The organism is Sphingomonas sp. PAMC 26621 (assembly GCF_000251145.1).
In the GTDB taxonomy this organism is placed as follows: Bacteria; Pseudomonadota; Alphaproteobacteria; order Sphingomonadales; family Sphingomonadaceae; genus Sphingomonas.
The window spans coordinates 1-98612 of record NZ_AIDW01000024.1 but is presented as its reverse complement, the minus strand read 5'-3'; the positions used below and the strand labels follow the sequence as shown (position 1 = coordinate 98612).

The 98612-nt window shown below is 67.2% G+C and carries 78 protein-coding genes, 2 pseudogenes and 1 riboswitch; of the genes and pseudogenes, 37 read left to right on the top strand and 43 right to left on the bottom strand.

Going from position 1 to position 98612, the window contains the following annotated elements; all coding sequences use genetic code 11:
* Together RI03_RS14580 and RI03_RS14575 are read right to left on the bottom strand one after the other, a co-directional pair.
* Nucleotides 1–1250: GGDEF and EAL domain-containing protein (locus RI03_RS14580; RefSeq protein WP_138995674.1), on the bottom strand; the 1250-nt coding region annotated here is incomplete at its 3' end.
* Between the two features lie 111 nt (nt 1251–1361).
* Entirely contained in the window at nt 1362–3755 is a 2394-nt protein-coding gene (locus tag RI03_RS14575; RefSeq protein ID WP_010218163.1) for a DUF3772 domain-containing protein, read from the bottom strand.
* A 93-nt stretch (nt 3756–3848) separates the two neighbouring features.
* On the opposite strand from RI03_RS14575, the gene RI03_RS14570 reads away from it, so the two are divergent.
* The 5 genes from RI03_RS14570 (at nt 3849) to RI03_RS14550 (ending at nt 10914) form a co-directional block, all read left to right on the top strand.
* On the top strand, nt 3849–4208 hold the full coding sequence (locus RI03_RS14570; protein WP_010218162.1) for a hypothetical protein: 360 nt from the start codon (nt 3849–3851) through the stop codon (nt 4206–4208).
* Between the two features lie 48 nt (nt 4209–4256).
* Nucleotides 4257–4366, top strand: a riboswitch (TPP riboswitch).
* A 32-nt stretch (nt 4367–4398) separates the two neighbouring features.
* A complete protein-coding gene (locus RI03_RS14565) occupies nt 4399–6693 on the top strand; it encodes a TonB-dependent receptor (protein WP_010218161.1) in 2295 nt (764 codons plus the stop codon).
* A 4-nt stretch (nt 6694–6697) separates the two neighbouring features.
* A complete protein-coding gene (locus tag RI03_RS14560; RefSeq protein ID WP_010218160.1) occupies nt 6698–7840 on the top strand; it encodes a phosphotransferase enzyme family protein in 1143 nt (380 codons plus the stop codon).
* The gene (gene pnuC / locus RI03_RS14555; RefSeq protein WP_010218159.1) at nt 7837–8427 is read left to right on the top strand and encodes a nicotinamide riboside transporter PnuC; all 591 of its coding nucleotides are present in this window, start codon (nt 7837–7839) and stop codon (nt 8425–8427) included. Before RI03_RS14560 ends, pnuC begins: the two co-directional genes overlap by 4 nt.
* Nucleotides 8428–8523: 96 nt before the next feature.
* A complete protein-coding gene (locus tag RI03_RS14550) occupies nt 8524–10914 on the top strand; it encodes a TonB-dependent receptor (protein WP_238542380.1) in 2391 nt (796 codons plus the stop codon).
* 144 nt (nt 10915–11058) lie between these two features.
* Here the strand turns inward: RI03_RS14550 and RI03_RS14545 are convergent, their stop codons facing one another.
* From RI03_RS14545 to RI03_RS14535, 3 genes are all read right to left on the bottom strand, one after another.
* Complete coding sequence (locus RI03_RS14545) at nt 11059–11661, bottom strand: alpha/beta hydrolase (protein WP_010218157.1); 603 nt, start codon at nt 11659–11661, stop codon at nt 11059–11061.
* Nucleotides 11662–11870: 209 nt separating this feature from the next.
* Complete coding sequence (locus RI03_RS14540; RefSeq protein WP_010218155.1) at nt 11871–12680, bottom strand: phosphate/phosphite/phosphonate ABC transporter substrate-binding protein; 810 nt, start codon at nt 12678–12680, stop codon at nt 11871–11873.
* The gene (locus tag RI03_RS14535) at nt 12677–13606 is read right to left on the bottom strand and encodes a fatty acid desaturase (protein ID WP_238542379.1); all 930 of its coding nucleotides are present in this window, start codon (nt 13604–13606) and stop codon (nt 12677–12679) included. The genes RI03_RS14540 and RI03_RS14535 overlap by 4 nt, the downstream gene beginning before the upstream one ends.
* A gap of 152 nt (nt 13607–13758) precedes the next feature.
* Between RI03_RS14535 and RI03_RS14530 the strand changes: the two genes are divergently transcribed.
* Nucleotides 13759–15108: an FAD/NAD(P)-binding protein gene (locus tag RI03_RS14530; RefSeq protein WP_010218152.1), complete on the top strand. Its 1350-nt coding sequence runs from the start codon at nt 13759–13761 to the stop codon at nt 15106–15108.
* 214 nt (nt 15109–15322) lie between these two features.
* On the opposite strand, the gene RI03_RS14525 is transcribed toward RI03_RS14530, so the two are convergent.
* The gene (locus tag RI03_RS14525) at nt 15323–16825 is read right to left on the bottom strand and encodes a DHA2 family efflux MFS transporter permease subunit (RefSeq protein WP_010218151.1); all 1503 of its coding nucleotides are present in this window, start codon (nt 16823–16825) and stop codon (nt 15323–15325) included.
* Between the two features lie 113 nt (nt 16826–16938).
* A complete protein-coding gene (locus tag RI03_RS14520; RefSeq protein WP_010218150.1) occupies nt 16939–18690 on the bottom strand; it encodes a glycoside hydrolase family 15 protein in 1752 nt (583 codons plus the stop codon).
* Between the two features lie 188 nt (nt 18691–18878).
* Between RI03_RS14520 and RI03_RS14515 the strand changes: the two genes are divergently transcribed.
* The 10 genes from RI03_RS14515 to RI03_RS14470 all read left to right on the top strand — a co-directional run bounded on the left by RI03_RS14515 (nt 18879) and on the right by RI03_RS14470 (nt 28046).
* A complete protein-coding gene (locus RI03_RS14515; RefSeq protein WP_010218149.1) occupies nt 18879–20009 on the top strand; it encodes a Gfo/Idh/MocA family protein in 1131 nt (376 codons plus the stop codon).
* 105 nt (nt 20010–20114) lie between these two features.
* Nucleotides 20115–20480, top strand: coding sequence for a PAS domain-containing protein (locus RI03_RS14510; RefSeq protein ID WP_010218148.1), 366 nt, complete (start codon nt 20115–20117; stop codon nt 20478–20480).
* Between the two features lie 6 nt (nt 20481–20486).
* Nucleotides 20487–21791, top strand: coding sequence for a sensor domain-containing diguanylate cyclase (locus tag RI03_RS14505; protein WP_010218147.1), 1305 nt, complete (start codon nt 20487–20489; stop codon nt 21789–21791).
* Entirely contained in the window at nt 21788–22969 is a 1182-nt protein-coding gene (locus RI03_RS14500) for an AMP-binding protein (protein ID WP_010218146.1), read from the top strand. The genes RI03_RS14505 and RI03_RS14500 overlap by 4 nt, the downstream gene beginning before the upstream one ends.
* A 5-nt stretch (nt 22970–22974) precedes the next feature.
* Nucleotides 22975–23745 (top strand): EAL domain-containing protein, encoded by a 771-nt coding sequence (locus tag RI03_RS14495; RefSeq protein ID WP_010218145.1) that lies wholly within the window; start codon nt 22975–22977, stop codon nt 23743–23745.
* A 109-nt stretch (nt 23746–23854) separates the two neighbouring features.
* Nucleotides 23855–24760: an ATP-grasp domain-containing protein gene (locus RI03_RS14490; RefSeq protein ID WP_010218143.1), complete on the top strand. Its 906-nt coding sequence runs from the start codon at nt 23855–23857 to the stop codon at nt 24758–24760.
* A complete protein-coding gene (locus RI03_RS14485) occupies nt 24760–25776 on the top strand; it encodes an LLM class flavin-dependent oxidoreductase (protein ID WP_010218141.1) in 1017 nt (338 codons plus the stop codon). Before RI03_RS14490 ends, RI03_RS14485 begins: the two co-directional genes overlap by 1 nt.
* Nucleotides 25773–26507: a methionine ABC transporter ATP-binding protein gene (locus tag RI03_RS14480; protein WP_010218139.1), complete on the top strand. Its 735-nt coding sequence runs from the start codon at nt 25773–25775 to the stop codon at nt 26505–26507. Before RI03_RS14485 ends, RI03_RS14480 begins: the two co-directional genes overlap by 4 nt.
* The gene (locus RI03_RS14475) at nt 26504–27169 is read left to right on the top strand and encodes a methionine ABC transporter permease (protein ID WP_010218137.1); all 666 of its coding nucleotides are present in this window, start codon (nt 26504–26506) and stop codon (nt 27167–27169) included. Before RI03_RS14480 ends, RI03_RS14475 begins: the two co-directional genes overlap by 4 nt.
* Nucleotides 27170–27248: 79 nt before the next feature.
* Complete coding sequence (locus tag RI03_RS14470; RefSeq protein WP_010218134.1) at nt 27249–28046, top strand: MetQ/NlpA family ABC transporter substrate-binding protein; 798 nt, start codon at nt 27249–27251, stop codon at nt 28044–28046.
* Nucleotides 28047–28056: 10 nt separating this feature from the next.
* Here the strand turns inward: RI03_RS14470 and RI03_RS24690 are convergent, their stop codons facing one another.
* Both RI03_RS24690 and RI03_RS24685 read right to left on the bottom strand, forming a co-directional pair.
* The gene (locus RI03_RS24690) at nt 28057–29445 is read right to left on the bottom strand and encodes a glycoside hydrolase family 9 protein (RefSeq protein WP_238542378.1); all 1389 of its coding nucleotides are present in this window, start codon (nt 29443–29445) and stop codon (nt 28057–28059) included.
* A gap of 152 nt (nt 29446–29597) precedes the next feature.
* A pseudogene (locus tag RI03_RS24685) lies at nt 29598–29933 on the bottom strand (glycoside hydrolase family 9 protein); the annotation flags it as partial.
* Between the two features lie 90 nt (nt 29934–30023).
* On the opposite strand from RI03_RS24685, the gene RI03_RS24680 reads away from it, so the two are divergent.
* Complete coding sequence (locus RI03_RS24680; RefSeq protein WP_238542377.1) at nt 30024–30725, top strand: hypothetical protein; 702 nt, start codon at nt 30024–30026, stop codon at nt 30723–30725.
* Between the two features lie 69 nt (nt 30726–30794).
* Here the strand turns inward: RI03_RS24680 and RI03_RS14460 are convergent, their stop codons facing one another.
* Nucleotides 30795–31766, bottom strand: coding sequence for an alpha/beta hydrolase (locus RI03_RS14460; RefSeq protein ID WP_010218132.1), 972 nt, complete (start codon nt 31764–31766; stop codon nt 30795–30797).
* Nucleotides 31767–31976: 210 nt separating this feature from the next.
* Here RI03_RS14460 and RI03_RS14455 point away from each other — a divergent pair, with 210 nt between their 5' ends.
* Genes RI03_RS14455 through RI03_RS14445 form a run of 3 tightly spaced genes read left to right on the top strand, consistent with a single transcriptional unit; the run spans nt 31977 to nt 33099 of the window.
* Nucleotides 31977–32447 (top strand): DUF3617 family protein, encoded by a 471-nt coding sequence (locus RI03_RS14455; RefSeq protein WP_081504226.1) that lies wholly within the window; start codon nt 31977–31979, stop codon nt 32445–32447.
* 57 nt (nt 32448–32504) lie between these two features.
* Nucleotides 32505–32837, top strand: a complete 333-nt coding sequence (locus RI03_RS14450) for a hypothetical protein (protein ID WP_010218128.1) — start codon at nt 32505–32507, stop codon at nt 32835–32837.
* Nucleotides 32838–32895: 58 nt separating this feature from the next.
* Nucleotides 32896–33099: a hypothetical protein gene (locus RI03_RS14445; protein ID WP_238542376.1), complete on the top strand. Its 204-nt coding sequence runs from the start codon at nt 32896–32898 to the stop codon at nt 33097–33099.
* Between the two features lie 6 nt (nt 33100–33105).
* On the opposite strand, the gene RI03_RS14440 is transcribed toward RI03_RS14445, so the two are convergent.
* Nucleotides 33106–33390, bottom strand: coding sequence for a hypothetical protein (locus RI03_RS14440; RefSeq protein ID WP_238542375.1), 285 nt, complete (start codon nt 33388–33390; stop codon nt 33106–33108).
* A 61-nt stretch (nt 33391–33451) separates the two neighbouring features.
* Nucleotides 33452–34009 (bottom strand): transcriptional regulator, encoded by a 558-nt coding sequence (locus tag RI03_RS14435; RefSeq protein ID WP_010218124.1) that lies wholly within the window; start codon nt 34007–34009, stop codon nt 33452–33454.
* Nucleotides 34010–34373: 364 nt separating this feature from the next.
* Here RI03_RS14435 and RI03_RS14430 point away from each other — a divergent pair, with 364 nt between their 5' ends.
* Entirely contained in the window at nt 34374–35261 is an 888-nt protein-coding gene (locus RI03_RS14430; protein WP_010218123.1) for a diacylglycerol/lipid kinase family protein, read from the top strand.
* A gap of 17 nt (nt 35262–35278) precedes the next feature.
* Here the strand turns inward: RI03_RS14430 and RI03_RS14425 are convergent, their stop codons facing one another.
* The 3 genes from RI03_RS14425 to RI03_RS14415 are packed head-to-tail and all read right to left on the bottom strand — an operon-like array spanning nt 35279 to nt 42667.
* Nucleotides 35279–37975 (bottom strand): glycoside hydrolase family 3 C-terminal domain-containing protein, encoded by a 2697-nt coding sequence (locus tag RI03_RS14425; protein ID WP_010218122.1) that lies wholly within the window; start codon nt 37973–37975, stop codon nt 35279–35281.
* A 29-nt stretch (nt 37976–38004) separates the two neighbouring features.
* Entirely contained in the window at nt 38005–39546 is a 1542-nt protein-coding gene (locus RI03_RS14420) for a tryptophan halogenase family protein (protein WP_010218121.1), read from the bottom strand.
* A 58-nt stretch (nt 39547–39604) separates the two neighbouring features.
* Nucleotides 39605–42667, bottom strand: coding sequence for a TonB-dependent receptor (locus RI03_RS14415; protein WP_010218120.1), 3063 nt, complete (start codon nt 42665–42667; stop codon nt 39605–39607).
* 222 nt (nt 42668–42889) lie between these two features.
* On the opposite strand from RI03_RS14415, the gene RI03_RS14410 reads away from it, so the two are divergent.
* Together RI03_RS14410 and RI03_RS14405 are read left to right on the top strand one after the other, a co-directional pair.
* A complete protein-coding gene (locus tag RI03_RS14410; RefSeq protein ID WP_010218119.1) occupies nt 42890–43567 on the top strand; it encodes a SapC family protein in 678 nt (225 codons plus the stop codon).
* On the top strand, nt 43524–44588 hold the full coding sequence (locus RI03_RS14405; protein WP_010218117.1) for a cupin-like domain-containing protein: 1065 nt from the start codon (nt 43524–43526) through the stop codon (nt 44586–44588). The genes RI03_RS14410 and RI03_RS14405 overlap by 44 nt, the downstream gene beginning before the upstream one ends.
* 12 nt (nt 44589–44600) lie before the next feature.
* On the opposite strand, the gene RI03_RS14400 is transcribed toward RI03_RS14405, so the two are convergent.
* The gene (locus tag RI03_RS14400; protein WP_010218116.1) at nt 44601–45365 is read right to left on the bottom strand and encodes a FadR/GntR family transcriptional regulator; all 765 of its coding nucleotides are present in this window, start codon (nt 45363–45365) and stop codon (nt 44601–44603) included.
* Between the two features lie 296 nt (nt 45366–45661).
* On the opposite strand from RI03_RS14400, the gene RI03_RS14395 reads away from it, so the two are divergent.
* From RI03_RS14395 to RI03_RS14380, 4 genes are all read left to right on the top strand, one after another.
* Nucleotides 45662–46012 carry a response regulator gene (locus tag RI03_RS14395; protein ID WP_232283366.1) on the top strand — a complete coding sequence of 117 codons (351 nt, stop codon included), beginning with the start codon at nt 45662–45664 and terminating at the stop codon, nt 46010–46012.
* Nucleotides 46013–46182: 170 nt separating this feature from the next.
* Nucleotides 46183–46680 carry a GAF domain-containing protein gene (locus RI03_RS14390; protein ID WP_010218115.1) on the top strand — a complete coding sequence of 166 codons (498 nt, stop codon included), beginning with the start codon at nt 46183–46185 and terminating at the stop codon, nt 46678–46680.
* A 223-nt stretch (nt 46681–46903) separates the two neighbouring features.
* Nucleotides 46904–48976: a phosphocholine-specific phospholipase C gene (locus tag RI03_RS14385; protein WP_010218114.1), complete on the top strand. Its 2073-nt coding sequence runs from the start codon at nt 46904–46906 to the stop codon at nt 48974–48976.
* 76 nt (nt 48977–49052) lie between these two features.
* The gene (locus tag RI03_RS14380) at nt 49053–50411 is read left to right on the top strand and encodes a POT-type proton-dependent oligopeptide transporter (RefSeq protein WP_010218113.1); all 1359 of its coding nucleotides are present in this window, start codon (nt 49053–49055) and stop codon (nt 50409–50411) included.
* Here RI03_RS14380 and RI03_RS14375 read toward each other — a convergent pair.
* From RI03_RS14375 to RI03_RS24675, 3 genes are all read right to left on the bottom strand, one after another.
* On the bottom strand, nt 50387–51142 hold the full coding sequence (locus tag RI03_RS14375) for a DeoR/GlpR family DNA-binding transcription regulator (RefSeq protein ID WP_026046745.1): 756 nt from the start codon (nt 51140–51142) through the stop codon (nt 50387–50389). The two genes, RI03_RS14380 and RI03_RS14375, sit on opposite strands and share 25 nt — an antisense overlap.
* Before the next feature lie 116 nt (nt 51143–51258).
* Nucleotides 51259–52665, bottom strand: a complete 1407-nt coding sequence (locus RI03_RS25375; RefSeq protein WP_443208560.1) for a hypothetical protein — start codon at nt 52663–52665, stop codon at nt 51259–51261.
* A gap of 389 nt (nt 52666–53054) precedes the next feature.
* Entirely contained in the window at nt 53055–54284 is a 1230-nt protein-coding gene (locus tag RI03_RS24675) for a TonB-dependent receptor (protein WP_238542374.1), read from the bottom strand.
* Between the two features lie 288 nt (nt 54285–54572).
* On the opposite strand from RI03_RS24675, the gene RI03_RS14365 reads away from it, so the two are divergent.
* Nucleotides 54573–55466, top strand: coding sequence for a glycosyltransferase family 2 protein (locus tag RI03_RS14365; RefSeq protein WP_010218110.1), 894 nt, complete (start codon nt 54573–54575; stop codon nt 55464–55466).
* A gap of 3 nt (nt 55467–55469) precedes the next feature.
* On the opposite strand, the gene RI03_RS14360 is transcribed toward RI03_RS14365, so the two are convergent.
* From RI03_RS14360 to RI03_RS14330, 7 genes and pseudogenes are all read right to left on the bottom strand, one after another.
* The gene (locus RI03_RS14360; protein ID WP_010218108.1) at nt 55470–56579 is read right to left on the bottom strand and encodes a glycosyltransferase family 4 protein; all 1110 of its coding nucleotides are present in this window, start codon (nt 56577–56579) and stop codon (nt 55470–55472) included.
* A gap of 412 nt (nt 56580–56991) precedes the next feature.
* Nucleotides 56992–58191 (bottom strand): glycosyltransferase, encoded by a 1200-nt coding sequence (locus RI03_RS14355; RefSeq protein ID WP_010218106.1) that lies wholly within the window; start codon nt 58189–58191, stop codon nt 56992–56994.
* Between the two features lie 134 nt (nt 58192–58325).
* Nucleotides 58326–59728 (bottom strand): annotated as a pseudogene (locus tag RI03_RS14350) (efflux transporter outer membrane subunit).
* Nucleotides 59729–59736: 8 nt separating this feature from the next.
* On the bottom strand, nt 59737–62940 hold the full coding sequence (locus RI03_RS14345) for an efflux RND transporter permease subunit (protein WP_010218102.1): 3204 nt from the start codon (nt 62938–62940) through the stop codon (nt 59737–59739).
* Nucleotides 62941–63069: 129 nt separating this feature from the next.
* Entirely contained in the window at nt 63070–64329 is a 1260-nt protein-coding gene (locus tag RI03_RS14340; protein ID WP_010218100.1) for an efflux RND transporter periplasmic adaptor subunit, read from the bottom strand.
* Nucleotides 64326–64733, bottom strand: coding sequence for a hypothetical protein (locus RI03_RS14335; protein WP_010218099.1), 408 nt, complete (start codon nt 64731–64733; stop codon nt 64326–64328). Before RI03_RS14335 ends, RI03_RS14340 begins: the two co-directional genes overlap by 4 nt.
* 333 nt (nt 64734–65066) lie before the next feature.
* On the bottom strand, nt 65067–65681 hold the full coding sequence (locus RI03_RS14330) for a TetR/AcrR family transcriptional regulator (RefSeq protein WP_010218098.1): 615 nt from the start codon (nt 65679–65681) through the stop codon (nt 65067–65069).
* A gap of 108 nt (nt 65682–65789) precedes the next feature.
* Here RI03_RS14330 and RI03_RS14325 point away from each other — a divergent pair, with 108 nt between their 5' ends.
* The gene (locus RI03_RS14325) at nt 65790–67016 is read left to right on the top strand and encodes an alpha/beta hydrolase (RefSeq protein ID WP_238542373.1); all 1227 of its coding nucleotides are present in this window, start codon (nt 65790–65792) and stop codon (nt 67014–67016) included.
* Between the two features lie 138 nt (nt 67017–67154).
* Here RI03_RS14325 and RI03_RS14320 read toward each other — a convergent pair whose 3' ends face one another.
* From RI03_RS14320 to RI03_RS25370, 5 genes are all read right to left on the bottom strand, one after another.
* The gene (locus RI03_RS14320; RefSeq protein ID WP_010218096.1) at nt 67155–69488 is read right to left on the bottom strand and encodes a xanthine dehydrogenase family protein molybdopterin-binding subunit; all 2334 of its coding nucleotides are present in this window, start codon (nt 69486–69488) and stop codon (nt 67155–67157) included.
* A complete protein-coding gene (locus RI03_RS14315; RefSeq protein WP_010218095.1) occupies nt 69485–70471 on the bottom strand; it encodes an FAD binding domain-containing protein in 987 nt (328 codons plus the stop codon). Before RI03_RS14315 ends, RI03_RS14320 begins: the two co-directional genes overlap by 4 nt.
* Nucleotides 70468–70974 carry a 2Fe-2S iron-sulfur cluster-binding protein gene (locus RI03_RS14310; RefSeq protein WP_010160627.1) on the bottom strand — a complete coding sequence of 169 codons (507 nt, stop codon included), beginning with the start codon at nt 70972–70974 and terminating at the stop codon, nt 70468–70470. The genes RI03_RS14315 and RI03_RS14310 overlap by 4 nt, the downstream gene beginning before the upstream one ends.
* 173 nt (nt 70975–71147) lie before the next feature.
* Complete coding sequence (gene bamA / locus RI03_RS14305; protein ID WP_443208559.1) at nt 71148–72956, bottom strand: outer membrane protein assembly factor BamA; 1809 nt, start codon at nt 72954–72956, stop codon at nt 71148–71150.
* On the bottom strand, nt 72953–73738 hold the full coding sequence (locus RI03_RS25370) for a POTRA domain-containing protein (RefSeq protein ID WP_443208558.1): 786 nt from the start codon (nt 73736–73738) through the stop codon (nt 72953–72955). The genes bamA and RI03_RS25370 overlap by 4 nt, the downstream gene beginning before the upstream one ends.
* 247 nt (nt 73739–73985) lie before the next feature.
* On the opposite strand from RI03_RS25370, the gene RI03_RS14300 reads away from it, so the two are divergent.
* Nucleotides 73986–74306, top strand: a complete 321-nt coding sequence (locus RI03_RS14300) for a hypothetical protein (RefSeq protein ID WP_010218094.1) — start codon at nt 73986–73988, stop codon at nt 74304–74306.
* 213 nt (nt 74307–74519) lie between these two features.
* Here RI03_RS14300 and RI03_RS14295 read toward each other — a convergent pair whose 3' ends face one another.
* Nucleotides 74520–75881: a HAMP domain-containing sensor histidine kinase gene (locus RI03_RS14295; protein ID WP_010218093.1), complete on the bottom strand. Its 1362-nt coding sequence runs from the start codon at nt 75879–75881 to the stop codon at nt 74520–74522.
* A complete protein-coding gene (locus RI03_RS14290; RefSeq protein WP_010160623.1) occupies nt 75878–76630 on the bottom strand; it encodes a response regulator in 753 nt (250 codons plus the stop codon). The genes RI03_RS14295 and RI03_RS14290 overlap by 4 nt, the downstream gene beginning before the upstream one ends.
* Before the next feature lie 128 nt (nt 76631–76758).
* Here RI03_RS14290 and RI03_RS14285 point away from each other — a divergent pair, with 128 nt between their 5' ends.
* Nucleotides 76759–77574: a response regulator gene (locus RI03_RS14285; protein ID WP_010218092.1), complete on the top strand. Its 816-nt coding sequence runs from the start codon at nt 76759–76761 to the stop codon at nt 77572–77574.
* A gap of 219 nt (nt 77575–77793) precedes the next feature.
* Here the strand turns inward: RI03_RS14285 and RI03_RS14280 are convergent, their stop codons facing one another.
* Nucleotides 77794–78708, bottom strand: coding sequence for an EthD domain-containing protein (locus RI03_RS14280; RefSeq protein ID WP_010218091.1), 915 nt, complete (start codon nt 78706–78708; stop codon nt 77794–77796).
* A gap of 81 nt (nt 78709–78789) precedes the next feature.
* Nucleotides 78790–79995, bottom strand: a complete 1206-nt coding sequence (locus RI03_RS14275; RefSeq protein WP_026046742.1) for an MFS transporter — start codon at nt 79993–79995, stop codon at nt 78790–78792.
* 106 nt (nt 79996–80101) lie between these two features.
* Here RI03_RS14275 and RI03_RS14270 point away from each other — a divergent pair, with 106 nt between their 5' ends.
* Nucleotides 80102–81010 (top strand): LysR family transcriptional regulator, encoded by a 909-nt coding sequence (locus RI03_RS14270; protein WP_010218089.1) that lies wholly within the window; start codon nt 80102–80104, stop codon nt 81008–81010.
* A gap of 25 nt (nt 81011–81035) precedes the next feature.
* Here RI03_RS14270 and RI03_RS14265 read toward each other — a convergent pair whose 3' ends face one another.
* From RI03_RS14265 to RI03_RS14255, 3 genes are all read right to left on the bottom strand, one after another.
* Nucleotides 81036–82298 (bottom strand): MFS transporter, encoded by a 1263-nt coding sequence (locus RI03_RS14265; protein WP_010218087.1) that lies wholly within the window; start codon nt 82296–82298, stop codon nt 81036–81038.
* A 47-nt stretch (nt 82299–82345) separates the two neighbouring features.
* On the bottom strand, nt 82346–83596 hold the full coding sequence (locus RI03_RS14260; RefSeq protein WP_010218086.1) for an arsenic transporter: 1251 nt from the start codon (nt 83594–83596) through the stop codon (nt 82346–82348).
* A 363-nt stretch (nt 83597–83959) separates the two neighbouring features.
* Nucleotides 83960–84385, bottom strand: a complete 426-nt coding sequence (locus RI03_RS14255; RefSeq protein WP_010218084.1) for an organic hydroperoxide resistance protein — start codon at nt 84383–84385, stop codon at nt 83960–83962.
* Nucleotides 84386–84594: 209 nt separating this feature from the next.
* On the opposite strand from RI03_RS14255, the gene RI03_RS14250 reads away from it, so the two are divergent.
* Nucleotides 84595–85668 (top strand): glycosyltransferase family 4 protein, encoded by a 1074-nt coding sequence (locus RI03_RS14250; protein ID WP_010218082.1) that lies wholly within the window; start codon nt 84595–84597, stop codon nt 85666–85668.
* Nucleotides 85665–86561, top strand: coding sequence for a hypothetical protein (locus RI03_RS14245; RefSeq protein ID WP_010218081.1), 897 nt, complete (start codon nt 85665–85667; stop codon nt 86559–86561). Before RI03_RS14250 ends, RI03_RS14245 begins: the two co-directional genes overlap by 4 nt.
* Here the strand turns inward: RI03_RS14245 and RI03_RS14240 are convergent.
* Complete coding sequence (locus RI03_RS14240; RefSeq protein ID WP_010218079.1) at nt 86537–87691, bottom strand: glycosyltransferase family 4 protein; 1155 nt, start codon at nt 87689–87691, stop codon at nt 86537–86539. The two genes, RI03_RS14245 and RI03_RS14240, sit on opposite strands and share 25 nt — an antisense overlap.
* A 106-nt stretch (nt 87692–87797) precedes the next feature.
* Between RI03_RS14240 and RI03_RS14235 the strand changes: the two genes are divergently transcribed.
* Nucleotides 87798–89870: an HAD-IIB family hydrolase gene (locus tag RI03_RS14235; protein ID WP_010218077.1), complete on the top strand. Its 2073-nt coding sequence runs from the start codon at nt 87798–87800 to the stop codon at nt 89868–89870.
* Complete coding sequence (locus tag RI03_RS14230; protein ID WP_010218075.1) at nt 89867–90718, top strand: glycosyltransferase family 2 protein; 852 nt, start codon at nt 89867–89869, stop codon at nt 90716–90718. Before RI03_RS14235 ends, RI03_RS14230 begins: the two co-directional genes overlap by 4 nt.
* Here the strand turns inward: RI03_RS14230 and RI03_RS14225 are convergent.
* From RI03_RS14225 to RI03_RS14210, 4 genes are all read right to left on the bottom strand, one after another.
* Complete coding sequence (locus RI03_RS14225; protein WP_026046741.1) at nt 90711–91874, bottom strand: glycosyltransferase; 1164 nt, start codon at nt 91872–91874, stop codon at nt 90711–90713. The two genes, RI03_RS14230 and RI03_RS14225, sit on opposite strands and share 8 nt — an antisense overlap.
* A 46-nt stretch (nt 91875–91920) precedes the next feature.
* Nucleotides 91921–92202, bottom strand: coding sequence for a DUF6916 family protein (locus RI03_RS14220; RefSeq protein WP_010218072.1), 282 nt, complete (start codon nt 92200–92202; stop codon nt 91921–91923).
* Nucleotides 92203–92313: 111 nt separating this feature from the next.
* On the bottom strand, nt 92314–95190 hold the full coding sequence (locus RI03_RS14215; protein WP_010218071.1) for a PAS domain-containing protein: 2877 nt from the start codon (nt 95188–95190) through the stop codon (nt 92314–92316).
* A gap of 7 nt (nt 95191–95197) precedes the next feature.
* Nucleotides 95198–96655, bottom strand: coding sequence for an ATPase domain-containing protein (locus tag RI03_RS14210; RefSeq protein WP_010218070.1), 1458 nt, complete (start codon nt 96653–96655; stop codon nt 95198–95200).
* Nucleotides 96656–96830: 175 nt separating this feature from the next.
* Between RI03_RS14210 and RI03_RS14205 the strand changes: the two genes are divergently transcribed.
* Nucleotides 96831–98492 (top strand): MFS transporter, encoded by a 1662-nt coding sequence (locus RI03_RS14205; RefSeq protein ID WP_010218069.1) that lies wholly within the window; start codon nt 96831–96833, stop codon nt 98490–98492.
* Nucleotides 98493–98612 lie beyond the last annotated feature (120 nt).

Below are 98612 nucleotides of genomic sequence, written 5' to 3'. Positions count from 1 at the left end.
CCGCGCTTGGCTTGCGCCAGCCGCCGGTCGAGCCCGCGGCGGTTGAGCAGGCCGGTCAGCGGATCGGTTTCGGCGGCGAGCACGGCATTCATCCGCCGTTCGTGCTCCTCGGAAATATCGATCGACACGCCGACGATGCGGCGCGGCGTTCCGTCCGGCGCGCGGAGCAGCCGGCGGTCGCACCGCATCCACCGTTTTCCGGCAGAGGTCTGCAATTCATATTCGACCGATACCTCGTCGACGGTCCCGTCGAGCAGCGACTGGACCGACGCCGCCTCGCGCGTCGCGGGGAGGATGCGGCTGGCGTAATCGTCGAGATCGAGCGAACCGCCAAGGTCGCTGCCGATGACGAACCGGAGGAACGACGGCGACATCTCGAACCGCCGGGTCGCGATGTCGATATGCCAGAACCCGCCGCGTACCGCTTCCATCGCGAGCGTCAGCTGCGCGTTGAGTTCCTGCTGCGCGCGTTCGGCGCGGCGCTGTTCGGTCACGTCCTCGATCTGCGCGATGAAGCGGACCGGTGTGCCGTCGATGTGGCGGACCGCGGATACGGCGAGCGTCGCATGGACGATCGCGCCGCCGGGGCGGACATACCGCTTTTCCATCCGATATTCGTCGCGATCGCCCGCCACCAGTTCCTGGAACAGACGATCGTCGACGGCAATGTCGTCGGGATGCGTGATCGTCCGGAAATCCACGTCCGAAAGCGCATCGGGCGAAACGCCGATCATTTCCGAAAACGCCTGGTTCACCCGCTCGAACCGCCCCGCGGGATTGGTCAGCGCCATGCCGATCGGGGCGTGATGGAATGCATCGTCAAACATGCTTTGCGTCTCGGCGATCCGCGCCTCGAGGTCGTGGCGCACGCTGATGTCGGTGACCAGCACGACGATGCCGCAAACCAAGCCCGCCGCATCGCGATCGGGTACATAGCTGCCCTGCACGCGCCGCGCGGCGTCGCCTTCGAACAGCGTGTATTCATAGGTCACGCTTTCCCCGTTGAGCGCTTCGGTCAGCCGGGGCAGGACCGCGGGATAATTCTGCTCGCCGACGATCTCGCGACAGGACCGTCCGATGATGTCGCCCGGATCGATCCCGCGCCAGGCGGCGTAGGTTGCGTTCGCGTACAGATATTGCAGGTCACGATCGAAATAGGCGACCAGCCCAGGCAGCATGTCGAGCAATCGCGTGGCGGTCGGCATCGGAGGGGGGGATACGCTTGGTACGGTTACACGCGGATCAGTCATCGCGTTCCCTAGAACGGTTTAGGTTAACCGATGGTTTTCAGAGATATAATCGGCTCCTCCGCCACATTTCGCGGGTACGCAAGCGGCATCGGGCCGCGCGGTTGGCCCGCGCTAGTCGTTCGGAAGCGTCGGGGCCACGGTCGCGCCGACCAGCTCGAGCCGCTGCGGAACGGTGCCGATGTCGATGCCTTCGTCGCGGAAGCGCTTGAGCAGCGTCATCAGCACCGCGCTGCGCGCGCTATAGGCCGCGCGCGGGTGGACGACATGGCCGAAGCAGTTGAACTCGATCCGCCCGGCGGTGATCGCGTCGATGAACGCCGTGGGCGCCGGGTCGGTCAGCACCGCATCCTCCCCCGCGAAGGCCTCGAGCACCATCGCCCGCACCGCGTGCGCATCGCTGTCGAGCGGGACCGAGAATTTGATCTGGATCCGACCGAGCGGATTGGACAGCGTCTTGTTGAGCACCGATTTGGTGATCAGCTCGGAATTGGGGACGATCAGCGTCGAATGATCGGGCAGCTCGATCTCGGTAGAGCGCACGCTGATGCGCTTGACGTCGCCTTCGTCGGTGCCGACGCGGATCAGGTCGCCGATCTTGATCGGGCGTTCCGCGAGCAGGATCAGCCCGGAGACGAAATTCTGCGTGATCGCCTGCAGGCCGAACCCGATCCCGACCGACAGCGCCGACAACAGCAGCGCGACCCGCTCGACCCCGATCCCCAGCGACGCCAGCGCCCAGATGAACGCGATTGCGATCCCGACATAGCGCGCGACGAGGCTGACCGAGTTGCGCCCGCTGCCGTCCAGATCGGTGATCGGCAGATAGCGCTTCTCCAGCCATCCCATGAACCCGCGCACCAGCGCGAGCCCGACGAACAGCACGACGATCCCGCGCAGGATGCCCGCAGGCGAGATCGATACCCCGCCGAATTCGACGCCCTGCGCCAGCACCCCCAGCCGTCCGAAGACCGTACCGAAGCCAGCGCCCCCGCCGAACGGATTGACCAGCAGGCTGAGCGCGACGAGCACGAGCGCGACGCGCAGCACCGCCGAGAGCAGCACGCCGAACTGGTCGACCATGCTCGGCCGCACCCCGAGCGCGCGGGTCAGCGTCACCCCGATCCGGCTCTGGCGGACGAACACGCTGGTCGCGACATCGTCGACCGCCGCCATCAGCAGGTACAGCGTCGTCCCGACGATCGTCACCCACGCGATGAACTGCGCGATGAACAGGCTGAGCACGACATAGCCGAGCAGCAACGCGATCAGCGCGGAGCCGACCAGCACCCAGGCGAGCAACGCGCCGATACCGATCCCGGCACTCGTCTTGGCGTTCTGGATCTCTTCGGTTTCGGCGCGCCTGGCGCGCAACCGGCCGAGCACGACCAGGAACACGCCGATCAGCAGCAGATGCAGCAACGCGTTGAGCGCCTGCGTCGCGATCAGCGCGGGCTGGCTCGCGCCGATCGCGGTATTGAACGCACCGACAAGGATACTCGCGAACGCCAGCCCCGCGAGCACCCACGACAGCGGGCGCAGCGCGGCGGCGGTTTCGTCGTCGATCGGTGCGACCCGCCACGATGCGCCGTTGCGCATCAGCAAGGCGCCGCTCACCGCCGCGGTGTAGGCACAGAAGCCCGACGCCATGACGAACGCGTCGAGCACCCCGCTCCACCGTTCGGGGAGCAGGCCCGACCAGCGCAGCCCCTGCACGAGCGCGACCGCGGCAAGCAACGGCGCGAGCGTGCCGATCAGCACCCGCCACAACGCATTGCCCGAGCGGCGGACGCGGTGCCCGGGCGCGCCCTCGACCAGCAGCCGTTGCCCGAACTGGCGCGCGCGGACGCGCACCGGGATCAGCAGCACGAGCGCGAGGATCGCGCCGAGCAGCAGCGGCCACGGCAGCAGCCCGCGCCATTGCGCGCGGATCTGGCGCAGGCCTTGCGTCAGGAACAGCTCGGTCCGCCGGAGATCGCGCGGCAGCGCCTGGACGAGCGCGCGCCAGAAGGCCGGGGTCAGCGGCGAGGCGACCTTTGCCGAGACCTTCTCGTTGAACTTCTGCGCGCGGCTGCGGTCGATCTCGTCGATCAGTTGCTCGGCCTCGACATTCGCCAGCCCGCCGCGCTTGATCGTGGCATCGATCAGCGCATGTTGCTGCGCGAGCGCCTTGCGCTGCGTTCCCATCTCGGCAGGTTCGGCCACCCCGGGCGTAACCGGACCGAGCCCGGTAATCCGCGCATCGAGCAGCGTCTGCTGCTGGCGCAACTGGTCGACGACATCGGACGCCGCCTGCTGCGCGGCCACCGCGCGTCCGCGCAGGACCTTCTGGCTATCGGCATCGACCTGGTTGTCGAGCAGCCCGTCGACCGTCCGCAATTCGGTTTCGGCGCTGCGGAGTTGCAGCGCCAGCGCCGCGACCGAGGGCGTTTGCGCCAGCGCGGCGGTGCCGGTGAGGAGCAACAAGAGCGCAGCGATCAGGCGCAGCAGGGATATCGGAAGAGGCATTGCCGGTTCGCCGTATCAGGCGCCGTCCCTTGCGCCACCGCAACGCAGGGCGCAACGCGCAGGGCTGGACCGTAACGGACGTGGAGAGCAGCGATGGCAGAACCGAAGGCATGGGATGGCGCGGCGGTCCGCACCTGGCTCGAGCGCCGCGTCGCCGCCGCGAAGTCCGATCAGGTCACCGCCGAGCGCGGCGGGCGCGACCGGCAGGACGATTGCGACAAGGCCGCTGCGGAGGAAATGGTCTGTGCGTTCCTCAAGACCAAGGCCTCGACCAATGCGCAGGCCTATTTCCTCGAGGAGCTCAAGCAGTTCATCGCGCGCGACGAGTATCTCTGGTCCGGCGTGTACGACGACACGAAGTTTGATCGCCACGTCCGCACCTATGCGCGCAAGCTCGTGCGGATGGCGAAGGGCAACACCGGCTTCGACAACGTCGCGCATTATCAGGCATAGCCGCACGCCGGATTCCGCTTTGAAACCCCGCCGTTCGCGCCTAAGGCGCGCACTTCCCCGGGGGGCCGCTGACGCGCGGCTGAGAGGTGGGCTGCAGCCCACGACCCGCTGAACCTGATCCGGCTAACACCGGCGTAGGGAGGGTTGGCGGCTGTCTCCGTTGTCCCCCCGTGTGGAGTGACGACGAACGATGGCGTATCCGTTTCCCCGCTTCCTGCTGCTGTCGGCAGCGGTCATCGCGACCCCGGCATTCGCGGACCCGATCGGCGAGGATGCCCCCGATCGCGCGCCCGCCGACATCGTCGTCACTGGCCGCGCCGATCCCGCCGGGCTGCTCCCCGACCAGGACACGCCCAAGCAGCAAAGCGCGATTTCCGCCGCGTTCATCGCCAAGCAGGCGCCGACGCTCAACGCGTTCCAGCTCGTCGCGCTGCTGCCCGGCGCCAACGTCGCCTCGACCGACCCCTACGGCCTGTCCGCCAGCTCGAGCCTGACTCTGCGCGGGCTTGGGCAGGATGAGATCGGCGTGCTGATGGAAGGCGCGCCGCAGAACGACATCGGCTATTATTACGCCTACCCCTCGCAATTCGCGGATAGCGAGAACCTCAAGCAGGTCACGCTCGCGCAAGGTGCGGTCGATCTCGATTCCCCCACGATCGGCGGCGCGGCGGGGCTGCTCTCGCTCGCGCTCGACGACCCGAAGACCGCTCCGCAGGCGCAACTCGACCTCTCGCTCGGGTCGTACAATGCGCGGCGCGCCTTCGCCCGGCTCGATACGGGAACGATCGGGACGACCGGGCTGCGCGCCTTCGTCTCCTATTCGCAGATCCAGGCGGACAACTGGCGCGGTGCGGGGTTCGACAAGCGGCGGCATGTCGATGCCAAGCTGCTCGAGGAATGGGGCAAGGGCAATCGCGCGGGCCTTGCTGTGTCGTATAACGAGACCAACGCCTCGACCTACCCGAGCCCGACGCTCGCCGAATTTCAGGCGGACGGGCGCGGCTTCAACTACGACCGCGAGTATACCCCTGGGAACACCAATTACTGGCGGCTGTATCGCGCGCCGTTCCGCAACGTGTACATCTCGGCGCCCGTTCACCTGACGCTGGCAGACGGACTCGCGCTCGACACCACCAGCTATCTCCAGTTCGGCTACGGCAATTCGCCCTACGGGACGCAACTCGCGACGACCGGCAATTCCCTCGGCACCGAGGCGCTCGCGGACCCGGTCGCGCTGCCCGGCGCGGTCGATGGCGTCGCGACCGTCCTCGGCAATTTCACCGGCGACCAGTTTCGCGGCGGCAACGTCAGCAAGCTGACGCTCGACGCGGGCGCGCACCGGATCACCGCCGGGCTGTGGTTCGATTACGGCACCGACCGGGTGCTCCAGACCTATACCTCGATCGGCGATGACGGCACGCCGCGCGATCGCTGGGGCTATCAGGACAAGGCGATCCGCACCGCCGACGGGCGGCTGCTCGCTTATGAGAACGAACGCACCGTCACCGTCACCAAGGGGTTCTTCGTCGCCGACAGCATCACGCTGACCCCGCGATTGACCGTCGACGTCGGGTTCAAGGGCGTCGACGTCCTGCGCAGCGGACGCAATTACCTCCCCGGCCCGCAGGACCGGGTCCGCTCCGACAGCTTCGCCGCGCTCCCGCGCGCCGCGATCCACTACAAGATCGACGACCGCCAGCAGGTCTTCGCCAACATCACCACCAGCTTCCGCGCGCCCAACGAATATACGCTCTACAACGTTTATGCCGAGGGCGCGGTCGCGACGCAGGGAACTACCGCGCTGCGCAACGAATATTCGGTGTCGCAGGAACTCGGCTATCGCTTCATCGGCAGCAACCTGTCGGCGTCGCTGACCGCCTTCCACTATCGCTTCCGCAACCGCCAGCTCGCGACGGTGGTCGACCAGGGCGGCGCGCAGATCAATTCGACGCTCAATGCCGGTCGCCAGACGACCTACGGTGTCGACGGCGAGATCGACTATCGTCCCGCCGCGGGGATCAGCCTCTATGTCTCGGGCGAATATCTCCACGCGCGGCTGAGCGACGACTTGCCCATCGGCGCGGACTTGCTGCCGACGCGCGGCAAGCATGCCGTATCGAGCCCGAGCGTCCAGTTCGGCGCGGGCGCGATCTATGACGATGGCCGGCTGTTCGGCAGCGCGGCAGGCAAATACACCGGCCGGCAATATGCCACCTTCATGAACGACGAGCGCATTCCCGGCTATGCCACGCTCGACCTGTCGGTCGGGGTGCATCTCGCGGACTGGCTCGACGGCAAGCGCACCGACCTGCGGCTCAACGCGATCAACGTCACCGATCCGCGGGTCCTGTCGGGCGTGCAGGCGGTCAGCACCAATGCGCGCGACACGATCGGGCGCAACGGCACGCTGATCGCGGGAAGCCCGCCGGCTTATTATGTCGGCGGCGGGGCGGCGGTGATCGCCACTGTGTCGCGGGTGTTCTGAGCCGATGGCGTCGTCGCCCGCGCATCTCGTCCACGGCATGGGGACCGAACTCGAGGCCCCCACCTGGCCCGCGATCACGCCCGCCGAGGCGCAGGCCGCGCTCGCGCATTTCCCGGCGGCGGGGGCGCTGGTCGCGCTCGACTGGCATTCGCCACGGCCGTTTTCGGCGGCGACGCTGGTGCGGACTACACAAGGGGCGTTCTTCCTCAAGCGGCATCATCAGCGGCTGCGCTCGCTCGACGGTTTGGCGGAGGAGCATCGTTTCATCGCACACCTTGCGGACGCGGGCCTGTCGGTCGCGCAGGTGATGCTGACGGCGACCGGACACGGCGCGGTCGCGCTGGGGGAATGGTGCTACGAGCTCCACCGCCGCGCGCCCGGGGACGACCTGTATCGCGACCGGCTGTCGTGGACGCCGTTCCTCTCCGACGCGCACGCGCATGCCGCCGGGGTTGCGCTTGCTCGATTGCACGACGCGGCGGAGGGGTTCGTCGCCCCTTCGCGCCGCGTGCAACCGCTGGTCGCGAGTTTCACGATCCTCTCCGGACCCGATCCGCTCGCGGCAACCCGCGCCTATGTCGCCGCGCGCCCGGCGCTCGCCGCGTTTCTCGAAGGCCGCGCGTGGGAGGACGACCTCGCGCGGTTGTTCGCGCTGCTGGGGCAGGGGCTCTCGACCCGCCTCGCCGATCAACCCGCGTTGTGGACGCACAACGACTGGCATCCCTCCAACCTGTTGTGGACCAGCGACGGTACCGTCGCGACCACCTTCGACTTCGGCCTCGCCGACCGCACCTGCGCGCTCCACGATCTTGCGACCGCGCTCGAGCGGACCGCGATCGCGTGGCTTGACCTCGGGCACGCGCCGGACGACGCGCTCGCCAGCGCGGACGCAGCGCGCGCGCTGCTCGCGGGCTATGCTTCGGTTCGCCCGCTCGGGGCCGAGGACGTGGAGACGGTGGTGCGCTTGCTCCCGCTCGTCCACGTCGAGTTCGCGTTGTCCGAGATCGACTATTTCAGCGGCGTGCTGGGCAATGCCAGCGATGCCACGCTCGCCTGGGACGGCTATCTCGTCGGCCACGCCCGGTGGTTCCTGTCGCGCGCCGGGCAGGACTTCCTCCGCGCCGTCACGGCACCCGCAAGCGCATGACACCGCTCGAAATCGCCGCGGTTGCGATCAGCTTCGCGGGCATCTGGCTGACGGCCGCACGCCGGATGCTCTGCTGGCCCGTGAATCTGCTGGCGTGCGGCTTGTACTTCAAACTGTTCCTCGATGTCCGGCTTTACGCCGACATGGTGCTGCAGGCGGTGTTCGGGGTCGCGATCCTCTATGGCTGGGTCGCCTGGGCGCGCGGGCAGGACGATCGCGGGACGGTGATCGTCGAACCGCTGTCCGCCCGGGCGGCGCTTGCGGGGTTGGCTGCGGGCGCCGCGGGTGCGCTGCTGATCGGGTGGTTTACGAGCCACTATACCGATGCCGCGCTGCCGTGGATCGACGCTGGCCTGAGCAGCTTCAGCCTCGTCGCGCAGGTCTGGACCGCGCGGCGGCACCGCGAAAGCTGGCTGTTGTGGATCGTGGTCGACGTTCTTTACGTCGGGATGTTCGTCTTCAAGGGGCTGCTCCCGACGGCTGGGCTGTACGCGGCAATGGTCGTGCTGGCGGCGGTGGGGTATCGACGCTGGCGAATGGCGCGGGAACCTGTGCTTGGGCTGACCCAAAAAGAACTTTGCGGGTAATCTCCCTGATCACGGTAGGATATTTGAGCCGCAGCCGGTAACCGGCGCGGTTCAAGCAAGAACGGCGTGCGCAGGGGCCCGTCGAAGGGGACTTTTATGCGTACTTCTCGATCCGTGCTGCTGCGGGTTGCCCTCGGGTCTGCCGTGATCGGCGTGCCGCTTTCGACCGCGTCGGCGCAGAGCGCGCCGACGGTGGCAACGCCAGACGACACCGCATCCTCGGACGGCGGCGAGATCGTCGTCACTGCGCGGCGTCGCGCGGAACGGCTCCAGACCACGCCGGTGTCCGCCACGGTGCTGAGCGGCGCGAACCTCACGCAGCAGAACGTCCGCAGCTTCCAGGATCTGCGCGGTGCGGTGTCGAACCTCGAGCTGGCGCCGTTGCTCTCGGGCGGGACGAGCTTCACGATCCGCGGGATCGGGCAGACCTTCAACCAGGTCAATTCGGACGCCAAGGCGGGCTTCTACGTCGACGACATGTATGTCAGCCGGCTCGAGGGGAACGATCTCTATTTCTACGACATCGCGTCGCTGCAGGTGCTCAAGGGCCCGCAGGGCACGCTGTTCGGCAAGAACACCACGGCGGGTGCGGTGCTGCTCACCACCCAGCGGCCGACCAGCACGCTCGGCGGCTATGCCAAGCTGCGCGTCGGATCCTATGGCCGCGTCGATTCGGAAGGCGCGCTCAACCTGCCGATCGCGGACGGGATCGACAGCCGGTTCAGCTTCCGGACGCAGAATGTCGACGGCTACATCAAGCACGTGCTCGACGACGGGCGCGCGGGCGACATCAACAATCGCTCGGGCCGCGGCCAGCTCCGCTTCAAGCGCGACCGGCTGACGGTCGACCTGCTCGGCGAATATAACTGGTCGCAGACCGATGGCGGCGCAACGATCACGCTCGGGTGCCAGCCGTCGGCAGGGTATATCCAGAATTACGACGCGCTCCACCGCGTCCCCTATTGCACGTCCTATCCGGTGCTCGGGAAGGACTATCTCGTCTATGGCGGCGCGACGCTGACCGCGCCGACCAGCGCGCTGATCACGGATCGCGCGGTTGGCGGGGACGCAGGCAAGGGGATCGCGCGTTATGTCGGGCAGCGGCCGTTCAACACCACCGACGCGACCACGCTCAACAGCCGGATCGCTTATGAACTGACCGACGACCTCACGCTCCATTCGGTCACCGCCTATCGCCGCTCGCGCGCGACCTTCTATACCCCGGTCAGCGACACGCCGAACGACATCTACGCCGAATTCGACGATACCCGCTCGAAGCAGTTCACGCAGGAACTGTCGATCGGCGGCACCGCGCTCGACCAGCGGCTGACGTTCCTGGCGGGTGCCTATTATTTCAACCAGAAGACCAGCTTCCTGCAGGACACCGGCCCCGACTGGATCGATCCGCTCGGTTATGTCTACGACGCGTCGCTCAAGTACGAGAGCTATGCCGCGTTCGCGCAGGCGTCGTTCAAGGTGACGCCCAAGCTCGAGGTCACGCTCGGCGGCCGCTACACCCACGATACCAAGACCGGCGCGAGCTATGTCTTCTTCGCGGACAATGGCGCGACTTTCCTGTCCAACGGCGTGCCGACCAAATGCGCCTATTTCACCGGAGACTTCCTCGGCGGCGTGACCAATTGCGCGGGCGCACCGTTCACCGCGCGCGAGACGCACAGCTGGGACGGGTTCGATCCCAAGGTGCAGCTCTCGTACCGCGTGACCGACACGCTGTTCACCTATCTCACCGCGGCGCACGGCTATAACGCGGGCGGGTTCAACCAGCAGCTCGGGTCGCAGCCCGCGAACGGGCGCTTCCCCTCCTCCTATGATCCCGAGAAGCTGTGGTCCTACGAAGGCGGGGTCAAGGCCGAGCTGTTCGACCGCCGCGCGATCGTCAACCTGTCGGGCTTCTACCAAAAATACACCGACATCCAGTCGGGGGTGAACGTGCTGGTCGGCGCGATCTCGACCCGGCAGGTGCAGAGCGCGGCGTCGGCGCACGAGGCGGGGTTCGAGGGCGAGTTCATCCTCCGCCCGACCCGCGACCTGACGCTGCGCGGCAACGTCGCCTATCTGACGCAGGGCTATGATTCGGTCCGGCCCAATGCGGTGACGCTGACGCTCGACACGCCGGTCAATTCCGCGCCCGACTATACGTTCAGCGCGGCGGCGTCCTATGACTTCCACGTCCTGCGCAGCGGGCTGCTGACGCCGAGCATCGACGTGCGTGGCGTGGGGTCGAAGCCCGCCTGCCAGTCGGGCGCGGATTACGTCTGCTCGCTCCCGGCTTATGCGCTGCTCGGCTTCCGGGTCGATTTCGTGCCGAGCGCGGAAAGCCGGCTCAAGGTCGGCGTGTATGGCACCAACGTGCTCGACAAGACGATCCAGCTCGCGCGGACCGGCTATTTCGGCGACTTCGGGATCGATCGCTATACCCCCGGCCGTCCGCAGGAGTTTGGCGTCGAGGCGGCGTTTACATTCTGATAGCGGTAGCCTGCCTGCCACCTTCTCCAACCTTCCGTTCGGGCTGAGCGACGTCGAAGCTTCCTGCGCTGCGCAGGCCGTTCGACTTCGTTCAGGGCGAACGGAGGGGGGGACGCAAAGAGTGCCCGTACAGTCGTATTTCGCTCACCGTCGCACGCCCTCGTCAGCGCGCCATACGCTGTGCGGGGCTGCGACGCGCGCATCCTCAGCCCCGCGCTGCAACAACGCGACGTGCGCGAGCAGCATCTCCTCGGTATCGCTCGACCGCGCGAGGCGGTTGCTCGGGTTGGCGAGATCGATCGCGTCGGCGGGGACGAAACAACTGCCCCACGTGTCCGCCAGCGCGAGGACCTGATCGATCTGCGCGGTCGGATCGCTCACCACGACCGAGGGGAACGGCAAGGTGTAGCGCGGCCCGGTCCGGAACGTCGCGGCGGCGGCGAGATGCGCGAGATCGACCGACAGCGGCGAATCGAACACCGCGCCGCGCACTGCCTTCAGATAGCTGCGCGGCGACAGTTGCGCCCACCACGACACCGCAAGACACGCCAGCCCGTGCGCGAGGATCACCACCGGCGCGGCGCGTTTGGAGAGCGCCGCGTCGAGTTGCAGCGCCCATTGTCCGTTGTGGAATTTCGACAGATCGAGGTCGATCTGCTCCAGTGCGGTCTGGCGAGGCCGGTCGTTTTTGACACTTACGACAATCGCGTGCGGCGGCGTGGCCAACCCGTTGGCAAATGCGTCCATGACTGCTCTCCCGTCATCAAGACGCGGTCACGATCGGCGTTCAAGCGTACCGATTCGGACGACGCCTTATTCCTGCGAAGCTATTCCTACTGGAGCAATGGGCAATCCCGCTGCGCCAGAGTGAAGCGCGGTTGCGCCGGACGGAAATCGTCATCGCCCGCGCGCGGCTGCAGGACAGGCTCGGTTCATCCCGAACCGCTCCCCGCACCTCATTGGAGGACCGGATACCCCGCTGCCACTGCGTCGTTTTCGAGCGCGCGGACGCGGGCGTAGCGGTCTTCCCCCGCCGGGATGACGTCGGCGAGGAACAGCGCGGCGCGGACGTCGGCCAGCGAAGGATCGGCGACCGCTTCGGCGAGCGCGATGCGCAGCGCGGCAACCGTCGCGATGCTGGTCGAGCGCGCCGTCACGAACGGTAGCGTGGGGGAGGCGGCGGTGTTCGCGAGGATCCGCAGGCCCGCGATCGCGGCGGGTTCGAAGCGGCGCAGTGCGGCAAAAGTAACGGCATCGATCGCGGCGATATCGGCGCGGCCCCTGCGGACCGCGTCGACGCTCGCGCGGTGCGAACCGGTCTCGATCACCGCAGCGAAGAAGCGACCGTCGCGGGCGAGCGGTGCGACCGTCGCGCGGAACAGGTTGTGCCCGCTGTTCGACCTGCGTGAATTGATCGCGGCGCGGCGGTCACGAAAGGCATCGAGCGTCGCTGCCGGATCGTCGCTGCGGACGACGATGTGGCTGACGTGCTCGCCACTTGCGCACCCCGGCACATCATAGACTGGCACGCCGATCACGCGAAGCGCAAGGTCGGGGTCGCTGACGAGCGGATAGCCGCAAGTCTGCGCGAACAGCAGGTCGGGCGCGCGCCAGATCGCCTCGACCGAGCGCGACCGGTCGAGCCGTCGGCGCGCGCGGATTCCGCGTGCGTCCAGACGCCGCGCAATCTCGCCCCACAGGCGATCGTTGGCGGCGTGCTGCGCGGGGTGGTCATACATGCCGAGCGAGGCGATCCCGCGGTTCATGCCCCGCCCCCCGCCGGATGGACCAGCACGTCGTGCCGCCGCAGCGCGAACCGCCGCACCACCGCACCATAGCCGGCGTACGTCGCGCGCGCATCCGGCGCGAGCCGGGCGCGGTTTGCGCGGTGGTAGGCGGGCAGGCGATACCAGGCGAGCTCCGGCCGGTCGTGATGCGCCGCGTGGAGATTGTTGTTGAGGTACAGCAGGCCGAGCACGCCCCCGCGCTCGACCGTTGCGGCGCGGCCGGGCGCGGCGAGATCGGCGCGGTGTTCGACGAAGGATCGGAGCAAGGTGAGTGCCATGCCCGGATATACGAACAGCAGCAGATATCGGCCCAAGGCGAACTGCGTCCACGCCAGCCACGCAAGGATCACCGCGACCGCTACGAGATGCGGCACCCAGTCGCGCACGACCGCACCCGGCGCATGGCGCACGCGGCGGCATTCCTCGACAGCGAGCGCGGCGACCAGCAGCAGCGGCCCGAGCACCAACCGCCCCAGCAGCGGCGCCTGCGCGCGCGCGACGAGCAACGCCAGCGCGGAGGGTCGCGCAATATAGCGCGATTCAGGATCGTGGCGCGGGTCGGTGATCGACTCGCTGCGATGATGCGCGACATGGCTGCGGCGATACAGCGCATAGGGCAGCCACACCGCGAGCGGCGCGAAGCCGATCGCGGTGTTGATCCAGCGGAGCCGCGTCGGGTGGCCGTGGATCGTCTCGTGCTGGAGCGAGCCATGCCATGCGATCAGCCACGTCCCGATCACCAGCAGCAGCGGATCGGGGATCGCCGCGTGCCAGAAGGTGGCGAGCAGCCACCCGGCGTAGATCGCGGTGGCGACCAGCAGCGTGGGCAGCTCGACCGCCAAACGCGAACCGCGCCCGCGGGGTGGCGCGGATCGGGCTTCAGCGGCATGTGCGTTTCGGGCCATGTCGACATACTCTACCGATCTGGTATGAATTGAAGCCGCATTATTCTATCGGGCGGATAAGCTGGGCTATTTACCGACGCGCTCAAGGATTATGGCAGGGGACGACGCACAATGACCAACCCGGCAAGCAGCCCCCGCGCAGGAAGACCCGCATGATCGAACATGTCGCGATCATCGGCGGAGGGTTTTCGGGATCGCTCGCCGCGATCAACCTCGTCCGGCATGACGGCCCGCGCGCCACGCTGATCGATCGTGCGGCGGATGCGGGGACGGGGCTGGCGTATGGCGCGGCGCATCCGGCGCATCTGCTCAACGTCCGCGCGGGCAATATGAGCGCGTTTCCCGACGATCCCGCGCATTTCACGCGCTGGCTGGAGACGCAGGGGACCACCGCAGGGCCGCAGACCTTCGTCCCGCGGCTTGTGTACGGCGCGTATCTGCGCGCGGTGCTCGATCAGGTCATCGCCGACCATCCCGACCGGTTGCGGATCGTGCGCGGCGAAGTCACGGATCTCATCAAAACCGACGCGGTCCGCGTCGTCATGGCCGATGGCGCGAGCGTGACCGCGGATGCCGCGATCCTTGCGCTCGGCAATCTCCCGCCGCACGCGCCCGGCGGGCTCGATCTCGATGCGCTTCCGGCAGCGCGATATGCGGGTGACTGCTGGGCAGCGGACGCCACCGCCGGTCTAGGCGACGAGGATACCGTGCTGGTGCTGGGCACCGGGCAGACGATGGTCGATGTCGCGCTTTTGCTCGAGGCCAAGGGGTTCGCGGGGCGGATCGTCGCGCTGTCGCGGCGTGGCTTGCTGCCGCACGCGCATGCTGCCCCCGGCGCGCCGTTCACCCCGATCCGCGATCGTCCCGCGAGCGTGCTGTCGGCGCTGGTGCGGACGCTGCGCGCACGGAGCGAAGCGGTCGGCTGGCGCGGCGCGATCGACGAGTTGCGGCCATTCACGCAGGACATGTGGCGCGCGGCGTCGGTGGCGGAGCGCGCGCGGTTCATCCGGCATGCGCGGCCGTGGTGGGACATCCACCGCCATCGCCTCGCGCCCGACGTCGCCGAACGGATGGCAGCGTTGCGCGCAAACGGTCGGCTCGCGCTCGTCGCTGGGAAGGTCGACGGGGTCGCTCGCTGTGCGGACGGCGTCGAGGTCGCGTGGCGACCCCGCGGCGCGGACGACGTGGCGAGGCTGACGGTCCAGCGGATCATCAATTGCACCGGCCCGCAGGGCGATCTGCGCAGGACCAGCGCGACGGTGCTGCAACGGCTCACCGCGCGCGGCGCGATCCGGCCCGATCCCGCCGCGCTCGGGATCGACGTGGATGATCAGATGCGCGTCCTGTCCGCCGATGGCACGCCCAGCGACCGCCTGTTCGCGCTCGGCCCGATGACGCGCGGCGCGTTCTGGGAGATTGTCGCGGTGCCCGATATCCGCACCCAGGCGTGGACGCTCGCGCGCCGCCTTTCCAACGCGCATTGGGTGGCGGAGGGGCTTTAGGCGCCAAGCGTATGGCGCGCTTTCACACACCCTCTTGCTGTTTGGCGTGAGCCTCCTCTCACCGTGCCGATCAATCCTGTCGAAGCGAAGAGGGCTCGCACAAAGCCACAAAGTCACAAAGGCTTTTGCTTCTTCGTGGCTTGGTGGCTTTGTGCGAGACAAATCGTGGCCAGACGCAGTGCGCTGCGCGCGGTACCAGCCCGAACCCCGACCCTCAGCCGCCCCGATGCCCGCTAAGCTCGGCCCCCGCATCGCGCGCGAAGCGGCAGTTCCAGATTGTCGCCGACGCCGAGACCGCGGTCACCACGAAGAACGCCAGCGTAAACGCCCCGAGCGCAGGCGTCGTCCTGCCCGTCCCGAGCATCCCGACATGCAGCGACGCCGCCCCGACGCAAATGCCGAGCGACAGCATCAATTGCTGGAAGGTCGCGTAGAAGCTGGTCGCGCTGCTCATTCGCGACGAGGGGATCTCGTCATAGGCGATCGTATTGTACGCCGAGAACTGGAACGACATGAAGAAGCCCGACAGCATCAGCACGCCGAAGATCGCCGGGATCGGCCAGTCGGGGCGGAACAGCCCGCACACCGCATAGCCGGCACTCGCGCAGATCCCGCCAACGATCAGGCTGTTGCGGAACCCGAAGCGGCGCAGCACGCGCGGCGCGAGCCCCTTCATCGCGAGCGACCCGATCGCGCCCGCAACGGTGATCGCGCCGCTCGCCGCCGCGGTCATCCCGAAGCCAAGCTGGAGCATCATCGGCAACAGGAACGGCTGCGCGCCCTGCGTGATCCGCGTCAGCGACCCGCCGATGACCGACAGCCGGAACGACGGGATTCGCATCAGGGACAAGTCGAGGATCGGATCGCTGCGGCGCTTCGCATGGCGGATGTACAGCACCCCAGAGACGAGCCCGACCGCAATCAGCGCGATTGCCTGCGCAAATTCGCCCGTCCGGCTGGTCATCTCGAACCCGAACAACAGGCACCCCAGCGATACGCCCGACAGCAGAAAGCCGGGCACGTCGAACCGCGCGGGGTTCGCCTCGCGCACCTCGCCGATGAAGCGCGTCACCAGCACTACGCCGAGCAGCCCGATCGGCACGTTGAGGTAAAAGATCCAGCGCCAGTCGAGATAGGTGACGATCGCGCCCCCCACCGGCGGCCCGAGGATCGGCCCGATCAGCGCGGGCATGATCAGCCACGACATCGCCTGGACCATGTCTTCCTTGGCGACGCTGCGGAGCAGCACCAGCCGCCCGATCGGGATCATCATCGCGCCGCCCAGCCCCTGCAGGAACCGTGCGCCCATCATGAACGGCAGGCTGCTCGCAAAGCCGCACAACACCGACCCGCCGACGAAGATCAGGATCGCCGCGCGGAAGATCGTGCGCGACCCGAACCGGTCCGCGATCCGGCCGCTTGCGGGAATGAAGATCGCGAGCGCGAGGAGATAGGAGGTGAGCGCCGACCCCATGCTGGTCGCGGGCACGCCGAAGTCGCGCGCCATCGTCGGCAGCGCGGTCGCGAGCACGGTCGCATCCATCTGCTCCATGAACAAGGCGCAGGCGATGATCAGTGCGGTGACGCGATAGTTGCGCGGGGTATGCGGGAGCGTCCCCGGTTCCCTGGCGACCTGCGTGATCGTCCCGGCGGCGGGCAGGATGCCGTCGCGGATTTCGCTGTTGATCGACGCCAGCCCGCGACGGCGCAACCTCACTTCGGCTTCCTGGAGACGTCTTGATCGGAACGAACGGTGGCAAAGAACACGGGCATTACCGTGCTACGTAGGTGTGACCGCCAATGCTGCAATGCAAAAAGCCGCTGTGGCGGTCACCGTTCGCGTGAATCGAGGGTGGCGGCCGTCTGCAGCACCGCCAGATGAGTCAGCCCCTGCGGCAGGTTGCCGAGGAAGCTGCCCGTCACCGGATCGACCATCTCGGTATAGAGCCCGACCCCGCGATCGAGCCGGCGGATTGCCTCCGCAAAGGTCGCCTCGGCAGCATCCCATTGCTCGAGCGCAGCCCGCGCGGCGACCATCCAGAAGGTCACCGCAAGGAAGCACCCTTCCTCCCGCTCGGCGCCCGAGTAACGGTAATGGAAGCCATTCACGCCCAGCTCGGCGTCGACCGCGTCGAGCGTCCGCGCGAGCCGGTCCTTGCCGTCGAACCCGAACCGCACCGCGAGCGTGATCGCCGCATCGAGCCGTTCGGTGCCCGGATAGAACACATACGCCTTGCGCGTTTCCGACCAGCAATGCTGCTCGATCCATTCCGCGATCCGGTCGCGTTCGCGCGCCCAGCGGTCGCGCCCGGTGGTGGGGAGATGCCCCGCGTCGGCAAGCTCGACCGCGCGTTGCAGCGCCTGCCAGCAGCTGATCTTCGAGGTCGTGTAATGTTGCGCCTCGGGCAGCTCCCAGATCCCCGCATCCTTCTGACGCCACGAATCGGCGCACAGGTCGGCAAGGTGGACCAGGGTCTGCGCGCTGGTGCCGTCGAGGATATGCCCGCACGCGACGAACTCGCCCGCAGTCTCGAAGATGTCGCCGTAAATGCCGTGCTGGTGCTGGTCGCCCGCGGCATTGCCCGTCACCACCGGCAGCGACCCGCGATACCCCGGAACCGCGATTTCGGTCACCGGTTCGACGGGATCGCCGCCGACCGTATAGCAGACGCGCGGAACGTCATAGCCGAGGCGCTTGAGCAACCAGGTGAACCCCGCCTTCGCCTCGGCAGTCGCGCCGATCCGCAGGAACGCCTTGATCGTATACCCCGCGTCGCGGATCCAGGCGTAGCGATAGTCCCAATTCTTGTCCCCGCCGATCCGTTCGGGGAGCGAAGTGGTCGCCGCCGCGACGATCGCGCCGCTGGGCGAGTAGAGCAGCAGCTTGAGCGCAAGCGCGCTGCGCAGCACGAGGTCGCGGTGCGGGCCGTCATGCCGCAGCCGTTCGGTCCACGCGCGCCATTCGGCGTCGGACAGGTCGATCCGCGCATCGATCTCGGCGATGTCGGGGACGATCAACGGCTCGTCCGATCCCGCGACGATCGCGACGGTCGCGCGCTCGCCGGCCCCGACCGTGACCGACGCGGTGATCCCGGAATCGTCACGCTGCGTGATCGCGACACTGTCGCTCGCCAGAAACAGCCCGAGCACGCTGCCGACATGGAACACGTCGTGCTTGCCCGACCGCGCGAAATAGGGGCTGACGGTGTCCGCCCGACGCCCGAAGCGCAGGTCGATCGCAAAATCGACGCTGCCTTCGATCCCTTCGATCCGGCGCGCCAGTTCGGCCCAGGGCAGCCGACCCGCGGTCCCGCTGTTGAGCGACTCGACGAGGATCGCTCGCCCGCTCGCGGTGGTGAAGATCGTTTCGAGGACATTGCTCGCCGCGCGATACCGGCGTTCGACCATGGTCGGCGCGGTCGGTGCGATCGCGAAGCGGCCGCCGTCCTTGCCGTCGAGCAGCCGGTCGAACAGCGGCGGCGAATCCATGTTGGGCACGCACCACCAGTCGATCGATCCGTCGGACCCGCACAGCGCGACCGCGCGCCCGTCGCCCAGCGCGCCGTAATCCTCGAGCGGCAACGCGCCGCTCTCATCCCGCTCAGGGGTAAACTGTTGAAGTTGTGACAAATTCGCGCGGCTCCGGCGGGGCGGGGTGCCACGTCCTCCAAGCAAACTCGCGATCCGCCGCAAATGTCCCGGAAAATGTTTTGCGGAGCCGCAGCGCATCCGGCGCGTTCGGCAGCGGTATCCTTACCCCGGAGAATTCTATGAGCATCGCAGCCGCCCTCGGGCTGACCAAGAAGGTTCGTTACGCCGTCGTCGGCGCGGGCGACATCACCCAGTCGGCGATGATGCCCGGCATTGCACACACCGGCAATTCCGAGCTGACCGCGATCGTCACCGGCGATCCCGAAAAGGCGAAGGCGCTGGCGGACCATTATGGCGTCAAGCACACCTACGCCTATGAGCAGTTCGACCAGTTGCTCGCCTCGGGCGAGATCGACGCGGTCTATCTCGGCACGCCCAACTGGCGCCACGCCGAATTCGCGATCCCCGCGCTGAAGGCCGGCATCCACGTGCTGAGCGAAAAGCCGCTCGAAATCTCGGTCGAGCAGGCCGAAACGATCCGCGCGGCGGCGGATGTGTCGACCGCCAAGCTGATGGTCGCTTACCGGTTGCATTTCGAACCGGGCACGCTCGATGCGATCGACCGGATCCGCAAGGGCGAGCTGGGCGATCTGATCGCCTTCACCTCCTGCTTCACGCAGAAGGTCGACCCCGCCAACCACCGCGCGCAGAACGGGGTCGAGGCGGGGCCGCTGTTCGACATGGCGCCGTATCCGATCAACGCGATCCGCTATCTGTTCGGCGCGGAGCCGCTCGCCGTCGAGGCGGCGGTCGGCACGCGACAGGCCGGGAACGGCCTCGGCGATTTCGACGATACGGTGGCGGTCACGCTGCGCATGCCGGGCGACAAGCTCGCACAATTCACCGTCTCGTACTTTGCCAATGCCGTCGACAGCCTGATCATCGCGGGGACCAAGGGCAGCATCCACATGAGCCCCGCGTTCGGGTTCGGCGAGGGGATCGCGCAGCATCGCCGGGTCGGCGAGGACAAGAGCGAGCAGACCTTCAAGGCCACCGATCAGTTCGGCGGCGAGTTGCGCTATTTCTCCGACTGCATCCTCAACGATCGCGATCCCGAGCCCGACGCCGAGGAAGGCATTGCCGACCTGCGTGTGATCGAGGGCATCGTGCGCGCGCTCAAGAGCGGGCAGCGCGAAGACCTGCCGCCATTCCAGCGGATGCGCCGGATCGACCCCGGCTCGCAGGTGCAGACGCTGGGCGCCGTGTCGCCGCCGAAGAACGTCAACGCATCGAGCCCGACGGGAAAGTAACCCGCTGAAATCCCCCGCGCACCGGTCCGATGGGCTGGTGCGTGGGGGTTTAGTTGACGGTCGCTTAACTTCCCCCGCCTATCGCGATCGCCGAAGGGAAGTTCTGTGGCTGTATCAACCGCGTTCGACGATATCGAGATTGCCGCGCTCGCCGCGCTGCCGCCGGAGGTGCGCGACGGCTTGCCCTACGGTGTCGTCGGACTCGACCCAGCCGGTCTGGTCGTCGTCTACAGTGCCGCCGAAGCGCGGATGGCCGGGCTCGACCGTGAATCGGTCGTCGGCATGCCGTTCTTCGATGCGGTCGCGCAATGCATGAACAACTTCATGGTCGCGCAACGGTTCGAGGACGAGACCGAGCTCGACGAGACGCTCCCCTATGTCCTGACGTTGCGGATGCGGCCGACGCGGGTGCGGCTGCGGCTGCTCGCCACCAGCACCGAACCGTTGAACTATATCCTCATCGAACGGTAACGCGGGATGACCGACGATCTGGCGCGCGATCACGAGCAACTGCTCGAATTCCTCTATGCCTGCCCGGTCGGGCTGGTCGAGTTCGATGCCACCGGTGCGATCCTGATGATCAATCCGCATGCGATGAAGCATTTGCTCCCGCTCGCAGGTGCGCGCGATCCGAGCAACCTGTTCGCCATGCTGCAGGGGTGCGCGCCCGAATTGCGCAATCTGTACGACGATTATCCCAAGGACCGCGGGACGATCTGCGACGGCCACCGGATCGCGGTCGACATCGGCGTCGGGCCGCGCGGCAAGGACCCGAAGGTGCTCGCCTGCACGCTCGTCAAGCTCGCGCCCGGCCGCGCGATCGCCACTTTCGCCGACATCACGGTCCAGGTCGCGCAGGAACGGCGGCTGCGCCAGACCGAGACGTGGTTCGGCTCGCTGATCAGCGGGATCAACGATTATGCGGTGCTGTCGATCACTGCCGACGGGATGATCGACGGGGTCAACGCCGCCTTCACCCGGCAGAGCGGCCGACCGATCGAGGACGTGGAGGGGCAGCCGCTCGACCGGATCCTCAACGTCGACATGGCGGCCGGCTCGCCGAGCCTGTGCGACCAGTTGCGCCTCGCGGAACGCGACGGCTGGTATCTCGACGAAAGCTGGCAGCAGCGCACGACCGGGGAACGCTATTGGTGCCAGCGGCTGTTCGCGATGCGGCCCGAAACCGGTGACGCATGCCAGCCGAAGGGCTTTTCCGTCGTGCTGCGCGACGTCGCGCGCGATGAATCGGACACGTCCGACCTGCGCCGGCTGCTGCTGTTCGATCATCTGACCGGTGCGGCCAACCGAACGCATTTCCTGCAATTGTTCGAGCGCGAGCAGCGCCGCTGGCAGGTGAGCCGCCAGCCGCTGTCGCTGGTCCTGCTCGACGTCGATTTCTTCAAGGCGGTCAACGATCTGCATGGGCACCCGACCGGGGACGTCGTGCTCAAGCAATTGTCGCAGGTCTGCATCGCGATGCTGCGCCCGTCGGACCTGTTCGCGCGGCTGGGCGGGGAGGAATTCGCGGTGCTGTTGCCCGATACCGGGCTGGACGAGGCGGTCGCGATGGCCGACCGGTTGCGCGCCGCGGTGGCGGCGATGGTCATCGCGACGCCCGACGGACCGTTGCGGATCACCGCGAGCTTCGGCTGCGCGACCGCGACCGAGGCCTGCGCGAGCGTCGACGGGATGATCGGGCTGGCGGACGGGCACCTCTACGCCGCCAAACATGCCGGGCGAAACCGCGTCCACGCGCGCTTGCCGTTGTCGGACGTCGCATGACGACCGCGATCCCCCGGGAGGCGTTGCGCCGGATCGTCACCTGCCTCGTCACCGCGGAAACCAATCGGACGCGAGCCGACACGCGCAGGGGCGGAGCCGAAGATCCGGCGGCGTGGGCGGACGATCGACTGTGGTCGGTCGGGTCGGTCCCGCTCGATTCGCTCGAAACCGTCAACGCGGGTGCGGCGCTCTACGAGATGTTCGGGCTCGAGGCGCTCCAGCATGATGCGACGCGCGGACCGCCCACGACGGTCGGCGCGTGGCTGGACGATATCGCACGCTTCCAGCGCGGCGAAGACGCCAGCCTGACGGTGATGACGTCCGGATCGACCGGACGGCCAAAACCTTGCGTCCACGCGATCCGCGATCTGCAGGCCGAGGCGCGGCATTTCGGCGCGATGCTGCCGGACGTGCGGCGAGTCATCGCGCTGGTCCCGGCGCATCACATCTACGGCTTGATCTGGACCGCGCTGCTCCCGGCAACGCTGGATGTTCCGGTGGTCGCCGCAACCGCGATGACGCTGCCGCCGCTCGAACAGGGCGACCTGATCGTCGCGGTGCCCGATCACTGGCGCGCGCTGGCCCGCGCGCGGAGAAGCTGGTCCGCCGGGGTCGCGGGTGTAAGTGCGGGCGCACCGCTCGACGACGCGCTGGCGGGAACGCTGCTCGACGCGGGTCTCGACCGGCTGCTCGACGTCTATGGTTCGTCCGAGACCGGGGGTATCGCGGTGCGCGCGCTGCCGGACGCTGCGTACACGCTGCTCCCGCGCTGGCGGTTTGCCGAAACGACCGGGCCGGACGCGGCGGTGATCCGCGATCGGCACGGCAACGAGACCGTGCTCCCGGATATACTCGATGTCGCGGTCGACGGGCGTTTTGCGGTGATCGGCCGGCGCGACGGGGCGGTGCAGGTCGGCGGGGTCAATGTCTGGCCCGAACAGGTTGCGCACGTCTTGCGGCAATGTCCCGGTATTGCCGATGCAGCCGTCAGGCTTGGCGACCAGCACCGGCTCAAGGCGTTCGTCGTACCGGTGCATTCCGAAGACCAGAATGCCTTGCTCGACCGACTGATTCCCTATGTCCGACGCTTTCTGCTTCCAGAACAGCGACCTACGTCATACGCTCTGGGACCTGTCCTGCCGCGCACCGCGCTGGGCAAGCCGTGTGACTGGACGTGAGCGTGATGCAGCCGATCACCGCAGCGACCGCGTCTACCGCAGCGCCCGCCAGATGCGGGGGCTGCCGTGACGGAACCCTGCTGCCGTTCGACTTCACGATGGCGTTCCAGCCGATCGTCGATGTCGCGGCGGAGCGGATCTGGGGCTATGAAGCGCTGGTCCGCAGCCTAGCCGGGGAAGGGGCCGCGTTCGTCCTCGATCAGGTCCAGCCACCGCATGTCTATGGTTTCGACCAAGCGTGTCGGATCAAGGCGGTCGAGCTTGCCAGCGCGCTGTTCCCGCCGGACCCCGACGTCAAACTGTCGATCAATTTCATGCCCAATGCGGTCTACGAGCCCAACGCTTGTATCCGCGCGACGCTGACCGCGGCGAAACGGGTCGGGTTCGACCCCGGCCGACTCATGTTCGAATTCACCGAGGATGAGCGGATGCGCGATATCTCGCATCTGCGCGCTATCATCGCGGCCTATCAGGCGCAGGGGTTCACGACCGCGGTCGACGATTTTGGTGCGGGCTATGCCGGGCTTGGCCTGCTCACCGAGCTGCGGCCCGACGTGCTCAAGATCGACATGAAGCTGGTGCGGGGGATCGATCGCTCCCCGACCAAGCGCGCGATCGTCCGGTCGATCGTCGGGCTGGCGGCGGAGCTCGGTATCACCCCGCTGGCCGAGGGGATCGAGACGGCGGAGGAACTCGCGGCGATCCGCGCGCTCGGGATAACGCTGTGCCAGGGGTATCTGCTGGGGCACCCGAAGTTGGCGTTCGCCACCGCCTGATATCCGGCGACGCGCCGATCAAAGAAATCCTTCTTTTGCCGCAAGCAGGTGTTTGCCGACGCGATGGGGCGCAGGTTGCATTGGGGGCGCGGCTTTTGCAGGAGACAGCGTGGCGGATCTGGCTTTGCTTTATGAACATCCGGCGTGGTTCGCGCCTTTGTTCGATACCCTCGGACGGCGTGGGATCGATTATGTCGCGGTCCGACCCGACGGGCATTTCGACCCGGCGGACCGGACCGCCCCGGCGCGTGTGGTGTTCAACCGGATCGCGATGTCGAGCTTCCTGCGCAGCGACGAGCATCCGATCTTCTACGGCATCGCGCTGCTCGACCATTGGCGCCGCGCGGGCGCGCGGATCGTCAACGGGCCGGAGGTGCTCGCGATCGATTCCTCCAAGGCCCGGCAATTGTCGCTGATCGCCGGGCTTGGCCTTGCGATCCCCGCGACGCGCGTGGTGCATCGTGCCGCCGACGTCGAAGCCGCTGCCGCGACAATCGGTTTCCCGCTGGTGGTGAAGGCCAATATCGGCGGATCGGGCGCGGGCATCGTCCGCTACGATTCGATGGACGAGCTGCGCGCTGCGATCGCCGACACGGCGCTGCCGACGAGCGTCGACGGGGTGTTGCTGGTGCAGGATTACGTTCCCGCGCGAAACGGCACGGTCACGCGGATCGAAACGCTCGACCGCGCCTATCTCTACGCGCTCGATATCGCGGGCGGGGGCACGTTCGACCTGTGCCCGGCGGACGCCTGCCAGGTGCCGGGTGCGCCGATCCCGATGGTGTCGACCGACCCCGGCCCCGAGTTGCGCGCCGCTGCCGAGGCGATCGCCACCGCTGCGGGGCTCGACGTCGGCGGGGTCGAGGTGATGATCGACGACCGCGACGGGGTGCCGCGCTTCTACGATATCAACGCACTGTCCAATTTCGTCGCGAAACCGCTCGACGTGCTCGGCTGGGACCCGCACGACCGGCTGGTCGATTATCTCGAGACCGTGATCGCGGAGGCACGCTGATGCGTTATGGATATTGGACGCCGGTGTTCGGCGGCTGGCTGCGCAACGTCGCCGACGAGGGGATGGAGGCGAGCTGGGATTATACGAAACGGCTGACCCAGCGCGCCGAGCAGATCGGCTATGACCTGACACTGATCGCCGAGCTCAACCTCAACGACATCAAGGGTGTCGAGCAACCCGCGCTCGACGCCTGGTCGACCGCCGCTGCGCTTGCCGCGGTGACCGAGACGATCGAGCTGATGGTCGCGGTGCGCCCGAACTTCCACCACCCCGCGCTGTTCGCCAAGGCCGCGGCCAATATCGACCGGATCGCGGGCGGGCGGCTTGCGCTCAACGTCGTGTCGTCGTGGTGGGCGGACGAGGCGAAGCAATATGGCCTGCAGTTCGACGAGCATGACGATCGCTATGCGCGCACTGCCGAATGGCTCGACGTGGTCGATGGCCTGTGGACCGAGGAGCGGTTCAGCTTTTCCGGGCAATTCTACCGCACCGAAAACGCGATCTGCGCGCCCAAGCCCGTGAAGCGTCCGACCGTCTACGCTGGCGGGGAGAGCGAAAAGGCCAAGACGCTGATCGCGCGCCAATGCGACGCCTATGTGATGCACGGCGACCCGGTAGACGCGATCGCGCCCAAGATCGCGGACATGGCGGCGCGGCGGGAAGCCGCCGGGGGCGTGCCGATGCAGTACGGCATGGCGGCCTATGCGATCGTGCGCGACAGCGAGGCCGAGGCGCAGCGCGAGCTCGAGCGGATAACGACCGTGACCGAACTGCCCGCGGGCTATGCCAATTTCGACCAGTGGCTGTCGGGAACGCAGCTCGAGCGCGACCTCAAGATCCAGGAATATTCGGTGTCGAACCGTGGGTTGCGGCCGCATCTCGTCGGCACCCCCGAGCAGCTTCGCCAGCGCATCGCCGATTACGAGGGCGTCGGGCTCGACCTGCTGCTGCTCCAGATGAGCCCGCAGGCCGAGGAAATGGAACGGTTCGCAGCACAGGTGATCGGCACGCCGTGATTGCGCTGATCGATATCGGCAAGCGCTTCGACGCAAGCGCCACGCCCGCGCTCGACGGCGTCTCGCTGTCGGTCGCGCGCGGCGAGGTGTTCGGCGTGATCGGGCCATCGGGGGCGGGCAAGTCGACGCTGATCCGGCTGATCAACGCGCTCGAACGCCCGAGCGCGGGGCGGGTCGAGATCGACGGGATCGATATCGGGACGCTCCCGGCGGCGGGCCTGCGCGCGTTGCGGCAGCGGATCGGGATGATCTTCCAGAATTTCGGACTGCTGTCGTCGCGGACGGTCGCGGACAATGTCGCGTTTCCGCTCGCGCTTGCGGGCGTACCCGCCGCCGAGCGAAAGGCGCGGGTGGCCGAGTTGCTCGACCGCGTCGGGCTCGCCGACCATGCCGCGAAATATCCCGCGCAACTGTCGGGCGGGCAGAAGCAACGCGTCGGAATCGCGCGCGCGCTTGCGACCGGGCCCGACATCCTGCTGTGCGACGAGGCGACCAGCGCGCTCGACCCCGAGGCGACGCGCAGCGTGCTCGCGCTGCTGCGGCAGCTCAACCAGGAACTCGGGCTGACGATCGTGCTGATCACGCACGAGATGGACGTGGTGCGCGCGGTGTGTGACCGCGTCGCGGTGCTCGAACAGGGGCGCGTGGTCGAGAGCGGGCGCGTCGACACCGTGTTCGCGGAGGCGCGCCACGCCGCCACGCAGCGGATGCTCGCGGGGTTGCAGGCATGAGCGGCTGGTTTTCCAACGTGAACTGGGCGGATATCGCCGCCGCCTGTCGCGATACGCTGGTGATGCTCGGCGCGTCGCTCGCGCTGACGGTGGTGCTGGGACTGCCGCTCGGCGTGCTGCTGTACGTGACCGGCAAGCGCCAGATCGGCGCGAACCGGTGGCTCAACGGGGTGCTCGGGGTGGTCATCAACGTGCTACGTTCGGTGCCGTTCATCATCCTGCTGATCGTGATGATCCCGCTGACGGTGGCGCTGGTGGGGACGTCGCTTGGCGTCGTCGGCGCGATCCTGCCGCTGGTGGTGGGCGCGGCGCCGTTCTGCGCGAGGCTGGTCGAGGGGGCGTTGCGCGAGGTCGACCGGACGACGATCGAGGCGACGCAGGCGATGGGCGCGACGCCGCTCCAGATCGTCACCGGCACGCTGATCCCCGAGGCGCTCCCCGGGCTGATCTCGGGGGCGACGGTCACTGCGGTGGCGCTGGTGTCGTTCACCGCGATGGCGGGCGTGGTCGGCGCGGGCGGGCTCGGCGATCTCGCGATCCGCTTCGGCTACCAGCGCTTCCAGACGGACGTGATGATCGTTACGGTTGCGCTGCTGGTGGTGCTCGTCCAGCTCATCCAGTTCGCGGGTGACCGTCTCGCGCAGTCGGTGACGCGCCGCTAGATACACCGGCATACCCCCAACCGTTCGCTCGAAACGAACGGTCAGGGGGATCAACGCAGATACAAGCTAGGAACCCCGCATGAACCGCCGCCTGCTGCTCGCAGCCCTGCCGATCCTCGCCATCGCCGCCTGCTCGCCCGGAGGCTCGAAGACCGACGGCACCACGCTGACCGTCGCCGCGACCGCGGTACCGCATGCGGAGATCCTCGAATCGGTCAAGCCGGCGCTCGCCAAGCAAGGCGTCGATCTCCAGATCCGCGTCTTCAACGATTATGTGCAGCCCAACCTGCAGGTCGACCAGAAGCAGATCGACGTGAACTACTTCGAGACCAAGCCGTACCTCGACACGTTCAACGCCGCGCGCGGGACGCATCTCGTGACCTACGCGGGAGTCCACGTCGAACCGCTCGGCGGCTATTCGCGCAAGTACAAGACGATCGCCGCGCTTCCCACCGGCGCGACCGTCGCCATCCCGAACGAGCCGAGCAACGGCGGGCGGGCGTTGCTGCTCCTCCAGAAGGCCGGGCTGATCCGGCTCAGGAACCCGACCGACCCGCTCGCGACGCTCGCCGATATCGCGAGCAACCCGAAGAAACTGCAGTTCAAGGAGCTCGAGGCGGCGACGCTCCCGCGCGTGCTCGATCAGGTCGATCTCGCGATGATCAACACCAACTACGCGCTCGACGCGAAACTCAACCCGGTGCGCGACGCGCTGGTGATCGAGGACGCCAAGTCGCCCTACGTCAACTTCCTCGTCGGCCGCGCCGGGGGCGAGAAGGACCCGCGGGTCGTCAAGCTGATCGCGGCATTGCGCAGCCCGGCGACCCGCGCCTTCATCACCGACCATTACAAGGGCGCGGTGCTCCCGGCGTTCTGAGGCGCGGCCCTTACGGCGTCTCCGCCGCGGTCGCCATCGCGGCGCGCGCGGCGAGGATGTAGGCCGAGGTCGTGCTGACGGTGTATTCGTTCTCGAACCACAGGAACGGCCAGTCGACCTTCGCCTCGGGGAAATCGGGTTTGATGATCAGCACGCCCGGCACCATCCCGCCCGGGATGAAGCTGTAGTCCGCGCGGTTGTGCCCATAGCCGATCAGCTTGGACGCGGTCCCGACGGTCGAGACGAGCGACAGGTTGTTCGCCGGATGCCGCCCGAGCACATAGTCGATCGCATCGAGCGTATAACCGGTTCCGATCAGCTCGGGGAACGCCTTGTGCATCAGGTACATCGTCGTCCCGAAGCTGACGACCTGGTTCGAGCCCGCCCAGGTCCCGTCGGCGATCGGCACGCCGAACGGGTTCTTCGCCATGTCACGGTCGACCTTCGCCTTGGTCGCCTGCACCAGCGGGACGAGTTGCGCACGATAGGACGCGTCCATCAGCGGGATCGCGCGGACCGCGGCGCTGCCGACCCACTCGAAGTGTCGCTGGATGACCGGCATCAGCGCGCGCAGGCGATCGGCGTAGACCTTGTCACCGTTGGTGGTGAGCAACAGCTCGACCGTCGCCACGACATTGGCATTCTCGGCGGATCGCGGCGACGACGAGTCATCGCGCCCGTCGCCGCCGGCGGTAACGCCTTGCTGCTTGCTCCACAGCGCCTTGGCCGCCGCGAGCGCTTCCGCCGCCATCGCCGGGTCGCTCGAGCGCAATGCCCGGCTCGATCCCGCCAGCGCGCCCGCGACCGTCAGGTTGTTCGCGGGGTAATCGGTCGTGAACGCCCAGCGGTCATCCTGCGCGCCGGACGCGCCGCCCTTGCGTTCGGTCGGCTTGAGCTTGGGATCGTAGAGCAGCCCGTCGGTCTGCGAGCCCGAATCCCCGAGATGCGCATATTGCCGCAGCGCCGGATCGACGATCCCGACGATCGCATGGCCGAACACCTTATATTGCGCGAGCAACTGGAGCGTGCCGTGGCGGATCTGCTGGACCGCATCCTCGACCCCGTCGGGCTTGCGGATCTCGACCGCGCGCGCGGATTCGTCGATGCTGGTCTCGTCCCAGTCGAGCCCGAACAGCTCACGCGCCCACACCAGATCGCGCACGACCGAGGCGTTCTCGGGGGTCTGGATGTCGTAATCGCCCACATCCTGCCACCCGCCGACCGCGAGGCCGGGGATATGCTCGCCCGCCTTGAACGGGGAATCGAGCTTCGCCCCCATCTTGTAGCCGTCGAAATGCACGTGGTTGGCGGGCGCCTGGCGCGCATCGTCGAGATGCGACGGCGCCGACCAGACGCGATATTGCTCGCGGATGCCGACGTGATCCATCTGCTCGGCCATGAAGGTGTCGAGCGAGGTCTGCCAGATCCGGCTGTACGCGTCGCTCGCGATCCGGAACGGGTTGGTTGTCTGCCCCGCATAGGCAATCGCGTAGACGCGGGTTCGCGCACGCTCGAGAAATCGAACGCGGCATAGTCGTAGCGCGTCCAGCGTCCGCGCGGCTGGGTCTTCGCGCGCAGCACCGGCTGCTGGCTACCGTCGGCGGCGAGGCGGACCAGGGTCGCTTCGGCGGGTGCCTTGAAGTTCGGGTCGAGCTCGATTAGCGCGACCTTGCGGCGCCCTGGCGTATAGCCCGCCTGGTTGAACGATACGACCGGCGCGCGGACCCAGTCCTTGATGACGTTGGGGCGGACATGCCAGACGATCGCATTCTCCTTCGCACCGGCCGGGATCTCCGAGCGGACCACGAACCACCCGTTCTGCGCGCGGTTGCGCGCGTCGTAGAGCGCGATCGGCGCGGTGTCCGAGGTGATGCTCACGCGCGTCATCGCGTCTTCGGGCGAAAGCGTGATCGCCTTGCCGCCCGACGCGAGCGGGAGCGGATCGCCCGATCCGTCCTTCGCCATCGGTCCGGTCGGATGCCGCGGGAACAGGCCCGGCGCGGCGTCCATCAGATAGGTCTTGCCGAAATAGGCGGTGGGGAGGAAATCGAGGTTGAACCCCGCCTTGCCCGCAAGGTTCGCAGGAAGTGGCTGGTCGAGGTCGACCGCGATCCGGAAGCCGCCGCTCTCGGCGGTGACCTTCACGCTATAGGCGAGGTTGACCGTCTTGTAGTCGGATCGCACGACGAGCTGGTTGGGCTCGGTCCCGCGCGTCCGGCTGATGAACGCGGGGACCTGCGCCCATTGCTCGGGCGTCTTGTCGAGCCGGACCGCACCGTCGGTCGCAATCCGGTCGCCGTGGAGGACGATCTGGATCCCGGCGTTCTTCTCGTCGAAGAAGATCGGGCTGAACTTGTTCTGGTCGACGATGACCGTCAGGCCCTGCGTCTCCAGCGTTTCGGCCGGGGTGACGACGAGGCCGCGGTCCTTCGACTGGGCGGACACGGCGGCCGGACCGGCGATCACGGCGACAGAGGCAAGCAACGCGACAACGACTCGTTTCGACATGAGCACTTCCTTGCGTCTGGAATTAGGACGGGCGCGGTGGTGCGATCAGGCGCTGGCACCGGTCCCGTTACGATGATTGGGAAAGCACCTCACTCCGCCGTCACCCTGAACTTGTTTCAGGGTCCACCGCGAGACGGCCTCAGGGCCCGCAAGCGGAGAAGTGGATGCTGAAACACGTTCAGCATGACGGCGGGTTGGAAGCGGATGCGGAGACACGTTAATCCTGACGGCGGACGGCAATCAGCCGGCGCGCTTGAGATAGCCGTGCATCGCGAGCCAGCGCGCGAACGAGTCGAACCAGCCGGTGCTGGTGGTCGTCTTGGGATACATGCCGAAGCCGTGCCCGCCCTGTTCGAACAGATGGAATTCGACCGGGCGCTTGGCGGTCCGCCAGGAATCGATCAGCCCGTATCCCGCATTGCCGAACAACGGATCGTCCGCCGCCAGCGCGATGAACAGCGGCGGCGCGTTCGCGGGAACCGTCACCGGCGCGAGCGGGCCGTAGATATCACCGAGGAACGCAGGCTTCGCATCGCTCCCCGAAAGCGCGGTCGCCATCGTCAGCATCGCGCCCGCCGAGAAGCCGACCATCCCGATCCGGTCCGGATCGACATGCCATTCGCCCGCGCGCTTGCGGATCAGCGCGAAGGCGGCGCGGGAATCGGCCAGCTGTGGCGCAAGGTGCGCCATCATTTCTTCAGGCGTAGGGCGCGGTGGTCGCGGACCTGCGCCGGTTGCGGGCGGGCCGGACGATTGCGCGAACGCGGCGAGATCCTGCGGGGTCTGGTTGAGCCGGTATTTCAGCACGAATGCAGCGACGCCTCGGGCGGCGAGCGCCTTTGCGACGTCCCAGCCCTCATTCTCCATCGACAGCGTCTGGAACCCGCCGCCGGGCGCGACCACCACCGCCGCGCCGGTGGCCTTCGCCGGATCGGGGAGGAAAGGGGTCAGCGTCGCGACGACGACGTTGCGCGCGAACACGCTGCCATATTGGCTGTGCCACGCTTCCGGGGCCTTTGCGTCGGGGAGCGTACCGGTCCCGAGCGGGATCGCGGTGGGCTGTGCCGGGGTGGCGATCGCGCTCATCTTGTCGCTCTGCGCCTGCACCGGTGTCGCGAAGGCGACCGCCGCAAGCAGCCCGTATCTGGCGAAACCCTTGCGAATGGACGTGGCGAATCCGCCTGACGCCTTTCTGCGCACCGCATGAACCATGATCGCTCTCCCAAGCCTATCGTTCTTTCGGGGGAGACTACCGTTAGCGCTACCATCACGCAATAGTCGGACTATGCAAAACGGTCGAATATTCAAAAGCCTTCACGATGATGCCGTAACGCTTTCGGAAGCCATGAAAATCTGGAGGTGTCAGCGGCTTCCGGGTGCACATGGCTTGCGCCCGGACCGGCCACCGGCCACTTTGCCGGCATGATGAAAAGTGTGATTCTGCGGGTGCTTGCGTTGCCGTTAATGGTCTCTCCGGGGGCGCTTCCGGCGCAATCGGTCGCCCCCGGGCGCTGGGCCGTGAAATCGACGGCGGTCGATCTCGACATTCCCGGCGCGCCCAAATTCCTGCTGCGGATGGCGAAGGGGCGATCCAAGACCGAGGAGAAATGCCTGACGCCCGATCAGGCGAAGACGGGGATCGCGGCGGTGCTTGCGCCCGACCCGAAGGCGCAATGCCGTGTCGACGGTCTTCAGGTCGCGGGCGGGCGGTATGTGCAAACGCTAAGCTGTCCGCAGAAGAAGGGGCCGCCGCTGAAGATCGTGCGTGAGGGGACCTATCAGGCGAGCGGGTTTACCGGGCAGGCGCAGATGCAGGGGATGACCCCCAAGGGCGCAATGCGGATCCGGCTTGACCAGCAGGCGACTCATGTTGCCGGTGTCTGCCGCGGCTGAAAGCGGCGGATCGCCTGGCCACTCGCTGCGTTGAAGCGACCGATTGCGAGGAACCCGATGGCCCATGCCAGCAATATCGTCGAGTGCGCGGGGCCGGACAGCCCCTATGCGTTCGAGAATATCCCGCTCCAGCCGCGTAACGGCGCGCTCGATGCGAAATGCCCGATCTGTCATGGCTTCGGGCAATGGAACAGCCAGATCGACCTCGTGAGCTTCCGCTGCGTCCGCGCAATTTGCGACGAATGTCACGGTGCGGGCTGGGTCGAGACCGGGACCGACCCGGTCGCGCTGCCCGATATCGTGATGGCCCCGGAGGGCTATCCCAAGTGGATCGTCCGCTATGTCGCGCAAGCCGACGCACAGACTGCGGGGCGTGACGGCATGCTGTGACGCCGGCGCGGCGTGGCTCGGAATGCGCGTTCGCGCGTTCAGGCAGGACAAGGAGAGCATGATGACCGACGATCGCAGCCAGACCGAATCCCAGCCCGACTCGCTTCCCGAGACCGATCCCGCCGATACCGCGGTCGAGCAGATCATTCCGCCCGAGCAGCCGCCGATGGACGATGCCGCCGGCGGCCCGCAGGTCGATGTCGAGCAGGACGACATGGACGATGTCTCGGTCGACGACCTGTCAGTGCAAGGCGGCGAATAAACGCCGTCAGGTGAAAGGGGTGAGGCGCTCGAACCAGTCGGCATAGGGCGTGTTGCGCGCCATGTGCCGGTTCAGATCGGGGGCCCCGTCCGTCCACCAGACGGGGCCCCGTTCGCCGAGCGCGTGCTTCGCCGCATCGACATCGGCGTGAGCACTCGCTTCGGCTTCGGGATCACCGGCACGCTTCGCCACCCCGACCGTGCGACGCGCGGTCATCAGGTCCTTTACCAGCGCCGCCCGTTGATCTTCGGCGAGCGCCGGATTGGCCAACCGCCACAATCGACCGCGCACCACGAATATCGTCCGTCCGGTGTGACCGGATGCCGTCCCGCAAGACGTGTCGCTGCCTCCGTCATGCGCTGCGTTCCGTCACGAACCGTTCCGCCGCTGCGCACGCTGCCCGCCACCGCTGCTGATCCTCGACCGCGTCGGGCAACGCGCGATGCGCCGGGGGCCCGTCGTTCGCGCGCAGATCCTCGAGCGCGACAAGATCAGCGACCGCGATTGCGAGGTCGCTTGCCGGCACCACGCGCGCCAGGATCGCGGCGACGCTTTCGCTGCGGGCGTCGTCGCTGTCGCGCAGCCGCAGGCTATGCCGATCGATCCCGGCCGCGCGCAGCAGCGCGCTCAACCATTTGCCGTCCCACGACGGCGCCGTCGCCCGCAGGTCGTGCCCGGCAAGTTCCTGCAGCATCCGCGCGGCCACCACGTCATGCGACGTGCCCTCCGCAATCAACGTCGCACGGGGGATGTGGTGGATCGCCTCGGCGGCATCGTCCCAGTCGGTCCACTCGGGCGCGGGCCTGATCAGATGGCTTTCGGACCGACCGTCCTCGAACACCCAGGCGACTTCGATCGGGTAGCTTTTCTTGGCGAGCGACGAGGCTTCGAAATCGAGGAATACCAGCATCGTCGTTCAACGCCCCAGCCGCACAAACGCCGCAAACGCGAAAGGCCGCCCCTTGCGGGACGGCCTTTCCATTGTCGTGCCTGAAGCTGCGGCTCAGCCGAGCGCGACCTCGATGTTGGAGGCCAGACCCGTGAAACGTGCCGCGAGCGGCATTTGACAATGAGACATTCGACCACCTCCTTTCAGTTGTTGACAGTAACCCTCATGTGGGGGCGGGGCGCGGCGGTTCAAGACCCGCAAGTGTGTGATTTTGCTGGGTTCGATCATGGCAGGCCGCGGGGCTTTCGGTCGGCGCGCGTGCGGGGGTGGAGGCGATGTTGATGGAAGGGCCGGAGCCACTCCCCCTCTTGCGAGTTGTTGCGAAATGGAAACAACGCCCCTCCCGCGCGAAGCCGCGCTGATCGTCAATGCCGCGTCGCGAAAGGGGCAGGACCTGTTCGAGACCGCGTGCGAAAAGCTCAAGTCCGCGGGGATCTCGCTCCGCGCGGCGCATGCGGTGAAAGACCCCGGCGACATGGACGAAACGATGCGCGCGGCGGTCGCGAGCGGCGTGCCGATGGTGATCGTCGGCGGTGGCGACGGGTCGTTGTCGGGCGTGGTCGGACAGCTGGTGGGGAAGGACTGCGTGTTCGCGGTGCTCCCGCTTGGCACCGCCAACAGCTTCGCCCGCTCGCTCGGGCTTCCGCTCGACCTCGACGGCGCGATCGACGTGATCGCGAACGGCTGGCGGCGGCGGGTCGACCTCGGGATGATCGACGACACCTATTTCGTCAACGGCGCGTCGATCGGCCTGTCGACGATGATCGGCGAGACCGTCCCGCACACGCTCAAGCGCTACGCCGGGCGCGTCGGCTATCTGTTGTGGGCGATCAAATGTTCGGTCCCGTTCCGCGCCTTCCGGCTCGAGCTCAACGACGGGACGCGCAAGCAGACGATGTGGGCGACCGAGCTGCGGATCCTCAACGGCTGGCACCACGGCGGGGTCGCGCTGTCGGACGATGCCGATGTCGCGTCGAACGAATTGCTGCTCCAGGCGGTCGTCGGGCAAAGCAAGCTCGTGCTCGCGCGCGACTGGTACGCGAAGTTCTTCAAGCTCCGCGACAAGGACGCCTGCAGCCGCGACTTCCACGGCCAAAGCTTCCGCATCACGACCAAACCGCCGCTGCGCATTTCGGTCGATGGCGAAGTGCTCGCCTGCACCCCGGTGACCGCGCGTGTCGCCCCCGATGCGATCGAGGTCGCGGTCCCGTGACTGCAGAGGTGCAGGGGTTATAGCGGCAACGGCACCGCCTTGCCCGTCCGGAAGCTTGCCGACCGCACCGGGACATCGGTATCCGGCTGACCCGCGCCGACGCTGACGCGATACTGCCCCTGCATCACCTCGCGCACGCCATTTGCGCGCACCGCGCTCAGGTCGCGAGGCGACAGGTCGAAGGTCACGCTCCGCCGTTCCCCGGGCGCAAGCGTGATCCGCTGATACCCGCGCAGCGCGATCCGCGGCGCGCCGGGAACATCGGGGAAGGACAGGTAAAGCTGGACGACCTCGTCGCCTGCGCGCTTGCCGGTGTTGCTGACATCGGTTGTGACCCGGAGCCCCTGTTCCGCGCCGCCCGACGCCGGGTTCAGCACCAGCGGGGTGTAGGCGAAGCTGGTGTAGCTCAGCCCATGACCGAACGGATAGACCGGCTTGCCGGTGAAATAACGATAGGTCCGCCCGGTCATCGCGTAATTGTCGAACGGCGGCAGGTCGGCGACGCTGCGGTAGAAGGTCAGCGGCAGGCGACCGCCCGGGTCGGTCTTGCCCGTCAGTACGTTCGCGACCGCAAGCCCGCCCGATTGCCCGGGATACCAGGCCTCGACGATCGCGGCGGCATTGTCCTTCGCCCAGGCCAGGTTGATCGGGCTGCCGTTCATCGCGACGACGATCACCGGCTTGCCGGTCGCTTTGGCGCGCTCGAGCATCGCCATCTGCTCCGCCGGCAGGTCGAGCGAGGTCTTGTCGCCGCCCTGGAAGCCGGGGATGTCGGTGCCGGTCTCCTCCGCTTCCAGGTCGGACGTCAGCCCGACCACCGCGACGAGCACGTCGGCTTGCGCGGCCGCTGCAGCGAGCGCCGCGTCGGGCTGTGCCGAGACCAGCTTCCACACCAGATCGGTATTGCCGAACCCGCGCGCGGTGGAGACGACGCGCAGCGGGTAGCGCTGGCCCTTCTGCAGCGTCACGGTCTTGAGCGTGGGCAATGGGCCACGATGATCGGCACCGACGTCGAGGAAGGTCTTCCCCTCGAGCTCGAGCAGCCCGCTGCCGCCGAGACCGAGCCGGTAGCTGCCGGTTTCGGGCGCGACGAGGAAGCCCGTCCATTCGGTGCGGTGATAGTCGTTGACGCTGGGCAGGGTCAGCCCGCGCGCCGCGACGTCCGCCTCGCGCTGCGAGACGACCGGGCGGGACTGATATGTCAGCGCGGCGATCGCGGCGCGGTCAGTGCCCTGCGGGAACGGCAGATGCGGTGGCGTCACCGGGTTGAAATAGCGCGCGAGCAGCCCGGGCTTGCCGTCGGGCGCGACCAGCGCGGTGGTTGGCACGCGGTCGCCATCGGTGATCGATTCCCCGAACGGCACCAGTGTCACCGATCCGGCCCCGGCGGCGCGGCGGAGTCCCTCGACGATCGGGACGGGGGGCGCGGACTGGGTCGACGAATAATTGCCGCGCAACACGCGCGTCGCATCGCCGAGCGGCCCGATCACTGCGATCCGCGCACCCGGGCGGAGCGGCAGTACGCCGTCGTTCTTGAGCAGCACGAGACTCTTTTCCGCCGCCTGCAGCGCCAGCGCCATGTGATCGGGCGACAGGATCGCGCGCACCGGAACCGCGGCGGGCGCGCCGGCGATGCCGGGCAGATCGCCGTTGCGCAGCCGCGCCGAGAACAGCCGCACCAGCGACCGGTCGATGTCGTCCTGCGAGATCAGGCCGCGCCGCAACGAATCGCCGAACCGCTCGGGCAGGCCGCCCATGTCGCCGATCGTCTGCGTGTGGCATTCGTTGTCGGTGCCCGCCTTCATCGCCGCCGCGATCGCGGTGGCCTGGTCGGGCGCATATTTGTGGCCGTCCGCAATGTCCTTCACCGCGTCGCAATCCGACACGACATAGCCGGTAAAGCCCCAGGCACCGCGCAGATGATCCTTGAGCAACAGGTCGTTGGCGCAGGCGGGCTGGCCGTCGATGCGGTTGTACGCGCACATGATCGATCCGGCGCGCCCTTCCACGATCGCGGCGCGGAAGGCGGGGAGGTAGGTGTCCTCCAGGTCGTGCGCCGAGACGAAGACGTTGGCACCGTGCCGGGTCGATTCAGGGCCGCTATGGACCGCGAAATGCTTGGGCGTCGCGATGACGTCGGGCAGATCGGGGTTGGGGCCCTGCATGCCGGTGACGAACGCCACGCCCATGTGCGCCGCGAGATACGGATCCTCGCCATAGGTTTCCTGCCCACGGCCCCAGCGCGGATCGCGGAAGATGTTGATGTTGGGCGACCAGGTGTCGAGCCCCGTACCGATCCGGCCGAGCTTGCCGGTCTGGCGCCCCATCGTGTGCAGTGCGCGAACCTCGGTGCTGATCGCGCCCGCGACCTGATGGACGAGTGGCGCGTCGAAGCTTGCGGCAAGCCCGATCGGCTCGGGAAAGTTGGTCGTCGGCACCGCGCCGAGCGCGCCGTGGAGTGATTCGGTCCACCAGTTATAGGCGGGGATCTTGATCCGCGGGATCGCAGGCGCGACGTTCAACAATTGCGGCAGCTTTTCCTCGGTCGTCATCCGCGCGACGATCGCCGCCGCCATCCGATCCGCCTGCGCGCGCGTCGGCGTTACCGCTGCGGGCGGCGGGGCGGGCGCGTCCTGCGCTTGCGCAGCCATCGCGGCGACGCCGGCCCCGACCAGCAGAAAAGTGCGCGCAGCGCGCGAGACGGTCGTTGCCATGATGTACCTCTGGTCGGTGAAAGGACGGGTCAGATCGTCGGCAGCCCGCGCTCGACGATCTTGCGGATCAAATCGCGGTGGCGCGGAAGTCCGTGGCGCATCCGCTCGGTCTGGGTCGCGGCCTCGCGCCGGGCCTGGTCCGCGATCCGGGTATCCCCGGCGATCGCATCGCGCGCGACCTGCGTATGGAAGCCCATGCCGTACAGGACATATTGATAGCTTGCCGCGGGGAAGACTTCCTCGACCCGGTCGAATTCGTCGAGGAACCACGGCGGCTGGTAGCGCCACAGCGTCATCAGGTCCTGCAACCGGTCGGGGATCGTCTCGGGCCGGACGTTGTCGCGCCAGAAATCGCTGTCGGTGCGCTTGGTCAGCACATAATGCAGCTTGAGGAAATCGATGATCCGTCCCCAGCGATAGTGCGTCGTCGCATTGAACCGCGCGGCGAGGATGTCCATCACTTCGCGGCACACCGGCATCTGCTCGGCGATCAGCTTGGCGGAGAGTTCGATCAGGACGATCGCAGACGCCTCGAGCGGTTCGAGGAACCCCGCCGCCAGCCCGATCGCGACGCAATTGTTCTTCCAGAAGGTCTCGCGGTGCCCCGCGCGGATCGCGAGCTTGCGCACCGGCAGGTCCTTGCCCGCCGGGCCGAGATAGGCGCGCAGTTCCTGCTCGGCGGCATCGACCGAGATATGGCTGCTCGAGAAGACATGCCCGACTCCGCGCCGTGTCGGCAGGCCGATGTCCCAGATCCACCCCGACGATTGTGCGGTCGAGATCGTGTGCGATGCGATCGGCCCGTCCGGGTCCTCATGCGGCAATTGCACCGCGAGCGCTGTGTCGCAGAACAGCGTGTCGGCGCAGCTCTTGAAGGGGACGCCGAGCGTCTTGCCGATCAGCAGCGCGGCAAAACCGGTGCAGTCGATGAACAGGTCGCCCGGAATTTCGCCCGCCTGTTCGGTGACGACGCTCAGGATGTCGCCATTGTCGGCCTGGGTCGCGTGCCGGACGTCGGCGAGGACGTGGCGGACGCCGAGTTTCTCGCAGCAATGCCGCTGGAGAAAGCCCGCGAACTTGCCCGCGTCGAGATGATAGGCGTAATTCGCGACCGCTTCATATTCGGGCGTCGCGATCGTCTTGGGGGCAAGGCCGTCGTCGCATAGCTGGCCTTGCGGCGACACCATGTCGCAAAAGCTCTGCCCCTTGGGGTCCGCGATCCAGTGCTCGGCCAGGTTCACGCGCGAAAAGCCCTGCGGCAGCATCAACGGGTGGTAATAGCCCTCATCGGGCTCGCCGGTGGTCCAGCGGGCGAAGCGCGCGCCCTGTTTGAACGAGGCGTTGCATTCGCGAAAGAAATCGCTCTCCGACACGCCCATTTTCGAAAGCGTCGCGCGCAGCGTCGGCCAGGTACCTTCGCCGACCCCGATGATCGGGGTGTTGGGGGATTCGACGAGCGTCACCGTGAAGCCACCCGGCATCCGGCCCTGATGGCGCGCCGCAATGATCCCCGCGGTCAGCCAGCCGGCTGTTCCGCCGCCGACGATGACGATGTTGCTGACGGTCTGCATGGACCCCGATTACCAAAAAACGGGGGGTGCCGATACGGCACCCCCCAGGGGAGGAACATCAGAAGCGGTAATGGACGCCGAACACGTAGCGGCGGCCATAATCATAGACGTCGAGCAACTGGTTGGCGAACCGACCGGAAGTGCTCTGCTGGTTGTTGTTGACGTTCTGGACTTCGCCGAACACGCTGACCTGCTTGGTGATGTCGTAGCTGCTCGTCAGGTCGAGCTGGAGGCTCGAATTGACGAAGGTCGGCTCGGACCCGAACTGGCCGGTGTTCTGCGCCTGCCCGAACTGCAGCAGATACTTGTCGCGCCAGTTGACCGCGGCGCGGAACTGGAAGCCGTGCTTGTCATAGAAGCCGACGAAATTCGCCGAATTCGCCAGGCCCGTCACCGCGAAGCCGGTCTGCGAGAGATTGGTCGCATCATACGGCTTGTTGGTGTTGACGAAGGTGGCGTTGGCATTGAAGCCGAAGCCGGTGTCGCCGAAGACCTGCTGCCACGCCAGTTCGACGCCGCGGACCGTCGCGTCAGGCCCGTTGACCTGCTGCGTGACGGCAAAGCTGGCGAGCTGCCCGGTGGTCGGGTCGACCACGCCGTTGATCGGCTGCCGCGTCACGCCGCCAACGATGAAGTTGCTGACGTTCTTCAGGAAGAAGTCGACCGACAGATAGGAGTTGCGCTTGTAGTACCATTCCGCCGCGACGTCGAAGTTGTCGGCGAGATAGGGCTTCAGGTTGGGGTTGCCCCCCGACGCCGTCAGCGCGCCGACGCGTTGACCGTTACCGACGTTGAGCACCGGCGTCAGCAGGTTGAGGCTCGGCCGGGTCAGCGTACGCGAAGCATCGAACCGGACCTGCAGCCTGTCGGTGACGCCCAGGCGGACATCGAGCGACGGCAGCAGATATGAATAGTTGCTCTTGGTCGTGACACCCTGAAGCGAGGAATAGTTGGGGATCGAGAGCAGCGTCGGGTCGGCCGCGCTGGTCGTCAGGACCAGCGGCAGACGGCCCTGACCGGTCGAGGTCAGATGCGTGTTCTCATTGCGCACGCCCGCCGCGAAATTGAGCGGCATGCCGGCGATCTCGGTCTTGAAGGCGGCGCTGAAGTAGAGCGACCACGTCGCTTCCTTGACGTCCTGCACGCTGCCCGGATCGACCGCCTGATCGAAATTGCCCGTGAACGACGGAATATTGGCACCAGCGTTGAAGCCGGGGATCGTCTGGGTCTGCGGATTGCCGAGGCCCGTCAGGAAGTTCTGGAATGCGATCGGGCTGTACATCAGCAACGAGGGCGGAAGCGTGCCCTTATATCCCGGGATGAAGTTCGCGAGGCTGATCGTGCCCTGGTACAGGCTGGCGGGCAGCGGGTTGATGCCCGTCTTGCTGCCTGACGCCGCACCGTAGCCAGCATACGCCTGCCAGTAATTGTTGGTGAACGTGCTCTGGTTGGAGAGCTTGAACCGGTCCTCGATGTATTGCCCGCCGACCTTCAGGGTGACGTCGTCCTGCTTCCAGGTTGCGGTCAGCCGGGCCTGCTTCAGCTCATCGGTATTGTTCTGCGTCTGGTTGACCGCGACATGCGACCCGATCAGCCCGGTGTTGGCATAGTTCGCCGCGCTGCCGTTTGGCCCGTACGTCGTCAGGACGGGGAACGCCTTGTCACTGTTTCCGAGGATCTGCAGCCCGGTGGTGACACCGAGCGCGTTGCCATAGCCGATGTCGCCGCTCTGGCTGCCGATCGTATCCCGTTCGGGGTTCAGCCAGCTCTTCGAATAGGACAGATCGCCATCCACCGTGAAATGCTCGCCGACGTCCCACTTGACGTTGCCGCCAATCTGGTTGGTCTGCAGCACCTGGGTGTTGATCTGCGCGCCGAAGTCGGTCGGGGTGCCGGTCTGGGTGAAATTGGTGACTTGCCCGTTCTGGTCGAGCACGACGTTGCGAAGCGCGCCCTGGTTGAACCAGAAGCCGACGTTGTTGACGTCGGTGACGACGGTCTGGCGCGAGAAATTGTCGTCGATCGTCACCATCAGATCGTCCGAGGGATGCCATTGCAGCGCGATGCGGCCGTCATACCGCTCGTCCTTGGTCGATTCCTTGTTGATAAGATATTGCTGCGGGAAGAAGCCCGCGACGTTCTGCCGATTGCGCGGATCGGCATAGGCCGCGCTCGTCGCGTCGCTGGTCGGCGCGCAGTTGGTGCTGGTGGAACCCTGCAACTGGCACGGAGCGTAATAACCGCCCGGCCAGCCCTGCACCGACACGCGGTTCGAATCGGTATCGCGCCGCGTGTAGATGAAGTCGGCCAGCACGCCCAACGTGTCGTTGGCGAAGGTGTCGCTCAACAACAGGCCGGCGGTGGGGACGACGCTGTCCGAGCGATCCTGGATCGAGCCCGAGCCGCTCGCGGCGAAACGGAAGCCGGGATGATCGAACGGCTTGGGGAATTCGATGTTGACGGTCGCGCCGATCGAGCTGGCGGTCAGCGATACGTCGGGGGTCTTGAGCACGCTCAACTGGCCGATGAAATCGGAACCGACGGTCGAGAAGTCGATCTGGCGGCCACCCGTGCCGGTCGAAATGCGCCGACCGTCGTACAGCGTGGTGTTGAAATCGCCGCCGAAGCCGCGGACGGTGATCCCCGTCGCTTCGCCGCGCGTCCCCGCGCGCTGGATCGACACGCCGGGGAGGCGCTGGAGCGACGCCGCGACGTTCGAATCCGGGAACTTGCCGATGTCTTCGGCCGAAATCGCATCGACCACGCCAGTCGCGTTGCGCTTGATGTCGAGGTTGCGTTGGAGCGAGCCGCGCAGGCCGGTGACGATGATGTCCTCGCCGGCGGTATCGCCGGGCGTGGCGGCGGTATTGGACTTGGCGGCGTCGGGCGCGGTGGCCTCGTCCTGCGGAGTCCCTGCCTCGCTTGCGGACAGCGTCGGGCTCGTAGCGGGGACAGCGGGCTGGACCGGGGCTGGTTGGTCGGTCTGTGCGTTCTGCGCGCTGACTTGTGCAAATGCCGGAGTGCCGAGCGATAGCGCAACCAGGCTGGTCGCGCCGATCAACAGGCGCTTGCGGCGCTGGCGCAGCGCATGCGCGGAATCCGTGTGCTGGATCAAATGCATCGTAATCCCCTCCTTGACGGGACGTTTCTTATTCTCGTTGCGACGCGGCCTTGCGTGACCGTCGTGATGGCCTATTTGGTATCGCTACCACAAAAGTGATGCAAGCTATTTGTCGGTGTAATGCGAAAATCGCAATCTTGGACTTGGCGGAGCCGCCACGGGAGGCCTATTCCCGGCGCGCACCCGGCGGTGATCCGGGGCAGCGGCGGGGAGTGCGATCGGATGACGGCGTTGGAAATCCTGAATGTCCATGCGCACAATGCCTTGTCGGTAGCGCGCGCGGAGTCGCGCGACCGACATTTCGTCCAGATCGTGCTTGGTGAGTTCGACTCGGTCGCGGCGCATTTTCCGATCCTGTTCTGCAAGAATGCGGAGACCGGGGCGTTTTACGCCGGCGCAATGCTCGGACTGAAACCGGGCGAAAACCTCGTCGGCGACTCGGCCGATCGCGATCAGGCGCGGCGGTTGCTCGACGTCGTGCGCGAAGGCTTTTACGTCTCGGACGAGAATATCGCGATCGACCGCACGCATCCGCGCTTAACGAGCGGCATGGGCGAGCCGATGTTCGAAGCCGACGGCACGCCCGCGCCGGTCCTGCGCGGAATCCAGCGCGCCTTGGGGCAGCTTCACGCGGGGGTGCCGCACACCGAACAGTTCCTCGCGCGGCTGCTCGCGCTCAAGCTGGTCGAGCCGATCGACCTCTCGTTCAACTTCGACGATGGCGAGCGTCTCGCGGTCGAGGGCCTGTACACGATCAGCCGGGATACGCTCGCCGACCTCGACGACCGGACCGTGCTCGAACTGTTCCGAACCGGCGATCTCTCGCGGATCTACGCGGTGATCCTCTCGGTCCAGCATGTCCATCGGCTCGCGCGCCTGCGCAACGACCGGACCGCATGAGGTGACCGCGAACGGCGAAGTCCGGGTCGAACAGTCGGCCTCGCCCGATCCCGAACGTTTCGTTCGTGACGTCGCGGTGCCTGGCCGCCCGGTCGTGCTGCGCGGGCTGTGCGCGGACTGGCCGGTTGTCCGGTCGCACGACGGATCGCGCGCTGCCTTGCTGGACTATCTCGCGCGCTTCGATGCCGGGCAAAGTGCCGAAGCGTTCATCGGTGATCCCGCGATCGCCGGACGCTATGATTATGGAAAGGACCTGGCGGGGTTCAATTTCACCCGCGAGACGATGCCGTTCGGCGCGGCACTGACGCGGATCGCCGACGCGGCTGCCACGCCTGGCGCGCGGTCGATGTATCTCGGTTCGTTGCCGACCGACGCCTATCTCCCCGGCTTCGCGGCCGAGAACAGTCTTCCGATCCTCCCGCCGACGGTGCGACCGCGGATCTGGGTCGGTACCGCGTCCTCGGTTGCCTGCCATTACGACACGTTCGACAATCTCGCCTGCGTGGTGGCGGGGACGCGGCGTTTCACGCTGTATCCGCCCGATGCGATCACCAGCCTGTATGTCGGGCCGATCGACCACACGATGGCGGGCCAGCCCGTCAGCCTCGCCGCCGGTGCCGCGCCGGACGATCCCCGCTACCCCGATTTCGCCGCCGCCCGCGCGCGCGCGCTGGTGTTCGACCTGGCGGCGGGGGATGCGCTGTATATGCCGAAGCTGTGGTGGCATTCGGTCGAGGCGACCGCGCCGTTCAACCTGCTGGTCAATTACTGGTGGGACGGTTTCGCGAGCGGTCCGGACGCGCCCTATACGACGATGCTGCTCGCGATGATCGCGATCGCCGAGCGCCCCGACGCCGAACGCGCGGCGTGGCGGGCGTTCTTCGACCATTATGTGTTCCGCCCCGACGGGCATCCGCTGGCACATCTGCCCGCGGCGCAGCATGGCATCCTCGGGTCGCTGCGGGCCGGAAATTACGGGCGGATCCGCGCCGCGGTGATGAAGCTGCTACGCGGCGGCTGACGGCGGCGGACGCTAGCCCGCCATCGCGCTCTGCGTATCCTCAAGCGCGAGCTCGACCAGCCGCCGCATCGCCGCGCTGGCCGCCGTCGCATCGGCGGCGGCGATCGCTTCATAGACCAGGACATGATCGGGGATCGGGTTGCGCGGCAGCGCGCGCGACCGCTGCTTGAACTGCGTCGTCCAGCTTACCGCAGCGCCGATCGACGCGCTCAGCACGACCAGCGCGTCGTTGCGCGTCGCGCGGAGGATCGCATCGTGGAACTGGCGGTCGGCGGTGCGGCCTGGCTCGGTCGCGAGCGAATGGCGGCGCATCGCGGCGAGCGCGTCCTTCATCTGCTTGAGATCGGCGCGATCGCGCGAGGTGGCAGCGATACCGGCGGCGGCGGGTTCGATGATCAGCCGCAATTCGAACAGGCTGCGCACCAGTTGCGGATCGGGTTCGCCCGCGAAGGCCCAGGCGAGGACGTCGGGATCGAGAAGGTTCCACCGGTCGCGCGGGAGTACGCGGGTGCCGGTCTTCGGGCGGCTTTCGACCAGGCCCTTGGCGGTCAGCACCTGGATCCCCTCGCGATAGGCGCTGCGCGAGACGTCGAGCGATTCCGCGAACACGACTTCGCTCGACAGCGTCTCGCCCGGTGCGAACTCGCCGGACAGGATCGCCACGCCAAGCTTGTGCGCGATCGCCCCCCGCAACCGCCGGCCCTTGCCCCGCGGCGCGCGGATCGGTGCCACGGGATCGGCGGGCGCATCAGCGACGGGGGCCGTGGTTTGGGCCATGGCTGGGGCCGCGGCGGGGGGCGTGTCCATCTTCACAGGCGGCAACCCTAGCAGCCCCGCAGCGCAACGGAAACGGGAACTCGCACCGTTCAAACCGCCATGAAGCCGGAGGGGGACGGTATGGTACGACCATATCCCGACGCGGCGGCGTTGGCGGTCACGGTCCGACGCGACCGACGTTGCGACAGGCTGATCCAGATCAGGCCGTAACGGCAAAGGCTTGCACAAGTCGTCATTCTATCCCTATCGCAGCCTTAACCATGCCGGACCGAAAGGCGACGATGACCAAGACAGTCATGCTGATCGAAGACAACATGTTGCATCGCAAGCTTTTCGCAGCGTGGCTCGAAACCGGTGGGCATCGTCCTGTCCTCATCGCAGACGAACGTTTCGCTTATGTCGAGGCGGTCGCGCAGCAGCCCGACGTGATCATCACCGACATCCGTCTGCCCTATGTCGACGGCCGCGAGATCATTCGTCAGTTGAAGGCCAGTCCGTTAACGAAGCATATACCCGTTCTGGCGATGACCGTGCTGAGTGGCCGGCAAGACGAGCAATCGTGTCGCGCCGCCGGGGCGGATGTCTTCTGTACCAAGACGATAAGAATGGCGGCGTTCATCCAGCAGGTCGATTCGATCGTATGTTGACGGGGCGGTTGCGCGACGCGGGCACCCGTCGTTTCTTGCGGACCGGAAGACGGCCCGGTGGGAGTAAGGGCAGGGATACGACGGGACGGGCGAAGCGACAGGGCGGGTGACCGTCTTCTTGTACGACAAGCAAGGCGTCTCGGGCGGCAGTCAGGCAAGGAGTGCGTTGAGTGGTAAACGAGGGTGACGTCTGGCCGGCCCCGGCGCTCGAGCGGAACCGCCAGGCTGCGGTCGACAGCATTCGGCACACCACCAGCGAACGCGAAGGCGAATTGCAACGGATCGTCGAACGTGCCGCGGCCATCGCCGCGACCCCGATCGCCAGCGTATCGTTGATCGATCGCGAGCGGCAGTGGCTGGCGGCGCGGCTCGGGATCGACGCCAGGGAGACCCCGCGCTCCGCCTCGATCTGCAGCCGGGTGATCCTGCGACCGGGCGAACCGCTGGTCATCCTCGATGCGTTGCGCGACGAACGCTATGCCAAAATCCCGTCGGTCGCGGAGGATCCCTTCGTCCGCTTCTATACCGGGATTCCACTGGTCAATCGCGCGGGTTATGCGCTTGGCGCGTTGTGCGTGGTCGATACGGTCCCACGCGATGAGCCGCCCGATCTGATGGCGCTTGGACGCCTCGCGCGCGAGGCGGAGCGGATCATCGCCGGACATTGACCGCTTTGGGTGCAGTCTAGCGTGGGGCGTTTCCCACGGACCGTCGCGGCCAGCCCAATACGACGTCTGATAGGCCGACCCTGATCCGTTGTCATTTTGTCCGATACCGCCATAATTTCCTCAATATGCCGGATTTGTCACAAGACCTCCACAAACCCCGGCTAAGCGGGGTCGGCCAGTAAAGGCGCGTAAGCCCTCCTTTCCCTCGTCAGTATGCCCCGCAATGTTGATCGACCGGCGCAGCTTCCTCAACGGTGCGTCCAGTCTCGCGGGGGTGGCAAGCCTTCCCGCCGCCGCGCGCGACCTGCGTGCGCCGCAAGGCTCGATCGCGGACGTCGAGCATGTCGTGATCCTGATGCAGGAGAACCGCTCGTTCGATCATTACTTCGGCACACTTCGCGGGGTGCGCGGCTTCGGCGATCCGCGCCCGGTGACGTTGCCGAGCGGCAAGCCGGTATGGGCGCAGCGCCGCGCCGACCGCGATGGCGGGCAAACCGCCTGGCCGTTCCGGCTCGATTATACCGCGACCAACGCGCGCTGCTTCACCGGGCTCGATCATAGCTGGAAGGACAGCCAGAACCGCTGGCGCAACTGGGACGTGTGGGCGGAACAGAAGGGCGCGCTGACGATGGCGCATCTGACGCGCGCGGACATCCCATATTATCACGCGCTCGCCGACGCCTTCACGATCTGCGACGGCTATCATTGCTCGCTGCAGGGGCCGACCGGGCCCAACCGGCTGTACCATTTCACCGGCACCAGCGGGCTGAGCGTGGGGCAGGCGGGCGTCTATTGCGTCACCAACGGCGGCGCGGACGACAATCCCTGCGCGGATATGGCGCGCGACGACCCCAGGTTCACCGGGCTGCCGTGGCGCACCTATGCCGGGCGGCTGGAGGAGGCGGGGGTGTCGTGGCGGGTGTACCAGGAATATGCCAATTATTCGGACAATCCGCTCGGCTATTTCACGGAGTTCCGCAATCTCGACCGCACCTCGTCGCGCTATCGGCGCGGGCGCGCGATGGTCGACTGGATCGACGGCAAGCCCCCCGCCGACCCCGAGAAGACCCGCGCGGAGCATCTGATCGCCGCCTTCACCGCGGATGTCGCGGCGGATCGCCTGCCGGCGGTGTCGTGGATCGTCCCGATGATGGAGATGAGCGAGCATCCCGACGCGCCGGTCCCGTATGGCGAAGTGCTCGTCAGCAGCATCGTCGCCGCGCTCGCCGCCAACCCGGCGGTGTGGGCGAAGACCGTGCTGATCGTGAATTACGACGAGAATGACGGCTTCTTCGATCACATCCCCGCGCCGATGCCCGCGATCGACAGTCGCTACGGGGCAAGCAACGTCGACGTGCGCAGCGAGACCTATCAGGGCGAACCGGTCGGGCTCGGTCCGCGCGTGCCGATGACGGTGATCTCGCCGTGGACGCGCGGCGGCTGGGTCAATTCGCAACTGTTCGACCATACGTCGGTGCTCCGCTTCCTCGAGAAGCGGTTCGGCGTGGCGGAAACGAATATCTCGCCGTGGCGGCGGGCGGTGTGCGGCGACCTGACCTCGATCTTCGACTTCGACGTGACGCCCACGGCGCGCGCGGACGTAAGCTGGACGGCGGACCTGCCCTCGGTCGCCGATTACGTCCGCGAGACGCAGCAAGTGTGCCGCACCGCGCCGCCGCCGAAGATCGCGACGGCGACCGGCGTGCCTGCGCAGGAGCCGGGAACGCGCCCGGCCCGCGCATTGCCCTATCGCTTCACGGTCGAGCCGCGCTGGAGCGAAACCGGGCTGACGCTGCGTTTTGCCAATGGCGGCGCGGACGGGGTCGTGTTCGGCGTGCAGGACGAACGTCGCTTTCCCGGCTGGCGCTATTTCACCGTTGCCGCACACTCGACGCTCGAGGAGAATTGGCCGATCGCGCGCGACGACGGGTTCGCGCTGGTGGTGCGCAGCGCCAACGGCTTCTTCCGCGAATATCGCGGCGGATCCAGCGCCGGCCGGATCGAGACGGCGCTCGCGCCGGCGGCAAAGGGCGTTCCCGCGCGGCTGACCGTGCGTAACCGCTCGCCGCTCGCGCAGGTCGTTACCTGCCGCTGCGCGCATACCGGCACGGTCCAGCATCTGACGATCGCCCCGAACGGCACGGGCGCGCTGCCGTTCCCGGTCGCACGGCCGCATCACTGGTACGACCTGCTCGTCACCTCGGACCACGGCGCGCGGCAGCGGCTGGCGGGTCATGTCGAGACCGGCGCGCCAGATATCAGCGAACCCGCGCCCCGCTTTCCGCACGTCGCCTGACTGACGGATCACGCCACTGTCATAATCCTGGTGCTTGGGGTGCATAGCGCGCCGCTACGGCGACCGGAGGAGCAGCATGGCGCGGGGCGGTTCGCTCGACACGGGACATCCGATCCGCGACCGCCGCTTCCTGGCGCTGGCGATGCTGGAGTTCTGGGAACGCTTCGCGATGGCGGGGGTCAAGTCGCTGCTCGTCCTCATCCTGGCGGACCAGATCTTCGCGCACGATCTGGCCCCGGCGCTCGGCGCACCGACCCTGCGCGGGATGTTCGAACGCTGGTTCGGGCCGCTGTCGAGCGTCGGGCTGGCGTCGCAGGTCTATGGCTATGCCGGCGCCTTGCTGTATCTCGCGGTCCCGCTCGGGGGCCTGATCGGCGACCTGTTCGCCAGCCGCCGGCTCGTCATTTATTCCGCCGCCGCGACGATGCTAGCGGGGCTGGCGCTGATGATCGGGGTCGCGACCTTCCTGCCCGGGCTCGCGCTGTTCATGGTCGCGACGGGGACGCTCAAGGGCAATCTCTCCGCGCAGGTCGGGCGATTGTTCCACGACGAAGCCGAGCGGCAACGCGGCTATGCGGTGTATCTCGGCTTCCTCAATGCGGGCGTCATCTGCGGGCCGCTGGTGTGCGGCGGGGTCGCGACGGGGCTTGGCTGGCCCTATGCGATCGGCGCGGCGGCGGCGGCGATTGCGATCGGGACGTTGGGCTATGCCGCCACCGCGGGGCGGACCGCGGACGTCGCCGCGCCGGATCGGGCAACACGCGCGCGACACGGCGGGGGCACCGGGCTCCGCGGGATCCCGGTCCTCGTCGCAGCGATCCTCAGCGTCTACTGCTGCTGGGCGGCGTATGAACAGCTCGGCGACATTTTCCTGGTCTGGGCGCGTACGCGGATCGACCTGCACGTCGCCGGCTGGACGATGCCGGTCGCCTGGTTCGTATCGCTGGACGGCGTGTTCACGCTGCTGCTGATCGTCGGGGTGCAGGGGGCGCTGGGCCGGGCGGCGCGGCGTGGGGGCACGCCGGCGGCGCAGGACATGATCCTGGCGGGAGGGCTCGCCTGCGCCGCAGGTTATGGCGTGCTCGCGCTCGCGAGCCGCTATGCCGGGGCGGAGCTGCTGTCGATCGGCTGGGCGCTGCTGTATCTGCTGCTGGTCGATCTGGCGGTCGTGCTGGTGTGGCCGAGCGGGCTCAGCCTGATCGCCGCCCACGCACCCCCGCGTTTCATCGGCTTCTGGATGGGAGTCTTTTATCTCCACGGCTTTTTCGCGAGCCTGTGGGTCGGGATCAGCGGGAGCGCTTACGGGAGGATCAGCGATTCAAGCTTCTGGCTGCTGCAGGCGGGGATGGCGGGGATGAGCGTCGCGCTGGCGCTGGTCGCGATCCTGCTGCGCCAGCGCGACGCGGCGCGTCAGGCGACCATCACCTCGGCGTGAGCGAAGGCGCGCGCGAACGGTTCCTCGAGCGGCTTGTCGGTGACGAGGATGTCGACGTCGGCGCATTGCGCGGTCTGCAACAAGGCGTAGCGCCCGAACTTGGAGGAATCGACCCCGAGCATTACCTGCTTGGCGGTGGCGTAGGCGATCCGGCTCATCTCCGCTTCACCGGGGTGGAAATCCATCAAGCCACGATCGAGGCTGATCCCGCCGACCGACAGGATCGCGAGATGCGGCGTGAAGCCACGCACGAACGCCTGCGCCTGATGATCCGAAAAGGCGCGATAGTCATAATCCATCTGCCCGCCCGCGAGGAACAGCCGGTTGCCGTTGATCGCGCCGAGATCGCCCGCGACCTGGAGCGAATTGGTGATGACCGTCAGCCCGCGCCGTTCGACCAGTTGCCGTGCGATGAAACAGCTCGTCGTGCCCGAGTCGATGAACACGATCGCGCCATCGGAAATGCGGTCGGCCGCTGCGCGCGCGATCCGCAGTTTGGCATCCGCATTTTCCTCCATCCGCTGGTTGAGCGGACCCTCGAACGCGAGCGCGGCAAGCCGCGCGCCGCCATGTTCGCGAATGACGACGCCTTGCTCCTCGAGCGCGCGCAATTCGCGCCGGATCGTCTCGTCCGAGACGTCGAGTTCGGCGGCGAGGCCAAGCACCGACAATGTCCGGCCACTGCGCAGCCGCGACACGATCTCGCGCTGGCGTACTGATCGCTTTTGGATGGTGCCCTCCCCCTGGTGAACCCTGTTTCACGTGTTTCAGTGCAGCGCAGCATCCTGTCAACAATGCTGTCCCGTCCCAGGACGGGGGCGGCGCGTGCCGCCCCCGTCACGCGACGTCAGAACCCGAGGCGGAACTGCAGCCGGGCGTAGCGCGGTGACTGATAGGCGACCGGCTTCTGGTAGTTGGAGTTGGGGGAATCGTCGCTCAACTGTCCGGATTCGTTGAACGAAGTGACGGCTTTGCTGTTCAGGACGTTGAACACGTCGAGCCGGATCGAAGCGTCGAACTGCTTTGGCAACGGCAGATGGACGACGGCACTGACGTCGACTTGCGTACGCCAGTCGCCAGTGAACGCGGTGCCGCGCGGGATCAGCTGGTCGTTACAATAATAGCTGTAGCCGTGATAGCTGTTGGCATAGGCGTCGACACTGGCAGGAACCGTCCCGATGCAGCTGAAATGCTGCGGCGACTGGACCAGCAGATTGCTGCCGAGATCGAGGAAATCGAACGGACGATAGCTGCCATAGGCCTTGAACGTGTGCCGCCGGTCGCTTGGCAGGTCGCCATAGGCGCCGTTGACGAAGCCGGGAGAATCGAAGTCCGACGTGCGGTTGAGCGAAAGCTGGCCGTTCTCCGAACGGACGCCGCCCTCGTAATTCCCCTTGTTCATCGCCCAGGTGTAATTGGCCGACAGGCTCCACACGCTGTCGAAGCTGCGGTCGAAGGTGAGCGTGACCGCGTTATAGTTGCGGCTCGGGTTGGGGTAGAGCAGGTCGCCCGCCTTGAGCGTCGCGACCGGGGTGGTGCCATCGGGCAGCGCGTTGATCTGGACGGTGACGTCCTTGCCCGGATTGGCGATGACGAAATGCCGCCCGCCCGGATACGCCTTGAGGCACGCCGCCGCGGTAAAGCCCTTGGCCGCGCAATAGACGCGCTCGCCCGCATCGACCGAGACGTCGTCGATCACGTTGGTCAGCTCGCGGTGCGTGAAATAGGCGCCGACGCGGATATGGTCGCTGACTTGCTGGCTGCCCCCGAAGATGAACTCCTGGTCCGACTGCGCCGAGAGATTGTTCGCGATCGCGCCCGCCGGATTGGACGGCGTGCCATCGGCGGCAACTTCGCAATTGACGGTCTTGGTGTCGGGGCAGGCCATGAAGTTGGTCCCGCCGAGGATCGCCGCGCCCGCAGTCGGCACGCTGCCCGTGCCGCTCACGCCGTTGAACAGATTGTAGCGCGTGTAGGTGACGAGCTGGCCCGCGACGTTGAGGTTGATGTCGCCTGCGAGCGGCAGGTAATATTTGCCGAAATAGCCGTAGACCTTGGTCTTGCTGTCCCCGAACACGTCATAGGATGCGCCCAGCCGCGGTGCCCATTGGTCACCGGACGTGTAGAAGGATTCGCCGTTGACGCCCTGATTGCTGAACCGGTCGTCGCGGACGCCGAGCTGCAGCTTGAGCCGGTCGCGCAGCAGCGACCATTCGTCCTGCAGGTACAGCGCCTGGTTGCGGACCGTCCCCACGCCATCCTGCGAATAGACGCGGGTCGTGTAATAATCGGTCCCGAGCGGAATCCCCAACCGCGCCGCCGAGGCCGCATTCGCGCGGAAGATCTTGTAGAAGCCGCCGCCGATCGTTTCGTAGGTCTGGGTCTGAGTGTCGTCCTCATGATCGTAGCCGACCCGGATATGATGCGACCCGAGCAACTGGACCTGGACGTCCGCATCGAAGCGGTAGAATTCACGCTCGTTGTCGGTGCGGCTGTACGCGTCGGTCACCTTGTTGAGGCCGACATCGATCCCCGCGTCGTTGGTGCGATAATCGAGCACGCGCGGGTTGGAGATGTCGAGCGGGATGTTGCCCGAGCGCAATTTGTTGACGCCGTACGCGCCCGATACGGTCAGCCACTTGGTCAGCGTGCCGGTATAGCGCCCGACGTAATTGACCCCGCCTGCGCGCGCATCGGTGCCGCCGGTCTGCGCGCCGTACGTGTTGGTGGTGCGGTTGTAATCATAGCTGCGCGTGTGCGTGTCGTTGGTCGTGTCGAAATAGGTGAATTCGAAATGATGCGCGCCGGTGATGTAGCCGTCGAGCTTGCCGCCCCAGAACGGGCTGGTGTTGGTGACCCCGGTGGCATTGTCCTGGTTGGACGCAGGCGTCTTCGAGCGGATGTCGCGGAGGTTGTAGAGACCGTAGAAGAACAGGTGATCCTTGAGGATCGGCCCGCTTGCCTGGAACACCAGTTCCTGCCGGCTCGCGGTCGCGTGGCGATAGTCGGTGTTGTAGGTCGATGGCGAGGATCCGCGCAGGTCGCCCGGTTCCCATGTGCCGGTGACGCTCGCGTATAGGTGTTCGAGCCCGACTTGGTGGTGGCGACGACATAGCCGCCGGTCGCGCGGCCGAATTCGGCGGGGGCGCCGCCGGTCTTAACCTCGACGGTCTGGTAGAAATCGAACGGGACTTCGGTCGGCTGCTGGCCGGAGACGAAATCGGTAACGTTGAGGCCGTTGATGTAGAAGGCGTTCTCGGTAAAGGACGCGCCCGAGACGGACACTTGGTTGGCAAAGCCGCCGTTCGCGCCGGACGCGCCCTGGACGGTGCCCGGGGTCAGCAGCATCACGTCGCGCAGCGTGCGGCCGACGGGGACGCGGGTCTGGAGCGAGGCGATGTCGATCACCGCGCCGGTCGTCGTGTCCTGGAAATCGGCAACGCGCTGACGGCGGCCGGTGACGACGATATCGTTGCTGGCTTCAGCCGATGCCGCGACGGCGGGGGCAAGCTTGAAGCTGTTCGCGCCGCCGGTGCCGCGCGTCAGCGCGACCGCCTTCTCGGTATAGGGTGCGAAGCCGGGCGCGGTGACGGTGAAGTCGTAATTGCCCGGCGCGAGCTGCGCGATCGTATAGGCACCCGATTCGTTGGTGGTGGCCGAGCGGCTGATCCCGCGATCCGACGCGGTGATGCTAACCTCGGCGTTGGCGATCGGCGCGCCTGCGTCCGATGTCACGCGACCCGAAGCGGCGATATTGGTATAGTCCTGCGCCGACGCGGGCGCAGCCGAAAGGGTGGCGACCGGAAGCGACGTTCCGAGCAAGAGCAGCGCGCGCACGACGACGGCACGCGAAAAGCGCGTTGAGCAAGTCACTGATGAATCCCCCTGTGATCGATAGAGTCGGTGCCGACTGGCCCCCGCTCCCCGCGGTCCCTCTACCCAGGCCTTGTGGATTTTTTGTGACTATTTGGAAACAAAGCCACAATACTGGAAAACCGCAGTTCCCGACGTCGTGTCGTGCCGTCTCCAGGTCGATCCACGAAAAGCGGGTCGTGACAGCGTACAGTAATAGGCCAGATTGCGTGGGGCATCGTTCCGCCCGGCGCTAGCGCGACCTATCATCCGGTCGTATGAAGTCGCAACCGGGGGGTTGAGCGATACATGCCGTTCTCTACGTCACTATCGATTGCGGTCATCATCGCCAGTACGGGACGCCCCCGTGAACTTGCGCAGTGGAAGCAGCAACTTCTGGCCCAGACATGCCAACCGGATGCGGTCTATCTGATCGTTGCGAGTCAGGACGATCTTCCGGCGCCGGACGCGCTTCCCGATGACGCGCGCGTCCTTATCAGTCCGAAGGGTCTGACCGTCCAGCGCAATTACGGGATCGACTGGACGATCGACCAGTTCGATATCATCGCCTTCTTCGACGACGACTATATCGCGTCTTGCCGGGCGATCGAGAACATCCGGGCGCTCTTCCAGGACAATGCCGATTTGATCGCGGCTTCCGGGCATCTGATCCTGGACGGGATCGGTGGCCGGGGGCATGACTATGCGACCGCCCTGGCAGCGGTGTCGGCCTATGATGCGGCCACGCCGCCCCCGATCTGGATCCGGGCGCACGATTCCGGCGTCTATGGGTGCAACATGGCGTATCGCTCAAGCGCAATCGGGGATCTCCGCTTTGACGAGCGGCTCCCGCTGTACGGATGGCTCGAGGACGTGGATTTCGGATCGCGGTTGCTCGGCCGGGGAATGGTGGCTTTCACGAACGCGTTCGCGGGGGTGCATCAGGGGGTTAAGAGCGGGCGGACGAGTGGGGTGCGGCTGGGCTATTCGCAGATTGCCAATCCGATCTACCTCTACCGAAAGGGCACGCTGCGGCTGCGCACGGCGTTACGGTGCATGACGAACAATGTCGGGATGAACGTCCTGCGCGCCTTGTATCCCGAGCCGTGGGTCGATCGTGCAGGGCGATTGCGCGGCAACGTAAAGGCGTTCCTGGATCTGATTCGCGGCACGCTCGATCCCGGCAGGATCCTCGACATATGATCTTCAGGCGGGGGTAATCGACCGGGCGGCGGCGTCGAACACTTCCTCATACTGGCGCGCGGCGCGTTCCCAGGAGAAGCGCTTCGCGTTACGATAGCCGCGGCTGCGCAATGTGGTGCGCAAGGTGGCGCTGGAAACCACGCGACCCAGGCACCGGGTCAGCCCGGCAAGGTCGTCCGGCTTGAACGACAATCCCCCGATCCCGCCGGTTTCCGCAGTGCCGGGGCTGTCGGCGAAGAGGATGGGGCAGCCGTAGCGTTGCGCCTCGACCAGCGGGAGGCAAAATCCTTCGTAATAGGATGGGACGACGAGGCAAAGCGCCGTCTCGTACAAGGCGGCGAGGGCCGGGTCGCCGATCCCGCGGTGCCGGATCAACCGCGCGGACATGCCCCCTTCGGCCATCGCACCGGACAGCAGCCCCTGGGGATCGTTTCCGACATGGACCAGCATCAGGTCGGGATCGGTCTGGGCAATCCTGCAGAACGCTTTGGCCAGGCTGCCAAGGTTTTTGTTGGGGGCGGCATTTGCCACCGTCAGGACAAAGCGCTTGCCCTTCAGCGCGGCGAGCCAGCGCTCATCCGCTTCCGCGTCCATCGTGGAATCCGACAGGATGACGCGCACCCTGGATGCAACGGCGGGAAAGAAGCGTCGAACATCGTCGGCCGTCGATTCCGATATCGCGATGATAAACTTGCTACGCGAAAGGACCAGATGATGCAGCGCCCACGCCTTTGCGGCGACGGGTCTGGAATAGAGGCCGGGAATCCCGGCGAAGTAGAGGTCGTGAACGATGGTCACCCGGCTACCTCCACCCATGAAGAGGCCGAGGGGATCGACGTTGACGACGACGTCGAATTTGCTGCGCGGGAAGAAGATCGGCGCCGCAAGCGAACTCAGCGCCATGTCCGCTGCGTGCGACGACGGCGTGGCGATCCGAATCAGTCGTCCGCTTTCGGCGAGCGACGCGGGAAGGTGATGCCGTTCGAATCGCGTTCGCAACGTATAGGTCGCGTGTCCGTTGGCGACGAGACGCCGCAGCAACTCGTGGCCGAAACGTCCGACGCCGGTCGGCTGGCCTGGGCTCTGGCTCGGCATGTTGAACAATATCTTCACGGGAACGACCGAATCTGGCGACGATGGAGAACGGGAGGCGATGGCGCGGTACGAAACGGTCGGCGTGCCATCGGGCTCGCCGCGGACTTGGTGGGTGAATCACAAGACGTGTACATCCGGCATGAAAGGCCTTGGGACCTCGGGGGACTCTCAAGAGAGATCTTAACCAAAGGTAGGGGGGGTTCTACAATATATGTGCCTGACTGACTCTTTGTATGATAGTAATACAATATACTCTGGGAAAATTACAATAATACAGGGGCAATCCCAGCCAAGAGGGAGTTCGATAGATGTTGAAGTTAGGCTAGTCCTATCCAATGAACGTTGCGCGGTGCGGGTGCCGATTATGGCTTCTTGCGGATGACGGTGCTGGCGCGCAGACTTATTCTCGTGCGTTTCCTTGATGATGCTGTCACCCGGCAGCATGGCCCGCCATAATCGGGTGCGCGCTGGTCCACGGTGCCAGTGCTACATCCACCCGTCGCTGGACGGAGGCCAGCGCATAGTCGCGCCTGGCATGCGCCCGCCCGCGCGCGGCCATGTCCGCCCGAAGCGCCGGGTCGCGCATCACGGATCCGATCGCTTCGGCCAGGGCCTGCGGGTCGCCGGGCGCGATCAGCAGTCCGGCGCCGCTGCCTGCGATGATCTCGCTCGCGCCACCCCCGTGCGTCGCGATGACGGGAACGCCTGCCATCATCCCTTCGACGATCACACGACCAAAGGGTTCGGGTTCGGTCGAACAGTGCAGGACGACGTCCATCGCGCTCATCAGGCGTGCGATATCCTGCCTGAAGCCACAGAAATGGACACGGTCCGCAATCCCGAGGCGGGCAGCAAGGTCGCGCAGCGTGGCGTCCTGCGCTTCTTCCCCAAACAACGGTCCGCCGACAACGAGCAGATGCGCCTCTGCGCTTTTCGCTAGCGCGGTGATCGCGACCGCCTGTCCCTTCCACCCGCAAATCCGGCCGAACACCCCGTAAACGGGCGCTGCACTAAGCCCGAATTCGGCCGCGACCGAGGCGCGCGCGTCCTGCCGCGATACGTGCTCGAACGGTGCCGGATCGATGCCGTTGGGGATGACGGTGACGGGACAACGCCCGCCGACCGCGCGATAGGCGGCGGCGGTCGCTTCGGAATTGGCGATCACGAGCTGCGCGGCGCGGTTGGTCAAGGCGATCACGACGCGGCGGTTGGCGGCGCTGAAATCCGGCGCGGTCATGATATCGTGGAGGTGCCACACCATCGGTCGCCGCGCGACCAGTGCGGCGAGCGCGGTCAGCACCGCGGCTTTTTGCGAATTGGCGTAGGTGATCTTCGCCGAGCGCATCCGTCGCGCGATCGCGACTGCCGTGGTGGCGATCGTCCCGGCCGTGCGCAGGCCACGCAGCATGCCGGTCGTCCGCGCCAGCGCCACCACCCGGGCGGCACCGCCGAGGATCGAGACGTTTACGCCAGACTGCCGCAACTCCTTGAGGAATGGACCATCCGTAAAGAGCAGAACCGAACAACTGTTCCCGAGATGACGCGCATGATCAAGCAGCGAGAGTTCCGCGCCCCCCATCTGGGCGGCATGATTGACGAACAGGACGTCAACCCCCGGTAGGTCTTTCATGGAGGCAGGCGAAGAATGCATTCGGCAACTGACCCGTGTGCATGCCGCCCCCATGAGGACGGAGATAAAGGTGCCAGAGGCCTATAGCATGATTTGCTGGAACTGCGCGGATCGATTGCGCACGCCATCCGGCATCAGCTGTGCTGCGTTTGCCAGCCACCCCCCAGCGCGCGGAACAGGTCGACCTGTGCCCCTGCGATCCGCGCATCCGCCGCCGCGAGTTCGGCATCGCTGTCCGCAAAGGTGCGCTCGGCGTCGAGCACTTCGAGGAAGTCGATCGTCCCCTCGCGCTGGCGCGCGCGGGTGATGCGTGCGGCGGTCGCGGCATTGTCGCGTGCGGACTGGAGCTGCGTGCGGCGGTCGAGTTCGCGCGCGTAGGTCGACAGCGCGGTCTCGGTTTCCTCGAGCGCGGTCAGCACGCTGCCGTCGAAGGTCGCGAGCGCGCCGCGCGTCTCGGCCTGCGCGCTCGCGATCCGCGCACGCGCGGCGGACTGGTTGAGCGTCCAGTTGAGCAGCGGACCGACCAGCCAGCGTACCGGGCCGCCGGTGAAGATGTCGCCGACGGTCAGCGCGGTCGACCCGATCGACCCGCCGAGCGAGATCTGCGGATAGAGCTGCGAGGTCTGCACGCCGATCCGCGCGGTGGCGGCGGCGAGGCGGCGTACGGCGGCGCGAATGTCGGGACGACGCGCGAGCAGCGCCGCGCCGTCGCCGACCGGGATCGGTTGGTCGAGCCGCGGGGTGGTGGTGCGTGCGCCAGCGGCGGCGGGAAGATCCTGCGGCGTGCGGCCCGTAAGCGTGGCGAGGCGGAACAGCGCGGCTTGCCGTTCGGCTTCGATCTGCGGAACGAGTGCTGCGCGCTGATCGCGGAGCGCGGCGATGCGGACCTGGTCGAGCCTGGTCGCGCGGCCTGCGTCGACTCGTTTGCCGGTGAGCGTGGTGGACTTGTCGAGCAGGTCGACGATGCGGCGCGCAACGCCGAGCCGTTCGGCGGAGGAGGCGGCATCGACATAGGCGCGAGTCGTCGCCGCGACGATCGAGACGCGGACCGCATCCGCATCCGCCTGCGCCGCGCCGACGTCGCCGCGCGCGGCTTCGACGTTGCGACGGACGCGTCCCGACAGGTCGACTTCGTAGCTGACGTTGAGGCCGACATCGTACGTGGCGCGCTCGCGGTCGAGGCGGGGAGGTTCTGCAATTGCGAGCTGCGCGCGTAATTGCCGCTGGCGCCCGCGTTGATCTGCGGCTCGCGGTCGGTCTTGGCGCCGCGCAGCGAGGCGCGGGCGGTGTCGAGCCGCGCGACCGCGACGCGCAGGTCCGTGTTCGCCGCGAGCGCATCCGCGACGAGACCGTCGAGGACCGGGTCGCGGTACAGCCGCCACCAGTTCTGGTCGGCGGGGGATGTCACCGTCGCGGCGCTGGTCGAGACGAACGGCGCGGCGGCCTTGGGTGGGGCCGGGGGGGCGACATAGTTGGGGCCAGCAGCGCAGGCGGAAAGTGAGAGCGCGGAGAGGCCGGTGAGCAGGAGGGTTTTCATGAGCGGTCCTATTCGGCTGGCTGCAGCGCGTGCGGCGCGACGGGGCCATATGGTGCGGCGGCTACCGGGGCCGGGCGGCGGCGTTCGAACCGCTGCGCCAGCGCCCGCGCGACGACGTAGAAGGTGGGGGTGAACAGCAACCCGAAGCCGGTCACGCCGATCATCCCGAAGAACACCGCTGTCCCGAGCGCCTGACGGAGTTCCGCACCCGCGCCCTCGGCGATCACCAATGGCACCGCGCCGAGGATGAACGCGAAGCTCGTCATCAGGATCGGGCGCAGACGGTCGGTCGCGGCGCGCACCGCGGCCTCGATCGGCGTGAGTCCATCCACGTCCTCCGCTTGCTTGGCAAACTCGACCACGAGGATCGCGTTCTTGGCAGCGAGCGCGATCAGCACGACGAGGCCGATCTGGGTGAGGACGTTATTGTCCATGCCGCGCAGGTTCACCCCGGTCATCGCCGCCAGCAGACACATCGGCACGATCAGGATGATCGCGAGCGGCAGCGTCAGGCTCTCATATTGCGCGGCGAGCACGAGGAAGACGAACACAACCGCCATGCCGAAAACGAGCGCAGCCGTGCTCCCCGCCGACTTCTGCTGATAGGCGATGCCAGTCCATTCATGCGCATAGCCCGTGGGCAAGGCGGTATCGGCGAGCTTCTCCATCGCGACCAGCGACTGGCCCGAGGACGAGCCCTTGGCAGTGTCGCCATCCACCTCGACCGCGGGGAACAGGTTGTAGCGCACGACGCGATACGGCCCGGTCTTGTCGCGGAAGGTCGAGACCGACCCGATCGGGACCATCTGCCCGGTGTTCGAGCGCGTCTTGAGGTTGGCGATATCGGCGGTGGTGTTGCGGAACGGCGCATCGGCCTGCGCGGTGACGCGGTAGGTGCGGCCCAGCAGGTTGAAGTCGTTGACGAACGCCGAGCCGAGATAGACCTGCAACGCCTCGAACACGCGTTCCGGGGGCACGCCCAGCATGTTCGCCTTGGTGCGATCGACGTCCGCGAAGATACGCGGGGTGGCGGTGTCGAAGAACGTGTAGACCTGCGCCAGCCCCTTGGTCTGGTTGGCCTTGCCGATCAGGTCATAGGCGGTCTTGCCCATCTCCTGATAGCCATGCCCCTGCTGGTCCTGCACCATCAGCCGATAGCCACCTGCGGAGCCGATCCCCTGGATCAGCGGTGGGGGGACGATCAGCAAGCGCGCCTCGTTGATGTCGGCGGTCGCCTTTTGCGCTTCGGACATGATCCCCGCGAAGGTGACGCCGAGCTTCCTGCGTTCCTCGAAGCTCTTGAGCGGGATGTAGGCGGCGGCGCTGTTGGGGGCGAGCGTCTGCGACGGGCCGTCGAAGCCCGCGAGCATCACCGCGCCCTTGACGCCTGCGAGCGGGAGGATGCGCTTGGCGACCTTCTGCATCACCGCATCGGTGCGCTCGACCGAGGAGCCGGGCGGGAGCTGGATCACGGTCAGGAAGTAGCCCTGATCCTGCGCGGGGACGAACCCTGCGGGCGTCACCGTGAAGACGAAGGCAGTGAGCGCGATCAGGCCACCATAGACGAGCATCATCTTGCGGGGTGCGCTGACGAGGCGGAAGGTGAGGCGACCATAGGCCGTGCTCATCCGCTCGAACCCGCGGTTGAAGGCGTCGCCCGCACGCCGGACGAGCCGGGTCAGGCGACCGCCCGAATGCGCATCGGTATGCGGCTTGAGCAGCATCGCCGCGAGTGCTGGCGACAAGGTGAGTGAGAGCAGCAGCGAGATGATCGTCGCGGTCGAGATCGTCACCGCGAACTGGCGATAGAACGCGCCCGACAATCCGGTGAGGAACACGGTCGGGATGAACACCGCGCACAACACCAGCACGATCGCGACGAGCGCGCCCGACACTTCGTCCATCGACTTGCGCGCCGCATCGAGCGGGGAGAGGCCGTGCTCGAGGTTGCGTTCGACATTCTCGACCACGACGATCGCGTCATCGACGACGATCCCGATCGCGAGCACCAGCCCGAACAGCGACAGGTTGTTGAGCGAATACCCCACCGCCGCGAGCACCGCGAAGGTGCCGATCAGCGAGACCGGGATCGCGACGATCGGGATGATCGCGGCGCGCCATTTCTGTAGGAAGACGAGGATGACGAGCACGACCAGCACCATCGCCTCGATCAGCGTGTGCTTCACCGCGTCGATCGACTGGGCGATGAACTCGGTCGGGTTGTAGATGACCTTGTAGGCGAGCCCCTTGGGGAACTTCTTCGACATCGTCTCCATCTCGGCGGACACCGCCTGTGCGGCGGCGAGCGCGTTCGAGCCGGGGCGCTGGAAGACCGCGGCGATGACGGTGGGCTTGCCACTGAGATAGGTGTTCGCGCCATAATCCTGCGCGCCGAGCTCGACGCGGGCGACGTCCGAGACCTTGACCTGGCGGCCGTCGGTGTCAGTGCGGATCACCACGTCGGCGAACTGCTTGGGGTCGGTCAGGCGGCCCTGCGTCTCGACGTTGAGCTGGAACGCGTTCCCCGTCGCATAAGGCGGCTGGCCGAGCGTGCCCGCGGCGACCTGAACGTTCTGCGCGCGCAAAGCCGCGACGATCTCGCCGGCGGTGAGATCAAGCGCGGCGGCGCGGCCGGGGTCGATCCACACGCGCATCGAATAATCACGTGCGCCGAACAGTTGCACGTCGCCGACGCCGTCGATGCGGCTGAGGCGATCGCGCACCTGCGTCAGTGCGTAATTGGAGATGTAGCCGCGATCCAGCGAGCCGTCGGGCGACACGAGGTTGACGACCATCAGGAAGTCCGGGCTGGTCTTGCGCGTCACCACGCCGAGCCGCTGGACGTCCTCGGGCAGGCGCGGGACCGCGACCGCAACGCGGTTCTGCACCAGCACCTGGGCTGCATCGAGGTTGGTGCCGATCTTGAAGGTGACCGTGATCGTCACCTTGCCGTCGCCGGTCGATTGCGACGACTGGTACAGCATGTTGTCGACGCCGTTGATTTCCTGCTCGATCGGCGCGGCGACCGTCTCCGCGACCGTCTCGGCCGAGGCGCCGGGATAAGTCGCGCTGACCGTCACGGTCGGCGGCACGATGTCAGGATATTGCGACACCGGCAGGCTGAAATAGGCGATCAGCCCGACGATGGTGATGACCACCGCGATGACCCCGGCGAAAATCGGCCGGGTGATGAAGAAGCGCGAGAAGCGCATGGATTTTGTCCTTGGACGGCGCCCACGACCCGGCCTTCCCGGCGGAGGCCGGGGCCCAGGTGTGGAACGGCAGTTTTTAGAGCGGAGAGCGCATCGCTACTGGGACCCGGCCTTCGCCGGGGAAGCGCATTACTTGGAGAGCGTCGCTTCGCCTGCGATCGGCTGCGCCATCGGAGCGGATGCATCCGCCGACACCGCGATCTTGCCGAGCGTCGGCGTCACCTTGGCCCCCGGCATCGCCATCTGCGTGCCCTTGATGATGATCCGATCCTGCGGGCCAACGCCCGAGCGGATTACCCGCATCCCGTCGACTACCGCACCGAGCACCACCGGCTTGGCGGTCACGACGTTGTCGGGCCCGACCGTCAGCAACACCTTGCGCGCTTGGTCGGTCTGCACCGCATCGTCGGGGACGAGCAACGCGGGCCTGGTCCCGGCGCTGGCGAGCCGCATGTTGCCAAACATCCCCGGCGTCAGGAACAGCCCCGGATTGGGCAGCACCGCGCGCCCGCGGATCGTTCCCGAATGCGTGTCGAGGCCGTTGTCGGTGAAGTCGAGCTTGCCCTTCCAGCGATGCGCGGTCTCGTCCTGCAACTGGATCTCGACCGCGGGGGCGGCGGCCCCCGGCTGGCGCGCGCGCTGGGTCTTGAGGAACAGCGCCTCGGACCCGTCGAAGGTGAAGTAGATCGGGTCGAGCGCGTTGATCGTGGTGAGCACGGTGCCGCCGGTACCTTCGCCGCCCGCGACCTGATTGCCCGCATCGACCTTGCGGTCCGAGATGCGCCCGCCGATCGGCGCACGGATCTGCGTGAACGACACGTCGAGCGCGCGCGCGCGGACGCGCGCCTGCGCGGCGGCGAGCCCGGCCTGCGCGGCTTGCAACTTGCCGCGGAGCGCGTCGACTTCGCCTGCCGATACCGCATCGTCCTTGATCAGCCGAGTCGCGCGACCGAGATCGGTGCGCGCGAGCACCAGTGCGCTTTGCGCGCTCGCTTCATTGGCGCGCGCTTCCGCGAGCGCGGCGGCGAAGGGGCGCGAGTCGATCGTGAACAGCAACTGGCCCGGGCGGACCACGTCGCCGTCGTGGAAATGCACGCCCGTCACTTCGCCCGCGACACGCGGGCGCACCTCGACCGACCGGCTCGGCGCGAAGCGGCCGACATAATCGTCCCACTCGCTGACCTGGCGGACCAGCGGTGCGGCGACCGTCACCGCGGCGGGGGGCGGCGCGGCGGCGACCGCGTCGGAATGGTCGATCAGCTTGACGCCGACGACCCCGGCGATCGCGATCGGCACGAGGATGAGCCCGCGCTTCTGCCAGCGCGTCCAGCCCGCGCGGGCGCGTGGCGCGGCGTGCTGCGTGGTGTCGATCGGGGCTTGCATGTTCATGCGGGGACTCTCCGACTGGTCTGGCCGACGCGCATCCCGGTGACGCTGGTAACGAGCGTCTCCATCTGCGCCTCGGAGAAGCCGTTTTCGTGGAAGTTGCTGATCTCGGTTACCGGCAGCGCGAAGCCGCGATGGCGCGCATAGACCGCTGCGCGGCGCAGCGCCTCGAGCTTGGGGTCCGCGAGCCGCGATGCGGTGCCCCGCCCGAACAGGCGACCAAGCGCGCGGGACATGCGGCCCGGCGTCCGCAGGCTGCCCAGGCTATCGCGCTGGGACAGGGCGATGACGCTCCATTCGAGTGCGGAGAAGCTGGTGGGTAAGGGGCTGGCCGTCTGGGCGCTGGCGAGCTGGGTACGGCTGCAGACGGGTGCGGCGAACGGGTTGCTGATGTCGTAATAGGCCATGGAAATTCCCCCTTTGGGTCTTTGCCGATGAAGCGGACGAGTGAAGGCTGTCGCGGACGAGCAATCGTCAGCGGGGCGCCGTTTTGATGGACGTGCGATCTATCCGGCGGACACGCGCTGCGTGCCGCCATGCGGATCGGAGATCAGGAGAAGCACGCGGATTTCGCCGCGTGTGGGTCAGGTGGTTGTCTGGATCATGGGCGGAAACCCTTCGTGCGACGCCGGGTCCGCATCGGAACCGACTTCAATACCAGTCGGTATATAAAGCGGGCATCCAGCGCGTCAACTGCATTCTATACCGTATCGAATATTTATCGCCAGTGGTCCGGCACTTTATTTGGTGGGCCACACGAGCATGCTGGTTGCGACCAGTTCGCTGAGCTCGGCACAGGTCGCGCCCGATCCGCCCTGCAGCGCGATCCCCTGCAGGATCGCGTACAGGAACCGCATCAGCGCCGACGGGGTCATCCCCTCGGGGAGTTCGCCCGCGGCCTGTGCCTGCTCAAATCGGCGGATCAGCGCCGCTTCGGACGAAGCGCGGCGCTTGACGACCTCGGCCTTGATCGGCTCGGCTTCCGCGCCGCACGTGGCCGCGCTGATGACGCCGAGGCATCCCTTGGGATCGCAGGTGCTCATCTGCATCTGGAGCGCGCCCGTCAGCAACCGTTCCGCGACTCCCCGCGCGGTCGGCGCCTCGAGCGCCGAGGTCATGTACGCGAGCTTCTCACGCTCGTAGAGATCGAGCGCCTTGTGGAACAGCGCCTCCTTGTTGCCGAACGCGGCATACAGGCTTGGCTTGGTGATCCCCATCGCGCCGGTCAGCTCGGCCATCGACGCGGCTTCATAGCCATTGCGCCAGAACACCAGCAGGGCCTTGCCGAGCGCTTCGTCGACATCGAACTCGCGGGGCCGGCCTTTCGGGGCGGGGAGGGAACACACGCTATTCATACCGAGCGGTATATAGGCATTCCCGACCAAACGTCCAGCCGAGCCGCGGTACGGTTGCAGCCGGGGCACGGACCGCACATAGTCGGGCATAAACAGGGGGGATAGCACATGCGGATCACACGGAGCCGGGCTTTTGGGGGCGTGATGCTCTCTACCATGATGGCATGTGGTACGCCGCTCGCCGCGCAAACCCCGCCGTCAGCGGTCGTCCCGGCGAAGGTTGCAGCAAGTTGTTTGCCGCAGAGCTTCTACGCGCAGGTCCAGTACCAATCGGTCGAAGTGCTCGCGGATGGCCGCGTGACCTTCCGCCTGTGCGCCCCCGAAGCGCGCGAGGTTCGCGTGACCAGTTCCGATCTCCCCGGCATCGTGCCGGCGGGCAACCCGCCGGGCAGCCCGGTCGGGCTCGCGATGGCGAAGGACGCCTCCGGCCTGTGGAGCGTCACCACCGAAAGCGTGGTCGCGCCCGACACCTATCGCTTCAATTTCCGCGTCGATGGCGCGCGCGTCCCCGACCCGCGCGGGACGCATTTCTCGGAAGAGCGCACCGGGACCAACAGCGTGTTCGAGGTGCCGGGCGCGGCAGGTGCGTTCCAGACTTTCCGGCGGGATGTGCCGCACGGCGAGGTCGCGACGATCCATTACTGGTCGAAAGCGATCAACGCTGAGCGCCGCGCGCATGTCTACACCCCGCCGGGGTATGAAAAGGGGCGTGGCAGCTATCCGGTGCTGTACCTCGTCCACGGCGCGGGCGACAGCGACGACAGCTGGACCTCGGTCGGCCATGCCAATTTCATCCTCGACAACCTCATCGCGAGCGGGCGCGCCAGGCCGATGATCGTCGTGATGCCGTTCGGCCATACGCCCGATCGCCCGCAGCCGAACCTGCTCGTCAACACCGACTTCGGCAACGACCTGATCGGCGACCTGATCCCGCTGGTCGATTCGACCTACCGGACGATCGCTAAACCCGACTCGCGCGCGATGGCAGGGCTGTCGATGGGCGGTGCGCACACGATCCGCTTCGGGCTGACGCATCCCGAGCTGTTCCACTGGACCGGGATCTTCAGCATGGGGCTCGGGGTCAATGGCGACCTGCAGCAGGTGAAGGATTACGAGACCGCCAACGCCGCTGCGCTCGACCGCGACGCGCGCGCGATGCGGCTGGTCTATTACGCGATCGGCAAGGACGATTTCCTCTACAACACGTCCGCGCCGACGCGTGCGTTGCTCGCGAAGCATAAGGTGAAGGTGACGTATAACGAGAGCACCGGCGGGCATACGTGGATCAACTGGCGGCGCTATCTCGAGGATTTCGCGCCGAAACTGTTTCGGTGAGGTGGGGCTGTTCGGGTAGGCCGGGTTAAAACACACCCTTCCACCGTTCGTTTCGAGCGAAGTCGAGAAACCTGGCACAGCGCAGGTTTCTCGACTTCGCTCGAAACGAACGGTGGGTCGGGGGACCGCACGGCCCCCCTACAGCAGCTTGTCGAGCGTGATCGGCAAGTCGCGCACCCGCCGCCCGGTCGCATTGAAGATCGCGTTTGCGACCGCCGCGCCGACGCCGGTGATCCCGATCTCGCCGATCCCGTGCGCGCCCATCGGGGTGTGCGGGTCGGCGATGTCGGTCCAGATCACGTCGATCTCGGGAACGTCGAGGTGCACCGGCACGTGATATTCGGCGAGGCTCGGGTTCATGATCCGCCCGTTGCGTTCGTCGAACTGCGTCTCCTCCATCAGCGCGAGGCCGAGCCCCATGATGATCCCGCCGCGGAACTGGCTGCGCGCGGTCTTGGGGTTGAGGATCCGCCCGGTGTCGAAAGAGCCGAGGAAGCGGCTGACTCGCGTCTCGCCGGTCACCGCGTTGACGCGGACTTCGCAGAACATCGCGCCGTGCGAATGCATCGACCAGTGCATCAGCTCGAGCGGCTGCGACCCCTGTTCCATGACCGTCACCGAGTCGCGCTGCGCGCGTTCGAGGATCGAGACGTAGCTCTCGCGCTTCGTGGCATCGTCGAGCCGCGCGAGGCCGCCGTCCTCGCTCCCGATCTGGTCGGCGGAAAGCCCGGCCAGCGGCGAGTCGTTCCCCGCGAGCTTGAGCAGCTCGGCGACGAGCGCGTTGTGCGCGGCGATCACCGCCGCACCGATCGCGGCGGTCTGCTGCGATCCGCCTGCGAGAATCGCGCCGGGGATGATCGAATCGCCGTAGCGCACCTCGACCTTGTCCATCGGTAGACCGAGCCGTTCGGCGGCGACCATCGCGGTGGTGGTCGACGTGCCCATCCCCATCTCGTGCGCCGCGACCTCGACCAGCGCGGTCCCGTCGCGGTTGATCGTGATCCGCGCGGCACCGCCGGGCATCCGGTAATAGGGATAGGTCGCGGTCGCGCAGCCCATGCCGACGAGCCATTCGCCGTCTCGGTGCGACCGGGGGACCGGGTTGCGCTTGGCCCAGCCGAACCGTTCTGAGCCCGCATGCCATGCCTCGACGATGTGGCGCGAGGAGAAGGGCAGGCCCGAGGTCGGGTCCTGCTCGGGCTCGTTGCGCAGCCGCAGGTCGATCGGATCGATCCCGAGCTCGACCGCCAACTCGTCGATCGCGGATTCGAGCGCGAACGTGCCGACCGCCTCGCCCGGTGCGCGCATGAACGTGTTGGCGAGCATGTTCATCGTCACCGTCTCGACCGACAGCTTGAAGCTGTCCGCCGCATAGGCGCCGCGCGTTCCCGCGATGAACGGTTCGGGCATGTTGTTGTGCGGCGTCATTGCGACCGTGCCGGTGTGGATCAGCGCGGTCAAATGCCCGTCGGCATTCGCGCCGAGCGCGACGCGTTGCTCGGTCAGCGTGCGGCCGCCGACGATGCGGTACACGCCCTCGCGCGACAGCGCGATCCGCACCGGGCGCTGCGCGAGCTTGGCTGCGGCGGCACCAAGGATCTGATGATCCCACAGGCATTTGCCGCCGAACCCGCCCCCGACATAGGGCGAGGTGACACGGACCTGCTCGGGCTCGAGATCGAACACGTCCGCGATCGTCGCGGCCGCGGCTGTGACGAGCTGGCTCGCGTCGTGGATGACGAGCGTGCCGTCGACCCAGGCGACCGTGGTCGCATGCGGTTCGATCGCATTGTGGCTGTGCCGCGGGGTGCGATAGATCTGGTCGACCCGGTGCGTCGCCGCCGCGAGCGTCGCCTCGGCGTCGCCGATCTCGGTCAGCAGCGGTTGCCCCATGAACAGGCCCGGCTGCGCGCCTTCGGCCTTGGCGCCTTCGAACGTGGTGGTCGACGGCTCGGGCGCGTAGGTCGTCTCGATCAGCGAGGCGGCATGATCCGCCTGTTCCTGCGTCTCGGCGAGCACCACCGCGATCGGCTGGCCGTTCCAGTGGATCCGGTCGTCCTGCAGGATCGGCAGGTCGCTCGGCCCCGCCGCCGTTGAGGAGGAGCCGAACACCGCGGGCTTGTTCATCCGCGGCGCGTTCAGATGCGTCATCACCAGCACGACCCCGGTCGCCGCCTCGGCCGAAGCGGTGGTGATCGACGTGATCCGCCCGCGCGGGATCGTCGCGAACACGAGGGCGGCATAGACCATGTCGTCGAGCGCGAACTCGGCGGCGAAACGCGCGCTGCCCTGCACCTTGAACGCACCATCGAGCCGCGACACTTCGCTGCCGATCAACCCGTGCTGCTGCCGGATCAGCGGATCGGGGACGCCGCCCGGGATCCAGCTATCGGGGGCGAGCGGGACGAGCTTGCTCATCACGCCCTGGACCGCGCTCTGGACCGCGGTCTTGGCATCCTCGACGATGGTCATGCTGCTGCTCCGGCAAGGTCGCCGAGAACGGCGATGAGGGTTCGCGTGAGGAGATCGGGCTTGAAGGCGTTGTCGCGCAGCGGTTTCGCATCCGCCAGTTCGGCGAGCGCGGCATCGCGGAACGCCGCTTCGGTCGCGGGGCCGCCGCGCAGCACGGCTTCCGCCTTGAGCGCGCGCCAGGGCTTGTGCGCGACCCCGCCGAACGCGATCCGCACGTCGCGGATCTGCCCGTCCGCAACGTCGAGCGCGGCGGCGATCGAGACGAGCGCGAACGCATAGCTCGAACGGTCGCGCACCTTGCGATAGCTCGACCGCGTGGCGAATGGCAGCGCGGGAAGTTCGATCGCGGTGATCAGTTCGCCCGCCTCGAGCACCGTGTCGAATTCGGGATGGTCGCCCGGCAGCCGGTGAAGATCGGTGAACGGCAGCGTCCGCGCGCCGCCTGCGCCGTCGACATGGACGGTCGCATCGAGCGCGGCGAGCGCGACGCACATGTCCGACGGATGCGTCGCGACGCAAGCAGAGGAGGCGCCGACGATCGCGTGGATCCGGTTGAACCCCTCCGCCGCGTCGCACCCGGATCCCGGTGCGCGCTTGTTGCAGCGCGACCCGGCGGTGTCGTAGAAATAGGTGCAGCGCGTCCGTTGCAGCACATTGCCGCCGACCGTCGCCATGTTGCGGATCTGCGGCGACGCCCCGGCGAGGATCGCGCGCGCAAGCACGGGGTAGCGTGACCGCACCGCGCGATGCTCGGCAAGCGCCGTGTTGCGAACCGCCGCGCCGATCATCAGCCCGCCGCCTTCGGTCTCGACGATGTCGGCCAGAAGCCCGGTGACATCGATCAGCGTCGTCGGTTTGGCGATCGTCTCGCGCATCAGGTCGACGATGTTGGTGCCGCCGCCGAGATAGGCGGTCGCATCCCCCGCGCCGAGCCGGAGCGCGTCGGCGGCGTCGGTCGCGCGCGCGAAGCTGAAGGGGGTCATGCCGCCATCTCCGCGTCGATCGTTTCGCGGATCGCGTCGATGATCCCGTTATGCGCACCGCAGCGGCACAGATTGCCGCTCATCCGCTCCTGCAATTCTTCGCGGGTCAGAACCACGTCGCCGTCGAGGTCGGCCGAAACGTTGCTCGGCACGCCGCGCTTTGCCTCCGCCGCCATGCCGATCGCCGAGCAGATCTGCCCGGGCGTGCAATAGCCGCACTGGAACCCGTCATGGACGATGAACGCCTGTTGCAGCGGGTGGAGCGCACCGTCCGCGCCGATCCCCTCGATCGTGGTGACGCTGCGCCCGTCATATTGCACGGCGAGCGCGAGGCACGACAGGATCCGCTCGCCATCGACCAGCACGGTGCACGCGCCGCACGCGCCCTGGTTGCAGCCCTTCTTGGTGCCCGACAACTGAAGCCCTTCGCGCAGCAGATCGAGCAGCGAGACGCGCGGATCATCCGGGATCGCGACGCTGGTGCCATTGACGGTTATCGACATTGCGACCCTCCCACTCAGACGTGCTGGCGGTTCGACCGCACGGACGGGGTCTTTAGTAGGACTTGCCGGGAGCGGTTGCCATGCCCGGCGGGGCGAATGCGATGAAAAGCCGCCCGGGTACGACAGCCGGTCATCCGTCGTCGCACAAGCGGGTTCGCGCCCGGGCCCTGTCTTCAGAACTGCCCGCCCACGTTGAACGTCACCAGCTTGGTATCGTCGCCCTTCTGCTTGAGCAGCGCCTTCGCCAGATCGATCCGGAGCGGCCCGAACGGCGAGTTCCAGTTGACCCCGATCCCGATCGAGACGCGCGGCTTCGGGCTGTTGCCCGAATAGGTCTCGCGGTAATTGCTCAGGGCGTAGGTGTAAGGCGTGCCGGTGTTGGTGGTGGTGCTGTTACCGGAGGAGTCCAGATACAACGGCGCGCCGCTGCTGCTGGTATATTGCCGCGTCGTCGTGGTGCACGCGACCGCCGCGACGATCGCGGCGGCGCAACTGTCCGCGAGCGTCGGGGTCTTGCCGCCGAACACCGCGCCGATATCGGCATAGATCGACGGCCGCAGCCCGAGTTCGCGCATCCCCGCGCCGAGCGGCAGCTCCATCTCCAGCCGCCCGCGATAATAAGTGTCGCCGCCGAGCGCCTCGGACGTGTTGTTGCTCGCCGCGGTCAGCGTCGCGGGGATCGTCGAGACGTCGTAATAACTCCGCGTCACGCGCGGCCCGACGCCGCGAATGTCGAACCCGCGCATCTGCGGGTCGCCGAGGAAGAAGCGGTCGGTCAGCCGGACATCCTGCCCGATCCCCTGGATATGCCCGCCCTCGGCCTGCGCGTTGAGCACGAAGCCCGAGCCGAGGCCCCAATATTTGGACGCGATGACGGTCGAGCGGAGATAATGCGTGTCGCCGCCCAGCCCCGCGAAATCCTGGCTGATCGACAGGCGTGACCCTTTGGTCGGGTTGAGCCGGCTGTTGAGCGAATCGAAGATGATCGAATAGCCGACCGACGAGGTCCACCGGTTGCCGACCGCGTCGCACAGATAGGATCCCGCAAGCGCCGTGTCGCAGGCGCCGTTGGTGTAATAGGTCGCCGCATCGAGCGAGACCTGGTCGTAGCTGAGGCCATAGCGCGTCGAGGCGGTCCAATATTCGCTCAGCGGCAAGGCCGCGCGGATCTGGAAACCCGTTGAAAGCTGCGTGTAGGTCGTCGTGTTGGTGTCGCCGACGGTATTGTATGAGCGATAGTCGCGCCGGAAGATGTCGCCGCCGAGCGCGACGTTGGTGTCGAACAGATAGGGCTCAGTGAACCCCAGCTCGACCGACTTGGAATAGGTCGAATAGCTCACGCTCGCGCGCAGTTCCTGCCCCTTGCCGCGAAAATTGCGCTGCTTGATCGACGCTTGGATGATGAACTTCTCGAGGCTCGAATAGCCCGCCGACAGCGACAGCTCGCCGGTCGATTTCTCCTGCACGTCGGCGGTCAGCACGACGCGGTCGGGGGCGGACCCTTGCGTCTGCTTGATCTCGAACTTGTCCTGGAAATACCCCAACGAGTTGATCCGGTCCTGCGAGCGCTTGACCTGGAAGCTGCTGAACGCGTCCCCCTCCGCCAGCCGGATCTCGCGGCGGATGATCTTGTCCTGCGTCTGCGTATTGCCGTTGACGTCGATCCGCTCGATGTAGGTCCGCTTGGCCTCGGCGACGTGGAAGTTGATCCCCATCGTCAGCGTGTCCTTGTCACGCTGGAAATCGGGGCTGACGTCGACGAAGGCGTAGCCGAACGCGCCCGCCGCCTGGCTGAGCGAGTCCACCGCGGTCTCGACCTGCTTGGCGTTGTACCAGCTGCCCTTGGTGATCCCGAGGCTGGCGGCGAGCTTCTTGTTGTCGAAGTCGCGAATATCGCTGTCGACCGTCACGTCGCCGAATTTGTAGCGTTTTCCCTCCTCGACCACGTAAGTGATGATGAAGTCCCTCTTGTCCGGGGTCAGCTCGGCGACCGCGGAGATGACCTTGAAGTCGGATAGCCCTCGGTCAGGTAGAATTGCCGCAGCTTCTGCTGGTCATAGGCGAGGCGATCCTGGTCGTAGCTGGTGTTCGAGCTCAACAGCGTCTTGAGCCGTGCTTCCTTGGTGGCCATCTGCTCGCGCAGTTTCCCTTCCGAAAACACCGTGTTGCCGAGGATGTTGATCTGGCGGACCTTGGACTTCGGGCCTTCCGACACCTCGAAGATCACGTCGACGCGGTTCTGGTCGAGGTTGACCATCTTCGGCTCGACCACCGCGGCAAAACGCCCCTGGCGACGATACAGCTCGATGATCCGCGCGACATCCTGGCGGACCGCGGTGCGCGTGAAGATCTGGCGCGGCGCGAGCTTCACCTCCTTCTTGATCTTGTCCTCCTTCAGCCGCTTGTTCCCCTCGAACAGGATGCGGTTGATGATCGGGTTCTCGCGGACGCGCAGCACGATGGCGCCGGTCTCGGCTCCCGCGATCGACACGTCGGCGAACAGGTCGCTCGCGTAGAGATCCTTGATCGCCTGATCGAGCGTCTCGTGGGTGAAGGGCTGGCCCGTGCGCAGCCTGGTATAGGACAGCACCGTCTCGGGCTCGACGCGTTGCGCACCCTCGACGCGGATCGACGTGATCGGGCGGGGCGCGGCCGGTGTCGGGGCTGCGGGCTGCTGCTGCGAAAGGGGCTTTGGGGGAACCGCCGTACCGGACACGGCAGCGGACGCGAAAACGATCGGGCCAACGCCCAGAACCAGGAACATCACTGCATCTCCAACCAGCCGTCGGGCTAGGGAGGCGATGTGTCCGGCGGATTTTCGCGTGTGACACCCGCGCCACGCGATGCGTCGCGGGCGCTATGCGACGTCACGCCGCGCAACGCGCGCCGCGGCGCGCGCGGCTTCTGTGTCGTCGCAGCCAAGCGCGGGACACGCGGCAGACATTTGGCGAGCGCACCAGAGCCGTGCGTTCCCGTCCCCCCCGCCGGAGCGCTTGTCTGAAAGGCCTGTCATGTACGTTGCCATCAAGAGCCCGATCGTCCCCGAGCAGAAGCTCGCGGAAACGCCCTATGTCGACAATCCGTTCGCGCCCGAGATCTTCGCGACCGGCTATTCGGGACTCGCCAACATGAATGGCGTGATCGTGATGACGCTTGAGAGCGCGCGGTGCGACCATAGCCGCCCGCAGCCTGCGCTCGAGCGGGTCGTCGTCGGGCGGATCGCGCTCACCACCACGGCCGCGCTCGAGCTGGTCACCGGGCTCAACCAGTTTCTCGAACAGCAGGGCATCAGCCCTTCCAAGATGCTGGCGGCCGGGGCGACGTTCCAGTGATCGTGCGGATCGTGCTCTATGCGGTGCAGAACTGGTGGCGGCTCGTTCCGTGAAGGTGGCGAGCGCCCTGAACCGGTGCCGGACCCTCTCCCGACTTCCGCCGTCACCCCGGCCCTGTGCCGGGGTCCACCGTGGTTTGCGTCCGTAAACCGTTGGAATGGCTGCACGGTAGACCCCGGGACAAGCCCGGGGTGACGGCGGCGGCAAGACCCGTTACACCGGCAGCGTCACCCGCGCGAGCAACCCGCCGCTGTCGCGATTCTCGATCGTCGCGTCGCCGCCATGCGCGCGTGCGACCGCGCGGACGCTGGCGAGGCCGAGCCCGGTCCCGCCGGTGTCGCGATTGCGCGAGCGTTCGGCGCGGAAGAACGGTTCGAACGCGCGCGCGAGATCGGCGGGGACCATCCCCGGGCCACGGTCGCTCACCTCGATGATCGCGACCCCGCGCCCTGCGCGCAGCGTGATCTCGGCGCTCCCCGCATAATTGACCGCGTTGCTCACCAGATTGGTCAGCAGCGCCTTGAGCGAGGGCGCATCGCCCTCCATCCCGATCGCCGTGCCGGGGTGGAGCGTCACCGCGCCCCCCGCGTCGGCGGCATCGCTCGCGACGCTTTCGGCGAGCGAGCGCAGGTCGAGCCGCTGCCGCCGGACATGCCGCGTCATCTCGCGGACGAACGCCATCGCCGCGCCGATCCGTTCGCTCATCTCGCGAATGTCTTCCTCGCCCGCGAGCCGGATCGGGTCGGGTGCCTTTTCCAGCCGCAGCGACAGCCGCATCAGCGGCGTGCGCAGATCATGCGCGACCGCCGCGATCAGCGTCGTGCGATCCTCGACATAGCGGTTGAGCCGCTCCTGCATCACGTTGAACGCAGCTGCCGCCTCGGCGATCTCGGACGGGCCCGACAGCGCCATCGGTTCGGCGCGCGGGTCGCGTCCAAGACGGTCGGCGGCGGCGGCGAACAGCGCGATCGGCTTGGCGATCCGGCGCGACACCAGCCAGGCCAGCGGCGCGATCGCAAGCGCGGCGAGCACGAACCACAGGACGATCCGCATCCGCCACGGGCTGAGCAACCGCTCGACCGGCTCGACGATCCGCCAGCTGCCGTCGGCATGCCGGATCGACACCGTGAAATCGCCGAACAGCGCATCGTCCATCGCGCGGCGCGGACGGCCCATGCCCGGTGCCAGCGGCGGGCGGAACGCACTGACGATCGTCGGGCCGCGGTGATGCCCCGAGACCACCACCACTGCGCTCGCCGGGATCTGCAGGTCGAACGCGATCGACCGGGCAAGCGCGAGGTCGCGTGGGTTGGGGTCGACCGCGTGGGGTGCCTTGGTGGTGGTGATCGTCAGCAAACCCGTCGGGTCGTGCCCCGCGCGCATCAGCGCGGCGATGCGACCCGTGGTGAAGATCACCGGCGCGGGCGGCGGCATCAGCAGGAACGCGCCGAAATTGAGGACCTGGACCAGCACGACCGTCACCAGCATCGTCGTGAAGATGCGCAGGAACAACGGCCAGGATTTGGGCAGGCCCGCAGCAGCGGGCGCGGGAACCGGTTCGGCGATCGCGGTCACGCGCGAGTCACCGACGGCACGAAGAAATAGCCTTCGTTGCGGATCGTGCGGATGATCTCGTCGTCGCGCGCGCGCAGCTTGCGGCGCAGGCGGCTGACCTGGACGTCGATCGCGCGGTCATACGCGTCGCTATCGGGGCCGCGCGCATCCTCGAGCAACGCATCGCGCGTCAGCACGCGGCGCGGGCGCTTGACGAAGGCGCGCAGCACCGAGAATTCGCCGTCGGTCAGGTCGACCAGCATCCCGCTGCCGTCGAGCAATTCGCGTGCGGCGAAATCGACCCGCCAGTCGAGGAAGCAATAATAGCGCGGCTCGGCGGCGATCTCGTCCCGCGCGCGAAGCGCCGCGCGGACGGTCGCGAGGATCTCGCGTGCGCTGCACGGCTTGGTCAGATAATGGCTCGCGCCCATCTCGAGCCCGAGGATCCGGTCGGGTTCGTCCCCCAGCGCGCTGAGGAAGACGATCGGAGGGCCACCGCGCGACGCCAGCCGTCGGCAGGCCGAAATCCCGTCCTCGCCCGGCATCATGATGTCGAGCAGCACCAGCGAGACCGGATGCCGCGCCAGCGCGACGTCCATCTCCTGCGCGCTCGCGGCGGTCTCGACGCGGTAGCCGTGCCGGCTGAGACTTTCGGTCAGCAACGTGCGGATCGCGTGATCGTCATCCACGACCAGCAGGGTCGGCGTGTCGCGAATTGGGTGGGCGGCCATCGTCATCGCGCTGCGATGCGGGGGCGATGTGTCCGGCATATGTCCATGTCCATCAACGCCCGGGCGCTTTGTGACCGCGCGGACATCGCGGGAAACAAGCCGGAAAAGAATGGTCGCCAAGGAAAGGGGGCAGTTCGTCGCCGCAGCAATGTCCCTTCAGGAGTCGCATGATCATGACATTCCATTCCAGCGTCGACACGATGCCGTCCGGCGGCTTCAAGGCTGCCACCGCAACCGCCACCGGCGCAAGGATCGTGATCGTCGATGACGACCCCGGCGTGCGCGAGCTGCTGATTGAATTCCTCGTCGAGAACGGCTTTGGTGCCGAGGCCGTGGCAAATGGCGCCGCGCTGCGCGACCGGCTCGAGCGGCGCGACTGCGACCTGATCGTGCTCGACATCATGATGCCGGGCGAGGACGGATTGTCGATCCTGCGGTCGCTGATGCACGTCGAGGATGGCCCCGGCATCATCATGTTCTCCGCCATTTCCGGGGAGATCGACCGGGTCGTCGCGCTCGAGATGGGGGCGGACGATTATATCCTCAAACCCTCCAGCCCGCGCGAGATCATGGCACGGATCCGCTCGGTGCTCCGCCGCCGTGCGGCGACCGCAGCGCGCGGCGGCGCGGTTGGAGTGGGGCACGCGCCGACTCCGCCGACCGACTGCTTCGGCTTCGCCGGCTGGACGTTCGACGCGCGCCGCCGCAAGCTGACCGCCCCGGACGGCGCAATCGTCGCGGTGACCGAGACCGAATATCGCATGCTCGCGATCTTCCTGCGCGACCCGCAGATCGTCCATTCGCGCGAGAATCTCGCGGATCTGACCGGGCGCGACAGCCCGGGCTGCAACGACCGCACGATCGACGTCCATGTCAGCCGGTTGCGCCGCAAGCTCGCGGTCAACGGCGGCGACGAGATCATCCGCACGGTCCGCAACCGTGGGTATCTGTTCCTTCCCCGCGTCGAGGCGCGGGACGCCTGAGGCCAGGCCCGCACCGCCGTCATCCCCGCGGAGGCGAGAGGCCTTCAAAACCGTCCGTCATCCTGAACTCGTTTCAGGATCCAGTCCTCCGCGAGTCCGGACAATGCCTGTCGCGCGGTGGATGCTGAAACAAGTTCAGCATGACGGCAACTTTGGCGGCCGGGGGGTGACGATCAAACCCCCGATTGCCTTTCCGCAGCGGTCCCGCCTGCGCGCTGGTTACATCTTCCCCGTGTGGATCAACTGGCGCACGTCGTCCGCCGCCTGGTTGTTCGCGCCGAGCCGTTCGATCAATTGCGCCGGACGGCTCCCGCGCAATCCCGCCAGCGTCAGCGTCTTGTCGCGGACATAGGTGTAGACGCCGCTGACCGCGAAGGCGGTGGCGTGGCGGACGTGCTGGCGCAGCCCCTGTGCGGCTGCCGCGAACGCGTCGCTTTCGAGGAACGCGCGGCGCGTCAGCGGGGTCTCGAACGCGAGTTCGAGGATCCCGATCGCCGACCGCTCCGGCGGCACGAGATGGTTGACGTTGGGGGCGGGCGGCGCGGGGTTCGCATTGTCGTAGCGTTCGGGCAGATGCAGCCGGACCTTGAGCACCGCGGGCTCCGCCGCCAGCGTCTCCGCAAAACCCGTCAGGAACGCGCCGAACGCGTCCATATCGTCCCCCGCCGCGCCGAGATGGACGTGGATCCGGTCGAACCCGTCATCCGCATTGGGGGTCGCGTCCGGGATCCGGTCGACCAGCGTGCGCGAGCCCTTGGGCAAGGCGTAGGCTACGGTGCCTTCGAACATGTTCTGCTCGTCCGCGAACAGGATGTGGCTGGCCTCGTTGAAGACCGCCTGATCCTCGGAAGAGGCGAAGCCGATCTCGACCCCGCCATCGAGCTCATAGTCGGGGAAGGGGGTGATGCCCTCGACGTTTGGCCACAGATGCGCGTCCTGCGCGCGGTCGAAATGGTTCTGGACGTACCAGGCGAGCCCGGGAATCCGCGAGCACAGCGGGCCGTGAACGTCGCGCCAATAGGTCGCGAACAGCTCGTGCGGCACGCGCGGGCGGCGCAGCACGGTGGTGTAGCTGTTGATCGCGATGCTGGCATCGCGGGCGGCATAATCCTGATCGATCGAAATCTTCGGCATCGGAAGTCTCCTGTGTCGCGGCGTCAACGCGCGCGAATGAATCCTGAGGTCAAGAATCGTCTGGTTTTTCGGGCGAAGGTGTCAGGCCGCCGCCCGCGTCTTCAGGCGGAACACCAGCGCGCTCAGCACGACCGCGACGAGGGCAATCCCAGCGGCGACGTAACCGACGCTCGCCAGCCCGAGGTGCGTGATGATCGCGCCCCCGATGATCGCGCCGAGCCCGATCCCGGCGTTCGCCATCGAGACGTTGAGCGTCCCCGCCAGCGCCTGCGCATGGCTCGCCGACTGCATCACGCGGACCTGGCAGATCGGATAGAGCGCCGTGTTGGCGACACCCCAGACCGCGAGCGCGACCCCGAGCCACACCGGCGATCCCGCCAGCAGCGTCGTCGCCGCCATTCCGACCGCGAGCACCAGCGCCGCGATCGCAGTCACCAGCAACGGCCCCTTGCTGACGAACTGCCCGCCAAGCCAGTTGCCGCCGAGCCCGACGATCCCGAACCCCATCAGCCACCAGCCGACCTGCGCCGCCGGAATATGCGCGATCTGCTGCAGCGTGTCGGCAAGATAGGTGTAGGCAGTGAACATCGCGGTGAAGACGACCACCGACAGCACGACGTTGCCGAGGAAATACGGGTCCTTCAGGATCTTCGCCTGTTCCGCGAGCCTGACGCGCGCCGGCTTCGCCAGCGTCGGCATGACGAGGAACAGCGCAACGCCCATCAGCAGCGACAGCCCCGACAGCCCCCAGAACGTCCCGCGCCAGCCGAACGCGTCCGACGCAAGCGTGCCGAGCGGAATGCCGAGCACCATCGCGCCCGAAATGCCGAGATAGACATTGGCGACCGCCTTGCCCGACTTTTCAGGCCCGGCGAGCGCGCCCGCGGTCTCGCTCGCGGTGCCCCAGAAGACCGGGAGCGCCAGCGCGGGCAGGAAGCGGGCGAAGCCGAGGATCCAGATATTCGGTGCTGCCGCTGCAAGCGCGTTGGCGCCAGCGAAGATCAGCAGGATCACCACGAACAGCCGCTTGCGTTCGAAATGCGAAAGCATCGCGGTCAGGAACGGTCCTGCGAGCATCACGGTGAACGCGAACAGCGTGACGAGCTGTCCCGCCGCGGCGATCGATATGCCTAGATCGCGCGAAAGGCTTGGCAGCAGCCCGACGATGATGAACTCGGTCGTGACGATCACGAACGCCGAAATCGCCAGCAACAGCACGGCAAGGCTGTTCCCGCGCGGTTGCGTGCGCCCCTCGGCGGACGTGGCGGATAGGGTGGCAGGCGGCATCGATCATTCTCCAGCGGACCGTGCTGATGTAGGATGACAATTCGGCACTTCACGCGGTAAGAATTCGCGGTACCTGTGACGAATATTCCCTAATCGAGAGACCGCCATGATTCCATCCGAACGCCTGAAGGGGATCGAGGCCTTTGTCTGCTCGGCCGATGCGGGTAGCTTCACGACCGCGGGCGCGCGGCTCAACCTCTCCAGTTCGGCGATCAGCAAGAGCATCGCGCGGCTGGAAGCGCGGCTCGGGAGCCGTCTGTTCGACCGCACCACGCGTCGCCTCGCGCTGACCGAGGCGGGCGCGGCGTTCTACGAGACGTGCGTCCGCGTACTCGCCGAACTCGCGGATGCCGAGGCGGTACTCGCGGCGCATCGGTCGGAAGTGGTCGGGCGGATCAAGGTCGACGTGCCGGTCGCGTTCGGGCGGATGCGCGTGCTGCCGCTGTTGCTCGGCTTTGCGGAGCAGAACCCGAACGTCCGGCCGAACATCACCTTTACCGATCGGCTGGTCGACGTGATCGAGGAAGGGGTCGACGTCGCGGTGCGGATCGGTACGCCGACGCTGTGGCCGGACGCGCTCGGGCATCGTCATCTCGGCACCGAGCGCGTCATCTTCTGCGCGGCCCCCGCCTATCTCGACCTGCACGGCGTCCCCGCGACGGTGGACGATCTCGCGACGCGCGACTGTATCCTGTACGGCCGCGCGGATGGCAGCACGATCGCGTGGCGGTTCTGCGATGCGGCGGGCGTCGTCGAGCAGCGCACGATGGACGGGCGGATCGTGCTCGGCAGCGCCGAGGCGCAGGTCGAGGCGGTCAAGGCCGGCTTCGGGATCGCGCAGCTCGCCACCTGGCTGATTGCGGCGGAACTGGCGCGCGGCGAGCTGGTCGAGATCCTGCCCGGACAGGCGACCGAAGGCCTCCCGCTTCACCTCGTCTGGCCGCGCAGCCGGCAGTTGAGCCCGAAGGTCGATGCGTTGCTCGAAGTGCTGACCGAGGGATTGCGGGTGGAGTAAGCGACCGTCCCCACCCGCAAACCGCTCAGGCCTTCGCCTTCTTCGTCTCGGGCATCGCCAGCAGATACAGCGCGAACCCCGCGCCCGCGACGACCGAGAGCGTGAGGAAGCTCACGCTATACCCGGCCCAGACGATGATCGACCCGGCCAGCGACGCCGACAGCGCCGCGCCCAGCCCCTGCGTCGTCGCGACCGCACCCTGGCTGACGTTGAACCGCCCGGTTCCCTCGGTCAGGTCCGAGATCACCACCGGGAACAGCGCCCCGAAAATCCCCGCGCCGACGCCGTCGAGCGCCTGCACGCCGACCAGCCAGTAGGGATCGTTCGACACGGTATACAGCGCGCCGCGCGCCGCGAGGAAGACGAAGGCGAGCAGGAAGATCGGCTTGGTCCCCCAGCGTTCGGTATTGCGCCCGACGATGATCGCGACGGGCACCATCACCAGCTGCGCCGCGACGATGCACGCGGCGGTGAGCGATGTCGCCTGATCCTTGCCGACCGTCTTGGCGAGCAACTGGCTGACCGACGTCAGCATCGCAGCGTTCGACAGGTGGAACAGGAAGGCGATCACCGCGAAGAGCATCAGCGGCTTGTTCTCGACCAGCACCTTCCAGCCGCTCGGTTCCTCGCACCCTTCCTCGGGCTCGCAATCGAGCCCGCGCGCGACCGCATTGTCGATGTCGTCGTTGCGGATGCGGAAGGTCGTCGCGATGCTCGCGACGGTCAGCCCGGCCATCAGCCAGAACACCACGACCGGCCCGAACTTCCACGCGAGCACGCCCGCCAGCGCGGCGGACACCGCATTGCCGCCGTGGTTGAACGCCTCGTTCCGCGCGACTCGCTTGGCGAACAGCTTCGGGCCGACCAGCCCGAGCGTGATCGCCGAAATCGCGGGCGCGAACACCGCGCCCGCGACCGCCGCGATCGACTGGGTGATCGTCACCATCGCGAATCCGGAGGCGATCGGCAGCGACAGGCTGCTGATCGTGACGAGCAGCGCGGCGATCATCACGATCCGTGGCTTGTTCTTGCTGCGGTCGATCAGGCTCCCGGCGGGGGTCTGCGCGAGCAGGCCGACGATCCCCGCGATCGTCAGCACCAGCCCGACGGTCGCCTCGTTCCAGCCATGCGCCGGCCCGCGCACCGCGACGAGATAGATCGCGAGATACGGCCCGAGCCCGTCGCGGACGTCGGCAAGGAAGAAGTTGAGCGCGTCGAGCGTGCCGCCCGGTTGGGATGTTTCGGGTGTCGTACCGCCCGAAGTGCGGGCCGCGGATGCAGTGGCCATCAGGGGGTCTCGCTTGCGCAGGAGGGGGCAGGTCGGTGGGGAGGAGGTCAGCCGAGGAGGATGCGGGCGGCGAGCGCGGCGGCCAGCGCCGGCACCATCGTGACGGCACCGACTTTCAGAAATCGCCAGAAACCGACGTCCTCGCCCTCGCGGCGGATCGCCTGGAGCCAGAGGATCGTCGCGAGCGAGCCCGTGATCGAGAGGTTGGGCCCGAGATCGACCCCGATCAGCAGCGCTTCGACCATCAGCCTCGCCGGATGCGCCTGCGCGACCGCGCTGCTCGCGATGAGACCGGCGGGGAGATTGTTGATGAGGTTGGACCCGAAGGCGAGCACCGTCCCCGCGATCGCGCCGCCCGTGGCGGGATCGGTCGCGAGGCTGCGAAGCGCCTGCGCGACGGCGCGGATCACACCGGTATGATCGAGCGCGGCGACGAGCACGAACAGCCCCGCGACCAGCGGCAGCACGCTCCACGACACGTCGCGCGCGACCGTGATCGGGGAACTGTGGGTCATCGCGCAGACGACGAGCAACGTCGCGACACCGGCGATGCAGGTCGGCAACCCGAGTTGCTGGTCGAACGCCGAGGCCGCCAGCAGGAGGATCGCGGTGGCGATGATTCCGCCGAGCGCCATCCGCCCGCCCGCGGTCAGCGGCGCGCGATCGACGGTTGCCTCGCACGTGCCGACGATCCGGTCGCGCTCGATCCAGCGCAGCATCGCGAAGGTCACGCCGATCGACGCGACCGAGGGCAGCGCGAACGATGCGAACCACTGCCCGAGCGGGGGCATGTGCCCGCCGTACAGCACCAGATTGGCCGGATTGGAGATCGGCAGCACGAAGCTTGCGGCATTGGCGATCAGCGCACAGGCGAACAGCAGCGGGAGCGGCTCCGCCTTGGCGGCACGCGCGGCGGCGTAGACCGCGGGGGTCAGCACGACCGCGGTCGCGTCGTTCGACAGGAAGGTCGTGGTGACGATCCCGGTCGCATAGACCAGCAGGAAGAGTCGCGGGCGCGAGCCCCCGGCATGGGTGACCGCGGTCGCCGCGACCCAGTCGAACAGCCCCTGCCGGCGGCAGGTCTCGCTCAACAGCATCATCCCGATCAGGAACAGATAGACGTCCATCCCCGTCCCGATCGCGCCGATCGCCGCGCTTGTCGGGAGCAGGCCGAACGCCAGCAGCAACGCCGCGCCGAGCACCGCCCAGATCGCCTCGGGCCAGCGGAACGGGCGGGTGATGACCCCGGCAGTGGGCGCAGCGCAGATCCCCCAGGTCGCCCCTGTCGCGAGGATCACGCGCGATCGTCCGGAAAACTCGGGGTCGCGCGGCGTCGCAGGGGAGGGGAAAGGGGGTTGGACATCACGCGCGCTCCGACAATCAGCCGGCACAACGAAGAAGGTCCGCTATGGTCGCATCGTCCCTCGGTCTTTTGCCGAATGGCGACGGCACGGTTTCAATCCGTGCTTTGGTCCGGTTTTGTCGGGCGATAACAGGGCGCTGACACCATCGCCTGAACGACACCGTTCAGCGTGGGTTTAGGAACGTTAACGCGGCTCGGGCGGTGGCACCCGTTCGGGAGATCTCCCCCTGCGCCCGGGCCGTGATCCGCCCGGCCGTGGCGGCGAAACCGCGCGGCCGGGCGAATCGTCGGCGCAAGCTCAGGCGATGTGCAGCCCGACGTCGACGTTGTTGCGCGTCGCGTTGGAATAGGGGCACACTTCATGCGCCGCCTGCGCGAGCTTCTCGGCATCTGCCTTGTCGACGCCCGGCAGCGAGATGGTAAGATCGGCGGTGATGCCGAAGCCACCCTCGGAGCGCGGACCGAAGCCGATCTCCGCGGTAACGGTCGTGTCGGCGGGTACCTTGACCCCGACCTTGCCCGAAACCGCCTTCATCGCGCCGATGAAGCAGGCGGAATAGCCCGCCGCGAACAGCTTCTCGGGGTTGGCGCCGTCACCGCCGGGGCCACCCATCTCCTTGGGGACGACCAGCTTGAGATTGACCGAACCATCGTCGGAGCGAGTCGAGCCGTCGCGGCCGCCGGTGGCGGTGGCGCTGGTCTTGTAAATGACGTTGATCGACATGGAGTTTGCCTTTCCTCGTAAAAAGGGGGGTGAAGGGGTGCGCTTGCTGCGCTGCGGTGTAGAACGGACGGCGGCACCGTAAGGATGCACTGCGGGGCGAAACACCTGGCCCGACCGCGGGCGAACGGAGGCCCGACCACGTCCGCGGGAACCGACTCGTTACAGGTTCGTCCATCGTGTTCGGGCAATCGTCCCGAACCGGGAGAGATATGGCCGACGCTCCGATTCCGAACCCGCTGCGCATTGCGCAGGTCGCGCCGGTCATCTTCCCGGTCCCGCCGCGGGGATCGGGCGGGACCGAGCGCGTTGTCTACGACCTGACCGAGGCGCTGGTGGCGCAAGGGCATGCCGTCACGCTGTTCGCGCCCGAGGACAGCCGGAGTTCGGCCCCGCTGGTATCGGCCGGCCCGAGCCTTTCGGCGCTGGAGCACATGTACGGCAAGGTCGCGCCGGGCGTTCCCGCCGCGCTCGAGGCGATGCAGCTCGACCTGCTGCGCGAACGGCTCGACTCCTTTGATGTCGTCCATTGTCACGGCGAATTCGCGCATGCCGCTGTCCTTGGCGATGTGCGGGCGCGGAGCATCACCACGGTCCACTGGCGGCTCGACGAGCGGGACCGGCAGCTGTTCTTCGGGCATTTCCGCGATCTTCCGGTCGCGGCGATCTCGGCATCGCAAGCGCGCGCGCTGCCGCCGGCGAACCTCGCGGGCGTCGTCCATCACGGCATCGCGCGGGATCGCTACGCGCAGGGGGACGGGGCGGAGGGCTATCTCGCGTTCATCGGGCGGATGACCGACCAGAAACGCCCCGACCGCGCGATCGCGATCGCCCGGGGGGCGGGGATGCCGCTGCGGCTGGCGGGGGCGGTCGACGTCGGCAACCCGACCTATTTCGCGGCGCATGTCGCGCCCGCGCTCGGCGAGCGGATCGTCCATGTCGGCGAACTGGACGATGCCGCCAAGCAGGACCTGCTCGGCAAGGCGGTGGCGCTGGTGTTTCCGATCGACTGGCCCGAACCGTTCGGGCTGGTGATGATCGAGGCGATGGCGTGCGGCACGCCGGTGATCGCATGGGACGAGGGCAGCGTGCGCGAGATCGTCGAGCCCGGCGTCACCGGCTTCATCGTCTCGAGCGAAGCCGAGGCGGTCGCGGCGGTGGCGCAGGCGGCGACGCTCGACCGCGCGACGATCCGCCGCCGATTCGAGGCGCGCTTCACCGCCGAGCGAATGGCGCGCGATTACGTCGCGCTCTACCGCGCGCAGATCGCCCGGGCGGCGCGATGACGATCCGCCACGCCGCGCGGTTGCGCTGCCCGGTCTGTGGCAACCCCGACTGGCATTCGCGGATCGGGGGCGAGGAATGTACGCATTGCGGATTGCAGGTCGACGCGGGGGTTCCGCTCGCTGCGGTTGCCGATGCGATCCGGCACCGCCTGGCGGACGGTGTGGCGAGGCCCGTTCCCGGCGACCGCTGGGCCTTGTCCGCCGGCGGATGGCGCAACGCCGCGTGGCGGTTCGGTCATGTGCTGGCCGAGGAAAGCGCGCGCCCGGCCGAACCCCGCGCGCATGCGATCACGCTCGCGATCATGACGCAGCCGGGCGAATGCGCCGCAGCGGCATCGCTCATCGACGCGATGCCCGGTTTCGTGCGCCGGATCGTGCTGGTCGATGCGTCTGATGCGGCGCCGTGGCGCGGGCTGTTCGCCACGGCGGAGGTGCATGCGCATCCGCTCGACGGCGATTTCGCCCGCCAGCGCAATCGCCTCCAGGCACTTGCCGGAGCGGGCTGGGTGCTCCAGCTCGACAGTGACGAACGTCCCGATGCCGTGCTGCTCGACAATCTCGGCTGGCTGGTCGAGGCGGCCGATCGGGACGACCTTCGCTCGCTCGGGCTCGCGCGCCGCAACCTGGTCGATGGCGAACCTTCCGCCTTGTTTCCCGATATCCAGTACCGGCTCAATCGCGCCGAGGTGCGCTTCGCGGGGCTGGTGCACGAACGCCCCGTGGTGCCGTTCGCGCAGACGTCGCTCGCCTTGTGCGGCGCGATCGAACACCGCCTCGAGTTCGAACGGGTCCGCGCACGCACCCGGACCTACGCCGCGATGTCGGCGGACGGTGCACGCCCCGAGGACGAGGCACGGCTGTTGCGCCCCTATGATGCGATCGCGGACCGATAGGCGGCGAGCGTCTGTTCGCCCAGTGTCCGCCGCGTGAACTGGCCGGAAGCAGCGCGGCTGGCGGCGGCATGTTGTTCGCGCAGCGTCCGGTCGGTCATCAGCGGGCGCAGCGCGGCGGCGACGGCCTCGCCCGTGCAATGGCGCGCCAGGATCCCCGCGCCGCTTTGACCGACGAACAACCGCGCGCTCGCATCCTCGGCGCAGGCAACGATCGGGCGACCGAACATCATAGCTTCCTGATAGACCAGCCCGAAACTCTCGTAGCGCGACGGCGCGACGACGATATGCGCCTGTGCGAACAGGTCGTGCAACGCCTGCTCGCCGACCCGGTGGAACAGCCGGAGATACGCGCGGGTCCGCGCCGGCAACGCGCTCACGTCGCGGTCCTCCGCGCCGACCAGCGTCAGGCGGAACGGCGCGAGCCGCCCGGCCGCGACATCGCCGCTCAGGATCGTCGCGGCGTCGAGCACCGCGTCGAACCCCTTGCGCGGCTCGTTGCGGCCCACGAACAGCAGTTCGATCGGCCCGGCCCCCGGATAGGTCGCGCGCTGGCCGCGTTCGGTGATCGCTTGCGGCAGGCTGAGGCCGATCACCGCGTGCCGTGGGCCGGGGGGGGGAACGCCGTACAGTCTGGCGATCGTCGCGCCATGCGCGGCGGTGTTCGAGATCAGCCCGGCGCTGCGGCGGGCGGAGATCTTCTCGATCAGCGTCGCGGCCAGACGGTCGATCCGGTTGCGCACCGTCGGGTCCTGCGCCAGCGAGATTGCGGCGGGGGTCGAATTGCGGGTGACGAGCGGGATCCCCGTGATCGCCGCGCCCGGGGCATACCAGTTGGTCGCCTCGATCACGTCGAACGGCTGGATCCGGTGTTCCTCCAGCACCGCCGCGCGGAATGCCAGCGGCGCGGCGAGGTGACCGATCGCGGCATGCCCGCGCAGCCGTTCGAGCCCGTCACCCGGGGCGCATCCGATGATCGTGATCGCACCGTCCTGCTCGCGATTCGCACGGTCGAGCGTGAAGACGCGGACATCCGCGCCTGCCTCGTACACGGCATGCGCGATCTCCAGCGCCGCACGCGACAGGCCGCTTTTCTCCGGCGGCAGCGCCCAGGTGAGCAGTCCGACCTGCAACCGCGGCGAGCCTTGCTTTCGATTAGGTAGATTCCCGGACATGGCATCGGAACCGTCGCGCTCGCGCAAGGGTTCCATCTTCCTGTCTCCAGGGTGAACGGGAACCATGTTCGTACTCCATATCGCCCTGCAGGGCTGCCTACGGGCCCGCGACGTGGAATATGGCATCACCGCCGATACGGGCGGGCACATCCGATACCTGCTCGATCTGGTGCGCGCGAGTGGCCCCAATCCCGCGATCGACCGGATCGAGATCGTCACCCGGGCCTTTGTCGATCACGTACATGGCGAGTGCTATGACGACTGTATCGAGACGATCGACGCGCAGACCCGCATCGTCCGGCTCCGCAGCGCCGACTGCGCCTATCTCGCCAAGGAACAGCTCTGGACCCAGCACGACAGTCTGGTCGAGGCACTGGTGTCGCATATCTCGCGGCTGGATCGCTGGCCGGATGTGATCCACGCGCATTATGCCGATGCGGGCGCCTTGGCAGCGGCGGTCCACGAACGGCTCGGCATTCCCTATGTCTTTACCGCGCATTCGCTCGGGCACGTAAAACGCGCGGCGTTCGCTGCCCCTTGCCGCGAACTCGACGGGCTCGACCGCCGGATCGCGATCGAGGATCGCGCGATCGCCGGTGCGACCGCGATCATCGCGTCCTCGCGCGACGAGGCAGAGCTGCAATATGCCTTGTACGACGCGTATGACCCCGGCCGGATCCGGATCATCGCGCCGGGCAGCGACGTCGGCGACTTCGCGAACGCGCTGCCCAATCCCGCGATTGACGCGGCGATCGACCGGTTCCTGACCGATCCCGCCAAGCCAGCACTTCTTGCGATTGCGCGCCCGGTCACGAAGAAGAACCTGGCCGGACTGGTCGAGGCCTATGGCCGCTCGCCCGAATTGCAGGCGGCTGCCAACCTCGTGATCGTCGCCGGGACCCGCGAGGACCTGCGCACGCTCGAGCCCGAGGTGCGCGACAATCTCGCCGAACTGCTGATCCTCATCGATCGCTACGATCTGTACGGCAAGGTCGCCTATCCCAAGACGCACAAGCCGAGCGATATTCCCGCGGTCTACGCTTATGCGCGTGCGCGGCGCGGGGTGTTCGTCAATCCCGCGCTCAACGAACCGTTCGGGCTGACGCTGCTCGAGGCGGCGGCCTGTGGGTTGCCCGTCGTCGCGACCGACAGCGGCGGACCCAACGACATCGTCGAGACCTGCGGCAATGGCCTGCTGGTCGATCCGCGCGCGCCTGAGGCGATTTCGGAAGCGTTGCTGACCATCCTCCGCGACCCGGCGCGGTGGGATCGCTATGCCGCCGGGGGGCGGACCGCAGTCCGTACCTTCGACTGGAACGCGCACGTCGCGATTTACGCCGAGCTGCTGGCCGAAGTGGCTGCGGCGAGTGTCCCATCGGTCCCGTCGACCAATACGGCGCCGCGGCAACTCCTGGTGTCGGACATCGACGGTACGCTGCTTGGATGCGGCGATGCGCTGGATGCGTTCCGCGAGTGGCATGGCGACGAACGCGCGCTGGTCTTCGCGGTCGCCACCGGGCGCAGCTTCCACAGCGCGATGTCGGTGCTGGCGCAGCATCACGCGCCGCTTCCCGCGATCGTCATCTCCTCGGTCGGGTCCGAAATCTACCATCGCCGTCCGGGCGGCGTCTATGCCCGCGACACCGTGTGGGACGCGAAGGTCGCCGCCGGGTGGGACCGCGAGGCGATCGCGCACGTCATCGCCACCGAGGGCGGGCTGACCCCGCAAAGCCCGCTCGAGCAGCGTCGCGCCAAGCTGAGCTACATGATCCAGGGCGATCCAGACGCGGGCGCGCGGATTCGCGCCTTGCTCGATTCGCGCGGGCTGACCTGCACGATCATCCAGAGTCACGGCCGCTATCTCGACGTACTGCCCTTCGCCGCCTCCAAGGGGACGGCGGTCGAACATGTCCGGCAGGCGCTCGGATTGGCGGCGAGCCAGGTGATTGTCGCCGGCGACAGCGGCAATGACATCGAGATGCTGCGGTCCGCCCCGAATGCGATCATCGTCGGCAATCACTCCGACGGTCTCGCCGAACGCAAGGATCTCAGCCGTTGCTACGTCGCGCGTGGGCACCATGCGCGCGGGATCCTCGAGGGGGTGGCGCACTTCCGCCAGCGCGCCAAGCGCGCGTGAGTGCCAGCGTCAGCGTCCTGACGATCGTCCGGGGGCGATCGGCGCATCTCGCCAACCTGATCGCCGGGCTGGGCCGACAGACCCGGCTGCCCGACGAACTCGTCGTCGCGTGGATGCAGGACTCGCCGTCTCCGGTGCCGGAGACCGCCTTCCCGGTGCGGTCGGTGCTGGTGCCGGGCGACCCGATGCCGCTCGCCGCCGCGCGCAACCGCGCCGCCGAGGCGGCTGGTGGGGAGCAACTGATCCTGCTCGACGTCGACTGCATTCCCGCCCCGACGCTGGTCGAGCGCTATGCCGCGACCGCCGACGCGGCAGGGGTGCGGCTGGGGGACGTGCTGTACCTGCCGCCGGGACCGGTCGACCCGGTCGACGTCGCCGCGCTCGATGCGGCGGGCATGCGCCATCCGGCCAAGCCGCCGCTGGCCGAGGACGAGATCCGCCCGACCCCAAGCTACGGCGAACTCTGGGGTCTTTCCTTTGCGCTGGCGGCGGCGGACTGGCGGCGTGCGGGCGGGATGGACGAACGCTATATCGGCTATGGCGGCGAGGAGACCGACTTCGCCGCGCGGCTCGAGCGCGCCGGAGTGACGATGGCGTGGGTCGGCGGCGCGCGCGCCTATCACCAGCATCACACGATCCACATTCCCCCGCTGCAGCATTTCGACGCGATCCTGCGCAACGCGCGGCTGTTCCGTGCAACCTGGGGGCGGTGGTGCATGGACTATTGGCTCGGGCAGTTCGCCGGACGGGGCATGATCGCGATCGACGCCGACACGCTGACCATCCTGCGCCACCCTACGCAGGACGAAATCGCCGCCACGCTCGACCGCGAGGCGCGGTTCAGCTGACGACGGCCATCAGCGGCGGCGCGTCGGAGGCGGGGCTGGTGGCTGCCGGTCGGGTCGATCCAGCCCAGAGGTCGACCGCCATCGCCTCGAGATAGGCCGCCGCGTTCCGTGCCGCATCCGCATCGTACAAGGCCGCGAGCGCCGCGGGATCGAGCGCCTTCGCCGCATCGAGGATCGACCGCCACGGCGCCAGCGCGCCCGGCCATTCGCGCAGCATTACAGCCGCGCCGAGCGCATCGAGCCGTTCGGCCTTGCGTGTCTGTTCGGAGAAATACCGCCATTCCGGCGCGCAGACATAGGGGCGCCCGACGCGCGCGATCTCATGCACCGTATTGTCGCCCGCAGACGCGATGACGACGTCTGCCGCCGCGATATAATCGGTTACGCCCGAGACCCAGCCGAGTTCGCGCAGGTTGCCGAAATCGGTCTCATGCCCCTCGCGGTGAGTCGGGCCGAGCACCAGCCACAACGCGTCGGGCACCGCGCGCGCCGCCATCGTCAGCGGCGCATAGGGCGTTCCCGCACCACCGCCGCCGGTCAGCACGACGATGATCTCCTGCGTCGGATCGAGCCCGAGCTTGGCGCGTGCCGCCTCGCGCGTCGGAATTGCGTCCAGCGTGGTGCACAGCCCGCCGGTGTAGCAGGTCGCCGCCTGCACCCAGTCCGGGGTATCGTCCTGCTCGAGCGTCCGGTCGAACGGGGCGAGCAACCCGACGCTTGCCTGATAGGCGCCGAGATGGCCGGGATCGGTGCGGTCGCCGTGCATGCGCAGGCTGATTGCGGGAACGCTCGCGATCCGCGCGAGCATCGCGATCTCGGCGGAGACGTCGACCACGAACAGCGCCGGATCGACGTCGTCGAGATGGTCGATGATCGCGCGCATCGTGCTGCGCGTCTTCTCGACCCCGAGCGGCACGCAATGCATCACCTCCGGCGTCGGCTGGGCGAACAGGCCGGGGGCGGGGACCGGTGCGCCGATCATGTTGGGCAGCGCGACCAGATCAATCGGCCGGTCGAACCCGTCGAACAATTCGGGACGCGCGCACAGCACGGTCACCGGGCGCTCGGCCGGAAGCTCGCGGATGATCGCCATCGCACGATTGGCGTGGCCGCGGCCCTGGTGATGGATGAAGAAGCTGATCGGTTGACGGGTCATTTCGCTCAAACGCCACGCCGGCGGCTTCGTTGCCTGCGGTCAGCGCTCAATCGAACGTCGCGACATAGTCCATGCCGTTTTCCACCCGCCGCAGCGGCACCAGCATAATATCGAGCTGCCCCATCACTGGATGGGTGAGATGATAGGTCGATTCTGGCCAGGTTTCCGCTGATGTGCTCCGGAAGACGAGCGAGAAGGGCGCACGGCCGCGCTCGACGACGCGCCGCCGCGATGCTTCGACCAGCGTCAGCGGCGCGACTCCGGTCTTGGGGAGACCGATGGTGAAGGTCGTCCCGACGTGCCCGGCAAAGTCACTACAGGTCATCATGGCAAGTGCCATTCGTTCCTCACGTCCGCTCTCCGGCTAAATCGGAAGCGGTTACATGATTAACAAACTACCGGCATACGGTGCAATGAAGTGGTGCGACTATCCTTCGACTTACTTCGAATTATGTATTTTGTCGTCGGTGAGTTGTTGAATTCTATTCGTCAGCACGTCCATCGCAAAGGGTTTTGTCAGGATATGCATGCCCGGCGCAAGGAGACCATTACCCACCGCTGCATTTTCGGCATAGCCCGTGATGAACAGGATCTTGAGGTCAGGCCGCATCACGCGTGCGGCGTCCGCCACTTGGCGGCCGTTCATGCCCTTCGGCAACCCGACATCGGTGATCAGCAGGTCGATATGCCGATCCGATTCGAGCAGGACCACGGCGCTCGGGCCATCGCCCGCCTCGATCACGTCATGGCCAAGGTCGGTCAGCGTATCGATCACCAAAGCGCGCACGGCGGGTTCGTCGTCGACCACCAGGACGGTCTTGCCGCTGGTGACCACGCCGGGCTCGGGGGCAGGGATGCGTTCCGGCTCCTTGTCCTCGGCGTCGTGCGAGCGCGGCAGGTACAGGCACATCGTCGTCCCGCTGCCGAGTTCGGAATAGATCCGCACCTGGCCGCCCGACTGGCGGGCAAAGCCATAGATCATCGACAGGCCGAGGCCGGTGCCTTCGCCAAGCGGCTTGGTGGTGAAGAACGGGTCGAAGGCGCGTGCGATCGTCTCGGGAGTCATGCCCGATCCGGTGTCGGTGACACACAGCGAGATGTACTGGCCCGGCGTCATGTCGCGGGTGCGCGCGGCGGCATCGTCGAGCCAGGCGTTCGCGGTCTCGATCGTGATCCGGCCACCCCCGGGCATCGCGTCGCGTGCGTTGATGCACAGGTTGAGCACCGCATTCTCGAGCTGGTTGGGGTCGACCTGCGTGGTCCACAGGCCGACCGCACCGACGATCTCGATCTCGATCGACGGCCCGACCGAGCGGCGCAGCAACTCGTCGAAGCTGGCGATCAGCCGGTTGACGTTGGTCGGCCGCGGATCGAGCGTCTGGCGCCGCGAGAAGGCGAGCAACCGGTGCGTCAATGCCGCCGCGCGTTTCGCGCCTTGCTGCGCCATGTTGACGTAGCGGTCGAGTTCGCCCGTGCGGCCCTGCTTGATGCGCGCCTGGATCAGTTCGAGGCTGCCCGAGATTGCCGTCAGCAGATTGTTGAAATCGTGCGCGAGCCCGCCGGTCAGCTGGCCGACCGCCTCCATCTTCTGCGCCTGTCGCAACTGGTCCTGCGCGCTTTCCAACTCGGTCTGCGCTTCACGTTCGGCGGTGATGTGGCGACCGCTGGCATAAAGCCGGTCGCCCTCCAGCGTCGCGACCCAGGCGATCCAGCGATAGCTGCCGTCCTTGTGGCGATAGCGATTTTCATATTGCCGCAGATTGCCCTGCAGCGCCTGTTCGCGCGCCGCCGCGTTCCGCTCGACATCGTCGGGATGCGCGAAGGCGAGATGGTTTCGTCCGACGATCTCGTCCGCGCTCCAGCCCAGCACCGTGGCCCAGGCGGGGTTTACCGACAGGAGCGTCCCGTCTTTCGACAGGATCGAGAACATGTCGTGCGAATTCTGCCAGGTCCGGTCGCGCTCGCGGGTGCGTTCGGCGACCTGGCGTTCGAGCGTCTCGGCGAGGGCGGCAAGCGCGGTCTCGGCGCGGCGGCGCTCGATCGCGGCTTGCGTCCGGTCGGCGACGTCGCGGACGAACGCGAGATCGTCGGCGGACCAGGTACGCGCGGCCTTGTGGTTGAGGAAAAGCAACGCCGAGAACGTCCCGCGCTCGATCAGCGGGAGGTTGACCACCGCGCGCGCGTCGAGCTGTTCGAGCGCAGCCGCATTGCCCTGCGTGCGCGGTTCGGTCCGCGCATCGTCGAAGGCGACGAGTTCGCCGCGCTTCAGGTTCTCGATATACGACCCGTAGTCGCGAAACCGCAGCACGCCCGCCAGCGTGACGGTACCGGGCATGCTCCAGTCGCGCTCGATCGTGATGGTCTCGGCGACGGGATCGATCACGCCGTACCCCGCGCGGCTGACCCCCAGCGTTCTGCCGAGGATCGCTGCCGCCTCGAACGACATCGTCGCGACGTCGGGGGCCTCGCGCAGCCGGTCGCTGAGCGCGAGCAACGCGCGCTGGCGCAGCTCGACCACCCGCCGCGCGGTGATCTCGTGCGAGACGCCGACGACCCGCACCGCGCTGCCCCGCGGGTCGCGCTCGACCCGTCCGTCGATCTGCAGCCAGTGGGTCGATCCGTCGGGCCAGATGCAGCGGACCTCGGCCCGGTAATCGGTCCGCTCGGCAATCGCACGGTGCGCGCCCGCGACGATATCCTCGCGGTCGTCGGGATGGATCGCGGCGAGCAGTTCGGGATAGGTGAGCGTGTCGCCGACGGCCCGCCCGAGTTGCGCCTTGGTGTCGGGCTCGACGTGGAGCGACTCGGTCGTCATGTCGAGCGTCCACGCGCCCAGCCCCCCGGCGGCGATCGCCAGCTTCAGCCGTTCCTGCCCGGCGTGGATGTCCTCGAGCCGGTTGCGCGCCTCATATTGCCGCAATCGCGCGCGACGCGCGGCGCGTGCGAGCGAGAGCAGCGTGGTCGGGTGGAACGGCCGTTCGAGGAAGGTGACGTTGCCGAGCGTCTCGAGCAGCCGCACCGCGCCGGGATTGCGCTCCAGCCCGCCGCCGCGCTCGGTCAGCACGATGAACGGCAGGTCGGACCATTCCGCCTGCTGGGCCAGGACGTCGGTCAGCGCGCGCAGGTCCGCGCCGCGCAACGCTTCCTCGGTCAGGATCGCAAAGCCGACCCCGTCGCGCAACGCCGCGACCAGCGCGGGCAGGTCCCCCGCGATCGCGGCCTGCAACTGACCCTCGACCAGCATCGCTTGCGCGATCGCCGCGTCGCGACCGCGTGGGGCTAGGATGATGGCGCCTTCGGCGAGGGTGCGGTTCAAGAAACGGTCAAGCCTGTGTCACGTCCAGCAACCGTGCGTCGTCGCCGATCAACGTCGGGACACCGCGAAGAACACCCTGGAAGTTCGTGAGCGGTTGCCCCAGCGTGATACCGGTACTCCCGATCGTGAATTCGCGGATCGTGTCCTCGTGATGACCCATGCGCTTCTTAACGACCGAAATCGCCCGTCGGACCCGGCCGAACGCCTCGAAATATCGGAGCAATATGACCGTATCGGCGAGATAGGTGACGTCGACCGGGGATTTCATGTCGCCGACCAGCCCGTGCTGCGCGACCGTCAGGAAGGTCATCACGCCCTGCCGGTTCAGATATTGCAGCAGTTCGTGCATGTGCAGGATCAGCGCCTGTTCCTCGGGCATCGCCGCCTGATAGCCATTAAGGCTGTCGATCACGACGGTACGCGCCTTGTGCCGCTCGACGCCGATCCGCACGCGTTCCGAAAATTCGCCCGGGGTCAGCTCGGCGGCGTCGATCTGCTCGATCACCAGATGCCCGGTATCGACCATCGCCTGGAGATCGATCCCGAGCCCGAGCGCGCGATCGAACAACAGGCCCAGTTCCTCGTCGAACACGAACATCGCCGCACACTCGCCGCGATCGATCGCCGCCTTAACGAAGCTCAGCGTCAGCAGCGACTTGCCCGTACCGGCAGGCCCGAGGATCAGCGTGCTCGCACCGCGTTCGAACCCGCCGCCGATCAGCCCGTTGAATTCCGCATTGTCGATCGGGACGGTTTCGCGCGTGAACCGGCCGCGATGTTCCGCGGAGACGAGCCGCGGGAACGCGCGCACCCCGCCGGTGTCGATGATGAAATCGTGATAGCCGCCACGATACCGCCGCCCGCGATATTTCAGCACGCGCATCCGGCGCCGCTCTGCGCCATAAGTGGGCGACAGTTCCTCAAGCCGGATCACCGCATGCGCGACGCTGTGGACGGTCTTGTCCATCACGTCGGCGGTCAGATCGTCGAGCATCAGCACGGTCGCGTCATGCCGCGCGAAATAATGCTTGAGCGCGAGGATCTGGCGGCGATAGCGCAGCGAGCTCTGCGCGAGCAGCCGGATTTCCGACAGGCTGTCGAGCACGACGCGGGTCGGCTTGATCCGCTCGAACGCCTCGAAGATTCGCTTCGTCGTCTCGCCGAGTTCGAGGTCGGACGAATAGAGCAGGCTCTGCTGCTGGTCGTCGTTGAGCAGCGCCTCGGGCGGGACGAGTTCGAACACGGTGAAGGACGGCGGAAACGTCCAGCCGTGCGACTTGGCCCCGGCGCGCAGCTCCTCCTCGGTTTCGGACAGCGTGATGTACAGCACCGGCTCCCCGGCTTCCGCGCCCTGCGTCAGGAACTGAGTCGCGATCGTCGTCTTTCCCGCGCCGGGCGTGCCTTCGAGCAGGAACAATCGCCCGGCTTCGAGGCCGCCCGCGAGGATTTCATCAAGCCCGGCCACCCCGGTTGGACAATTGGACACGAGCACCTCTCTTGCGATGATCTGCCCTAGCGGGAGCATAATCTACGGGAACTGATCCAGATCAGTCCTTTGTCCGACGGTTGTAATAAATCGTGACGGTTTCTCCGCCTCCTGATGGATTGATCCCGTCCGCGGATCGTGCGTAGGAGGGACGATGCTCGCCAGCCGTATCCGCCGTTTCCTGACCGAGGAACAATGGACGTTCGCGCCGCACGAGCGCCCCGCGCTACCCGGGTCTCCTGCCTCGCCGGAACACACGTCGCCGGTGCGTCTCGCGTACGGCATTATCGCGGTGCTGGTCGGGTTGACCGGCGGGCTGGGGACCGCGCTGATTTCGGTCAACACCACGACGTTGCAGGGCGCGCTCGGGTTCGATCCGACCGAAATTGCGTGGTTGCCGACGGTCTATGTGATGACCAACGCGTCGATGAACCTGCTGCTGATCAAATTCCGCCAGCAATACGGGCTACGGCCGTTCACGATCATCTTCCTGGGCTTGTACGTTCTTTTCGCCTTTGCGCATCTCTTCGTCCACGGCTTCTGGTCCGCGGTGGCGGTGCGCGCGGCGAGCGGGATGGCGGGGGCGGCGCTCAGCTCGCTCTGCCTCTATTACATGATGCAGGCTCTGCCGACCAAATGGCGGCTCCGCGCGCTGGTCGTCGGGATCGGCATTCCGCAATGCGCGACCCCGCTCGCGCGGCTGTTCTCGCCCGACCTGCTCGCGATGTCGCAGTGGCGCGCGCTGTACCTGTTCGAATTCGGGCTGGCGGTCCTGTCGCTCGTCGCGGTCAGCCTGCTCCGGCTCCCGCCGACCGAGCGCAAGCCCGCGTTCGAGCCGATGGACTTCGTCACCTTCACGCTGTTCGCGGTGTCGATCGCGTTGTTCTCGGCGGTGCTGGGGCAGGGGCGGCTGGTCTGGTGGTTCGAGGCCCCGTGGATCGGCTGGTGCCTCGTCATCGCGATCCCGCTGCTCGCGACCGCGCTGGTGCTCGAACATGGCCGGCCCAACCCGTTGCTCAACACCCGCTGGCTCGGCAGCGCGGACATCGTGCGTTTCACGATCGTCACGCTGATGGCGCGGCTGGTGCTGTCCGAACAGACCTATGCCGCGGTCGGGCTGCTGACCGTGCTCGGGCAGAACAACGACCAGTTCCACACGCTGTTCGTGATCATCTTCCTCGCCTCGATCGCGGGCGTGATCGCCAGCGCGGTGACGCTCGACGTCAACCGGCTCGCGCATCCGGTCATGCTCGCGATCGGGCTGGTCGCGGTGGCCGCCTATGTCGACTCGCTCTCGACCAGCCTGACGCGCCCGCCGCAGCTTTACCTGACGCAGGCGGTGATCGCATTCGCGGGCACCTATTTCCTCGGGCCATCGCTGCTGTTCGGGATGACGCGCGCGTTGCAGGCGGGGGCGGGGCATATCATCAGCTTCCTCGCGCTGTTCGGGATGGTCAATTCGCTCGGCTCGCTGGGGGGCGCGGCGCTGCTCGGCACCTATCAGACGATCTCGGAAAAGGCGCACAGCGCGGCGATCGTCCAGACGCTCGACCCGACCGATCCGATCGTCACTGCGCGGATCGCCGCCGGCGGCAGCGCGGTCGGCCGCGTGCTCGGCGACCCGACGCTGCGCAGCGCGGAAGGCGGCGCGCTGCTTGCGCAGACCGCGACGCGCGAGGCGAACGTGCTCGCCTATGACGACACCTTCCGGCTCGTCGCTATTCTCGCGGGGCTCACGACCACCTATCTCGCGATCCTATTGATCCGTCGCGAATGGCGTCAGCGTCGCGCGACGGTTGCCAAGGCTCCTGCATGACCGATACGCGCCAACCGCCGCCCGCTAGCCCCGTCGCGGCGGCCCCCGTCACCGAAGCGCGCGCCGCGGAAAACGCCGCCGCCGCCGCGCCCGCAGCGCCCGCAGCGCCCGCTGCCCCGG

Coding starts and splice junctions, on each gene's coding strand:
- RI03_RS14575 (WP_010218163.1), bottom strand. CDS start 3,755: ATGCCTCTTCCGATATCCCTGCTGCGCCTGATCGCTGCGCTCTTGTTG.
- RI03_RS14570 (WP_010218162.1), top strand. CDS start 3,849: ATGGCAGAACCGAAGGCATGGGATGGCGCGGCGGTCCGCACCTGGCTC.
- RI03_RS14565 (WP_010218161.1), top strand. CDS start 4,399: ATGGCGTATCCGTTTCCCCGCTTCCTGCTGCTGTCGGCAGCGGTCATC.
- RI03_RS14560 (WP_010218160.1), top strand. CDS start 6,698: ATGGCGTCGTCGCCCGCGCATCTCGTCCACGGCATGGGGACCGAACTC.
- pnuC (WP_010218159.1), top strand. CDS start 7,837: ATGACACCGCTCGAAATCGCCGCGGTTGCGATCAGCTTCGCGGGCATC.
- RI03_RS14550 (WP_238542380.1), top strand. CDS start 8,524: ATGCGTACTTCTCGATCCGTGCTGCTGCGGGTTGCCCTCGGGTCTGCC.
- RI03_RS14545 (WP_010218157.1), bottom strand. CDS start 11,661: ATGGACGCATTTGCCAACGGGTTGGCCACGCCGCCGCACGCGATTGTC.
- RI03_RS14540 (WP_010218155.1), bottom strand. CDS start 12,680: ATGAACCGCGGGATCGCCTCGCTCGGCATGTATGACCACCCCGCGCAG.
- RI03_RS14535 (WP_238542379.1), bottom strand. CDS start 13,606: ATGGCCCGAAACGCACATGCCGCTGAAGCCCGATCCGCGCCACCCCGC.
- RI03_RS14530 (WP_010218152.1), top strand. CDS start 13,759: ATGATCGAACATGTCGCGATCATCGGCGGAGGGTTTTCGGGATCGCTC.
- RI03_RS14515 (WP_010218149.1), top strand. CDS start 18,879: ATGAGCATCGCAGCCGCCCTCGGGCTGACCAAGAAGGTTCGTTACGCC.
- RI03_RS14505 (WP_010218147.1), top strand. CDS start 20,487: ATGACCGACGATCTGGCGCGCGATCACGAGCAACTGCTCGAATTCCTC.
- RI03_RS14500 (WP_010218146.1), top strand. CDS start 21,788: ATGACGACCGCGATCCCCCGGGAGGCGTTGCGCCGGATCGTCACCTGC.
- RI03_RS14495 (WP_010218145.1), top strand. CDS start 22,975: ATGCAGCCGATCACCGCAGCGACCGCGTCTACCGCAGCGCCCGCCAGA.
- RI03_RS14485 (WP_010218141.1), top strand. CDS start 24,760: ATGCGTTATGGATATTGGACGCCGGTGTTCGGCGGCTGGCTGCGCAAC.
- RI03_RS14475 (WP_010218137.1), top strand. CDS start 26,504: ATGAGCGGCTGGTTTTCCAACGTGAACTGGGCGGATATCGCCGCCGCC.
- RI03_RS14470 (WP_010218134.1), top strand. CDS start 27,249: ATGAACCGCCGCCTGCTGCTCGCAGCCCTGCCGATCCTCGCCATCGCC.
- RI03_RS24690 (WP_238542378.1), bottom strand. CDS start 29,445: ATGGCCGAGCAGATGGATCACGTCGGCATCCGCGAGCAATATCGCGTC.
- RI03_RS24680 (WP_238542377.1), top strand. CDS start 30,024: ATGCCGCGGGAACAGGCCCGGCGCGGCGTCCATCAGATAGGTCTTGCC.
- RI03_RS14460 (WP_010218132.1), bottom strand. CDS start 31,766: ATGGTTCATGCGGTGCGCAGAAAGGCGTCAGGCGGATTCGCCACGTCC.
- RI03_RS14455 (WP_081504226.1), top strand. CDS start 31,977: ATGATGAAAAGTGTGATTCTGCGGGTGCTTGCGTTGCCGTTAATGGTC.
- RI03_RS14450 (WP_010218128.1), top strand. CDS start 32,505: ATGGCCCATGCCAGCAATATCGTCGAGTGCGCGGGGCCGGACAGCCCC.
- RI03_RS14445 (WP_238542376.1), top strand. CDS start 32,896: ATGATGACCGACGATCGCAGCCAGACCGAATCCCAGCCCGACTCGCTT.
- RI03_RS14435 (WP_010218124.1), bottom strand. CDS start 34,009: ATGCTGGTATTCCTCGATTTCGAAGCCTCGTCGCTCGCCAAGAAAAGC.
- RI03_RS14430 (WP_010218123.1), top strand. CDS start 34,374: ATGGAAACAACGCCCCTCCCGCGCGAAGCCGCGCTGATCGTCAATGCC.
- RI03_RS14425 (WP_010218122.1), bottom strand. CDS start 37,975: ATGGCAACGACCGTCTCGCGCGCTGCGCGCACTTTTCTGCTGGTCGGG.
- RI03_RS14420 (WP_010218121.1), bottom strand. CDS start 39,546: ATGCAGACCGTCAGCAACATCGTCATCGTCGGCGGCGGAACAGCCGGC.
- RI03_RS14415 (WP_010218120.1), bottom strand. CDS start 42,667: ATGCATTTGATCCAGCACACGGATTCCGCGCATGCGCTGCGCCAGCGC.
- RI03_RS14410 (WP_010218119.1), top strand. CDS start 42,890: ATGACGGCGTTGGAAATCCTGAATGTCCATGCGCACAATGCCTTGTCG.
- RI03_RS14405 (WP_010218117.1), top strand. CDS start 43,524: ATGTCCATCGGCTCGCGCGCCTGCGCAACGACCGGACCGCATGAGGTG.
- RI03_RS14400 (WP_010218116.1), bottom strand. CDS start 45,365: ATGGCCCAAACCACGGCCCCCGTCGCTGATGCGCCCGCCGATCCCGTG.
- RI03_RS14395 (WP_232283366.1), top strand. CDS start 45,662: ATGCTGATCGAAGACAACATGTTGCATCGCAAGCTTTTCGCAGCGTGG.
- RI03_RS14385 (WP_010218114.1), top strand. CDS start 46,904: ATGTTGATCGACCGGCGCAGCTTCCTCAACGGTGCGTCCAGTCTCGCG.
- RI03_RS14380 (WP_010218113.1), top strand. CDS start 49,053: ATGGCGCGGGGCGGTTCGCTCGACACGGGACATCCGATCCGCGACCGC.
- RI03_RS14365 (WP_010218110.1), top strand. CDS start 54,573: ATGCCGTTCTCTACGTCACTATCGATTGCGGTCATCATCGCCAGTACG.
- RI03_RS14355 (WP_010218106.1), bottom strand. CDS start 58,191: ATGAAAGACCTACCGGGGGTTGACGTCCTGTTCGTCAATCATGCCGCC.
- RI03_RS14345 (WP_010218102.1), bottom strand. CDS start 62,940: ATGCGCTTCTCGCGCTTCTTCATCACCCGGCCGATTTTCGCCGGGGTC.
- RI03_RS14340 (WP_010218100.1), bottom strand. CDS start 64,329: ATGAACATGCAAGCCCCGATCGACACCACGCAGCACGCCGCGCCACGC.
- RI03_RS14335 (WP_010218099.1), bottom strand. CDS start 64,733: ATGGCCTATTACGACATCAGCAACCCGTTCGCCGCACCCGTCTGCAGC.
- RI03_RS14330 (WP_010218098.1), bottom strand. CDS start 65,681: ATGAATAGCGTGTGTTCCCTCCCCGCCCCGAAAGGCCGGCCCCGCGAG.
- RI03_RS14325 (WP_238542373.1), top strand. CDS start 65,790: ATGCGGATCACACGGAGCCGGGCTTTTGGGGGCGTGATGCTCTCTACC.
- RI03_RS14320 (WP_010218096.1), bottom strand. CDS start 69,488: ATGACCATCGTCGAGGATGCCAAGACCGCGGTCCAGAGCGCGGTCCAG.
- RI03_RS14315 (WP_010218095.1), bottom strand. CDS start 70,471: ATGACCCCCTTCAGCTTCGCGCGCGCGACCGACGCCGCCGACGCGCTC.
- RI03_RS14310 (WP_010160627.1), bottom strand. CDS start 70,974: ATGTCGATAACCGTCAATGGCACCAGCGTCGCGATCCCGGATGATCCG.
- RI03_RS25370 (WP_443208558.1), bottom strand. CDS start 73,738: ATGTTCCTGGTTCTGGGCGTTGGCCCGATCGTTTTCGCGTCCGCTGCC.
- RI03_RS14300 (WP_010218094.1), top strand. CDS start 73,986: ATGTACGTTGCCATCAAGAGCCCGATCGTCCCCGAGCAGAAGCTCGCG.
- RI03_RS14290 (WP_010160623.1), bottom strand. CDS start 76,630: ATGCCGGACACATCGCCCCCGCATCGCAGCGCGATGACGATGGCCGCC.
- RI03_RS14285 (WP_010218092.1), top strand. CDS start 76,759: ATGATCATGACATTCCATTCCAGCGTCGACACGATGCCGTCCGGCGGC.
- RI03_RS14280 (WP_010218091.1), bottom strand. CDS start 78,708: ATGCCGAAGATTTCGATCGATCAGGATTATGCCGCCCGCGATGCCAGC.
- RI03_RS14275 (WP_026046742.1), bottom strand. CDS start 79,995: ATGCCGCCTGCCACCCTATCCGCCACGTCCGCCGAGGGGCGCACGCAA.
- RI03_RS14270 (WP_010218089.1), top strand. CDS start 80,102: ATGATTCCATCCGAACGCCTGAAGGGGATCGAGGCCTTTGTCTGCTCG.
- RI03_RS14265 (WP_010218087.1), bottom strand. CDS start 82,298: ATGGCCACTGCATCCGCGGCCCGCACTTCGGGCGGTACGACACCCGAA.
- RI03_RS14255 (WP_010218084.1), bottom strand. CDS start 84,385: ATGTCGATCAACGTCATTTACAAGACCAGCGCCACCGCCACCGGCGGC.
- RI03_RS14250 (WP_010218082.1), top strand. CDS start 84,595: ATGGCCGACGCTCCGATTCCGAACCCGCTGCGCATTGCGCAGGTCGCG.
- RI03_RS14245 (WP_010218081.1), top strand. CDS start 85,665: ATGACGATCCGCCACGCCGCGCGGTTGCGCTGCCCGGTCTGTGGCAAC.
- RI03_RS14235 (WP_010218077.1), top strand. CDS start 87,798: ATGTTCGTACTCCATATCGCCCTGCAGGGCTGCCTACGGGCCCGCGAC.
- RI03_RS14225 (WP_026046741.1), bottom strand. CDS start 91,874: ATGACCCGTCAACCGATCAGCTTCTTCATCCATCACCAGGGCCGCGGC.
- RI03_RS14220 (WP_010218072.1), bottom strand. CDS start 92,202: ATGATGACCTGTAGTGACTTTGCCGGGCACGTCGGGACGACCTTCACC.
- RI03_RS14205 (WP_010218069.1), top strand. CDS start 96,831: ATGCTCGCCAGCCGTATCCGCCGTTTCCTGACCGAGGAACAATGGACG.